Annotated in this window: 111 protein-coding genes (2 of these 111 cut by a window edge); 38 read left to right on the forward strand and 73 right to left on the reverse strand. The window is 66.4% G+C overall.

Annotated features, from left to right (window positions below; translation table 11 throughout):
* Positions 1-56: the final stretch of an amidohydrolase family protein gene (locus VUN84_17200; GenBank protein ID XAS63992.1), read on the forward strand. It extends 1,432 nt beyond the left edge of the window; only the last 56 of its 1,488 coding nucleotides appear in the window; the start codon falls outside the window, past its left edge; the stop codon is at positions 54-56.
* A gap of 9 nt (positions 57-65) precedes the next feature.
* Here the strand turns inward: VUN84_17200 and VUN84_17205 are convergent, their stop codons facing one another.
* Positions 66-575, reverse strand: a complete 510-nt coding sequence (locus VUN84_17205) for a hypothetical protein (GenBank protein ID XAS63993.1) — start codon at positions 573-575, stop codon at positions 66-68.
* Positions 576-894: 319 nt separating this feature from the next.
* On the opposite strand from VUN84_17205, the gene VUN84_17210 reads away from it, so the two are divergent.
* Positions 895-1,512 carry a uracil-DNA glycosylase gene (locus tag VUN84_17210; protein XAS63994.1) on the forward strand — a complete coding sequence of 206 codons (618 nt, stop codon included), beginning with the start codon at positions 895-897 and terminating at the stop codon, positions 1,510-1,512.
* Between the two features lie 28 nt (positions 1,513-1,540).
* Positions 1,541-2,497, forward strand: coding sequence for an L-lactate dehydrogenase (locus VUN84_17215; protein XAS63995.1), 957 nt, complete (start codon positions 1,541-1,543; stop codon positions 2,495-2,497).
* Here VUN84_17215 and VUN84_17220 read toward each other — a convergent pair.
* Positions 2,494-3,627 (reverse strand): cation diffusion facilitator family transporter, encoded by a 1,134-nt coding sequence (locus VUN84_17220; protein XAS63996.1) that lies wholly within the window; start codon positions 3,625-3,627, stop codon positions 2,494-2,496. The genes VUN84_17215 and VUN84_17220 overlap by 4 nt on opposite strands.
* Positions 3,624-3,959: a metalloregulator ArsR/SmtB family transcription factor gene (locus VUN84_17225; protein XAS63997.1), complete on the reverse strand. Its 336-nt coding sequence runs from the start codon at positions 3,957-3,959 to the stop codon at positions 3,624-3,626. Before VUN84_17225 ends, VUN84_17220 begins: the two co-directional genes overlap by 4 nt.
* A 165-nt stretch (positions 3,960-4,124) precedes the next feature.
* Here VUN84_17225 and VUN84_17230 point away from each other — a divergent pair, with 165 nt between their 5' ends.
* Positions 4,125-5,441, forward strand: coding sequence for a bifunctional GNAT family N-acetyltransferase/ATP-binding protein (locus tag VUN84_17230; GenBank protein ID XAS63998.1), 1,317 nt, complete (start codon positions 4,125-4,127; stop codon positions 5,439-5,441).
* A 71-nt stretch (positions 5,442-5,512) separates the two neighbouring features.
* On the opposite strand, the gene VUN84_17235 is transcribed toward VUN84_17230, so the two are convergent.
* Both VUN84_17235 and gluQRS read right to left on the reverse strand, forming a co-directional pair.
* Complete coding sequence (locus VUN84_17235) at positions 5,513-6,145, reverse strand: HD domain-containing protein (protein XAS63999.1); 633 nt, start codon at positions 6,143-6,145, stop codon at positions 5,513-5,515.
* A 9-nt stretch (positions 6,146-6,154) separates the two neighbouring features.
* Entirely contained in the window at positions 6,155-7,051 is an 897-nt protein-coding gene (gluQRS, locus tag VUN84_17240) for a tRNA glutamyl-Q(34) synthetase GluQRS (GenBank protein XAS64000.1), read from the reverse strand.
* A gap of 377 nt (positions 7,052-7,428) precedes the next feature.
* Here gluQRS and VUN84_17245 point away from each other — a divergent pair, with 377 nt between their 5' ends.
* Positions 7,429-7,887, forward strand: coding sequence for an Lrp/AsnC family transcriptional regulator (locus tag VUN84_17245; protein XAS64001.1), 459 nt, complete (start codon positions 7,429-7,431; stop codon positions 7,885-7,887).
* 35 nt (positions 7,888-7,922) lie between these two features.
* Here the strand turns inward: VUN84_17245 and VUN84_17250 are convergent, their stop codons facing one another.
* From VUN84_17250 to VUN84_17270, 5 genes are all read right to left on the reverse strand, one after another.
* Complete coding sequence (locus VUN84_17250; GenBank protein XAS64002.1) at positions 7,923-8,279, reverse strand: nuclear transport factor 2 family protein; 357 nt, start codon at positions 8,277-8,279, stop codon at positions 7,923-7,925.
* Between the two features lie 72 nt (positions 8,280-8,351).
* Positions 8,352-9,341, reverse strand: coding sequence for a hypothetical protein (locus VUN84_17255; protein XAS64003.1), 990 nt, complete (start codon positions 9,339-9,341; stop codon positions 8,352-8,354).
* A gap of 38 nt (positions 9,342-9,379) precedes the next feature.
* Positions 9,380-9,880, reverse strand: a complete 501-nt coding sequence (locus tag VUN84_17260; GenBank protein XAS64004.1) for a DUF456 domain-containing protein — start codon at positions 9,878-9,880, stop codon at positions 9,380-9,382.
* Positions 9,881-9,976: 96 nt separating this feature from the next.
* Positions 9,977-11,185, reverse strand: coding sequence for an NADP-dependent malic enzyme (locus tag VUN84_17265; GenBank protein ID XAS64005.1), 1,209 nt, complete (start codon positions 11,183-11,185; stop codon positions 9,977-9,979).
* Positions 11,186-11,582: 397 nt separating this feature from the next.
* On the reverse strand, positions 11,583-12,908 hold the full coding sequence (locus VUN84_17270) for an MFS transporter (protein ID XAS64006.1): 1,326 nt from the start codon (positions 12,906-12,908) through the stop codon (positions 11,583-11,585).
* A gap of 187 nt (positions 12,909-13,095) precedes the next feature.
* On the opposite strand from VUN84_17270, the gene VUN84_17275 reads away from it, so the two are divergent.
* The 4 genes from VUN84_17275 to VUN84_17290 all read left to right on the forward strand — a co-directional run bounded on the left by VUN84_17275 (position 13,096) and on the right by VUN84_17290 (position 18,086).
* Positions 13,096-14,193 (forward strand): thermonuclease family protein, encoded by a 1,098-nt coding sequence (locus VUN84_17275; GenBank protein ID XAS64007.1) that lies wholly within the window; start codon positions 13,096-13,098, stop codon positions 14,191-14,193.
* 71 nt (positions 14,194-14,264) lie between these two features.
* Positions 14,265-14,741: a ribonuclease E activity regulator RraA gene (gene rraA, locus VUN84_17280; GenBank protein XAS64008.1), complete on the forward strand. Its 477-nt coding sequence runs from the start codon at positions 14,265-14,267 to the stop codon at positions 14,739-14,741.
* A 104-nt stretch (positions 14,742-14,845) separates the two neighbouring features.
* The gene (locus VUN84_17285; GenBank protein XAS64009.1) at positions 14,846-16,501 is read left to right on the forward strand and encodes an MDR family MFS transporter; all 1,656 of its coding nucleotides are present in this window, start codon (positions 14,846-14,848) and stop codon (positions 16,499-16,501) included.
* Positions 16,502-16,634: 133 nt separating this feature from the next.
* Positions 16,635-18,086: a sugar porter family MFS transporter gene (locus VUN84_17290; protein XAS64010.1), complete on the forward strand. Its 1,452-nt coding sequence runs from the start codon at positions 16,635-16,637 to the stop codon at positions 18,084-18,086.
* 109 nt (positions 18,087-18,195) lie between these two features.
* On the opposite strand, the gene VUN84_17295 is transcribed toward VUN84_17290, so the two are convergent.
* From VUN84_17295 to VUN84_17315, 5 genes are all read right to left on the reverse strand, one after another.
* On the reverse strand, positions 18,196-19,422 hold the full coding sequence (locus VUN84_17295) for an MFS transporter (protein XAS64011.1): 1,227 nt from the start codon (positions 19,420-19,422) through the stop codon (positions 18,196-18,198).
* Positions 19,423-19,492: 70 nt separating this feature from the next.
* A complete protein-coding gene (locus VUN84_17300) occupies positions 19,493-19,966 on the reverse strand; it encodes a MarR family transcriptional regulator (GenBank protein XAS64012.1) in 474 nt (157 codons plus the stop codon).
* A 184-nt stretch (positions 19,967-20,150) separates the two neighbouring features.
* Complete coding sequence (locus VUN84_17305) at positions 20,151-21,299, reverse strand: mannitol-1-phosphate 5-dehydrogenase (GenBank protein XAS64013.1); 1,149 nt, start codon at positions 21,297-21,299, stop codon at positions 20,151-20,153.
* Positions 21,299-23,317 (reverse strand): PTS mannitol transporter subunit IICBA, encoded by a 2,019-nt coding sequence (locus tag VUN84_17310; protein XAS64014.1) that lies wholly within the window; start codon positions 23,315-23,317, stop codon positions 21,299-21,301. The genes VUN84_17305 and VUN84_17310 overlap by 1 nt, the downstream gene beginning before the upstream one ends.
* Positions 23,318-23,375: 58 nt before the next feature.
* Positions 23,376-24,104 (reverse strand): TetR/AcrR family transcriptional regulator, encoded by a 729-nt coding sequence (locus VUN84_17315; GenBank protein XAS64015.1) that lies wholly within the window; start codon positions 24,102-24,104, stop codon positions 23,376-23,378.
* A 201-nt stretch (positions 24,105-24,305) separates the two neighbouring features.
* Here VUN84_17315 and ptsP point away from each other — a divergent pair, with 201 nt between their 5' ends.
* From ptsP to VUN84_17330, 3 genes are all read left to right on the forward strand, one after another.
* Positions 24,306-25,991, forward strand: a complete 1,686-nt coding sequence (gene ptsP / locus VUN84_17320; GenBank protein ID XAS64016.1) for a phosphoenolpyruvate--protein phosphotransferase — start codon at positions 24,306-24,308, stop codon at positions 25,989-25,991.
* Positions 25,992-26,072: 81 nt separating this feature from the next.
* On the forward strand, positions 26,073-26,495 hold the full coding sequence (locus tag VUN84_17325; protein XAS64017.1) for a helix-turn-helix domain-containing protein: 423 nt from the start codon (positions 26,073-26,075) through the stop codon (positions 26,493-26,495).
* 74 nt (positions 26,496-26,569) lie between these two features.
* Complete coding sequence (locus tag VUN84_17330) at positions 26,570-26,815, forward strand: hypothetical protein (GenBank protein ID XAS64018.1); 246 nt, start codon at positions 26,570-26,572, stop codon at positions 26,813-26,815.
* Between the two features lie 10 nt (positions 26,816-26,825).
* On the opposite strand, the gene VUN84_17335 is transcribed toward VUN84_17330, so the two are convergent.
* Positions 26,826-28,046 (reverse strand): helix-turn-helix domain-containing protein, encoded by a 1,221-nt coding sequence (locus VUN84_17335; GenBank protein ID XAS64019.1) that lies wholly within the window; start codon positions 28,044-28,046, stop codon positions 26,826-26,828.
* 246 nt (positions 28,047-28,292) lie between these two features.
* On the opposite strand from VUN84_17335, the gene ald reads away from it, so the two are divergent.
* Positions 28,293-29,411 carry an alanine dehydrogenase gene (gene ald / locus VUN84_17340; protein XAS64020.1) on the forward strand — a complete coding sequence of 373 codons (1,119 nt, stop codon included), beginning with the start codon at positions 28,293-28,295 and terminating at the stop codon, positions 29,409-29,411.
* 113 nt (positions 29,412-29,524) lie between these two features.
* Here the strand turns inward: ald and VUN84_17345 are convergent, their stop codons facing one another.
* The 6 genes from VUN84_17345 to VUN84_17370 all read right to left on the reverse strand — a co-directional run bounded on the left by VUN84_17345 (position 29,525) and on the right by VUN84_17370 (position 37,624).
* Complete coding sequence (locus VUN84_17345; protein XAS64021.1) at positions 29,525-30,592, reverse strand: Gfo/Idh/MocA family oxidoreductase; 1,068 nt, start codon at positions 30,590-30,592, stop codon at positions 29,525-29,527.
* A 113-nt stretch (positions 30,593-30,705) separates the two neighbouring features.
* Positions 30,706-32,415, reverse strand: coding sequence for an ABC transporter family substrate-binding protein (locus VUN84_17350; GenBank protein XAS64022.1), 1,710 nt, complete (start codon positions 32,413-32,415; stop codon positions 30,706-30,708).
* A 52-nt stretch (positions 32,416-32,467) separates the two neighbouring features.
* Positions 32,468-34,720 (reverse strand): ABC transporter ATP-binding protein, encoded by a 2,253-nt coding sequence (locus VUN84_17355; protein XAS64023.1) that lies wholly within the window; start codon positions 34,718-34,720, stop codon positions 32,468-32,470.
* Positions 34,717-35,679 carry an ABC transporter permease gene (locus VUN84_17360; protein XAS64024.1) on the reverse strand — a complete coding sequence of 321 codons (963 nt, stop codon included), beginning with the start codon at positions 35,677-35,679 and terminating at the stop codon, positions 34,717-34,719. The genes VUN84_17355 and VUN84_17360 overlap by 4 nt, the downstream gene beginning before the upstream one ends.
* A 2-nt stretch (positions 35,680-35,681) precedes the next feature.
* Entirely contained in the window at positions 35,682-36,668 is a 987-nt protein-coding gene (locus tag VUN84_17365; protein ID XAS64025.1) for an ABC transporter permease, read from the reverse strand.
* A gap of 359 nt (positions 36,669-37,027) precedes the next feature.
* The gene (locus VUN84_17370; GenBank protein XAS64026.1) at positions 37,028-37,624 is read right to left on the reverse strand and encodes a TetR/AcrR family transcriptional regulator; all 597 of its coding nucleotides are present in this window, start codon (positions 37,622-37,624) and stop codon (positions 37,028-37,030) included.
* 125 nt (positions 37,625-37,749) lie between these two features.
* Here VUN84_17370 and VUN84_17375 point away from each other — a divergent pair, with 125 nt between their 5' ends.
* From VUN84_17375 to VUN84_17385, 3 genes are all read left to right on the forward strand, one after another.
* Positions 37,750-38,313: an NADPH-dependent FMN reductase gene (locus VUN84_17375; GenBank protein ID XAS64027.1), complete on the forward strand. Its 564-nt coding sequence runs from the start codon at positions 37,750-37,752 to the stop codon at positions 38,311-38,313.
* Positions 38,314-38,449: 136 nt separating this feature from the next.
* Complete coding sequence (locus tag VUN84_17380; GenBank protein ID XAS64028.1) at positions 38,450-39,742, forward strand: PLP-dependent aminotransferase family protein; 1,293 nt, start codon at positions 38,450-38,452, stop codon at positions 39,740-39,742.
* A 51-nt stretch (positions 39,743-39,793) separates the two neighbouring features.
* The gene (locus VUN84_17385; protein ID XAS64029.1) at positions 39,794-40,225 is read left to right on the forward strand and encodes a universal stress protein; all 432 of its coding nucleotides are present in this window, start codon (positions 39,794-39,796) and stop codon (positions 40,223-40,225) included.
* 26 nt (positions 40,226-40,251) lie between these two features.
* Here VUN84_17385 and VUN84_17390 read toward each other — a convergent pair whose 3' ends face one another.
* The 5 genes from VUN84_17390 to VUN84_17410 all read right to left on the reverse strand — a co-directional run bounded on the left by VUN84_17390 (position 40,252) and on the right by VUN84_17410 (position 47,160).
* Positions 40,252-41,850, reverse strand: coding sequence for an AMP-binding protein (locus VUN84_17390; protein XAS64030.1), 1,599 nt, complete (start codon positions 41,848-41,850; stop codon positions 40,252-40,254).
* A gap of 248 nt (positions 41,851-42,098) precedes the next feature.
* On the reverse strand, positions 42,099-43,592 hold the full coding sequence (locus VUN84_17395) for a dihydrolipoamide acetyltransferase family protein (protein ID XAS64031.1): 1,494 nt from the start codon (positions 43,590-43,592) through the stop codon (positions 42,099-42,101).
* A 74-nt stretch (positions 43,593-43,666) separates the two neighbouring features.
* Positions 43,667-44,647 carry a transketolase C-terminal domain-containing protein gene (locus VUN84_17400; GenBank protein ID XAS64032.1) on the reverse strand — a complete coding sequence of 327 codons (981 nt, stop codon included), beginning with the start codon at positions 44,645-44,647 and terminating at the stop codon, positions 43,667-43,669.
* Positions 44,647-45,894 carry a thiamine pyrophosphate-dependent dehydrogenase E1 component subunit alpha gene (locus VUN84_17405; protein ID XAS64033.1) on the reverse strand — a complete coding sequence of 416 codons (1,248 nt, stop codon included), beginning with the start codon at positions 45,892-45,894 and terminating at the stop codon, positions 44,647-44,649. The genes VUN84_17400 and VUN84_17405 overlap by 1 nt, the downstream gene beginning before the upstream one ends.
* A gap of 147 nt (positions 45,895-46,041) precedes the next feature.
* On the reverse strand, positions 46,042-47,160 hold the full coding sequence (locus tag VUN84_17410) for a histidinol-phosphate transaminase (GenBank protein ID XAS64034.1): 1,119 nt from the start codon (positions 47,158-47,160) through the stop codon (positions 46,042-46,044).
* Between the two features lie 84 nt (positions 47,161-47,244).
* Here VUN84_17410 and VUN84_17415 point away from each other — a divergent pair, with 84 nt between their 5' ends.
* Positions 47,245-47,631 carry a phage holin family protein gene (locus VUN84_17415; GenBank protein XAS64035.1) on the forward strand — a complete coding sequence of 129 codons (387 nt, stop codon included), beginning with the start codon at positions 47,245-47,247 and terminating at the stop codon, positions 47,629-47,631.
* On the opposite strand, the gene VUN84_17420 is transcribed toward VUN84_17415, so the two are convergent.
* Both VUN84_17420 and VUN84_17425 read right to left on the reverse strand, forming a co-directional pair.
* On the reverse strand, positions 47,582-49,015 hold the full coding sequence (locus VUN84_17420; protein XAS64036.1) for a hypothetical protein: 1,434 nt from the start codon (positions 49,013-49,015) through the stop codon (positions 47,582-47,584). The two genes, VUN84_17415 and VUN84_17420, sit on opposite strands and share 50 nt — an antisense overlap.
* The gene (locus tag VUN84_17425) at positions 49,015-49,359 is read right to left on the reverse strand and encodes a hypothetical protein (protein XAS64037.1); all 345 of its coding nucleotides are present in this window, start codon (positions 49,357-49,359) and stop codon (positions 49,015-49,017) included. Before VUN84_17425 ends, VUN84_17420 begins: the two co-directional genes overlap by 1 nt.
* Positions 49,360-49,517: 158 nt before the next feature.
* Between VUN84_17425 and purB the strand changes: the two genes are divergently transcribed.
* From purB to VUN84_17455, 6 genes are all read left to right on the forward strand, one after another.
* Positions 49,518-50,960 (forward strand): adenylosuccinate lyase, encoded by a 1,443-nt coding sequence (purB, locus tag VUN84_17430; protein XAS64038.1) that lies wholly within the window; start codon positions 49,518-49,520, stop codon positions 50,958-50,960.
* Positions 50,957-51,622 carry a histidine phosphatase family protein gene (locus tag VUN84_17435; GenBank protein ID XAS64039.1) on the forward strand — a complete coding sequence of 222 codons (666 nt, stop codon included), beginning with the start codon at positions 50,957-50,959 and terminating at the stop codon, positions 51,620-51,622. The genes purB and VUN84_17435 overlap by 4 nt, the downstream gene beginning before the upstream one ends.
* A gap of 94 nt (positions 51,623-51,716) precedes the next feature.
* The gene (locus tag VUN84_17440) at positions 51,717-52,220 is read left to right on the forward strand and encodes a GNAT family N-acetyltransferase (protein XAS64040.1); all 504 of its coding nucleotides are present in this window, start codon (positions 51,717-51,719) and stop codon (positions 52,218-52,220) included.
* Positions 52,221-52,438: 218 nt separating this feature from the next.
* A complete protein-coding gene (locus tag VUN84_17445) occupies positions 52,439-53,521 on the forward strand; it encodes an extracellular solute-binding protein (GenBank protein XAS64041.1) in 1,083 nt (360 codons plus the stop codon).
* Positions 53,522-53,615: 94 nt separating this feature from the next.
* Positions 53,616-54,683 (forward strand): ABC transporter ATP-binding protein, encoded by a 1,068-nt coding sequence (locus VUN84_17450; protein XAS64042.1) that lies wholly within the window; start codon positions 53,616-53,618, stop codon positions 54,681-54,683.
* Positions 54,684-54,730: 47 nt separating this feature from the next.
* A complete protein-coding gene (locus tag VUN84_17455; GenBank protein ID XAS64043.1) occupies positions 54,731-56,500 on the forward strand; it encodes an iron ABC transporter permease in 1,770 nt (589 codons plus the stop codon).
* Positions 56,501-56,666: 166 nt separating this feature from the next.
* On the opposite strand, the gene VUN84_17460 is transcribed toward VUN84_17455, so the two are convergent.
* The 5 genes from VUN84_17460 to VUN84_17480 form a co-directional block, all read right to left on the reverse strand.
* The gene (locus tag VUN84_17460; protein ID XAS64044.1) at positions 56,667-57,857 is read right to left on the reverse strand and encodes a 4-hydroxybenzoate 3-monooxygenase; all 1,191 of its coding nucleotides are present in this window, start codon (positions 57,855-57,857) and stop codon (positions 56,667-56,669) included.
* A gap of 94 nt (positions 57,858-57,951) precedes the next feature.
* A complete protein-coding gene (locus VUN84_17465; protein XAS64045.1) occupies positions 57,952-58,731 on the reverse strand; it encodes an IclR family transcriptional regulator in 780 nt (259 codons plus the stop codon).
* A gap of 92 nt (positions 58,732-58,823) precedes the next feature.
* A complete protein-coding gene (locus tag VUN84_17470) occupies positions 58,824-59,987 on the reverse strand; it encodes an ABC transporter permease (protein ID XAS64046.1) in 1,164 nt (387 codons plus the stop codon).
* Entirely contained in the window at positions 59,984-61,138 is a 1,155-nt protein-coding gene (locus VUN84_17475; GenBank protein ID XAS64047.1) for an ABC transporter permease, read from the reverse strand. The genes VUN84_17470 and VUN84_17475 overlap by 4 nt, the downstream gene beginning before the upstream one ends.
* A gap of 19 nt (positions 61,139-61,157) precedes the next feature.
* A complete protein-coding gene (locus VUN84_17480; GenBank protein XAS64048.1) occupies positions 61,158-62,117 on the reverse strand; it encodes an ABC transporter ATP-binding protein in 960 nt (319 codons plus the stop codon).
* 386 nt (positions 62,118-62,503) lie between these two features.
* Between VUN84_17480 and VUN84_17485 the strand changes: the two genes are divergently transcribed.
* Entirely contained in the window at positions 62,504-63,388 is an 885-nt protein-coding gene (locus tag VUN84_17485; protein ID XAS64049.1) for an amino acid-binding protein, read from the forward strand.
* Between the two features lie 38 nt (positions 63,389-63,426).
* Here VUN84_17485 and VUN84_17490 read toward each other — a convergent pair whose 3' ends face one another.
* Positions 63,427-64,371 carry a diacylglycerol kinase family protein gene (locus VUN84_17490; GenBank protein XAS64050.1) on the reverse strand — a complete coding sequence of 315 codons (945 nt, stop codon included), beginning with the start codon at positions 64,369-64,371 and terminating at the stop codon, positions 63,427-63,429.
* 230 nt (positions 64,372-64,601) lie between these two features.
* On the opposite strand from VUN84_17490, the gene VUN84_17495 reads away from it, so the two are divergent.
* Positions 64,602-64,850, forward strand: a complete 249-nt coding sequence (locus VUN84_17495) for a hypothetical protein (protein XAS64051.1) — start codon at positions 64,602-64,604, stop codon at positions 64,848-64,850.
* Here the strand turns inward: VUN84_17495 and VUN84_17500 are convergent.
* The 10 genes from VUN84_17500 to VUN84_17545 all read right to left on the reverse strand — a co-directional run bounded on the left by VUN84_17500 (position 64,847) and on the right by VUN84_17545 (position 73,996).
* Entirely contained in the window at positions 64,847-65,662 is an 816-nt protein-coding gene (locus tag VUN84_17500) for an IclR family transcriptional regulator C-terminal domain-containing protein (protein ID XAS64052.1), read from the reverse strand. The two genes, VUN84_17495 and VUN84_17500, sit on opposite strands and share 4 nt — an antisense overlap.
* 105 nt (positions 65,663-65,767) lie before the next feature.
* Complete coding sequence (locus VUN84_17505; protein XAS64053.1) at positions 65,768-66,457, reverse strand: 3-oxoacid CoA-transferase subunit B; 690 nt, start codon at positions 66,455-66,457, stop codon at positions 65,768-65,770.
* A 1-nt stretch (position 66,458) separates the two neighbouring features.
* Complete coding sequence (locus VUN84_17510; GenBank protein ID XAS64054.1) at positions 66,459-67,118, reverse strand: 3-oxoacid CoA-transferase subunit A; 660 nt, start codon at positions 67,116-67,118, stop codon at positions 66,459-66,461.
* 3 nt (positions 67,119-67,121) lie between these two features.
* Positions 67,122-68,318, reverse strand: a complete 1,197-nt coding sequence (locus tag VUN84_17515) for a thiolase family protein (protein XAS64055.1) — start codon at positions 68,316-68,318, stop codon at positions 67,122-67,124.
* On the reverse strand, positions 68,315-68,800 hold the full coding sequence (gene pcaC, locus VUN84_17520; GenBank protein XAS64056.1) for a 4-carboxymuconolactone decarboxylase: 486 nt from the start codon (positions 68,798-68,800) through the stop codon (positions 68,315-68,317). The genes VUN84_17515 and pcaC overlap by 4 nt, the downstream gene beginning before the upstream one ends.
* Positions 68,797-69,615, reverse strand: coding sequence for an alpha/beta fold hydrolase (locus VUN84_17525; GenBank protein XAS64057.1), 819 nt, complete (start codon positions 69,613-69,615; stop codon positions 68,797-68,799). Before VUN84_17525 ends, pcaC begins: the two co-directional genes overlap by 4 nt.
* Positions 69,608-71,137 (reverse strand): lyase family protein, encoded by a 1,530-nt coding sequence (locus VUN84_17530; protein XAS64058.1) that lies wholly within the window; start codon positions 71,135-71,137, stop codon positions 69,608-69,610. The genes VUN84_17525 and VUN84_17530 overlap by 8 nt, the downstream gene beginning before the upstream one ends.
* On the reverse strand, positions 71,134-71,715 hold the full coding sequence (pcaG, locus tag VUN84_17535) for a protocatechuate 3,4-dioxygenase subunit alpha (protein ID XAS64059.1): 582 nt from the start codon (positions 71,713-71,715) through the stop codon (positions 71,134-71,136). The genes VUN84_17530 and pcaG overlap by 4 nt, the downstream gene beginning before the upstream one ends.
* Complete coding sequence (gene pcaH, locus VUN84_17540) at positions 71,708-72,616, reverse strand: protocatechuate 3,4-dioxygenase subunit beta (GenBank protein ID XAS64060.1); 909 nt, start codon at positions 72,614-72,616, stop codon at positions 71,708-71,710. The genes pcaG and pcaH overlap by 8 nt, the downstream gene beginning before the upstream one ends.
* A gap of 303 nt (positions 72,617-72,919) precedes the next feature.
* Positions 72,920-73,996 (reverse strand): ATP-dependent DNA ligase, encoded by a 1,077-nt coding sequence (locus VUN84_17545; protein ID XAS64061.1) that lies wholly within the window; start codon positions 73,994-73,996, stop codon positions 72,920-72,922.
* A 159-nt stretch (positions 73,997-74,155) separates the two neighbouring features.
* Between VUN84_17545 and VUN84_17550 the strand changes: the two genes are divergently transcribed.
* Complete coding sequence (locus VUN84_17550) at positions 74,156-74,392, forward strand: hypothetical protein (GenBank protein XAS64062.1); 237 nt, start codon at positions 74,156-74,158, stop codon at positions 74,390-74,392.
* A 27-nt stretch (positions 74,393-74,419) separates the two neighbouring features.
* Here VUN84_17550 and VUN84_17555 read toward each other — a convergent pair whose 3' ends face one another.
* Positions 74,420-74,707, reverse strand: coding sequence for a MoaD/ThiS family protein (locus tag VUN84_17555; GenBank protein XAS64063.1), 288 nt, complete (start codon positions 74,705-74,707; stop codon positions 74,420-74,422).
* A 6-nt stretch (positions 74,708-74,713) separates the two neighbouring features.
* On the reverse strand, positions 74,714-75,862 hold the full coding sequence (locus VUN84_17560) for an exo-alpha-sialidase (GenBank protein XAS64064.1): 1,149 nt from the start codon (positions 75,860-75,862) through the stop codon (positions 74,714-74,716).
* Positions 75,863-76,019: 157 nt separating this feature from the next.
* On the opposite strand from VUN84_17560, the gene VUN84_17565 reads away from it, so the two are divergent.
* The 4 genes from VUN84_17565 (at position 76,020) to VUN84_17580 (ending at position 79,988) form a co-directional block, all read left to right on the forward strand.
* Complete coding sequence (locus VUN84_17565) at positions 76,020-76,532, forward strand: universal stress protein (GenBank protein ID XAS64065.1); 513 nt, start codon at positions 76,020-76,022, stop codon at positions 76,530-76,532.
* Between the two features lie 308 nt (positions 76,533-76,840).
* Positions 76,841-77,188 (forward strand): metal-sensitive transcriptional regulator, encoded by a 348-nt coding sequence (locus VUN84_17570; GenBank protein ID XAS64066.1) that lies wholly within the window; start codon positions 76,841-76,843, stop codon positions 77,186-77,188.
* A gap of 62 nt (positions 77,189-77,250) precedes the next feature.
* A complete protein-coding gene (locus VUN84_17575) occupies positions 77,251-77,481 on the forward strand; it encodes a cation transporter (protein XAS64067.1) in 231 nt (76 codons plus the stop codon).
* Between the two features lie 86 nt (positions 77,482-77,567).
* Positions 77,568-79,988, forward strand: coding sequence for a heavy metal translocating P-type ATPase (locus tag VUN84_17580; protein ID XAS64068.1), 2,421 nt, complete (start codon positions 77,568-77,570; stop codon positions 79,986-79,988).
* A 27-nt stretch (positions 79,989-80,015) separates the two neighbouring features.
* Here VUN84_17580 and VUN84_17585 read toward each other — a convergent pair whose 3' ends face one another.
* Positions 80,016-80,288, reverse strand: a complete 273-nt coding sequence (locus VUN84_17585) for a DUF2277 domain-containing protein (protein ID XAS64069.1) — start codon at positions 80,286-80,288, stop codon at positions 80,016-80,018.
* Positions 80,289-80,372: 84 nt separating this feature from the next.
* On the reverse strand, positions 80,373-81,329 hold the full coding sequence (locus VUN84_17590; protein ID XAS64070.1) for an EamA family transporter: 957 nt from the start codon (positions 81,327-81,329) through the stop codon (positions 80,373-80,375).
* A gap of 175 nt (positions 81,330-81,504) precedes the next feature.
* Between VUN84_17590 and VUN84_17595 the strand changes: the two genes are divergently transcribed.
* Positions 81,505-82,047 (forward strand): CGNR zinc finger domain-containing protein, encoded by a 543-nt coding sequence (locus tag VUN84_17595; protein XAS64071.1) that lies wholly within the window; start codon positions 81,505-81,507, stop codon positions 82,045-82,047.
* A 136-nt stretch (positions 82,048-82,183) separates the two neighbouring features.
* Here the strand turns inward: VUN84_17595 and VUN84_17600 are convergent, their stop codons facing one another.
* Positions 82,184-82,426, reverse strand: coding sequence for a hypothetical protein (locus VUN84_17600; GenBank protein XAS64072.1), 243 nt, complete (start codon positions 82,424-82,426; stop codon positions 82,184-82,186).
* Between the two features lie 22 nt (positions 82,427-82,448).
* Here VUN84_17600 and VUN84_17605 point away from each other — a divergent pair, with 22 nt between their 5' ends.
* Entirely contained in the window at positions 82,449-82,931 is a 483-nt protein-coding gene (locus VUN84_17605) for a hypothetical protein (GenBank protein ID XAS64073.1), read from the forward strand.
* Between the two features lie 47 nt (positions 82,932-82,978).
* Here VUN84_17605 and VUN84_17610 read toward each other — a convergent pair whose 3' ends face one another.
* From VUN84_17610 to VUN84_17620, 3 genes are all read right to left on the reverse strand, one after another.
* Positions 82,979-83,344, reverse strand: a complete 366-nt coding sequence (locus VUN84_17610; GenBank protein ID XAS64074.1) for a hypothetical protein — start codon at positions 83,342-83,344, stop codon at positions 82,979-82,981.
* An 83-nt stretch (positions 83,345-83,427) separates the two neighbouring features.
* Positions 83,428-84,021 (reverse strand): hypothetical protein, encoded by a 594-nt coding sequence (locus VUN84_17615; GenBank protein XAS64075.1) that lies wholly within the window; start codon positions 84,019-84,021, stop codon positions 83,428-83,430.
* 133 nt (positions 84,022-84,154) lie between these two features.
* Complete coding sequence (locus tag VUN84_17620; GenBank protein ID XAS64076.1) at positions 84,155-85,510, reverse strand: MATE family efflux transporter; 1,356 nt, start codon at positions 85,508-85,510, stop codon at positions 84,155-84,157.
* A gap of 150 nt (positions 85,511-85,660) precedes the next feature.
* Between VUN84_17620 and VUN84_17625 the strand changes: the two genes are divergently transcribed.
* On the forward strand, positions 85,661-86,635 hold the full coding sequence (locus VUN84_17625; GenBank protein ID XAS64077.1) for a hotdog domain-containing protein: 975 nt from the start codon (positions 85,661-85,663) through the stop codon (positions 86,633-86,635).
* Positions 86,636-86,638: 3 nt separating this feature from the next.
* Here the strand turns inward: VUN84_17625 and dnaB are convergent, their stop codons facing one another.
* Positions 86,639-88,021, reverse strand: a complete 1,383-nt coding sequence (dnaB, locus tag VUN84_17630) for a replicative DNA helicase (GenBank protein XAS64078.1) — start codon at positions 88,019-88,021, stop codon at positions 86,639-86,641.
* 631 nt (positions 88,022-88,652) lie between these two features.
* Between dnaB and VUN84_17635 the strand changes: the two genes are divergently transcribed.
* Both VUN84_17635 and VUN84_17640 read left to right on the forward strand, forming a co-directional pair.
* Entirely contained in the window at positions 88,653-89,120 is a 468-nt protein-coding gene (locus tag VUN84_17635; GenBank protein XAS64079.1) for a hypothetical protein, read from the forward strand.
* A gap of 5 nt (positions 89,121-89,125) precedes the next feature.
* The gene (locus VUN84_17640) at positions 89,126-89,695 is read left to right on the forward strand and encodes a hypothetical protein (GenBank protein ID XAS64080.1); all 570 of its coding nucleotides are present in this window, start codon (positions 89,126-89,128) and stop codon (positions 89,693-89,695) included.
* Positions 89,696-89,710: 15 nt separating this feature from the next.
* On the opposite strand, the gene VUN84_17645 is transcribed toward VUN84_17640, so the two are convergent.
* Both VUN84_17645 and VUN84_17650 read right to left on the reverse strand, forming a co-directional pair.
* Positions 89,711-90,337 carry an FMN reductase gene (locus VUN84_17645; protein XAS64081.1) on the reverse strand — a complete coding sequence of 209 codons (627 nt, stop codon included), beginning with the start codon at positions 90,335-90,337 and terminating at the stop codon, positions 89,711-89,713.
* Between the two features lie 104 nt (positions 90,338-90,441).
* Positions 90,442-91,302 (reverse strand): PhzF family phenazine biosynthesis protein, encoded by an 861-nt coding sequence (locus VUN84_17650; protein XAS64082.1) that lies wholly within the window; start codon positions 91,300-91,302, stop codon positions 90,442-90,444.
* 65 nt (positions 91,303-91,367) lie between these two features.
* Here VUN84_17650 and VUN84_17655 point away from each other — a divergent pair, with 65 nt between their 5' ends.
* Positions 91,368-91,619, forward strand: coding sequence for a hypothetical protein (locus VUN84_17655; GenBank protein ID XAS64083.1), 252 nt, complete (start codon positions 91,368-91,370; stop codon positions 91,617-91,619).
* A gap of 158 nt (positions 91,620-91,777) precedes the next feature.
* Here the strand turns inward: VUN84_17655 and rplI are convergent, their stop codons facing one another.
* The 4 genes from rplI to rpsF form a co-directional block, all read right to left on the reverse strand.
* The gene (gene rplI, locus VUN84_17660) at positions 91,778-92,230 is read right to left on the reverse strand and encodes a 50S ribosomal protein L9 (protein XAS64084.1); all 453 of its coding nucleotides are present in this window, start codon (positions 92,228-92,230) and stop codon (positions 91,778-91,780) included.
* A 17-nt stretch (positions 92,231-92,247) separates the two neighbouring features.
* Positions 92,248-92,487, reverse strand: coding sequence for a 30S ribosomal protein S18 (rpsR, locus tag VUN84_17665; GenBank protein XAS64085.1), 240 nt, complete (start codon positions 92,485-92,487; stop codon positions 92,248-92,250).
* A gap of 125 nt (positions 92,488-92,612) precedes the next feature.
* Entirely contained in the window at positions 92,613-93,209 is a 597-nt protein-coding gene (locus tag VUN84_17670; GenBank protein XAS64086.1) for a single-stranded DNA-binding protein, read from the reverse strand.
* A gap of 55 nt (positions 93,210-93,264) precedes the next feature.
* Positions 93,265-93,570, reverse strand: coding sequence for a 30S ribosomal protein S6 (gene rpsF / locus VUN84_17675; protein XAS64087.1), 306 nt, complete (start codon positions 93,568-93,570; stop codon positions 93,265-93,267).
* Positions 93,571-93,810: 240 nt separating this feature from the next.
* Here rpsF and VUN84_17680 point away from each other — a divergent pair, with 240 nt between their 5' ends.
* Entirely contained in the window at positions 93,811-94,491 is a 681-nt protein-coding gene (locus VUN84_17680; GenBank protein ID XAS64088.1) for a DUF1345 domain-containing protein, read from the forward strand.
* A 31-nt stretch (positions 94,492-94,522) separates the two neighbouring features.
* Here VUN84_17680 and VUN84_17685 read toward each other — a convergent pair whose 3' ends face one another.
* From VUN84_17685 to VUN84_17730, 10 genes are all read right to left on the reverse strand, one after another.
* Positions 94,523-95,833 (reverse strand): M18 family aminopeptidase, encoded by a 1,311-nt coding sequence (locus tag VUN84_17685; GenBank protein ID XAS64089.1) that lies wholly within the window; start codon positions 95,831-95,833, stop codon positions 94,523-94,525.
* Between the two features lie 146 nt (positions 95,834-95,979).
* Positions 95,980-97,407 (reverse strand): amino acid permease, encoded by a 1,428-nt coding sequence (locus tag VUN84_17690; GenBank protein XAS64090.1) that lies wholly within the window; start codon positions 97,405-97,407, stop codon positions 95,980-95,982.
* Between the two features lie 293 nt (positions 97,408-97,700).
* A complete protein-coding gene (locus tag VUN84_17695; protein ID XAS64091.1) occupies positions 97,701-98,432 on the reverse strand; it encodes a response regulator transcription factor in 732 nt (243 codons plus the stop codon).
* Positions 98,429-99,760: a histidine kinase gene (locus tag VUN84_17700; GenBank protein XAS64092.1), complete on the reverse strand. Its 1,332-nt coding sequence runs from the start codon at positions 99,758-99,760 to the stop codon at positions 98,429-98,431. Before VUN84_17700 ends, VUN84_17695 begins: the two co-directional genes overlap by 4 nt.
* A 22-nt stretch (positions 99,761-99,782) precedes the next feature.
* A complete protein-coding gene (locus VUN84_17705) occupies positions 99,783-100,673 on the reverse strand; it encodes an ABC transporter permease (protein ID XAS64093.1) in 891 nt (296 codons plus the stop codon).
* A gap of 3 nt (positions 100,674-100,676) precedes the next feature.
* Complete coding sequence (locus tag VUN84_17710; GenBank protein XAS64094.1) at positions 100,677-101,621, reverse strand: ATP-binding cassette domain-containing protein; 945 nt, start codon at positions 101,619-101,621, stop codon at positions 100,677-100,679.
* 97 nt (positions 101,622-101,718) lie between these two features.
* Positions 101,719-103,248, reverse strand: a complete 1,530-nt coding sequence (locus tag VUN84_17715) for a phosphatase PAP2 family protein (protein ID XAS64095.1) — start codon at positions 103,246-103,248, stop codon at positions 101,719-101,721.
* Between the two features lie 28 nt (positions 103,249-103,276).
* Positions 103,277-104,464: an MFS transporter gene (locus VUN84_17720; GenBank protein ID XAS64096.1), complete on the reverse strand. Its 1,188-nt coding sequence runs from the start codon at positions 104,462-104,464 to the stop codon at positions 103,277-103,279.
* 214 nt (positions 104,465-104,678) lie between these two features.
* A complete protein-coding gene (locus VUN84_17725; protein ID XAS64097.1) occupies positions 104,679-107,504 on the reverse strand; it encodes an FAD-binding and (Fe-S)-binding domain-containing protein in 2,826 nt (941 codons plus the stop codon).
* On the reverse strand, positions 107,504-109,237 hold the full coding sequence (locus VUN84_17730) for an L-lactate permease (protein XAS64098.1): 1,734 nt from the start codon (positions 109,235-109,237) through the stop codon (positions 107,504-107,506). Before VUN84_17730 ends, VUN84_17725 begins: the two co-directional genes overlap by 1 nt.
* Before the next feature lie 144 nt (positions 109,238-109,381).
* Between VUN84_17730 and VUN84_17735 the strand changes: the two genes are divergently transcribed.
* Entirely contained in the window at positions 109,382-110,074 is a 693-nt protein-coding gene (locus VUN84_17735) for a GntR family transcriptional regulator (GenBank protein XAS64099.1), read from the forward strand.
* A 24-nt stretch (positions 110,075-110,098) separates the two neighbouring features.
* On the opposite strand, the gene VUN84_17740 is transcribed toward VUN84_17735, so the two are convergent.
* From VUN84_17740 to VUN84_17750, 3 genes are all read right to left on the reverse strand, one after another.
* Positions 110,099-111,781: an ATP-binding cassette domain-containing protein gene (locus VUN84_17740; GenBank protein XAS64100.1), complete on the reverse strand. Its 1,683-nt coding sequence runs from the start codon at positions 111,779-111,781 to the stop codon at positions 110,099-110,101.
* 47 nt (positions 111,782-111,828) lie between these two features.
* Positions 111,829-113,823 (reverse strand): penicillin-binding transpeptidase domain-containing protein, encoded by a 1,995-nt coding sequence (locus VUN84_17745; protein ID XAS64101.1) that lies wholly within the window; start codon positions 113,821-113,823, stop codon positions 111,829-111,831.
* Between the two features lie 84 nt (positions 113,824-113,907).
* Positions 113,908-114,077, reverse strand: the final stretch of a protein-coding gene (locus tag VUN84_17750; protein ID XAS64102.1) for a response regulator transcription factor. The gene runs 487 nt beyond the window's last position; only the last 170 of its 657 coding nucleotides appear in the window; its start codon lies beyond the right edge, outside the window; it ends in the stop codon at positions 113,908-113,910.

Below are 114,077 nucleotides of genomic sequence, written 5' to 3' on the forward strand. Positions count from 1 at the left end.
CGATGCCGGTGGCCGCGACGCTGGTGGCGGGGCGGTTCACGCACGGCGGGCCATAACCGGCCGTGCTAGCCGCCCTTGACCCGCGCCCGGACCAGGTTGGCGAACGGCAGGCGGCCGTATTGATCGACGAACGCCGTGTGGCACCCTGCCTCGGCCTCGTTGAGCTGCTCTACGGGCAGCTCTTTCCACGCCAGGATCAAGGACCCGGCCGCCGCGAGCTGCCAGATCAGCCGGCCGTCCCAGTGGCCGGGCGGTTTGCCTCTTCCGAAGTCGACAAATTCCTGAATCTGCCGCCGCAGGCCGCGGTTGCCTTTGCTGCCGGGGCCGGCTTTGCCGATGTAGAGAACGTCTGCGCCGTCAACCCACTCGACCACCAGCGCTTCGGCCGCCGCTGTGGGATCCTTCTTTTTGAAGATGCCGGCCGTACTCGTGGCAAGGAACTGCGGCCGCAGGCCTTCGGGCTGGAGCACCGCGAAGATTCCCGGCTTTTGCGGAATCCGGTTGATGTCCAGGTCCCCAAGCGGCCGGAAACCGGTAAACCCGTCCTGCTTGAGTGACTGTCTGTTGATCGGCATGGGTTCCTTGGGTCGGGGCGCTGCGGTCCTGTAAAGCTCAGGGACGAGGAGGCAGGCCCCGCTTACCGGCCACCAATGACATGCAAAGGCCTGCAGGTACCTTCGCGATCTCGCTATGAGATGGCTCGGACATTTTCATGTCCTGAACGACCCGGCTACATCAGATGGCTACCTGCAGGCGTTTTAAGCCTACGCCTGCCCGCGCTCCGTGACCAGAGGTCCGTGGCCTCTCCCGCGGTCCGAGAAACGCCCCAGCGCTCAAAAGCGTACAGTGGAACAGGACGCCTGATTCTGGACGCCGAGCGCTGAGGGAGAGATCGTGACGATTGACTGGGACGAAAAGAAGACCTTGCTGCAGGAACCGAACATTGCCGCTGTAACGCAGCTTTGCGACGAACTGATGGAAAAGAAGCCGGGGTCTGTCGTCCCCTACATCGATCCCGTCCATGACGAGGACGAGTGCCGGATCGTCAGCCTCCACATTGCCCCGGGCAAGGGTACGGAGTCCGGCTTCGTTTCCCATTTCAACGACGACGAGACCGCCCGGCGCGCCACGTCCATCTACGAGGCGGTCGAACTCGATCCCCGCTACGTCATGCCGTGGAACGCCTACCCCTGGGTCCGCGATCCCGAGCTTCCGTCCGCGTTGAACGTCCAGGAGAAAACGGACGGCCTGCGGCCCTTCCGCCAGTTTCTGAAGATCAATAAGCGGGTCTCCGCGGTGATCGCCCACGGCGCCGACGCCCACGCGTTCCTGACCCTCTTTGAGAAGACCTACCACTCTTCGCTCAAGAACCGCGGCGTCAAGATTTACAAGGCCACGGCCCTCGGCGGACGCGCATTCGCTGTCTCAGCAGCCAAACAGGAAGAACTCCTCAGCAAGAACGTCGAGGTGTACAGGGACGCCATGCAGCGGGCAGGCATCCAGCACCTCTAAGCGCCCCCTGACCGGAAAGGTGAGACCCGTGTCCCAGAATCCCGGGTCCAAACTTGCCATCGTCGGCGCGGGAAGCGTCGGCACCTCCCTCGCGTACGCTGCGCTGATCCGCGGCTCAGCCAGCCGCGTCGCGCTCTTTGATGTCAACGCCACCAAAGCTGAGGCCGAGGTCTTGGACCTCGCCCACGGCACCCAGTTCGCCGCCGCGGCGGCAAGCGTCACCGGCGGCGGGGACATCGCCGCGACGGAGGGGGCCGACGTCGTCGTCATCACGGCCGGGGCGAAGCAGGCGCCGGGCCAGACCCGGCTGGACCTGGCCGGCACCAACGTCCGCATCCTCGAACAGCTCATGCCCCAACTCCTCGCGCATTCGCCGAACGCCGTCTACGTTCTGGTGACCAACCCCTGCGACGTGTTGACGGTCGCGGCCCAGAGGATCTCCGGCCTGCCGTCAGCGCGCATCTTCTCGTCCGGGACGGTGCTGGACACGTCCCGGCTGCGCTGGCTCCTGGCGCACAAGGCCGGCGTCTCGGTTACCAGCGTCCACGCCAGCATGGTGGGCGAGCATGGCGATACCGAGTTCCCCATCTGGTCCGGCGCCACGATCGGCCCGGTCCCGATCCGCAACTGGGAGGTCGACGGCGAACGCGTCTTCACCTCCGAATACCTGGCCGGGACCGCCCATGACGTGACGCAGGCTGCCTACAAGGTGATCGCCGGGAAGGGTGCCACGAACTATGCGATCGGGCTATCCGGCGCGCGCATCGTCGAGGCCGTGCTGCGCGCTGAGAACGCCGTCCTGCCCGTGTCCACCGTGCTGGCCGGCCAGTACGGGATCACCGGAGTGGCGCTGTCCCTGCCTAGTGTCGTGGGGCGCGGCGGTGTCCGGTCGGTTTTGGACACCCCCATGGACGACGGCGAACTCGCCTCGCTGCACCATTCCGCCGAGACGCTGCAGCAGACCCTGGCCACACTCGGACTCTAGGGGGTCAGGACAGGTCCGGCCGGCGCGAAGTCCGCCACCACTGCCACGGAGCCGAGGTGCGGCAGGATGTCGCGGAGAGCGCGTTCCACGGTGGACGTCACGGCGGCGAGGTCCGCCAAGTGGCCGTACCGCTCGACCGGCAGCATGACTTCGACGTGCAGCCGGTGGCCGGACCAACGCAGCCGGGCACTTCCGCCGCGGGGTGAGTGCGCTGCGATGACAGCCTCGACCTGCTCGGTCAGGTCAGGGTCGACGCCATCCATCAGCCGCCGCCCGACGTCGCGCACGGTGCCCCACAGGAGGACCACAATGGCGGCGGAGATCAGCAGGCCTACTAGCGGATCCGCGAGCGGGAAGCCTAGCCAGACGCCAATAACGCCGGCGACAACGGCCAGCGAGGTGAAGCCGTCCGTCCGGGCGTGGACACCGTCGGCGACCAGAGCCGCGGAACCGATCCGCCGTCCGACACGGATCCGGTAGATCGCGACGAGTTCGTTGCCGGCGAAGCCCACGAGTCCGGCGGCGAGAACCCAGCCCAGGTTGTGCACAGGCTGGGGTTCAAAAAATCGGCGGATGGATTCGACGGCGGCCACCACCGCGGACAGCGCGATCATGGCGACGATGAACAGGCCCGCCAGGTCCTCAGCGCGGCCGAAGCCATAGGTGTAGGTCCGCGTTGCCTTGCGGCGGCCCAGCAGAAAGGCGATCCAGAGTGGAACGGCGGTCAAAGCGTCGGAGAAGTTGTGAACGGTGTCCGCCAGCAGCGCCACCGAGCCGCTGATGAGCACGATCACGAGCTGGAAGAGTGAGGTGGTCCCCAGCCCGATCAGGGATACCTTGACTGCGCGGATTCCCTGCGAGCTGGATTCCAGCGCTTCGTCGATGGAGTCCGCGGCATCGTGGGAGTGCGGGACGAAGATCGACGCAAGCCAGCCTTTAAGACCCCTGGCGTGCGTATGGCCGTGCGGTCCATGGCCGTGTCCGTGACCGTGGTCAGTGCCGTTGTCGTGCGCGTGGCCGTGGCCGTGGCCGTGGCCATGGTTGTGGCCATGGTTGTGGCCGTGGCCGTCGTTGTGGTGGTTGTTCTCGCTGCTGCTGTGCTTGTCCACAGCGTCCGACGGGCGGTTCATGCGCCATGCCGCGGGGCCGTGCCGAGCGCGTGCTCCGCCTGGTGGACTGCATCCATCACCAGTTGACGGGCGTGGTCATTCTGCAGCCGGTAATAGACTTTGGTGCCCTCCTGGCGGGTGGCGACCATGCCGCCCAGCCGCATTTTGGCCAGATGCTGGGAAACGGCTGGCGCCGGCTTCCCGACGCGCTCAGCGAGGACGTTGACCGGCAGCTCGCCGGCGCCCAGGACAAGAATCAGCCGGACCCGCGTGGCATCGGCGAGCATGGCAAACACCTCAACGGCCAGCTCCACATGGGGACTGTCAACCTCAACCCGCATATCTGCATTCATATGCAGATACTGTCATAGTTGTCCGGACCGGACAACGTCCGAGGGCCGTCGCCCCAAGGGGGCGCCGTAACGAAACGTCCCCGCAACCTCCCGTGGAGGCAGTTCGCATATGCTCAGGAGACAGACTCACACTGGCTCAGCGACGAACCACCCGGGAGAAACCTTATGACCAACTGGCGAATCAGGGACTTCCATTCCGCCGATCTGGACGGCATCCTGCACCACTGGGAGTCACTCAAAGCCACCAGCGTGGAGCCGGTTTACGCGCTCTCCGAGGTGCTGGCCTCCTGCGAGAAAGACCATGCCGTCGTGGCGGTGCAGGGCGACCAGGTGGTGGGAGCAGCCGTTGGACGGGCGGCCCACGACCAGGGCTGGATTGTCTTCCTGGCCACGCTCCCCGAATACCGCGGGCGCGGAATCGGCACATCGTTGCTGGCGGCCGTCGAGAACCGGATGGCACCGCACGGTCTGAACAAGCTCTCCGCGCTCATGCCCGAGTCCGAGACCCGGGTGGAGGCGTTCCTGGGCCGCGGCTTCGTGCTTAAGAAGAACCTGCGCTACTTCGAACGGAAGATTCCGGTGCAGCGCCAGGAACTGGAGCCTCTCGGCCAGCTCGGCGGCCGCATTTTGGCCCGGGACCTCTGGGAAAACGTCGCCGGGATGCGGCATGAGAAGGAACTGCTGGAACGCCGGCTGGTCCTGCCATTGGCAGAGGCGGACCTTGCCGATGAATACGGGGTGGTGCCGCCGCGCGCCGTCGTCCTCTTCGGGCCGCCGGGTACGGGCAAGACCACCTTCGCAAAAGCGATCGCCTCCCGCCTTGAGTGGCCCTTCGTGGAGGTCTTTCCGTCGCGTCTGGCCGCCGATCCCAAGGGCCTAGCCGGTGCGCTGCGCGAGACGTTCCTGGAAATCGCGGAACTGGAACACGCGGTCGTTTTCATCGATGAGGTCGAGGAGATCGCGTCACAACGGTCCGGGGAACCGCCGTCGCCGTTGCAGGGCGTCACCAACGAACTCCTCAAGATCATCCCTGCCTTCCGCGAACAGCCCGGCCGGCTCCTGGTCTGCGCCACCAACTTCATCCGCGCGCTGGACACCGCGTTTCTGCGTCACGGCCGCTTCGACTACGTCATTCCGATCGGCCTGCCGGACCGGCTGGCGCGGGAGGCCATGTGGCAGCGTTTCATCCCTGCCACGGTGGTGGACGATGTCGACGTGGAGCTGCTGGTGGACCGCACAGAGGGCTTCTCCCCGGCTGATATCGAATACGCGGCCCGGAGCGCGTCCCAGCGTGCGTTGGAAAAGGCTGTTTACGACGAGGGCGGGCTGGCCTCCGGGGGCAACGCCTCCGTCCGCGAGGCCATCCGGAAAGGCCCTGCAACGCAGGACTACCTCGACGCGGTCGCGGACACCCGAACCACGGTCAGCGAGGAAGTCCACCAGCAGTTCCTCGAGGACATCGACGCCCTGGGACGGGTGTAGCCCCCAGGTCAGCGAGAGGTCAGCTACGGCCGATGCCGGCGCCCGGATGGGATGCGAGTGACCCCGGGTTGCTAGAAAGTGGTGGTTGCGGGTTCCGCCGGGTCGTCGTAGGAGAGGTTCTCGTAGTCGGTGTCGTCCGCCTCGTCGAGCATCTCGTCAAGTTCATCCAGCAGCCAGGGGTTGACCCGGGCCAGGACCATCCGGATTTCCTCCACCGGCACGGCCGCGTACAGGACCGGGCGGGCCTCGTCGTAACGGGTAACCGGGGGTTTATCCGGCCACTTCTCCGCGAGCGCCCGGACGCGCTCGGGCAGGGAATTGTGCGCGTTGTCCGCGATTTTCACGAGCGCAGCATCGTGGTCCCCGGCGATGTAGCGGATGCCGGCCTGATAGTCGTCCGGGTTGTCGTGCAGCCGCTTTGTGACCCGCTCAATGATGTCTACCGCCCGCTCGGAGACGCCCATGTCCAGCAGTGCCTGCCGGGTCATCGGGGTGTCCTCGGCGATGTCGTGCAGGTACCCGGCAATCCGAATGTCGTCGTCAAAATCGGCCAGGGCATCACCGACGGCGATCACGTGCTCGCGGTACGGGCGCTTGAGCTTATCCTTCTGCCGGTTGTGGGCCACCTCGGCGAGCACCTTCGCTGTCTCGACGGTGAACGCCCGCTGCGGGCTCTGCGGTTCCATCAACTCTTGTTCTGCCATGCATCCAGCCTACGCGCCGCCCGCGTCCATCCCGCGCCAGATCCAGGGCTCCCGCGGCAGCCTGGCGGGATCAAAAACGGCCAGCGCGCGCCCCGGCGGTCCGGCCGGAAGCCCGAGAGATGCCAGCAGCGCGTCCCGCACGTCCGGCGCGGGCACCCCGGCCGCGGCAAGGTCAGCGAGCGTCACCGCGCCATCTCGCTTGGCCAGCCGGGCGCCGTCGGTATTCAGTACGAGCGGGACATGCGCATATTCCGGGACCGGCATGTTCAGGAGGCATGCGAGGTAGGCCTGCCGGGGCGTGGACGGCAGCAGGTCATCCCCGCGGACCACCTGATCGATGCCCTGGGCGGCATCGTCCACGACGACGGCCAGGTTGTACGCCGCTACTCCGTCGTTGCGGCGGAGCACAAAATCGTCCACCACTCCGGTGTAGCCGCCGCGCAGTACGTCCTGGACAGTGGCCCGCGGGACGGCGGACCGGAGCCGGATGGCCGCGGGCCGGCGGGTTCGCTTCTCTTCGCGCTCGGCTGCGGTGAGGTTCCGGCACGTGCCGGGATACGCGCCCTGAGGGGCATGCGGCGCGGACGGGGCCTCTTGAATTTCCCGGCGGGTACAAAAGCACTCATACGTGAGGCCTGCTGCGCTCAGCCCGGCGACCGCCTCCTGATAGAGCGGTTCGCGGTCGGTCTGGCGGACGACGCCGCCATCCCACGTGATGCCGATCGCGGTCAGGTCCCTTAGCTGCCCAGCCTCGGCACCGGACCGTGCCCTGTCGAGATCCTCGATGCGCAGGAGGAAACGGCGCCCGGTAGAGCGGGCAAAGAGCCAGGCGAGAAGGGCCGTACGGAGGTTCCCGACATGCAGATCGCCGGACGGGCTGGGGGCGAAACGGCCGGCAGGTGTCATGCCACCAGCCTATGCGCCACCAACACAAGAGCCCCTCAGCTACCGATGACTTCGGCAGAATCCGACGTCGGTGGCTCAGGGGCTCTTGCCGTGCCGGGCCCGGGAGTTGCTCCGGGTCGTGGCACTGCGTTGCGGAGATGTGTGCAGAGTGACGATGGTGTGAACAAGAGTCAATCAGCCGGCGGGATCCTTGCGGGAAGCCTTGTCCAGGGTCCCGGGTGGTGTGCCGGTGCCTTGTAGCCTTTGGGATCCGGCGGTGGCCTCGTCCCTTTGTTGTCACCATTTCAACAGAAGTCCTACAGTTGGTGCAATGACCATCTGACAACATGGTCAGACTGATCAATCATTCGGTTGTCTCTCAGTAGGAAGTAGTCATTTTGCAGAACCTGGACGCCACAGACCGACGAATCCTCCTCGCCCTCGACGCGGATCCCCGGCTGCCGATCATGGTGCTGGCCCAAAAGCTGGGCCTGGCCCGCGGCACCGTGCAGTCACGCCTTGAGCGGATGACGGCGTCGGGCGCTCTCCGACCCAACAGCAGCCGTGTGCTGCCTTCGGCGCTGGGCAGGGGCGTGGCGGCCTCGGTCAGTGCCGAACTCGACCAGAGTCACCTCAACGAGGCGATCGCCGCACTCCGGAACATCCCTGAAGTCCTTGAATGCCATGCGCCGGCCGGAGAAACCGACCTCCTGATCCGGGTGGTGGCGATGAGCCCGGACGATCTGTACCGCGTCTCCGAAGAAATCCGGCTCTGCCCGGGCATCGTGCGGACCTCCACCAGCATGTTCCTGCGTGAGGTCATCCCGTACCGGACCACGGGGCTGCTGGGCTCCTAAACCCGCCGCGTCTTGCCGGCGAGCCTGTTAGCCCCTCATGTGCGCGGCATATACCACTCGGTGAACGCTGTGGCACGGCCGTCGACCGTGAGCTGGATAACCCAAAGATTGTCATAACTGCGGCTGTCCTCGCAGTAGTCCGTCCGGCCTTGCACAAAAGCCCTGCCGCCGTCGACGCCGAGGAGCTTCCACTCGAATGCCCAGTCCCCCGCCTCGTCCTGTGCGGCAATCCAGCGCTTTACGATCTGCTCGCGTCCGTCCCATGGCTCGGGATCATCCGGGCGGGTCGCGTACACGGCGTCCTCCGTGAAAAGCGCCCGGATATCCGCCGGATCGTTGGACGTCCAGGCTGCGATGTAATGCTGCACCCAGCGCGTCGCCGCATCTGTCATTCCTCGGTTCTACCCCTGCTTCGGCGCACCCGCAAGGGCAATTATGCCGGACCGGGCACAGGGCAAAGCGGTTCAATCGTCGTCGGAAAGACCGTATTCGCGGTCCCACAGTTCGTGCAGCTCGGCATCCTTGCGGAGCGTGCGGACCGTGTCCAGTTCGGTGGGCTGCCGGTGCTGCCATTCAAGCCCGATCAGCACCTTCCGGCCGTTGTCCAGCAGGAGGAGCGCCCGGTCCGTCAGGGCATCACTGCGGAGCGTGAAGTCGGTCCCTCGCCGGCGCAGGACTTCCTGCAGGGCCGCCCTGGCTTCCCGGTTGTCGCCAAGCTTTCGCAATGAACGCGCACGCACCAGCAGCAGCGCTGCCGAGAGGTCATCCCCGTTGAGGAGTCCTTCCGTGTCCGCCACCACGTCCATGTCCCGTCGCAGGGACGCGGACAGCGAGCAGCGGGCCAGGGCCATGGGCAGCGATGGCGGCAGCCCGGCCAGCGCCGCGAGGGCAGCCTCGCTTTGTCCGGTTTCACGAAGGGAGTGTGACAACGCCAGAAATACTGCTTCTTCGCTGAACAGGACCGGAACCTCCACCCGTTCGCCCACGGCAACCCGGGTAATGACACGGGCCAGGAAGGTGGAGGCGTAACGGTTCGCGTCGTCGTCGTTCCTGATGAGCAGGCCGCGCTGAAGGAGTTCGGCGGCCCGCAGGTGGCCGCCCTGGCCGTAGCTCTGCAACCCGGCCATGAGATAGCACAGCCCGGCCCATCCGGGGTAGGCGTGGGCCAGCGCGATCAGCCGGTCGGGATCGGAGCTGCCGAAGATGGCGGGGTGGACATTCTTCGCTGCTTTGCCCGGTGTTCTGCCGCCGACTTTGCCGAGGCGGGGAGCGCCGCCCTCCACGGGCAGGGAGCTGCGGATCCGCCCCGCGAGGACCCCGGCCACTTTTCCGCTCACGCCATCGGCGATTCCGCGGACAGGTGTCCAAATTACCGCCGACCGGAACGGCGTGAGGTCGCGGTGGTCGCGGTACAGGGCTGGTCGGGATGCGGATTCCCCTGCTCCGGCGCTCATGGTTCCATGCTAGTCGGCGCGGGGTGGGCGCGGGGAGACTAGGCCGCTGCCGAGATCCACACGCCGATCACCCAGGTGCTGCCCGCGAGGCACGCGAGCCCGAATTCCACGATCATTCCCAGTCCCGTGGCTTTCAGGGCTTCCCAGCTGGATGCGAGAGCGGTGCCAAGCGTGCGCGTGCGGTGCAGCTCGCTCAGCAGCAGGCCAGCGGCGAAGCCGACGAACAGTCCCACAACAGGGATGATGAACATCCCCACCACCCCGAGGACCAGCCCGGTCACAACGGAGCGGCCGGGAATGCTGTGCTGTTTGAGCTTGCGGCCGGTCAGGACCGCGCTGGCGGCCATGCCGGCGAGAACGAAGATCATTCCGACGCTGAACACCACCCAGCCCGCTGTTCCGGCACCGCCCCAGATGGCCCAGGCAAGCAGGCTCAGCCCAATCAGGAAGCTGCCGGGGAGCACGGGGATGATCGTGCCGGCCACGCCCACCAGGATGGCCAGGCCGCACAGGATCGTCACAACAGTCTCAGGGTTCATCCCAACAGTCTAGGGTTCCGGCCGCGGCCGCCCGCCCGGACAGCGACGGCGGCGCACCGCAGCAATGCGCCGCCGTCACGGTCGGTTCAGTTGTGGCTACCGCGGTTCAACCGCCGCGGCGACCGCGGCGGATACCGCTGGCGCCACCCGCGGGTCCAGCGGGCTGGGGACGATGTAGTCGGCGGATAGATCTGCATCGGCAAGTCCGGCAATGGCACGGGCCGCCGCCAGCTTCATGGCCGGCGTGATCCGGCGGGCGCCGGCGTCGAGGGCTCCGCGGAAGATGCCGGGAAAGGCGAGGACGTTGTTGATCTGGTTCGGAAAGTCGCTGCGTCCCGTGGCGACGACGGCTGCGTACTTGCGGGCCACCTCCGGCAGGACTTCGGGGTCCGGGTTGGACAGCGCGAACACGATGGCGTCCTCGCTCATGAGCTTGAGGTGTTCCTCGGCCAGCTGGGAGGACGAGACGCCGATGAAGACGTCGGCCCCCAGGAGTGCCTCGGCGGGGCCGCCGGACACGTCGCGCAGGTTGCCGCCCCGGGCAAGTTGGGCTTTTTTGCTGGCGGGGTCGGCGGCGATGTCGGCCCGCCCGGTGTTGAGGACGCCGCGGGAATCCAGCAGCACGACGTCCGTGATCCCGGCGGTCAGCAGCATCTGGGCGACGGCGATTCCGGCAGCGCCCGCGCCCGAGACGACAACCCGCAGTTCCTCGAGTCCGCGTCCGGTCACCTTGGCGGCACCGGTGAGGGCGGCGAGGACCACGACGGCGGTGCCGTGCTGGTCATCGTGCATCACGGGGCAGTCGAGGGCTTCGATGAGCTTCTCCTCCAGCTCGAAGCAGCGCGGCGCTGAGACGTCTTCGAGGTTGACGGCGCCGAAACTCGGACGCAGGCGGACGAGGGTCTCTACAATTTCGTCGACGTTGGTGGTGTTCAGCACCAGGGGGATGGAGTCGAGTCCACCAAAGGCTTTGAACAGGGCAGACTTGCCCTCCATGACGGGCAGTGAGGCGCTGGCTCCGATGTCGCCCAGGCCCAGGACGGCGGTGCCGTCACTGACGACGACTACGAGGCGCTGGGCCCAGGTGAGGGTTTTGGCGAGTTCCGGGATCGCGGCGATAGCTCGGCTGACCTGGGCGACGCCGGGCGTGTAGGCGATGGAGAGGTCACGTTTGCTGGCCAGTGGCACGGTGCTGGAAATCGCCAGCTTGCCGCCGTGGTGGGCGGCAAAGATTTCTTCGTCGCTGAGCACTTGTACCGGCTCTGCGGGGGATGTGGTGACGGTGGGGATGGTCTCAATGGACACTTCGTTGTCTCCTTGGGGCTCACTGTGGGCACACGGCTCATGTAGCTCGAGCACGGGAACACTTAAAGATGGTCTGGGAAACGGCGGTAGCGGCCCGGGGTTGGTGGGCCGGGGTTTGACGCTTCGGGTGCTGCAGGCGGCGGCGCCGCTCCGGTGCTGCCATCGTAGACAACGTGCCCCCGCTGACTGGCGGCCGCGGTCCGTTCCGGCCGTGGTGAAACCTTTATCCTCGGGTATTAGTGAGGTAGGTCACCCGAAAATGCCACTACCGGGCGGTAGAAAGCCGGACTGGTCTAGGCCAGTTACGCCGCAGGTCAGCCGGACGTTTCCGGAAAGGCCCAGTTTCGGGCCGTTCCCGGCAGTGCCATAGCCGGCATTGCCATAGGCGGCCGCGGACCTAGTCGACGCCCTTGATTTTTACGACAAAGACGGCGCCCAGCAGCCCGATCGCCGCAGCCGCCACGTACAACGAGACGTAGCCTCCCCACAGGGTCACGAACGGGAAGGCGATAAGGGGCGCGAGCACTTGCGGCAGGGAATTGGCGATGTTAAGGACGCCCAGGTCCCGGCCGCGGCTCAGGGCTGCCGGGAGCACCTGGGTGATCAGGGCGAAATCCACCGCAAGGTAACAACCGAAACCAACTCCGAGCACCGAGGCACCCAGCAGGGCACCGGTCCAGTTTGGCGCAAACGCCAGGATCAGCGAGGCCACCGCGATGATGCCCGAAGACATGATGACAAGCGGCTTCCGCTTTCCCATCCGGTCACTCAGCCGCCCGCCGATCACGCTGCTGATAATCACCATTACCGCGTAAAGTCCCGTCAGGACCAGTACGCCAAACTCCGGCGCAATGCCCTGTGTCTCTTCCAGATGGACAGCATCCTTCAGGAAGAAGAGCAGGTAAAGGGTCACCATATGGTTCCCGATGTTCACGAGGAGCCGTGTCAGCCAGGCCCAGGCGAAGTCCGGGTACAGCGCCGGGGAGATCCAGAACCCTTTGACGAAACCGGCCAGGCTGAACGGCGGCCGGGCTTCCGCGGGAAGCCGGACGTCGTCGTTCGTGAAGTAGTAGAGTACGACGCCGGCGAGCAGTGCCACGGCGCAGACCAGATAGCCGACGGCGAAGTTCCCGGTGACCGCCGCCGCAATGACTGCGCCGATGAGGATGCCGACCGTCTGTCCCATCGCGGCCAGGCCCCCCACCGTGCCGCGCTGGGGCACGGGCACCCTGTCCGGGATCGCGGCGGTGATGGCCGCGTAGGCGCCGTTGCACCCGGCCTGCACGAAGCACCAGAGCAGGGTCATGACGGCGACGCTCGGCGCCCCCGCCAGAGCGATGAGGGCCGCGGCTCCGAGGATGGCACCGAAGAGCACCCACGGCACGCGCCGGCCCATCCGCGAGCTGGTCCGGTCGCTGAACGCACCGAAAAGGGGGTTGGCCACAAGGGACACTGCGGCACCCGCACCGGTGACAAGGGCCAGGATGGCCTCCTTGTCCCCCTCGCTGAAGGATGCGGCCTGCTGGCCGAGGAGCACCTGGATCGGACCGAAAAAGGCGGCGTTGATGCCGACATTGACGAGCACCACGCCCGTTGTCCAGACGGGCCGGACGCGGCTTTCCGGCTCGGCCAGCGCCACGGAGGCATGGTCGGTGCTCGATGCTCCTGCGGCGGGCCCACGGACTGGCTCCGGAACGGCGCCGGGTGAATCGGACAGGTTCATGTTTTTCGCTTCCCCCCGGAAACTGACGATGCACGCCGAAGATCGGTGTAAAGCCAGACTATCGTGAGGACCACAATCCGCCCCGTGTGAACAAGCTCTTTAACCACCCGGCGAAGTATTGTCATAGTCATCCGCGGATCTCCATTCCGGCGGAAACGCGCCTCACTCATTCCCGGGGGAATAGATCTTGTTATCAGAAGAACAGGGCGCCACCGCCCGTGCCAAGACTTTGGGACTGGTCGTTGCCGCTGCCCTTACGCTCGCTGGTTGCAACGCGGGAACGTCCGGCCTCAAACGGGATGCTGCCGCGGAGACCGGCGCCGGCACCCAGGCCACAGTAATCCGGGTAATTGATGGAGATACCTTTGAGGCCTCGGTCAACAACGAACAGAAGACGGTCCGCCTGCTCAACGTGGACACGCCAGAAACAAAAGACCCGAATGCCCCGGTTGAGTGCATGGGCCCGGAGGCCACGAAAGCTCTTGAGCAATTATTGCCCGCCGGTTCCAAGGTGGAACTGGAATTAGACAAAGAGCCGCTGGATAAATTCGGGAGGACGTTGGCGGGTGTTTTCGACTCACATGGAAAACTGGTCAACGCTGAGATCGCCCGATTGGGCCTCGGCGTCCCTGCCCTGTTCGAGCCCAACAGGAAATTTCATCCCCCCGTTGTCGCGGCTTTCGAGGAAGCGCGCACGAACGGAATCGGACTCAACTCAGCCGACGTTCCCTGCCTTCCCGCCCAGCAGGTAGAACTAGCCGTTGGGGCGGTTGAAACCGTGGTCGCTGCACCGCTGGCTGACGTCAATGTTGACCTTGAAAAGAGCGACGCCGCGCTCGTTGCCGCGTTAGCCTCACTTGCCGCACTCAAGGCCGCAGCCAGCGTCAAAGACCATGTGCTCTGGACTGCTTATACGACGGGCCGACGGACAGTAATGGTGACCCGGTTGGACGCAGCTGCCAGCGTAGGGAAGGCGCGCCAGGCCGCCATCAGCGCGAAGAAGAAGCACATCGCGGATGCTGCGGCAGCCGAGTCCGCCCGCCAAGTGGCGGATGCTGCGGCTGCCGAGTCCGCCCGCCACGTCGCTGATGCCGCGGCTGCTGCAGAAGCTGAGCGGCGTCTAAACGTTCCGCCCCCAGCGCCGTACGTTCCGCCGGCCCGCGTTCCACCTGCGAACGTAGCCCCTGCAGCTCCGGCACCCGCTCCGAACCCCTACCCGGGGTATAACGGTCCTCGCTGCTACGCACCAGGCGGTAAGAGCTGGACGCCGTGCAGCAAGCGGTAGTTCAATGACCGGAAACCGCAGATTTCGTGAGGCGCAAGTGACACCCTTCAAACTAATCCCAGGAGAATCCTATGGACGCATCTGCCGTAAACACTGCCGATCTCTACGACGAGCGCGGTGAGGAACTCGACTCCGTGGCCCTGCAATTCCAGTCACTTGGCGGCCGAACGCATTTCAGCGGCCCCGTCCGGACCATCCGCTGCTTCGAGGACAACGCCCTGGTCAAATCCACACTCGCCACCCCCGGCGACGGCGCTGTGCTGGTGGTGGACGGCGGCGGTTCTCTCCGCACGGCGCTGATGGGGGATCTGATTGCGGCGAGTGCGGTGGCGAACGGCTGGGCCGGCGTCGTGATAAATGGCGCCGTGCGCGACCGGCTCGCAATTGCCGAGCTGTCCCTCGGGGTCAAGGCGCTGGGCAGCAACCCGCGCAAAAGCGCCAAGACTGGCGCCGGCGAGACTGATGTGGAGCTGCAGCTCGACGGCGTCGCCGTCCGTCCCGGGGCGATGATCTGGTGCGATCCGGACGGGATCCTGCTGGAGCGCTGACGCGGGTGGCAGGAAAAGTTGTGGAGCGGGAACAAAGCAGCAACTAACATAGTTACTGCAAGCAACCTTCCTGCTTAATCCCAACCCTTCCCCCGGGAGCCGTCATGTCCAAGACCCCCTCCGTGCGCGCCGCCGGTGAGGTCCTGACGCATCGTCAGACCATCACCGTCATGGTGGGCCTCATGCTCGGCATGTTCCTGTCGTCGCTGGACCAGACCATCGTGTCCACCTCCATTTACACCATCGCCAACGATCTTGACGGGCTCTCCCTGCAGGCCTGGGCAACCACCGCATACCTCATCACCTCCACGGTGAGTACGCCGCTTTACGGGAAGCTCAGCGATATCTTCGGCAGGCGCCCGCTGTACCTCGCCGCCATTCTGATCTTCCTGGCAGGCTCCGTCTACGCCGGTTCGGTCCACTCAATGACCGAGCTGGCGATTGCCCGCGGGATCCAAGGGCTCGGCGCCGGCGGGCTGCTGGCCCTCGCCTTGACCATCATCGGCGACATCGTGGCCTTGAAGGACCGCGCCAAATACCAGGGCTACTTCATGTCGGTGTTCGGTATCTCCTCGGTGTTGGGGCCCGTGATCGGCGGCGCGTTCGCCGGCGCGCAGTCCATCCTCGGTATCGATGGCTGGCGCTGGGTCTTCTTCATCAACATCCCGATCGGGCTCGCGGCCCTCGCTGTGGTGTTCCTTTACCTTCACTTGCCGGCCAAACACGTAAAACAAAAAATCGACTACTGGGGCGCGGCTGCCATCACCCTGGCCATCGTGCCGCTGCTGCTCGTGGCGGAACAGGGCCGCAGCTGGGGCTGGACCTCGCCCAGTTCGCTACTCTGCATCGGACTCGGTGTGGCGGGCATCGTGGCGTTCCTGCTGGCGGAAAAACGCGCCGGCGATTACGCGCTGATCCCCCTGCGGCTCTTCCGGAACATGACGTTTGGGCTTTCTTCGCTGCTGAATTTCATCATCGGCGTCGGGATGTTCGGGGCGATTGCGATGCTTCCGATGTACCTGCAGCTGGTCAAGGGGCTGACACCCACTGAAGCCGGCCTGATGATGATCACCTTCACTCTCGGCATTCTCACCGGCTCCATCACCGCGGGCCGGACCATTTCGGCGTCGGGGACCTACCGGATCTTCCCCATCCTGGGAACCGCCATCCTCACGGGAGCCGCCACGGTCATGGGCCTCTCGCTCGGTGTGGACACCCCGCTCTGGGTTCCGGGCGCCATCGCGGTGTTCTTCGGCCTGGGCCTGGGCTTCTGCATGCAGCCGCTCACTCTGGCCATGCAGGTTTCCGTGCCGGCGAAAGATATGGGGGTGGGGACCTCCTCCGCCGCGTTCTTCCGCTCCATGGGCGGCGCGGTGGGCACGGCTGTGTTCATCTCCATGCTGTTCAGCATGGCGGCGGACAAGGTGGCCGCGGGAATGAAGGACGCCGCGCAGAACGCGGACTACCTTAAGGTTCTCAAGGACCCCGCCGTCGCTGCCGACCCCGTGAACGCTCCGCTCTATGCGTTCTTTAAGAACGGTGCGAGCAGCGACTCGCTCAATGACACGAGCTGGGTGCACCAGGCGAACCCCGTCCTCACACGCCCCATCACCGAGGGCTTCGCCCAATCGATCGACGCCGTGATGCTCACGGCCGCTGTCCTGACCGGCATCGCCTTTCTGATCAGCTTCGCGCTTCCGAACAAGAAGCTGACGGACCCGTTGGCCGAAGCCCGCGTGGAAGCTGCCGCGGCCCACTAGGCCGTCCCGGCGGCTCCGGCGGAGTGTATGTTTTCTCTCATTTTCCGGCTTGTAACGTGCGACGCTCCGGCTCCGATGTAAGACTGGGGGCTGCGGCGCGCAGGCCGCGGAACGCGAATGCCGAGGGAGCCAGATGACAACCAACCAAGACCAGACCGCCGCCAAGATCCCCAAGCGGGTCATTTGGCTGGCCGTGGCAGGCGCCGTGGGCGGCTTCCTCTTCGGCTTTGACTCCTCCGTCGTCAACGGCGCCGTTGACGCCATTAAGGACGAGTTCGCGCTGAGCGAGGCGGTGACCGGTTTCGCCGTGGCAGTGGCCCTGCTGGGTTGCGCGGCCGGCGCCTACCTTGCCGGGAAAATCGCCGACCGCTACGGCCGCATCCCCGCCATGAAGCTCGGTGCGCTGCTCTTCCTGGTCAGTGCGATCGGGACCGGCTTTGCCTTCGGCGTATGGGACCTCATCCTCTGGCGTCTGGTTGGCGGCCTGGGAATCGGCCTGGCCTCCGTGATCGCGCCGGCCTACATCTCCGAGATCTCTCCGCGCCACGTTCGCGGCCGGCTCGCCTCGCTCCAGCAGCTGGCCATCACCACCGGCATCTTCGCAGCCCTGCTCTCCGACGCCTTGTTCGCGAACTTCGCCGGCGGGGCAGACCAGGAACTCTGGTTCGGCATTGAGGCCTGGCGCTGGATGTTCCTCGCGGGCGCTGTGCCCGCCGTCGTCTACGGCTGGATTGCCTACACCCTGCCCGAGTCGCCCCGATTCCTGGTGGTCCAGGGCAAGGACGAGGAAGCCCTCAAGATCTTCAAGTCCATCGCCCCGAACGATGACATGGACCGCCACCTGCGGGAAATCAAGAAGGCCATCGATGAGGACAAGCTCGCCGGCCAGAAGGGCTCCCTGCGCGGCAAGGCCTTCGGCCTGCAGCCGGTTGTCTGGATCGGCATCATCCTGTCCGTGCTGCAGCAATTCGTCGGCATCAACGTGATCTTCTACTATTCCACGACGCTCTGGAAGGCCGTCGGCTTCCAGGAGAAGGACTCCCTGACCATCTCCGTGGCCACTGCGATCACGAATATCCTCGTGACCCTCGTGGCGATCGCCCTCGTGGACCGGATCGGCAGGCGGCCCATCATGCTGGCCGGCTCCATCGGTATGGCCGCCTCATTGGGCACCATGGCAATCGCCTTCGCGTCAGCCACGGGGACCGGCGACGCGATTTCGTTGCCCGGCGCGTGGGGCCCGGCTGCCCTGGTGGCCGCCAACGTCTTCGTGATCAGCTTCGGAGCGTCCTGGGGCCCCCTGGTGTGGGTGCTGCTCGGCGAGATCTTCCCGTCCCGGATCCGCGCACGCGCCCTGGGCCTCGCCGCCGCCGCCCAATGGATTGCCAACTTCGCCATCACCCTTAGCTTCCCGGTGATGGCGGCGGCCTCGCTGCCCCTGACCTACGCCATGTACGCATTGTTCGCGGCGGCGTCGTTCTTCTTTGTAAAGTTCAAGGTGCCCGAGACCAACGGCATGGCCCTGGAGCACGCTGAGACGCTCTTCGTTCCGAAGGGGTCCGCCAAGACGTCCGCCAAGGCCTGACCCGGACCGCGCCCGACGTGCGGCCCGCCTTCCGCCTTTCCAGGTGACGCCCATGTTCCAGTGGAACATGGGCGTCATCTGTCACCTGAGCGGCCTGCGCCCGGGTGGGTCAGACCACGTGCGGCTCGTGCGCGGTCAGGTAGCGGCGTCCGCCCAGGACCACAGCAATGGCTGCCACCATAGCCAGGGCCCCGGCAAAGAAGGGCACCTGCGGGCCGAAATGCTCAGCCAGCTGTGCCGCGGCAAAGGGCGCCAGCGCCCCGCCCATCCAGCGCACAAAGTTGTATCCGGCCGAGGCGACCGGCCGCGGCGAATCAGAAACCCCCATGGCCAGCTCCGTGTAGACGGTGTTGTTGACGCCCAGAAGCGCCCCGGAAACGATCACCAGTACGACGACGGCGGGCACCGAGTGCCCGGCGGAGAGTCCCAGCCCCACGAGGTCCAGCATCAGCAGGACCAGGGTTCCGGTGAGGACGCGGACGGTCCCGAAGCGGTTCTGCAGCACGGGGGCGGCGAACACGGAGAACACGGCGACGGCGACGCCCCAGCCAAAGAACACCCCGCCGATCCCGTACGCGTCCATGCCGAGGATGAAGGGAGTAAAGGCGAGGATGGTGAAAAAGCCGTAGTTGTAGAAGAGGCCACTGGCGGCCGTGGTCCTGAGACCCTTATGCCCCAATGCGAGGAGCGGATCCCGGAGCCGTACCTTCCGCTCAGGCAGCGGAGTCTTGGGCAGCAGGGCGATCAGCGCGATGAACGCTGCAGCCATCAGCACGGCGGTACCAAAGAAGGGGGCACGCCACTGCCAGCCCCCGAGCAGGGCACCGAGGAGCGGGCCGAGGGAAATACCCAGGCCGAGCGCGGCCTCGTAGAGAATGATCGCCGTCCCGGCTCCGCCGCTGGCGACGCCGACAATCACGGCCAGCGCCGTGGCGACGAACAAGGCGTTGCCCAGTCCCCAGCCGGCCCGGAAACCAATGAGCTCGGCCACGGTGCCCGAAGTGCCGGAGAGCGAGGCGAAGACGACAATGATTGCCAGCCCGATCAGCAGCGTCCGTTTCCCGCCAATCCGGGATGAGACGTAGCCGGTGATCAGCATGGCTATGGCGGTCACCAGAAAATAGCTCGTGAAGAGCAGCGACACCTCACTCTGCGAGGCATCCAGGTTCTTGGCGATCGCCGGGAGGATGGGATCCACCAGGCCGATGCCCATGAATGCGAACACGGCCGCGAGAGCCGTTGCCCACACTGCCTTGGGCTGTTTGAGTAGTGAGGCCTTCTCAGCCTCAAGGGTCTCCTCGACTGCCGGAAGGGTTCCAGCGGACTGGCCGTGCATGGTGACACTCCTAAATGATGGGATTTTTCAATGATGGGACTTCGGAAAGTGATCGAAGGTGGGCTGGGTATCAGGCCTGAAGCGTCGCGTTGATCTTGCCGATGACCGGGAGGGCGGCCGCCAGGGCGGCGCGGTCGGCGGCCGAAAGGGACGAGAGGATGCCGGCCATTACAGCGTTGCGGCTCTCATTGGCGGATTCGACGGCTGCCCGGCCCGAACCGGTCAAGGTCACACGAACGGCACGCGAATCATCAGGGTCGGGCTCGCGGCGGGCGAGGCCGGCACGCTCGAGCTTGATGATCTGCTCCGTGGCACTCGGGACTCTGACGCCCAGGTTTCGGGCGATCTCGCCCACCCGGGCACCGTTATCCTTCCCGGGGGACGCGGTGGCGTCCATCAGCATCTTGAGGGTGCTGAGCTGGGCGGCACTAAGTTCTCCGTCGGCGTCAAGGCGGCGGACAAGGTAGATGCTGTGGCGAAGAGCCTCGCGGAAGTCCTGCGCGAGGGCGAGAAGATCCGGGCCGGCCTGATGATAATCGTTCATACTTAGGTAGCCTAACTGTTAGGCTACCTAACGGTCAAATGCTGCAGAGACCGTTGCGCTATCACTCCGGGTTGCTAAACCCCGGGCTTGGGCGCCGCAAGTGATAGGGCAACCGGGGTGGGAGCGGGCTTAAACACGCCGACGCCGGAGCCCGGGTGGGCTTCGGCGCCTGCGGTGCCGCGGTTCAGGCGGCCGTTTTGGCTTCGTCGACGAGGGCGGCGACCGCGGGGAACAGCGGGTGCTCCGGTGCCAGCCCCGTGATCTTGGCGGTGGCATCCTCCGCGCCGGAGGCCGCCAGAATCTGCCCCAGCTCAACTGCTTCGGCGTCGGCCGGGTCGTTGAATCGCAGTGCTGCTGCGATCGCGCCAAGCAGTGCCTCCGGGACAATTCCGCGTTCGGCAAGTTCCGCAGCCGGACCGATGAAGCGTTCGTGCCGGCTGAGCTTGCGCAGTGGCGCCCGGCCCACCCGGTTCACCGTGTCCGGCAGATGCGGATTCGAGAAGCGGCCCAGAATCTTTTGAACATAGGCCTCCTGCTCCTCCCGTGTGAAACCATGCTTGGCGACCAGCAGTTCCTTAGTTTCGTCCAGGACGGCGCGCACATCCGCGGCGACGTCTTGATCGGCCATGGCCTCGGAGATTTTCTCCAGGCCGGCCCCGAAACCAAAGTACGCTGCGGCGGCGTGCCCGGTGTTCACCGTGAACAGTTTCCGCTCGATGTACGGCTCCAGCTCATCGACGAAGGTCGCGCCCGGGATCACCGGTGGCCTGCCCGCGAATGGAGTCCTGTCGATGACCCATTCGTAGAATGTCTCCACCGTGACGTCCAGGCCCTGGCCGGCCTCCTGGTTCGGCACGATCCGGTCCACAGCCGTGTTCGCGAAGACCGCCTTGTCATCCAGAGTGCCTGCGGCGGGATCCCACTGGGCCGACACCTCGGACTTCAGGATGTCTGTGGCGTTGATGGCGTTCTCGCACGCCATGACCTGCAGCGGCAGGAGCCCTTCGGCCCGGGCGGCGATACCCTTGGCAATCACGGGCGCCACAAACTTGAGGATGTGCGGACCCACCGCGGTGGTGACGACGTCGGCCGTCGCGATCTCCGCGATGACGTCCGCTTCCTGGCTGCTGGAGTTCAGCGCCCGGAAGTTCCCCACGGTCCGGACGTTGGGATGTTCCCCCACTTCGTGGACCCGGTAGCTGTCTGCCGCAGCGAGCTGGGTGATCAGGTCCTCCGCGACATCCGCGAAGACCACCTCATACCCGGCCTCGTGGAGCAGCAGCCCGACGAATCCGCGCCCGATGTTTCCTGCTCCGAAATGAACGGCTTTCACTATGAGTTGACCTTTCCGAACAGGTCCAGGACTTCCTCGACGGTGGTGGCCGCTTCAAGCTGTGCCACCTGCGCCTTGTTGGTGAAGACCTTGGCGATGGAGGACAGGATGTGGAGGTGTTCGTTGTTGATGCCGGCCACGCCGACCACGTACTTCACTTCCTTGCCGTTCCAGTCGATGCCGTCGGGGTAGCGGACCACGGAGACTGCGGATTTGAGGATGTGGTCCTTGGCGGCGTTGGTGCCGTGCGGGATGGCGAGGAAGCTGCCCATGTAGGTGGAAACCGACTCTTCACGTTCATGCATGGCGTCCAGGTAGCCGGCGTCGACGGCGCCGCGATCCAGCAGGAGCCGGCCGGCCTCGTCGATGGCAGCGTCCCGGGTGGTTGCCGTGCCGCGGAGGACGACACTTTCCGCGGCCAGGATGCCGGACGGGCCGGCTGCGGCTTCCGGTTCGTGTTCAGCGACGGCGGCGGCGGCTGCCGGCGCTCCAGTCAGGCCGGCCGCCTCGTCCGGCGTGTTGGAGCTTCGAACCAGCTCCACGATCTCGTCGTACCGGGGCGAATTCATGAAGTTGTCCACCGAAACGTGCACGGCACTGGCTGTCGCGGGTTTGGCCCGCTCGGTCAGATCCTGATGCGTGATAACGACGTCGTAGGTGTCGCTGAGGTTCGCGATCGCGGAGTTGGTGACCTTGACCTCCGGGAAGCCGGCGGCTTTGATCTTGTTCCGCAGTACCGAGGCGCCCATGGCGCTTGAGCCCATACCGGCGTCGCAGGCGAAGACGATGTTGCTGACCGGGCCGGCGAGAACCGCGACGCCGCCTGAGGTGGCAGCTCCGGAGCCCACGAGCATGGAGGCTACCGAGCTCTTCTTGCCCTTCATCGACTCCATCTGCGACGTCGCAGCGCTGAAGCTGTCCTCTTCAGATTCCCCCACGGGGGTCTTGCTGGCCTTGAGGATGACCGAAGCTATCAGGAAGGAGACGGCGGTGGCGAGGAGCACGGAGAGAATAACTCCGAAGTAGCTGTCACGCGCGGTCTGGGCGAGCACCGCGATGATGGATCCCGGGGCGGCGGGGGCCACCAGCCCGGAGTTGGTGATGGCCAGTGTCGCAACGCCGGTCATGCCGCCTCCGATGGCAGCGAGGATGAGGATGGGCTTCATCAGCACGTACGGGAAGTAGATTTCGTGGATGCCGCCGAAGAAGTGGATGAGAGCGGCGCCGGGTGCCGAGGCCTTGGCAATGCCCTTACCAAAGAACATGTAGGCAAGCAGAATCCCGAGGCCCGGCCCGGGATTGGCCTCAAGCAGGAAGAGGATGGACTTGCCCTCTTCCAGCGACTGCTGGATGCCCAGCGGCGTCAACACTCCATGGTTGATGGCGTTGTTGAGAAACAGGACCTTGGCCGGCTCGATGAAGATGCTGGTCAGGGGCAGCAATCCGTTGTTGACCAGGAACTGGACCACATTGCCAGCACCCGTGCTGAAGGCCGAGACCAGGGGGGAAATTCCGTAGAATCCAAGCAGCGCCAGGAACGCGCCCCAGATGCCGGCGGAGAAGTTGTTGACCAGCATCTCAAAGCCGGGCCGGATCTTGCCGTCCCAGATCGCGTCGATCTTTTTCATGGTCCAGCCGCCCAGGGGACCCATGATCATGGCGCCGATGAACATCGGAATGCCGGCACCGACGATTACGCCCATGGTGCCGATGGCTCCGACCACGCCGCCCCGGACGTCGTAAACCATCCGGCCGCCGGTGTAGGCAATCAGAAGAGGCAGCAGATAGGTGATCATGGGCCCGACGAGACCCGTGTTTGCCACTCCCTCCGCATTTGTCCCGAAGCCGCCAATCTGAGGGATCGGAATCCAGCCCTTCTCAATGAACAGCGCCGTGATGATGCCCCAGGCGATGAAGGCGCCAATGTTGGGCATGATCATTCCGGACAGGAACGTCCCAAATTTCTGGACGCCGACCCGCGCGCTGGTGCGGGGTTTTGCAACTGTCTCTGTTGCCATGTGATTTCCTAACCGTTAGTCCTGCTGCACCGCAGGATGGTCCGATGATGTCGCGAAGCTAGCTGGTCGAACTGGTGGAGATCCGGTGGAGCCATTCGAGAAACAGCTTGAGTTCTGAGCTGGAAAGCTGATCGGAGTGCGACGCCTGCAAAGCCGCGTTCAGGGCGATCGCCGCGACAACCACCGACGATTTCCCGGACTCTTCCGGACCGTTCTTTTTGGCCTGGTCCGAGGACACCGCGAAAATCATCGCGTCGCGGGTCATGGAGGACAGCTCAAGATTGCGCTCGGGCGCCTTTTCCGTGATCAGCATGAGCGTCACGCCGACGTTGGCGGCCAGGATGCTCCTGGCTGCCTCCCGCGGAGGGACATTGAGCTGCCCGGCTACTGCGGCCTTGTTCAGCATTTCCTCCATCAGGGCCTCAGCGTCAGCGACGACAGCCGGGCGGCTCTCCGGGCGGATATTGCCAAACATCACCAAATACAGTTCCGGCTGGTTGAGCCCGAACTGCACATGGTTGTCCCACATCCGCCGGATATCCTCCAGTGGTTGTCCGGACGGCGCGAAGTCTCGTTCGCCCGCGACGTACTCTTCAAAACCTGCCGCGACGACGGCGTCGAACAGCCCCTCTTTGTCGCCGAAGTGGTGATAGAGAGTGGGTGCCGTGACGCCTGCCAGCTGTGTGATCTGGCGGGTGGAGACTGCACCGCCGGCGGAATTGGCCAACAGCTCAGCGGCTGCACGCAGCAACCGCGTCTTGGGCGGAAGCTGGCCATCGAAACTCATAACCGCTACCCTAGCACCTATAGCAACGCTATATGAAGTGCATCACATACAATTTTTCAAGCACCGGATCCGCCGCCGACGCAGCTGTCGGCGTGCCCGCCCGTCGGACCGGCCGGAAGGTCCGGCTCGGCACGGGCGGCCGGTTCTGGCAGTATCTGAATAACCGGCTTACCGGCCCACGGCAGAGAATGAGGACCTTCAGTGCAGAACTTCCCAGGAGTAGGCGTCAGCCCCGGCCGCATCATCGGAACCATCCGCCAGATGCCCAAACCTGTCAGCGAACCGCCTGCCGGGGAACAGTTACCGGCCGGCGTGACGGCTGAGGAAGCAACGGCGGCCCTGAAGTCCGCCGCCCGGGCGGTCCACGATGAGCTGAAGGCCCGGGCCGGGACCGTCAGCGGCGACGGCAAAGCCGTCCTGGAAGCCACTGCCTTGATGGCGACAGACACGATGCTGCTGAAATCGGCTGCCAAACTGATCGGGCGTGGTACGTCCGGCCAGCGTGCCATCTGGGAGGCCGGCGCCTCCGTCTCGGAAATGCTGCACAACCTGGGCGGCTACATGGCCGAGCGTGCTACCGACGTCCTGGACGTCCGGGCCCGGATTGTGGCCGAACTGCGCGGGGTCCCGGCTCCGGGAATTCCTTCCTCCCCCACCCCGTTCATTCTCATTGCGGAGGACCTTGCCCCGGCGGATACCGCCACCCTTGACCCGGAAAAGATCCTCGCCCTGCTCACGGCCGGAGGTGGCCCGCAATCCCACACCGCCATCATTGCCCGCTCCCTGGGCCTTCCCGCCGTGGTTGCCGCCACCGGCGTTGACCAGCTGCCGGATAACACCGAGGTTTATGTCGACGGCGCCGCCGGCCTGATCACGACGGACCCCGACGACTCCCAGCGGGCCGCCGCCGAACACTGGGCCGCGACCGCCTCGTTGCTGGCGGACTTCGACGGCACGGGCGCGACGGCGGACGGCCACCTGGTCCCGCTGCTCGCCAACGTCGGCGGAGCCAAGGACGCCGTGGCCGCCGCGCAGCTGAACGCCCAGGGCGTTGGGCTGTTCCGTACCGAATTCTGCTTCCTGGAGCGCGACACCGAACCCACCGTGGACGAACAGGCCGCCGCCTACAAGGGCGTCTTCGATGCCTTCCCGGGCAAGAAAGTGGTGCTCCGGACACTCGACGCCGGCGCAGACAAGCCGCTGCCCTTCCTCACCGACGCCACCGAACCCAACCCTGCCCTCGGCGTCCGCGGATACCGCACAGATTTCACCACGCCGGGCGTCCTGGAGCGCCAGTTGCAGGCGATCGCGCGGGCTGAGCAGGAGTCCGAGGCGGACGTCTGGGTGATGGCCCCGATGATTTCCACCGCCGAGGAAGCCGCCCGCTTCGCTACACTGTGCAGCGAGGCCGCGATCAAGACTCCCGGAGTCATGGTGGAAGTTCCGTCCGCGGCGCTCACCGCCGAGGCGATCCTGCGCGAGGTCGGCTTCGCGAGCCTGGGAACCAACGACCTCACACAGTACGCCATGGCGGCGGACCGCCAGCTGGGCCCGCTTGCGGCGCTCAACACGCCCTGGCAGCCCGCTGTTCTCCGGCTCGTCCGGCTGACCGTGGAAGGCTCCACGGCGGAGGGCCACAACAAACCGGTCGGCGTCTGCGGCGAGGCCGCTGCTGACCCTGCCCTCGCCGTCGTCCTGACCGGGCTGGGGGTCTCAACCCTGTCCATGACGGCCCGATCCCTGGCTGCCGTGGCCGCCGTGTTGAAAACTGTCACCCTGGCCGAGGCACAGGAGCTGGCTAAACTCGCCCTTTCCGCGCCGAGCGCCACCCAGGCCCGCGCCTGGGTCCGGGAGAAGTTGCCGGTCCTCGAAGAGCTGGGGCTGTAGTCCTGCCGTCAGGCACTCGCCCGCCGTCCGCAGCGAGCCAGTGGACGGAAGGGCCGAGCCCGGGGCGCTAGGATGCAATCCATGACACTGATTGCTCCCCGGGTCACGGCCGCCCTCCCGGCTGAGGACGCCCGGAAACTCCGGTACGCCCTGAACGGCAGTGATGACATCACGGTGTTCGTCGACGGCACAGTCCACCGGCTGCCGGCCCAGGCGCGGGACGCCGTCGTCGATGTGCTGGCGCGCTTCAGCCGCGGCGACGCGGTCACAGTCAGCAGCGTGGAGGAAATGCTGACCACGTCCCGGGCCGCGGAGCTGGCCGGCATCTCGCACACATACCTGCGGAACCTGACGGACCGCGGCGAAATTCCGGTGGAATACCGGGGCACCCACCGGCGCATCCGGTTGGCTGACATCATGGCCTGGCTGGAAAAGCAGACGAAGAACCTTACCGCCGGCAGCGTCCCGGACCACGCCGGTGACGGCGCCGCGGATGCTTCGTGACGGCATGATAAGGATCAAACAACGATCCCGCCCCCGCGCCCGGGCGTGGAGAAGGCCGGGGTTACGCTTGGATTGTGCGTAAGTTCAGAGGGTGGCACATCGTGGCCGGCATCGCCGCCATGGTGCTCACGGGCGTCCTCGGAAACGCCATGGGGCTGAACAATACGGCAGCTTTCATGTCCAGCTGCGTTGCGTTTGTGGCCGTCTCCTTGTGGACTGACAGCAGGATCTCGCATCGCCGCCGGCAGGCCCTGAGGGAGCGAGCCGCTGAGTCAACCCTGGAGCCCGGGCACCCTGACCGTGAGGGCCGCGGCACGTAGGGCCCCCGGTTCAGATCCTGGGGCGGCCGGCCCAGCGCCGGGCCTTGAGGGCCGCGTGGAGCTCCAGCCGCACCATCCCCTTGAGCGGATCGACGCCGAGGAGTTGCCGGATCCGGCCCAGCCGGTTGTAGATACTGCTCCGGTGCAGGTGCAGCTTGTCCGCCACTTCCTGGACCGAGCCGTCGTTGTCGTAGAAGAGTTCCAGGACCGGCAGCAGCTCCAGGTTACGGTCATGGTCCTCCAGAATGCGGAAATAGACGGAGCCAGCGTCTGCCCAGGCACCCGCGCCACCGCCAGCGGAGGCCAGTAACTGGTAGATCCCCGTCGCCCGGCAGTCCACGAGCTCACCCAGCTGGGGATCCACTGCCGCTGCCTGCGCGGCCTGCCGGGACCGCCGGTACGCGTCCTCGAGCTCCCGCGGCCTGGCAAAGCCTTCGGAAGTTCCGAGGATGATCCGGTGGACCGGCCGGCCGGATCGTTTGGCCAGTTCCAGCTGATAGTGGACCAGCACCTGGGCGTGATCCGCCCGGCCGGTTGATTCGCGGAACAAGACGACGGCGTGGGTTTCCGTCCCGGCGCTGAACAGCGCGGCGTCCACCCCGATGGTGGCCTGGAGCGCCGCGGAACGGTGGATCAGCGTCGAAGCGATGGGATCGGAGCCTTCCGCCCAGCCGTCGGCGTCTAGGACCGTCACCAGCTGCCACGGCCCGCGCCCCTGCACTTCCTTCCAGCCCGCCACCGCTGCGACGGCGTTGGACTCGCCCCGGCACGCGGCCAGGAACTCCCGTTCGCGGCGGCGGCGGAACTCCGATTCAGCAGTGTTGGAGTCCAGCAGCAGGGCCGAGAGCTGCTCCAGTTCGCGGGCCACCCCGGGCAGCTGGGCCAGAACGGTCGTCGCCGTCGGCTCCTCCGAGACGAGCTGAACCCACAGGTAGCCCACCCGGAAACCCCGCACCAGCAGGGGGACACAGACCCGGCCCAGCATTCCAAGGTCCGCGTTGGCCGGCACCACCACAGGGCGGACGGCGGTCGCGATCCCGTGGGAGAGCTGCCAGGCGCTGACATCCAGCGGGACCCGTTTGCTGAGCAGAAAGTTCACCCGGACCCGGTCCGCGTGCGACTGGTTGGAACTGTAGGCGAGCAGCTGGCCGTCCAGGTCCTCCAGTGAGAGGCCGCGTCCCAGTTTCTGTGCCACCTGTTCCACGAGCTGTTCGACATCCTGCTGCTGCATCCTGACAGACTACTGCGCGCCGCCGTGCGGCCGCGAACGGCAGCGCCGACGGACAGCAGGCGACACCTGCCGCTCGCGGGTTCGACAAATGTCCACCTTGGTAATTGCAAAACGCCGGAATTCCGCCTACGGCGCCCGATGCCGCACGGTGCAGCCTGTCGCTTGCCTCACAACCGGATTTATTCTGGAAGTACGACTTCCCCGCATTCACCCGGCCCCCTGGGCCACCAGCACTGGAGCCCCCACATGATCATCGGTGTCCCCAAAGAGATCAAGAACAACGAATTCCGCGTCGCCATCACGGCCGCGGGAGTCCACGAATTCCGCACGCACGGCCACTCCGTTCTGGTGGAGCGCGGCGCGGGCCTGGGCTCGGGTATCACTGACGAGGAATACGCCATCGCCGGCGCCGAGATCGTCGCCGAGGCCGATGACGTCTGGGCCGGCGCCGATATGGTCATGAAGGTCAAGGAGCCGGTCAAGGCCGAATATCACCGCTTCCGTAAGGGCCTGATCCTCTTCACTTACCTGCACCTGGCCGCTGAGCCGGAACTGACGCAGGAACTCATCAATACCGGCGTCACCGCCATCGCGTATGAGACCGTCCAGGAGGGCCGCACGCTGCCGCTGCTGGCCCCGATGTCCGAGGTTGCCGGCCGCCTGTCCGTTCAGGTGGGCGCCACCTCCCTGATGGCCCCGGCCGGCGGCAAGGGTGTGCTGCTGGGCGGTGTTCCGGGTGTCCGCCCGGCCAAGGTGGTTGTCCTGGGTGCCGGTGTTGCCGGCACCAACGCGGCGGCGATGGCCCTGGGCCTCGGCGCCGATGTCACCATCCTGGACATCAACATCAACCGCCTGCGCGAATTGGACGCCCAGTACCAGGGCCGGCTGAAGACGGTGGCCTCCAACGCCTACGAGATCGAAAAGTCCGTGGTCGACGCCGACCTGGTCATCGGCTCGGTGCTGATCCCGGGCGCCAAGGCCCCCAAACTGGTCACGAATGAACTCGTGTCCCGGATGAAGCCCGGCTCGGTGCTGGTCGACATTGCTGTGGACCAGGGCGGCTGCTTCGAGGACACCCACCCCACGACGCACCAGGAACCCACGTACAAGGTCCACAACACGATCTTCTACTGCGTTGCCAACATGCCGGGCGCCGTTCCGAACACCTCAACATACGCTTTGACCAACGTCACGCTCCGCTACGCCGTCTCGCTCGCCAATCTGGGCGTCAAGGCCGCGTTTGAGCGCGATGCTGCCCTCGCCGCAGGCCTCAACATTGCCGGTGGCAAGGTTGCCCACCGCTCAGTCTCCGAGGCGCACAACCTGGCTCTGGTGACCGACTGGCATGAGCTCGTCTCCGCGTAATTAGCCGGTTCCGGCATCGTCCTGCAACGCTGGACGACACACATCCTCTGCGTGCAACTCCGTCGCCGCCTTGACGCACGCTGCCGGATGTCTGTCGTCCGGCGTTGCGTGGGTTAAGCCCTCTTAGCGGCCAGTTCCCGGGCCTGCTCGATCAGCCGCAGCACCTCCAGCGGGCCGGCCGGGTCCACCGGGAGGGGCCGCGCTGAGGCGGCTCCGCCGTCGTTGATCTTTGCTGCGAGGATCCGATAGAACTCCGGGTAGGCGCCGCGTTCAGTGGGCAGCCGGTCCACATGGCCGTCCCGGCCAAGGAGCCCGGCCCAGTGTTGGTCCTCGACGCCGTAGTCGGCGTCCAGCGGGCTTCCGCCGGCCGCCATGTACGGCTCCTGCGGGTCCACGCCGTGTTTGGTGAAGCCGCCCCCGCTGCCCAGCAGCCGGAAACGCGGGCCCTGCTGGGCGCAGAGCATGTTCATCCACAGGTGGCTGGTGACGCCGGATGAGTGCCGCAGGGCCAGGAAAACGTCGTCGTCGGTCCGCTCTCCCGGGCGCCGGGCCGCAAGTTCGGCGGAGACCACCGTGGCTGGACCAAACAGCTGTACTGCCTGATCCAGCAGGTGGGTGCCCAGATCGAACAGCGCCCCGCCGCCCTCATCCGCCGTCGCGGCCGCTTTCCAGGCCTTGGCGACCACCGGCGACCAGCGTTCGAAACGGGATTCGAACCGTGCCACGTTCCCGAATACTCCGCGCTCCAGCAGGCCGCGGACGGTCAGGAAATCGCCGTCCCAGCGCCGGTTTTGGAAGACCGTGAGCACGCGGCCCAGCCGCGCCGCGAGGTTAATCAGGTCCTCACCTTCGGCACTGTGCACGGTAAAAGGCTTGTCGACGACGACGTCGAGCCCCGCTTCAAGAGCGGCTTTCGCGAGCGGGTAGTGCGTGGCTGGCGGCGTGCCCAGGACCAGCAGGTCCAGCTCGCCCGCGAGGCCCAGGATGTCCGCCGGAGTGTCCACGATCCGGGTGCCGGGATACCGGTCGGACGCGGCGGCCTGCCGTTCGGCGTCGGACGTGGAGATCGCTGCGATGGTGAAGGCCGGGTTGGCCGCAAGCAGCGGGGCGTGGAAGACGCTGCCGGAGAGGCCGAACCCGGCAACAGCTGTGCGGATGGGCCCGGTGGAGTCGGTTGTCATGGCTCCACGCTACCCCCGGGGGCTCTCCGGGTCCGCCGCCTCAACGGCGAAGGCCGGCACCCCCGTCGATGCGGGGATGCCGGCCTTGAGTGCTCGGAGAGCCTAGCTGGGGGTTACTTCTTTTCCCAGCCGAGGGTGGTCCAGTCCGGGACCTGGGACAGGCTCTTGAACAGTGACGGACCGTAGTTGGCCAGACCGGTGCGCACGAAGGAGATCTGCGGACCGTTCATCACAACACCCATGGAGAAGTACTTCTCCATGTGCTTTTTCTCAACTTCCATGGCTGCCTTGTTGCGCTCGGCATTGTCCGCGATGGAGGAAAGCTTCTTGATCTCGGCGTCCAGTTCGGCGTCGCCGAGTTCGTTCTCGTTGGTCTTGGAATCGTAGAACTGCTTGACGGCGTCGGTCGCATCGGCGCCGACCGTGTAACCGGAGACGCTCATGAAGAAGTCGCGGCTGCCCAGGACCTTGCCGAAGTCGGCGGAGGCGCGCTGGTCGATGCCGACATCCATGCCGCCGGCCTTCAACTGGTTTTGCAGTGTCTGCGCGAACGCCAGGGTGGTGGGATCATCACCGAAGTTGCTGATCTTGAACGCGGCGGGGACGCCGTCCTTTTCCATGATGCCGGCGGCGTTGGCCGTGTAACCGGCGTCGGTGAGGACCTTCTTGGCGGCGTCAGGGCCGGTTTCCTTGACCGGGTAGTTGTCCTGGTAGTACTTGGAGAACGGCAGCAGCATCATGGATCCCGAGCTGGTTTCTTCCCAGTTCAGGCCATTGAAGCGGACCTTGCGCAGCGCCTCGCGGTCGACGGCGGTGAAAATTGCCTTGCGGATGGCGACGTCGTTCATCGGCGCCTTCTGGGCGTTGAGGTTCAGGCCGCCGGCGAAGAGCCGCTGGCCGCGGCGGATCTCGGCGTCCTTGGTGCCATCGAGCTGCTTGTAAGGGGTGATGGTATTGGCGGAGACGCCGTCGATTTCACCGTTCTTGAAGGCGGCGATCTGAGCGCTGCTCTCCAACTGGCGGAAGACGACCTTTTCCAGGACGGGCTTGGTGCCCCACCACTTGTCATTCTGGGCGAGCGTCACAGTCTTGGCGGCGCTGTCGTACTGGTCCACCTTGAATGGTCCTGCCATCCATTCCGGGTGCATTTCCCCGGTGAAGCCTTCGTTGAAGATCGCCGGGGTGTTTACGGCCGGGTGGACGAAACCGGTGAAGAGGGCGTCCAGCGGGAAGACCGGCTGGGTGGTGGTGACAATGACTTCCTTGTCGCTGGAACCGGCCTTGACGGATTCAACGAACTCGTAGGCGCCGGAGCTGACGACGTCGATGTCCTTGTTCTCGCCCTTGAGCATGTTCCAGGTGTTCTCAAAAGTCTTCACATCGATCGGCGTGCCGTCGTTGTAGGTGGCTTTCTCGTTCACCTTGATGGTGATGGTCTGCTTGCCGTCCTTGACCTCGCTCTTGACGTCTTCGCAGAAGTTCTTGTTGGGCGTGGCGGTGCCCTCGAAGTCGAAATTCCAGCAGCCCCAGGTGCCGGCCTCATCGATCGGGCGGTGCAGCGCCGTGTTGTCCGCGCTGTTGCCGTTGTTGGAGAACCCGTTAAAGTCCGGTCCGATGTTGCCCAACGGCAGGGTGACGGTGCCGCCCTGTTGCAGGTCTGCTGCGGGCTTTTCGTTGACACTGATGAGCTTGGCCAGGTCACTGCCTGACTCCTGGGCCTTCTCCGCTGCGGGTCCGGTGGAGCCGCCACCGCCGCCACAGGCTGTCAGCGTCAAGGCGGCCGCAATGGCCGCCGCTCCGCCGATCTTGGTCAGATTCTTCATGGTGTTCCCTTCATTGGTGCGAGTGGTGGTGCTAGTGGTGGGTCGTAAAAATCTAGGGGGCATCATGTCCGGCCGGTTCGTGGACCACCAGCATGTCCTCGTTCAATTCCCCGTCGGGGTAGAAGCAGGCGAACCCCTGGTCGGGATCGGGCGCCGGGCCGGGCTCAAGGATCTGCCCCGCGGTGGAGGACCGGACCGGTTCCAGCGGGGGCTCCAGGGTCAGGCACTTCTCCTGCTTGGCCGGCGGCAGAGCCGCGAAGACCGGGCAGCGGGTGGCAAAGTTGCAGCCCTTGGGAGCCTCCAGCGGCGAGGGAAGGTCCCCCTGCAGGATGATCCGTTCCCGGGTGCGTTCCAGGGCAGGGTCCGGGACCGGGATCGCAGAGAGCAGAGCCCGGGTGTACGGGTGGCGCGGGTTGTCGAAGACATGGTCCACGTCCCCGATTTCCACGATCTTCCCCAGGTACATCACCGCCACGCGGTTGGAGATGTGGCGGACCACGGACAGGTCGTGGGCCACCATCAGGTAGCTCAGCCCGAGTTCGGCGCGGAGCTTGTCCAGGAGGTTGATCACACCGGCCTGAACGGACACGTCCAGCGCCGACACCGGCTCGTCCAGGACCACCAATTTGGGGTTCACGGCGAGGGCGCGCGCAATGCCGATGCGCTGGCGCTGGCCGCCGGAGAACTGGTTGGGGAACCGGTTGACGTGGTCCGGCTGGAGGCCCACGAGCTCCATCAGCTCCATGATCCGCTCCCGGATCCGGGGTTTGGACATGCCCGCATTCTCGAGCGGCTCGGACAGGACCTCGAAGACGGTGAAGCGGGGGTCGAGGGCGCCGGTGGGGTCCTGGAACACCATCTGGAGTTCTTTGCGCATGGCGCTCTTGGTCTTGGCGTCGGAGGCTTCCTTGTTGCTGAGGCCGCCAATGACCACCTCGCCGTCCTGGTCCTTATGGAACTCCATGATTTCCAGCAGGGTGGTGGTCTTGCCGCAGCCTGATTCACCGACGATCGAGAAGCACTCGCCCTCGCGGATATCAAAGCTCAGCCCGTCCACGGCCTTGACCGTGCCGATCCGGCGCTTGATCAGGGCACCCTTCATCAACGGGAAGTGCTTCTTGACGTCCCTGAGCTCCAGCACAGTCCGGCGCTCGTCGCGGGGAATCGCGTCAAAGCGTGACACAGGGATGGCCGGGGCCTGGAAGACTTCGCGAACGTCCACTTCAAGGCCCAGGGAGTCTGTCTTGATACACGCGGCCCGGTGCGGCATACCGGCGTTCGGGTTGATTCCGGCGACAGGCCACAACTCGGGTTCCCCGTGCAGGCAGGAGTCGCTGGCAAGCGGGCAGCGCGGCGCGAATGAGCACCCGGTGGGGGTGTGGATGAGGTTCGGCGGAATGCCTTCGATCGGGATCAGCGAGGACTTTTCGGCACTATCGACCCGCGGTACCGCGCCCAGCAGGCCCATTGTGTAGGGCATCCGGGGGTTGTAGTAGATGTCATCGACGCTGCCGGTCTCCACCGGCTTGCCGGCGTACATCACCATGATGTCGTCCGCCATGCCGGCCACAACGCCGAGGTCGTGGGTGATCATGACGACGGCGGCGCCGGTTTCCTCCTGCGCCGTGTGCAGGACCTCGAGGACCTGCGCCTGGATCGTGACATCAAGCGCCGTGGTCGGCTCATCGGCAATGAGCACGCGGGGGTTGTTGGCGATCGCGATGGCGATCATGACGCGCTGGCGCATGCCGCCGGAAAACTCGTGCGGGAAGGCCTTGAGACGGTCTTTCGGACTGGGGATGCCCACCATGCCAAGGAGCTCGACGGCGCGCGCCTCCTTGGCCTGCTTGCTCATGGTCGGGTTGTGGACCGTGAGGGCTTCGATGATCTGGTTGCCCACCGTGTAGACCGGGGTCAGCGACGACAGGGGGTCCTGGAAGACCATGGCCATGTCTTTGCCGCGGAACCGGCACATCGCTTTGTCGCTGAGACCCAGCAGTTCCGTGCCCTGCAGCCGGACCGAACCGGTGATTTCCGCGGTCGGGGGCAGCAGGCCCATGATTGCCATCGAGGTCACGGATTTTCCGGACCCGGACTCCCCGACGATGCCCAGCGTTTTGCCGGCATGAAGGTCGAAGTCGATGCCTCGGACGGCGTGCACCACCCCGTTTTCGGTGTTGAAACGGACGTTCAGGTCACGTACGGAGAGCACCGCGTCCCCGGGGGCGTACAGTCCTGCGGTGTGCAGGCGCTCGGCGGTGGAGAAGTCGGCGGACTCGGCGCTGGCGGTCATTTCGTGGCTCATTTGGTCTTCTTCTTTTTGGCGCTGCCGACGGAGCTGGAGCTAGGGTCGAACGCGTCCCGCAGGCCGTCGTTCATCATGGCAAGGGACCCGGTCAGCAGGAACATGACGGTCAGCGGGACCCAGAACATCCACGGGAACGTGGAAACCTGGGAGGTTGCCTGCCCGATCAGCACGCCCAGGCTGACGTCCGGGACCTTGATGCCGATGCCGATGAAGGAGAAGGCAACCTCGGCCAGGATCGCGCCGGTGATGCCGCGGGTGATGTCCAGTACCAGCAGCGAACCGATGTTCGGGACGAGGTGACGCCAGACGATGCGCCGCGGCGGGACCCCCATGTACTGGGCTGCTTTTACGAAGTCGCGCGTCATGAGGGACATCGAGAGCGAGCGGATGAGCCGGGCGGTGCCCATCCAGCTGAAGACCAGCAGGACGATGATCAGCAGGAGCCAGCTGGGCAGGGACTTCTGCAGCCCGTTGCCGCCGCCGCTCGTGGCGACGGCCACGACCAGCAGCGCCGGCATCATGATCAGCGCTTCAAGGACGAACAGCATGACCTTGTCCACTTTGCCGCCAAAGTAGGCCATGGTGCAGCCGTAGACGGCGGCGATCAGGACCGAGACCAAGCCGACGACGAGGCCGATCAGGATTGAAATCCGGGTGCCCTCCACGGTCAGGGCATAAAGGTCAATCCCGGCCTGGGAGGTGCCCAGCAGATGTTCGCCCGACGGCGGCATCCCGATGTTGAACGGATCAATCGTTTCTTTGTCCCAGCTGGTGAAAATGCCACCCACGAAGGAGAACAGCGTCAGGGCGAGGAAGATGATCAGGCCGGCCACGGCAGTCTTGTTGCGCAGGAAGCGGCGGAGGATGATCGAGGACTTCGCGATGACGACGTCGTTGTTCTCGATCTTTGCTTCGCTGGCGACCGCGGCGGGATCGATGGCGTTGAGGTTTGTCATGCTTACTGCACCCGCACTCTCGGGTCGACCAGGGTGGTGGCGAAGTCAGCGAGGATCGCGCCGATCGCGAAGATCACGGAGCCGTAGGCGAGGGTCGCCGTCGCGGCATTGACGTCCTGCAGGGCGATCGCGTCGATGCTCCAGGAACCAACGCCGTGCCAGGCAAAGATCTTCTCCGCGAAAAAGCCGCCGGCGAAGATGGCGGGAATGGTGAAGGCGATGCTTTGCGCCACGGGGATGAAGGACACCCGCAGTGCGTGCCGGCTGATGGCCTGGTTGCGGGTCAGTCCCTTGGCCCGTGCGGTCCGGACGAAATCGGCGTTGACGTTGTCCAGGAGGTACTGCCGCTGGGCGATCTGGTAGGTGCCCCAGCCCACGATGGTGATGGCGAAGGTCGGCACCGCATAGTGGGCCAGCATGTCAGTGAATTGCGCCCAGCCGCCCCCGTCCATCCCCGGAGTGGAGATGCCCGTGACGAAGAAGATGCGCTCGCCCACTGTTTCGTTGATGTTGATGGCACCGAGCTGGACCAGGAAGTAGGCGATCGGCGCGGGCACGATGTACACGAGGTAGCTGTAGGAGGTGATGATCCGGTCCGAGGCCTTGTACTGGCGCGCTGCCGTGTACACACCGAGCGCGACACCGATGATGAGCGTCAGGACGATGGAGGCCAGAAACAGCCGGGTGGAAATCCAGACCCGGTCACCGAACTCGGCGTTGATGAACGCGCCGTTGGGGCTGCGTCCCCAGTCCCAGCGGGTGACGATGGCCGTCAGCCAGTCCACGTAGCGTTCCCATGGGCTCAGGTGCGGGTCCAGGCCCTTGAGCCGGAAGGAGTTGGCCACCTGCTCGGGGGTGGGCCGCGGTATCCGTTCCTGCTCCAGCAGTGCAGGCTGCAGGGTGTTCACGGCCAGGAAGTATCCGGCCGTGGTGGTCAGGAAGATCATGAATACGTACGTGATGGCACGCTTGCCAAGGTATCGGAGCATGGGACGACTAGTTCTGGATCGCCGTTGTCTGCGCGGCGTCTGCCGCTGCCGGCGGGGCCGCTACGGCCGCGCCGGATGCTGGATTCTCATTAAGATTCACGACTGGATCCTTCCGTAGTCCCCCTCCGGCAGGGGGTTACCGCCGCCGATCCGGGATCTTGGCCAGCGGGTATCTGGCCGCCCGCACACCTTTCGGCGAGTCCTGGTGGACTATGTTGCGGGTCACATTCCAGAGGAAACTATCACATGGATCCACCGGGCCGACGCTCTCCTGCGGCATTCCTGGAGTCAGGTATCAGATCGTTACCATTGGTTCGGGGCAATGGATCCGGCACCGGCGGGCGGGCGATCGCCGAAAGCTAGGCGCCCCGGACCACGCGCGAGACGAGCTCCCGCCACGATGCGGCGAGTCGATCCGGGGTGATCTGGTGCACCCGGACGGCATGCAGGATCCGCTCCGGCTCCAGGACGGCACTCAGCGAGGTGGCCATCAACCAGGGGTCCGCCGAAACACCCGCCTGCCGCAGCAGCATCTCAAGATGCCGGTGCCACAGCACGGCTGCCGGGACGTCGAAGCGGTTGTAAGCCGACACGTCCGCAGCCCTGGCCAGCTCGCCGAATTCCAGTACCCAGCCGATCCGCTCTTCACCGAAGGCGATGAGCCGTGCCAGAGGTTCCGCGCCCGGGCCGAGCGGCGGCGGCCCGAACATGAACCTTCCCTGGAATCCGGCCTCCGCGTCGCTGAGCAGCGCCATCATCAGTCCTGCCCTGCTGCCGAACCGACGGAATACCGTCCCCTTGCCCACACCGGCCCGCTGGGCCAGGGTGCCCATGGTCAGCCCGTCCGCACCGCACTCGTCGACAAGTTGACGGGCGGCACCGAGCAACAACTCGCGGTTCCGGGCTGCGTCGCGGCGTTCGGGCTCTGCGCCGGGCCGGATGGGGATCAAGCTCACAGGGCACATTCTAGCGGCAGGGAATAGAAGCGGACCGCAGTCCGTTTTTATGGGAGAAGGCCATCAAAGGCCTCACGTATTAGCCAGCCGCACAAGCATCGGCGGCGCGACACCAAGGAGTTCACATGTCCAAGAACACCGTTCTGACCCTGGTCGGCAGCCTGCGCGCCGGGTCAACCAACCAGCAGTTGGCCGAAGCCTTCCAGCTCAACGCCCCGGAACAGATGGAAGTCCTCATCCACGACAGCCTCGGCAACATCCCGTTCTACAACGAGGACATCGACGTCGAAGGCCAGGTCCCCGCCGCCGCCGCCGCACTGCGCGCTGCAGCCAACGACGCCGACACCCTGCTGCTGGTCACCCCGGAGCACAACGGCACGGTTCCCGCGTCGCTGAAAAACGCCATTGACTGGCTGTCCCGCCCTTTCGGCGCCGGCGCCCTGAGCGGCAAGCCGACGGCCGTCGTCGGTACGGCCTTCGGCCAGTTCGGCGGAGTCTGGGCCCAGGACGAGGCCCGCAAGGCCGTCGGAATTGCCGGCGCCCGGGTCCTCGAGGATGTCAAGATGGCCGTCCCCAGCTCCCTGGTCCGCTTTGCCGAGACCCACCCGAAAGATGACGCCGAGATTGTGGAACAGATCAAGGCGGTCTTCGAAGTTTTGGAAGAATCCCGCTCCGTCTCCGCCGCGTAGCCCCACCTGGTTACCCGACACCCCCGGCGCCGCCAAGCGTCCGGGGGTGTTCCGCGTCCGAAGGGGCCACGGGTCCAACAGCCAGCACCGCAACAAAAGTTTTCCGCTCGGCAACAACGGTTGTATTCTTGGACATGTGACCCACGAAACACTTGACGCCGCCGCAGAAGTTCTTCCGGCCGAGGCAATTGACGCAATCGAACGTGCGGCTACGTCCGCCCACCGCCACGAGTTACTGTTCTCGGAGCGCGCAGCAAATATCAAGCAATCAGCAGTCCGCGACGTCTTTGACATTTCGATGCGCCCCGGCCTTGTTTCGCTGGCCGGCGGCAGCCCCTACCTGCAGTCGCTCCCGCTGGACCGGCTGGGCAAGACGGCTGCGGGGATCATCGCGGACCACGGACTGACCGCGTTGCAGTACGGCAGCGGCCAGGGCACCGAAGAACTCCGCATCCAGATCTGCGAGGTCATGGCCGAGGAAGGAATTCTTGATGCCAGGCCCGAGAATGTGGTGATTACCGCGGGCTCGCAGTCCGCCCAGGACGTGGCCACCAAAGTCTTCTGCAACCCTGGCGACGTGGTGCTGGTGGAGGATCCCACGTACGTCGGCGCGCTCAACACGTTTGAGGCCTACCAGGTGCAGGTGGCCACCGTGCCCATGGATGCGGACGGCATCATCCCGGACCTCCTCGAGGCCAAGATCGCCGCCCTGCAGACGGCCGGTAAAAGCATCAAGTTTCTTTACACCATCCCCAGTTTCAACAACCCTTCCGGCATCACACTGTCGGCGGAGCGGCGTCAGCAGGTTGTCGATATATGCCGCAACGCGAATATTTTGGTTCTGGAGGACAACCCCTATGGGCTGCTCCGGTTCGACGGCCAGCCTCTCACCCCGCTGCGGGCTGACAACCCGGACGACGTGATCTACATGGGTTCCTTTTCAAAGATTTTTGCCCCGGGCCTGCGGATCGGCTGGGCCCTCGTCCCCGCGCACCTTCAGCGCCGCTACTACCTGGCGTCGGAAGCGGTCACGCTGTGCCCGCCAACGCTGAACCAGATGCTCGTTTCCGCCTACCTTCGGGACTACGACTGGCGCGGGCAGATTCAGACATACCGGGGGCTTTACGAGGAGCGCTGCCGCGCGATGCTGGCCGCGCTGGAGGAATTCATGCCGCCGGGTCTGACCTGGACCCGGCCGGAGGGCGGCTTCTTCGTCTGGGTGACGCTGCCCGAAGACGTGGACACCTACCCGCTCTTGCAGAAGGCGATCGATGCCGGGGTGGTCTTTATTCCGGGCGCGGCGTTCACGCATTCGGATGAGCCGTCCAACAAAATCCGGCTCGCCTTCAGCGCCGTCGCGCCCGATTCCATCCGCGAAGGCGTGCGGCGGCTGGCGCCGGTCCTGCAGGAAGCCGTCGCGGCGCGGTAGCCTGAACCATTGGCCCACGGCCGCCCCTATTCGTTGACCCAAGGAGCATTCATGACCGGAATTATTGTTGTCGGCGTCGATGGCAGCGAGACTGCCTTAAGAGCCGCGCACACGGCCCGCGATCTGGCCACGTCGCTGGGAGCCACGCTTCATGTGGTCAGCGCGTTCGACAGCGACAGGACCGAGGTGTTCGGCAGCGGCAGCGACGAGTGGATCGTCTCCGACGCCGGCAACGCCGAGAAGGTGGCCCGCAGCGTCGCCGACAGCCTCCGTACGCCCGCCCTGAACGTCACCTACGCCGCCGGCCGCGGCAAGCCCGCTGAGGCCCTGATTGAGGAAGCTGCCCGCACCGGCGCGCAGTTGATCGTGGTCGGCAACCGCCGGATGAAGGGTCTGGGCCGCGTCCTCGGCTCCGTGGCCAACTCCGTGGCCCATAACGCCCCCTGCGATGTCTACATCGCCAAAACGGACGCCACCGACTAGGCGGAGCCAGGGGGCGCGGCCCGGGCCTATCCGGTCGGCGCCCCCGCCGTCTTAAGCATCCGGCGCAGGATCTTGCCTGAGGAGGATTTCGGCACGGCGTCGATGAACTCCACCCGGCGGATCTTCTTGAAGGGTGCCACCTTGGCCGCCACATAGTCGATCACCGCGGACTCGTCCAGCCGCGCGCCCTCATCCCCGGGCTGGCGCACCACGAACGCCATCGGCACTTCCTGGCCATCGGCGTCGGAGGTTCCGATCACGGCGGCGTCCGCGATGCCGGGGTGGGTCAGGAGCAGCGCCTCAAGCTCTGCCGGCGCAATCTGGTAGCCCTTGTACTTGATCAATTCCTTGAGCCGGTCCACAATCGTCACGACTCCGTCGGCACGGACGGTGGCGATGTCACCGGTATGCAGGAAGCCGTCCGGGTCGAGGGTATCCGCGGTTTCCCCCGGCCGGTTGAGGTAGCCGAGCATGACGTTTGGCCCACGGCACAGCAGATGCCCGGGCAAGCTGGTGCCCTCCGCAGGAAATTCGATTTCCTCCCCGGTTCCCGGATCCACCAGGCGGCAGTCCATGTTCGGAACGGTGTAGCCCACTGAACTCACGGGCACACCTGCAGCATCCACCGGAATAAGATGCGAGACGGGGCTCATCTCGGTCATGCCGTAGCCCTGCAGCACCCGGCAACCAAGGCGCTCGGCCAGCTTGGCACCGAGTTCGCCGTCCAGCGGGGCCGCGCCGGAAAGAGTCGTGTGCACGGAACTGAGATCGTAATCGGCCACCATTGGATGTTTGGACAGCGCCACAGCTACCGGTGGGGCGATGAACAGGTAGCTGCATTTCTGGTCCTGAATGATCCGCAGGAACTCAGCGAGTTCGAATTTCGGCATGGTGACCAGGCAGGCACGTTGCCGCAGCGCCAGATTCAGGAGCACCGTCAACCCGTAGATGTGGAAGAACGGCAGCAACGCAAGGAGCCGGTCCTCCGGGGCGACCTTGAGCAGGCCGCGGGACTGCTCGGCGTTCGCGATCAAGTTCCGGTGGCTGAGCATGACACCCTTGGGACGGCCGGTGGTACCGGAAGAATACGGCAGCACAGCCACATGGGTTGCCGGATCGAAACGGACCTCGGGCGCCGGCGCACCCGCGGCGAGGAGGTCCCGGAGCGAAGGGTGGCCGTCGGCGCCGTCGAGCACAACAAGCCGGCTCGCCGGTATCCCGGCCCGTGCGGCAGCTTCCCGTGCGGCGGGGAGCAATGCGGACACGGTGAACAGCCATTCCGCACCGGCATCTGCCAGTTGTAGGGCGATCTCATCCGCTGTGTACAGCGAGTTGACGGTGGTGACAGCGGCACCGGCCCGCAGCAGTCCGTGGAACACGACCGCGAACGCCGGCACGTTGGGGCACAGGATCGCGGCGACACCGTGGACGCCCAGGCCCTGGGCGGCGACGGCTCCGGCCAGCGCGTCGATCTGCGCCACGAGCGTCCGGTAGCTCGTCTCCGCACCGCTGCCGCCGTCGACGAGGGCCACCCGGTCCAGGTCTGCCTCCTTCAGGCCACCAAAGAGGTACTCGTACAGGCTCACGTTGGGAATTTCCACGTCGGGGAACGGGCTTGAGAACACGCAACATCTCCTTTGATCCGCGTCCGCCCGGCTGGCGGCGGCTGGTGCCACTCTAGTGCCGCAGGGGCCGTTCCGGACAGGACCCGTTTCCGCGCCCTCGTCTGGCCGGGGAACGACGCTCCCGCCCAGTTGCCCGCGGCAGGAAGCCGCCGACGTCCCGGTATACCCCGGAAATTCGAGGGAATCCCGGCGGACAGCCCCGCAGTAACCGGGCAGGAACGTCGCGTCGGCGCGGGTCCGGAGGAATCTCAGTCCAGCAGCAGGGCGGGCTCTTCCAGGATCGCCGCGACGTCGGCCATGAAGCGTGCCGAGAGGTCCCCGTCGACCACACGGTGGTCGAAGGAGCCTCCGAGCGTGGTAATCCAGCGCGGAATGACCTCGCCGTCCAGCACCCAGGGCTTTTGCTTAATCGTGCCGAAAGCCACGATTGCCACCTCCCCGGGGTTGATGATCGGCGTGCCGGTGTCGATGCCGAGGGCACCGATGTTGGTGACGGTCAGTGTCCCGCCCTGCATCTGGGCCGGCTGGGTCCTTCCTGCACGCGCGGTGGTGGCCAGCTCGTTCAAGGCCAGGGCAAGCTCCTTGAGCGAAAGGTCCTGGGCGTTCTTGATATTCGGGACCATCAGTCCCCGCGGCGTGGCTGCGGCGATTCCGAGGTTCAGGAAGTGCTTGACGTGGATTTCGGCGGAGTCGCTGCCGTCGGGATTGTCCACCCAGGTTGCATTGACGCTGGGGTTGCGGGCCGCGGCCCAAATGACCGCCTTGGCCAGGATCAGCAGCGGGGATACTTTGATCCCTTCGAAATCGCGGGAGGCCTTGAGCCGCTTGACGAACTCCATGGTCCGGCTGGCGTCGACGTCGACGAAAATGCTGACGTGCGGAGCCGCGAAGGCCGACTCGACCATGGCCCGCGCCGTGGCTTTGCGGACCCCCTTGACCGGAATCCGCTCAATCCGCTGTTCATTCGGACGGCCGGTTTTGCCCCAGAAAGTATCCGCCTGGTCCAGTTCTGCGTCGCGCTGCGCCTGGTAGCTCACCAGGTCCTCGCGGGTCACTTCGCCGCGGGCGCCCGTCGGGACGACGTCGGCAAGGTCGATGCCCAGATCACGGGCAATTTTCCGCACGGGCGGCTTGGCCAGGACCCTGCTGACGAGGCCGGTGATGGCGCCACCGAGGGTGGGCCGCTGATCGGCCGGCCCGGCCGGCGACGGCTGTTCAGCGGCGGCGACCGGCTCCGGGCTGATCCAGATGTTCTGGCTTTCCACCCCCGCCTGCTCGGCAGCCGGGGTCGGGGCAGCAGCAGGGGCCGTCGAGACGGCGGGCATGGCCGTCGCGGAGGCGATCCGCCGACGGCGCTTGACCGCATCCGCCTTGGGCCCGGAACCCACGAGAGGACCGCCGGCCGGACGACCATCATGCTCGCCGGCGTCGGATGTGTCCGGTGTGAGTGTTCCGTACATAGGGGCATCGGCAGCCGGGGCGGTACCGGCGTCCGAGGGCACGGCGTCGCTGACGCTGATGATCGGGGTTCCGACGTCGACTGTCAGGCCTTCGGGGACCAGCAGCTCGGTGACCGTTCCGGCGAAGGGTGAGGGCAGTTCAACGAGGGATTTCGCGGTCTCAATCTCGCACAGGACATCATTGATGGCCACCGTGTCGCCGGGCTTGACCTTCCAGGCGACGATCTCGGCCTCGGTCAGTCCCTCGCCCACATCGGGAAGGTTGAACTTGTGGAGAGTCATGTTGTCCTTGTTGGAGATAGCGCCTCAGCGGGAAGCGGTCGGAGGAAGATGCCAGTCAGCAAGAGCGGCCGGAATCAGTACGAGAAAGCACGGTCCAGCGCCTCAAGGATGCGGTCGATGTCGGGGAGGTAGTCCTCCTCCACTTTGGCTACGGGATAGGGCATATGGAAGCCTCCGACGCGGATGACAGGTGCCTCGAGGCAGTGGAAGGCCCGTTCACTGATCCGGGCCGCGATTTCGCCGCCGATTCCACCGAAGGTGGGCGCCTCGTGGGCCACCACCAGCCGGCCCGTCTTCTTAACGGAGGCTGTGACGGTGTCGAAGTCGATCGGTGAGATGGAGCGCAGGTCCACCACTTCGATGCTGCGGCCGTCTTCAGCGGCGGCGTTGGCCGCTGCCAGGGCCACCGGAACCAACGGGCCGTACACCGCCACGGTCGCGTCAGTCCCCTCGCGGAGCACGTGGGCCTTGAAGGGGTCTGCCGAGGTTCCGGGGGATTCCGTATCGACCTCACCTTTGAGCCAGTAGCGGCGCTTCGGTTCGAAGACAATCACAGGGTCCTGGCAGTCGACAGCTTGTTGGATCATCCAGTAGGCGTCGTGCGGGTTGGACGGGGTGATGATCCGCAGGCCGGCGGTGTGGGCGAACAGCGCCTCCGGGGACTCGGAGTGGTGCTCGATCGAGCCGATGCCGCCGCCATAGGGGATCCGGATGACGACGGGCACGGTCAGGTTGCCGTTGCTGCGTGCATGCATCTTGGCCAGCTGGGTGGTGATCTGGTTGAAGCCCGGGAAGACGAAGCCGTCGAACTGGATTTCGCAGACGGGCAAGTAGCCACGCAGGGACAGGCCGATCGCGGTCCCGATGATGCCGGACTCCGCCAGCGGGGTGTCCACGACGCGGTCTGCACCGAACTCCGCGATAAGCCCGTCGGTGACGCGGTACACGCCGCCGAGGGGACCGATGTCCTCGCCCATGAGCAGGGCGCGGGGGTTGTTGGTCAGCGTCGCGCGAAGACCTTCGTTAATGGCCTTGGCTATGGTCATGGTGGTCATCAGTTAGTGGCACCTTCCGCCGGGACTGCTGCGTCGTCGGCGAATCCCGCGCTGTACTCCTCAAACCAGGCCAGCTCCTCTGCCACCAGCGGGTGGGCCTCCACGTAGGTGTTGGCGAATGCGGTCCGGATGTCCGGCGTCTCGAGGTCATGGGTGGTCTTGCGGACGTAGGCGGCGAGTTCATCACCGTCGGCCCGCACCTGCTCGAAGAACGAATCGCCGGCGAGCCCCTCGGCGCGCAGGTACTTTTCCAGGCGGTCGAGCGGATCTTTGGCACGCCACCGGCTCTCTTCGGCGGATTCCCGGTACTTCGTGGGGTCATCAGCGGTGGTGTGCGCGCCGACGCGGTAGGTGAACGCCTCGATCAGCACCGGGCCTTCGCCCCGACGGGCCCGTTCCAGCGCCCATTCAGTGACGGCATGGACCGCCACGACGTCGTTTCCGTCCACCCGGATTCCCGGGAACCCATAGCCCTTGGCCCGGTCGGCGAGCGGAACGCGGGTCTGCACGGAACTGGGGACCGAGATCGCCCAGTGGTTGTTCTGGCAGAAGAACACCACCGGCGCCTTGTACGAGGAGGCGAAGACCATGGACTCATGGACGTCGCCCTCGGAGCTTGCTCCGTCGCCAAAGTAGACCATCACGGCCGCGTTGGGCTCCGCCGGCTGAGCGGGGGTTGCCCCCGCAAGAGCGGTCGAAGCTGCGAGCTTCTGGTCACGCTGGATGCCCATCGCATAGCCCACCGCATGGGGTGTCTGGGCCGCGAGGACCAGGGTGTAGAGGTGGAAGTTGGTGTCCTTGGGGTTCCAGCCCCCGTTCGACACTCCCCGGAACTGGCGCAACAGCTCAGCCAGGTCCACGTTGCGGGTCAGGGCAACGCCGTGCTCACGGTACGTGGGAAAGATATAGTCCTGTGGCTGGCTGGCCCGTCCGGAGCCGATCTGGGCTGCCTCCTGGCCGGTCAGCGGCACCCACAACGCCAACTGGCCCTGGCGCTGCAGTGCCGTTGCTTCCACGTCGAAGCGTCGGATTTTCGCCATATCGGCGTAAAATCCGCGCAGCTTCTCCGTAGTGAGACGTTCGGCGTAAACCGAGAACACGGGGTCAGTTCCGAGCGTGCCGTCAGGGGCGAGGAGTTGCACCATGGGCTCGGCTGGAGCCCCCATGCGGGCCTCGGCCGCAGCTTCCTGCCGGTCTTCAATATCGGTTCCATCGAACTCGGTAGAGGGCAGATGTGTGGCGCCCATACCGTCTCCTTGCCTGCCGCATCCGAATACGCCGCAATCGCTGGGATATATGCCGGGACGGACATGCATTCCCAGGCCAGCATATATTTTGGCTTACTGGTCCTTACTTTATCCGCAGCCGGAAGGCCGCGGCCGTCATGACAAGTGCTAGGAACGCCTCGGAGGTTTTGTATAGATCGCACAGAGCTCCAGGAAACGCGTGTTGGCTTCCGCTTCCCCTATGCTGACCCGCACCCCCTCGTCGGCGAAAGCGCGGACCGAGAGCGCCCGCTCCCCCGCCAGAGCCGCGAATTCGGCGCTATCGGCGCCGAGATTGAGCCAGACGAAGTTCCCCTGCGCCGCCGGCACGAACCAGCCCAGGTCCCGCAGCGCGGACGTGACCCGGTCCCGTTCGTCCACCAGGCTTTGTACCCTTTCTACAACTTCATGAAAGTGCTTCAGCGAGGTGACTGCTGCCGTCTCGGCGATCTGGGACACGGAGAAGGGGGTGGCCGCAACCCGCAGATGCTGCGTGAGGTCGGGGTTGGACACGCTGTAGCCCACCCGCAGCCCGGCGAGTCCGTGTGCCTTCGAGAAGGTGCGCAGCACCACAACGTTGGGGTATTTCCGGTACATCTCGATGCCGTTCACGGCCTGGCCGTCGCGGACGAACTCCTGGTAGGCCTCGTCGATGACCACCACAATGTCGGCCGGGACGGTCCGGAGGAAGCGTTCGGTTTCCTCTGCGGTCAGGATGGGGCCGGTGGGGTTGTTGGGTGTGCACAGCAGGATCACCCTGGTTCGGGCGGTCACCGCGGCCGCCATGGCATCGAGGTCGTGCCGGCCGTCCGCGGTCAGGGGGATCTGCACACTGTCTGCGCCGGCGAGTCCCACGCTGATGGGGTAGGCCTCGAAAGACCGCCAGGCGTAGATGACCTCGTCAGGCTTGCCATCGTCGTTTTGCCCGGCGAACGTGGCAAGCAGCTGGTTCAGGGCTCCGAGGCTTCCGGCGCCGGTGACAATGTCCTCGGCCGGAACGTCCAGGAAACCGGCGAGCGCGCTTCGCAGCTTGCTGCTGAGCGGATCCGGGTAGCGGTTGAAGTCCGTCTGCGCCGCGATGGCCTGCTGCACTGCAGGGATCGGCGGGAGCGGGTTTTCGTTGGAGGACAACTTGTAGCTGGCCAGGCCCTCGACGGGGGCCGGGGGCTTGCCGGCCGCGTAGCGGGGAAGAAGGTCTACCACCGGACGGGGCCTGGTGCCCCCTGCCGTGTTCTCTGATGAGGTCATGCCCTCTAGCCTACGTCGGCCAACTGCCCGGGTAGGGGTATATGGCCCCTGCCGCTGCCACCGGGCGTGTGACAGCATGGGCCCATGCGCTCATTTATCGTACGAGTCATCATCAACGCGCTGGCCCTGGCCGTAGCGTGCTGGATCCTGACCGGCCTGGATATCACCACTGCCGGCGACGGCGCGCTCAACACCGCCCTGGGCTACCTTTTCATCGGGTTGATCTTCGGCCTCGTCAACGCCTTCGTCAAGCCCATCATCAGCCTGCTCTCGCTGCCGATCACCATTCTCACCCTGGGCCTTTTCACGATTGTCATCAACGCGGGAATGCTTTATTTGACGGCTTGGATCAGCAGTTACACGGCTGTGAACTTCACCATCGACTCTTTCTTCTGGACAGCGGTGTTCGCTGCCCTCATTATCAGCGCAGTGTCCCTGGTGGCCAGCGCTCTTCCCGCGCTTGACCGCTAGGCCCCGGGGCCGGGGCCAGTGCCCGCCGCGTTGAGCCCCTGGTTTCCCGGCGGAGCGAGAAGCGGGTCACCCCGGCCGTCCCGCCCGCGCCGACGACGGCCGTGAGCGCGGCGGTCGAGGCCTCAAGCGACGGATTCCTGCTGGCGCTGATCTCCCGGGCGCCCTCGGCGTAGCGTGCCGCGTCGTGTCCCGGCCCCAGGCCGCGCTCCAGCCACTCGTGTCCCGGAATCGGAGTGGTCACGGTGACGGTCACCCGGTCTTTCGTGTCCGGGTTGGGCATACCATCGGCTCCGGGCACCCAGTCCTGTTCGTGTTCCAAGTGAAGGCTGCTGGTTCCGGCTGCCGGCTCGATCGCACCCACCGGCGAACCAGCCGTAAGGACGAACCTGAGATCGTAGTCGGCGAGGAACGCCTTATCCCGGGAAAGGTTCATGGCGTGAATGCCACCCTGGCTGTAGCCGACGGCGGCCACCTGGTCGCCGGACTCGGCGCCCGCCTGCGCGAGGGCTTCCCGGATGGCCGCGCCGGTCTCGCTCGAGTCGAAGCCCAGACCCTCGGCGATGCCGGCGGTGTCAAAGGGATTGCTGCCCTGCGGCAGACCGTCCAGCTGCGTCCCTGGGATGACCACCACCCAGGCACGGTGTGGGCGCTCCCCCAATTCCAGGACCTCGATCTCACCGCTGGTCCGTCCGACCGCCTCAGCGCGCAGCAGCAGCCCGGCCGGTGAGACGTCGACCTCCTCAATGCGGCGTTCGCTGCCGGTGATCCGGACGGAGCGGGGCCGCAGGAAGTCCAGTTCCGGCACCGCAGCCAGAGCGCGGATGGAGGATCGGACGCTGGCAGACGCACCCGCCAATCCTGCCGCAGCGACACCGGCAGGGAGGCCGAGAAGTAACGCCACCCCGGCCGGCGCCCAGGATAGTCCATCCTCCACCGTGTCCCGGACAGTGATCGGAGGCAGACCAAGGAGAGGCGGCAGGGGCCAGTACCCTGCCCCGGTCAGGCCAATCCGCAGGAGCAGGGTGTTACGGGCTTCGGCGGACTCGTAGTCCCGGTGGCTGGCCCGCACGTCGCGGCAAAGCCGCTCCAGCTTCATCCGCACGCTGCCGATCGCCCTCCCCGCCTCCCCAACAGCGGTGATCGCCGCGCTTCCGGTGGAGTAGGAGTCGAACTGGTACGGGAACAGGGCGCGGCGCACGCGGTCGGCCTCCACTTCAATGATCGCCAGCTCGTGCACGATCCCGTCCAGCGCCGATGCGCCGGCCAGGAGTTCCTCGAACTGGAAACTGAGTCCCCCCACGCCGCCCCGGATCTGTAACACGCCGTCCACCGGCGCGGCAGGAACCGGTGCTGCCCCGGAGCCTGCCGGTGACGCTTCAGCCATCAGTAGCCCGGCTTTATCGAGGAGAGGGCGACGTTACTGCCGTGCCGGAGCACAGCAGCCACGGCGTCCTGCAGGGCCGCGGTGCCCCGGCGAAGGGACGCGGCGTGCAGGGACAGCGACGCCCGGTAGGCCCGGCCGGCCGGGCTCTGCCAGCTTTGCAACTCGACGCCGGACAGGCGGGCCAGCTCGGCATCAGTCCGGTCTGCGCAGGCAGCCACCCGGGCGGCGAGTTGCTGGACCTCATAACTGCGCGAGGCACAGGCAGCGGCCTCGGAGGCCAGCACGTCACCCGCCGCCACACTGGCGCCGGCCTCCGCACTCGTCCGCCCTGTCCTGCTGGTCATAACACCGACGTTAGGGATCCGCACAAGCGGGCTGAAGCCCCCCGCGCCACCATGTGGATAACCGGCCGCGGCAGCGGGAGCCGCTTCGGCGGACCACCCGGAAGTCACATGGTTCAGCACACTTAAGGCCCGGCGGGACTTCGTGAAAGAATCGGGGCATGCCTGAAACTGCTGCTCCAGCTGATACCCGCACGCCGTCCGGACGCCTTGCCCTCGCCGCGTCCCCACAACCGGTCGCGCTCGGCCCGCTGGACGGCAGGTACCAGCCCGCCGTCGCGCCGCTGGTCGACTACCTCTCCGAGGCCGCCCTCAACCGCGACCGGGTCGCCGTCGAAGTTGAATGGCTCATCCACTTGACCGGCAACAGCGTGCTCCCCGGTGCCGGACCGCTGTCCGCGGAGCAGCAACAGAAACTGCGCGCCATCGTCACTGAATTCGACGCCGGCTCGGTCGCCGAACTGGCAGACATCGAAGCCGTCACTGTGCACGACGTCAAAGCCGTCGAGTACTACATCGGCCGCCGCCTGCCCGGCATCGGCATCGAACGCCTGACCGCCATGGTGCACTTCGGCTGCACTTCCGAGGACATCAACAACCTCTCCTACGCCCTGGGCATCAAGGGCGCCGTCGAGGACGTCTGGCTGCCCGCCGCCCGGAAGCTCGTCTCCCAGATCACTGCCATGGCCGAGGACAACCGCGCCGTGCCCATGCTCTCCCGCACCCACGGCCAGCCGGCCACTCCCACCACGCTCGGCAAGGAACTGGCCGTCAGCGCGCACCGGCTGACCCGCCAGCTGGACCGCATCGCCCGGACCGAATACCTCGGCAAGATCAACGGCGCCACAGGCACCTATGCCGCACACGTGGCCTCCATCCCCGGCGCCGACTGGGAACAGGTCGCCAGGAGCTTCGTTGAGGGCCTGGGCCTGGGCTGGAACCCGCTGACCACGCAAATCGAAAGCCATGACTGGCAGGCCGAGCTGTACGCCGACGTCGCACGGTTCAACCGGATCCTGCACAACGTCTGCACGGACGTTTGGAGCTACATCTCGATCGGCTACTTCGTGCAGATCCCGGTCGCAGGCGCCACGGGCTCCTCCACCATGCCGCACAAGGTCAATCCGATCCGCTTCGAAAACGCCGAGGCCAACCTGGAGATCTCCTCCGGGCTGCTGGACGTCCTGGGCTCCACGTTGGTGACCTCCCGATGGCAGCGCGACCTCACCGACTCCTCCTCGCAGCGCAACATCGGCGTGGCGTTCGGCCACTCCCTGCTCGCCATCTCCAACGTGGCCAAGGGCCTGGACCGGCTCAAGGTCGCCGGGGACGTCCTGGCCGCGGACCTCGACACCAACTGGGAAGTCCTGGGCGAAGCCATCCAGATGGTCATGCGCGCCGAGGCCATCGCCGGCGTCGAGGGCATGGAGAACCCCTACGAACGGCTCAAAGACCTGACCCGCGGGCAGCGCGTCGATGCGGTGCGGATGCAGGAGTTCGTCCAGAGCCTGGGCCTGTCCGCCGACGCTGAAGCCCGGCTGCTGGCGCTCACCCCCGGCAAGTACACCGGCATCGCGGACAAGCTGGTGGACCACCTGGCATGAGGCTCCTGCTGATCCGCCACGGCCAGACCCCGGGTAACGTCCTGGGCCAGCTGGACACCGCCCACCCGGGCCCCGGGCTGACCGAACTCGGCCAGCGGCAGGCGGCCGCCCTGGCGCGGTCGCTGGGGGATCAGCAGATCGACTTTCTGTACGCTTCCACCCTGATCCGCACCCAGATCACCGCCGCGCCGCTCTCGGCCGCCCGCGGACTGGGCGTCGAGGTGCTGGAGGGCCTGCAGGAGATCGAGGCCGGATCGCTGGAAAAGCTCAACGACAAGGAATCGCACGTGCGCTACCTGGGCACCGTGTTTGGCTGGGCGGCCGGGGAACTGCACCGCCGGATGCCGGCCGGGCCCAGCGGGCATGAGTTTTTCGAACGCTTCGACGCCTCCATCGCCCGGGTTGCCGCAGCAGCAGGCAGCGGCGCCGGGACGGCTGCCGTCGTCAGCCACGGGGCTGCGATCCGTGTCTGGGCGGGCCTCCGGGCCACCAATGTGGAGTCGGGCTTCGCCGCCCGCCACGTCCTTGCCAACACCGGCATCGTGGCGCTGGAAGGAGATCCGGATGCCGGCTGGCGGCTCATCCACTGGGACGACAGCCCCGTGGGCGGCCTGGCCCTGGTGGACCCGACGGCGGAGGACCCCACCGGCCGCACGCTGTAGCCGAATTCTCCGGACGCTAACGCGCAGGAAACACTGCCGAAACCGGCGCACCCTAGCGTTGGTCTGCATCATCCTTCGGCGAATCGAGGCAGCCATGCAGACCAACCCGCGGCTCAACATCCGGCAAGTGACCTGGGCCAACCCGGTGGGCGCGGACCTCCGCGCAGCCCAGCAGGCCGAGCTCGATGCCCGCTTCGGCTCCAGCGACCACGAGCCCGGCCCGCCGCCGTCGGGGGCCGACACTGCCGTGTTCCTCGTCGCCCACGACAAGGCGTCGGGCCAACCGGTGGGTTGCGGGGGATTGCGCCTCCTTGACGCGCACACCGCCGAGATCAAACGACTGTATGTGCTGCCGTACACCCGCGGATCCGGAGTGGCCAGTTCCATTCTGGCCGCCCTGGAAGCGCATGCCCATGCCCTCGGCATCACCTCCATCACCGCGGAGGCCGGCTCGGTACAGACTGACGGCCGGCAGTTCTACGAGAACTCAGGTTTCGTTCCGGTGCCGAACTTCGGGCCGTACATCGGCGTGGACCACTCCTACTGCTACACGAAAGCCATTGATTCGCACAGCGCCGCCCACACGGCCATGGCCTGAGGATTCGGGCGCCCGACGGCGTTGGATGTTCACGCCCCGTTAGCGCGCACGAAGCCGGCTATTCCTGCTTGTCGATCAGACTCGAGACTCCAGCAGGATTTTATTGTCAATTTGATGGTGATTAGGTGCTTTTCCGGCGTGTGCGGCTATAGGCTGGCCGGACATTGCCTCCTGGTCCCATGCAGAAATGAGTCTCTCCCGTGCGCAGATTGCATTCCATGGTTGCCGGCGCCGTCGCCGTCGCCCTTCTTACCGGTTGCGGAGCGGGCGCAGCAGCCCCCACACCCTCCGATCCTGCGCCCGAAACGGCCGCCGTGGCGCCTTCCGGGCCGCCGTCCGGCGAAACCCTCATTGTCTACACCAATTCCAATGGTGAAGGCCGCGGTGAGTGGCTGACAGCAAAGGCTGCTGAGGCTGGTTTTAAGATCGAGATCGTGGGTGCCGGCGGCGCTGACGCCACTAACAAGTTGATTGCCGAGAAGAACAACCCGATAGCAGACGTCGCGTTCGGGCTGAACAATATGTATTTCGAGCAGGTAAAGGCCGCCGGTGCCATCGAACCGATCACCCCCTCATGGTCGGGCGAGGTCGACGGCGCCAAGGGAGACCAGGGCGCAACCAAGGCTTACTGGCCCCTGGTGCAGCAGGCCATCCTTTTGGGTTATAACTCCGATAAGTTCAGCCAGGAACAAGCCCCCAAGGACTGGACCGACTTGTGGACCCAGGACAAATTCAAAACCCGCTATGAGCGCGTCACCGGCCTCGGGACGGCAACCGCGCAACTGGTGTTCGCCAGCATCCTGACCCGCTACAAGGACGACGGCGGCGATCTGGGCATCTCAGATGAAGGCTGGAAGCAGGTCGAAGAGTACTTCAAGAACGGCACCCCGGCAGTGGCCAAGACGGACCTTTTCGCACGTATCGCCTCCGGTGACACGGACATGGGCCAGATGCCGTCATCGATCATTGCCGAACGTGAAAAATCGTTCAAGGTCAACGTAGCGACCGTCATGCCGTCTGTCGGTGTTCCACTGGCCATCGAGCAAGTGGCGCTCGTTAAGGGCTCCAAGAAAAAGGACGAAGCCCTGAAATTTATCGACTGGTTTGGCAGCGCGCAGACCCAGGGTGACTGGGCACAGCAGTTCAATTCCATGCCGGTCAACAAATCAGCCGTGGCCAAGGCAAAGCCCGAAGTAGTCGAGTTCTTCGACTCGCTCAAGCAGCAGGATATCGATTGGAACTTCGTGCAGGCGAACATGGGCAAGTGGGTCGAAAAGATCGAGCTCGAATACATGACCTGAGCAGGCGTCAGGTCGCTGCCGGCAGCATTTGCCGTCGCAACCGGTACGCCTCGGCCGCCGGCCGTTTTCCCCACCGCCAGAAAGTCAGATAGCCATGATTCGTTTCGAGAACGTCAAGGTCACCTTCGGTGATTTCACCGCCATTCCGGGCTTGGACCTTGAGGTGAAACCGGGTGAATTCTTTACCCTGCTGGGACCCTCTGGCTGTGGGAAGACGACGGCGCTGCGCACCCTCGCCGGGTTTATCGAGCCGGTTGCCGGCGACGTGTACGTCGACGGCAAGGCCGTCACCCGGCTTCCGAGCGACAAGCGCCAGATCGGCATGGTCTTCCAGAACTATGCTTTGTTCCCCAGCATGAGCGTTTGGGAAAACATCGCCTTCGGTTTGCGGGTTCGCAAGGAAACGCGGGCCGACAGCGAGCGCCTGGTCCGCGATATTGCCAAACGAGTGGACCTCTCGGACGAGCAAATGGCCAAGAACGTATCGGAGCTTTCCGGCGGTCAGCAGCAACGGGTCGCCGTCGCCCGCGCCCTGGTACTCCAACCGAAGATTCTGCTCCTTGACGAGCCGCTCTCCAATTTGGACGCAAAGCTCCGCCACCAGTTGCGGCAGCAACTCAAGGATCTGCAGAGTGAATTCGGCATCACAACGGTTTACGTCACCCACGATCAAGACGAAGCGCTGGCGATGAGTGACCGGGTGGCCGTCTTCAATAACGGAGTTATCGAACAGATCGGCACTCCGCAAAGCATCTACGACCACTCAGCATCCGAATTTGTCTGCAATTTTATCGGCGACAGTTCCCGCCTTACGGGCGAGTTTGTTGCGGAACTGAACCGTCAATCCAGGCACACGCTGGATCCCGCGGCTAACTCATACCTGCGGGTGGAAAAGGCATCCCTGGACGCCGGCGGCGGGGATGGCTCCGCCGTCGCGATCGGAGGAACCGTGGTCTCCAAGACCTATCACGGCCTGCACAGCCGGTACGTGGTCCGTTGCCTTGGCGCCGACATCCGGCTGCTGGTCAAGGAGGACGGCGGGGCCCAACCGGGTACGGGCAGCCAGGCAACCGTTTACGTTCAGCCACAACACGTCCTGCAGTACCACCCGGAATCGGGGGCTGGCGTGGAAAACCGGCTGCAGCAGGCGGCCCGCCTGTGAGCTCCGCGGGCAGGCGGGCAAATTCCAACGGCACCAGCATCCGGACTATGCTCCGTTCCCCCGCCGTTCTCATCGTCGGCATAGCCCTCACGTGGTTCATCACGGCTTTCCTGGTCTGGCCGAATGCCAACGTTTTGATCCAGACGTTTTTCCCGAATGGAAGTTTCTCCGGGCGCGCCGCCGAGAAACTCTTCTCGTCCCAGCGGGCGATGAAGTCCCTCGGCAACAGCTTCCTGCTGGCCATCGTCCTATCCGTCACCGTCAACCTGGTGGGCATCTTCATCGTGCTGGTCACCCAGTACTTCAGGATTCGCGGTTCAAGGATCCTGTTCCTCGGCTACGCCACCACGTTTATTTATGGCGGTATCGTTCTGGCCGCCGGGTACAAATTCATCTACGGGGACAAAGGCATTGTCACCGGCTTCCTGCTGGCGCTGTTTCCGGGGATGGATCCCGGATGGTTTTCCGGATTCTTCGCCGTCCTTGCAGTGATGACCTTCGCCACGACCACCAACCACATGTTGTTCGTCACCAATGCGCTGAAAAATGTCGACTTCCAGACCATCGAGGCTGCCCGGAATATGGGTGCCTCTACGTGGACCATCTTGCGGCGGATTGTTCTTCCGATGCTCAAACCGACCCTGTTTGCGGTCACCGTCCTCTCGTTCCTGACCGGCTTGGGCGCGCTGTCCGCGCCGCAAGTCCTGGGCGGACGGGACTTTCAGACCATCACTCCGATGATCCTCACGTTCTCCAACAGCCCCACATCCCGGGATCTCGCTGCGCTGCTCGCCGTCATCCTGGGAGTCGCCACCATCCTGATGCTGGCCGTCATGACCCGGCTGGAGAAGGGCGGCACCTACTTCTCCGTGTCCAAGGTCTCCGCCGGGCTGCAAAAGCAGCAGATCCGCAATCCCGCAGCAAACGCTGTTGTCCACACCGCCGCCTACCTGTTATTCGCCGTTTACACCCTCCCGGTCGTCTTGATCGTGCTCTATTCCTTCGCCGACGGCGCAGCTATCCAAACCGGGCGCCTCGCTCCAGGCAGTCTTACCCTGGACAACTACATCCGGGTGCTGACCCAGCCGTCGGGCCTGCGGCCGTTCATCATCAGCATCGTCTACAGCGCACTGGCCGCGGTGATTGCCGTCGGGGGACTGCTTTTCGTTGCCCGACTTCTGCAGAAGCACCGCAACTGGGTCACGGGTGTCTTCGAGTACCTGCTCCACATTCCGTGGATCCTACCCTCGGCGTTGCTGGCCCTTGGCTTGATTCTCAGCTACGACCACCCGAGCCCGCTGGTGGGCGGCACCGTACTGACGGGAACCACCGTTATCTTGCTCATTGCATTTGTCACCGTGAAGATTCCCTTCACCCTGCGCATGCTGAAGGCCTCGTTCGCTTCCGTGAACTCCTCGCTTGAGGAAGCTGCGAACATCATGGGCGCCAAAACCCTATATATTTTCCGCCGGATTCTCTTGCCGATCGTGCTGCCCGCAGCGACGGCGATCATGGCGCTCAACTTCAACAGCATGCTGGATGACTACGATACGGCGATCTTCCTGGCCCACCCGCTATTTCAACCTCTGGGGCTGGTGATCAAGGCGAACACGGACGGAGCCGAGGGCGTTGACGGCGTCTCGAACACATTCGTCTATACAGTGCTTCTCATGGTCATCACCGGGGTAACCATGTATCTGGTCTATGGCCGGGCGGCTAGAAAGCCTGCACGGAAACCCAGGACTCGGGCCGGCGGCAAGGACGTCTTGCCCTCTCAGCCAGCGGCAACGCCCAACGATCCGGCGCTCGTGCCCTGACCGGCGGCAAGGAAGCGCCACAGGGACCGCCGCCACCCGTCGCCGGGTAGCTTGATGCCGCCGGCAGGGGTTGCCCGGTCAGGTCCCAGTTCCCCGAAGTACGCCAGAATGGCGTCGCGGCCCTGTTTCGTGCCTGAGAGCACGCCGCTGGCAGCGGGCACCGGTATCAGTGCGCGCCCGGCCAGCCGGTGTAGGCCTCGGCGAGGTAGGCACGGCCGTGGCGCGAGGACACCACGGCGTTCAGCTCGCCAAGCTGGCGCGCACGGGCGAAGTCGTCGCCGTCGGCCGGGGTGTGCAGCATGGAGGTCATCCAGTAGGAGAACTGCTGGGCTTTCCAGACCCGGTCCAGAGCGCGGTCACTGTAGGCGTCCAGGAGAACCGTGTTGCCGGTCTGGTAGTAGCTGTCGAGGCCCTCAAAGAGCATCTTGACATCGTGCAGCGCCAGGTTCAGGCCCTTGGCCCCGGTCGGCGGAACGGTGTGGGCGGCGTCGCCGGCGAGGAAGAGCTTGCCGTGCCGCATCGGGGCATGCACGAAGCTGCGGAATTTCAGGACGGTCTTGTCGATAACCGGGCCCTCTTTGAGTTCGAAGCCGTTGCCGTTGACTTTGGTGCGGAAGGCGTCCCAGATCCGGTCATCGCTCCAGTTGTTGACGTCCTCGTTGGGATCACACTGGAAGTACATCCGCTGGACGGTGTCGGTCCGCTGGCTGATCAGGGCGAACCCGTTCTCAGAGTTGGCGTAGATCAGTTCCTCGGAGCTGCGCGGGGCCTCGGCCAGGATGCCGAACCAGGCGAAGGGGTACTCATGGAAATACCACTTCCGCCGGGCCTCGGGGATCTGGAAGCGGCTGTGGCTGCGTGAACCGTCCGCGCCGGCGATGAAGTCCGCCTGCAGCTCCCACTCCACGCCCTCCGCATCGGTGAACCAGACCTTTGGCGTGCCCTCGAGGTCGTGGATGGTGGTGTCCGTGACGCTATAACGCACGTCGCCGCCGTCGGCCTCGCGCCGGGCGGCGAGATCCAAAAAGACGTCGGTCTGGGGGTAGAGCCAGACCGACTCGCCGACGAGGTCCTGGAAGTCGATCCGGTGGCTCTCGCCGTTGAAGCGCAGTTCAATGCCGTCGTGCCGGTCGCCGTCGCGGAGCACCCGGTCCGAGGCGCCGCTGTCCACCAGCAGGTTGACGGAACCATGCTCCAGGATGCCGGCGCGGACGGTTTCCGAGATTTCCTTGTGGCTGCGGACCTCGATGACGGTGGATTCGATTCCCCGCTTCGCGAGCAGGTGGGACAACATCAGCCCGGCCGGGCCGGAACCCATAATGGCGACCTGGGTGGTGATGACTTTGCGGTTTTCCATGGTGTCCTCGCTTCGTTGCGGGGCCCGGACTGGTGGGCGTCGGGGGCCGTGTGGAGTCTCTGGCTTCAGTGTGCGCCCGGGCACGTGATGAGCGTTACAGGGATTCCGCTGAATGGAAGCCGGCGGTGGTCCTCGGATCCGGCAGCTGACGTCCGATCCCGCGGGCCGCTGTCTGCAGGGCGGGAACCAGCGCCTGCAGGCGCATCTCGCGCAGGGGAACGACGACGCCGAGCGCCGCCACCGTCCGGTCCCGCGCGTCCCGTACCGGCACCGCAATCCCCCAAGTGTCCGGATCGACGACGCCGGCCAACTGCGCAAAGCCGCGGCCAGCGGTGTCCTGCAGCAGGTCGCGGACGTCTTCCGGCCCGACCTTGCCGGCAGGATCGTGGAACTGGTGGAGGTACTCGGCCTGGACCGGCGCCGGCTGGTTGGCCATCAGCGCCAGCCCGGCAGAAGAGACGTGCACCGGCATCCGGCCGGCGATCTGGGCCCGGTTCGCCACCGAGCCGCGGCGGGAGAGCCGCTCAACGAACAGCGCCTCCCAGCCCTCCAGGACGGCCAGGTTCACATTCTGGTTCAGGACCTGCTGGATGTCCTCCATGAAAGGCATGGCCGCCTGCCGCAGGGCCAGGGTGGGCGAATTCCGGTTGACCAGCTCCCACAGGCGCAGGCCCGGCCGCACGGATCCCCCGCTGCCCAGTTCCAGGAGCCCGTGCCCGGCGAGCTGCCGGACCAGCCGGTGGGCGGTGCTCAGCGGCAGTCCGGCCCGGTCCGCGAGCTCGGAGAGCGGCAGCACGGTGACGCCCTCGGGGAACGCGGAAATCACCCGGACCACGCGGTCCACCACGGAGTCCCCGGTGCCGGAGTTAGCCATCGCCGCCTCTTCCGTTGAATGGATTCTGCTTCCACTCTACGCCGCAGGTGCCCGCGGGGGCCTTGGTTCTACCCTCGAAATCGGCGGGGCCGTTACAGGGCCCGGTTGAGGCTTCGCCGCAGGAGCCAGGCGCCCAGCAGCAGCAGCGCCGCAGCCATGCCGGCGAGCACGCCCAGCTGGGGCAGGATGTCGCCCAGGGTGCCGTCGTGGCGCTGGATGGCGGCGAACGCGTCATAGGCCCACCGGTGTGGCGTGGCGTAGGAGATCGCGGCCAGCGTTTCCGGGAAGAACTCGGGCGGCACCATGCAGCCGCCCAGGCCCGCCAGGACGAGTCCGGCGCCTACGCCCACGCCGGCGGCGGCGGTGTCATTGTCCATCACCGAGCCGACCATCATCGCAGCGGCTGCCGAGACGGCGCAGAAGAGCACCAGCACCAGGGCGGACAGCCACAGATTGCCCCAGTCGACGCCGAACAGCAGCGCGGTGCCGACCATGATGAATCCGCCCTGGACGAAGGCGACGGCGAACCGTCCCAGCGCCTGCCCGGCCACGACCTGGCCGCTGGAAACCGGGGCGGACATCACCCGGCCGACGACGCCTAACCGCCGTGCCTGGATCAGCGTGGCCGCACCGGTGAGTGAGCTGAGGAACACAAAGAGCAGCACCTGCTGCGAGGCACCGAGATCGAATCTTCCCAGCCCGCGAAACTCCTGCACGACGTTGCCGGTGTCCACGATCTCCACCGTAGGCACCGCCACCTGCGCTGCGGCCTGGTCCAGGGCGGGGCGGGCCTGCTCCTCGGGGATTCCGGCGCCGGTCAGGGCAGCGAGCTGGCTCCGGTCCAGGCCCACAGCCTGCACGGCCGTGCGGACCTGCTGCATCACGGCCACGGCGGAGGACTGCGGGGCCATCACGACGTCGAGCCCCGCCGGCTGCCCACCGTCGAAAGCGTCGGCGTCGGCGTCGGCCAGGAAAACCGCGACGTCGGTGCGGCCGCGGCTGAGATCCGCCCGCACCGCGTCCTGGCTGCCTGCGGTGACGTCGACGCCGGACGACTCGAGCTCCGCCTGCAGGGCCTGGGCCAGGGCGCTGCTGGGTCCGGCGATGGCCACCCGGGGCTGGCCGCTGCCGGTACCGAACTGCGACCCGAGCAGCAGAATGAGCATGAGGGGGAAGATGAAGACGAAGAAGATGTTCGACTTGTCCCGCAGGAACCGCAGCAGCTCCACCGTGGCGATCGCGAACATGGCGCTCATGCCTGCGCCCCCCGGTCCGGCACGATGCGTGAGAGGAGCAGTCCGGCCGCGGCGAACGCCAGCATCACCGCGACCGGCCCTGTCACGTCCCCGAGGCCTCCGCCCCCGGCCGAGATCCCGAGACCCCGAATGAACGCGCCGATCGGGTTGAGGTCCAGCAGCGTGGCGGCGAAGCCGGTCCCCTGGACCGGGAAAAAAGCGCCCCCCGCGATCCCCAGCACCATCGCCAGGATGGACTGCGCCACATTGGCCTGCTCCGCCGTCCGGACCAGCCGGGCCACCACAAACGTCAGGCTGGTGGCTGCCGTCACGACGCTAAGAATCAGGGCGGCCACCACGAGCGGCGAGCCGAAGGAAACGCGGAACAGCTGGGAGCCCGCGGTGAGCAGGACGGTGGTGGCAACGACCCCCAGGATGAAGCCGGTGCAGGCCTTGGCCGTGATTACCGCGCTGCTGGTGACCGGCATCGACCGCAGGCGGGCAAGGGTGCCCTGTTCCCGCTCCGCGAGCAGGCCCAACACGCCGAACCCGACCGTGAACATCAGGAACAGCCCGGCCTGGCCGGCCACGAGCGTGCCGCGGAGCGAGAGTTGTTCGGCGGCAGCCTGCCCTTCGGTCAGGGTGAGCAGGGCCGGTCCGGCCGCCGCCTGCTGGGCAAGTCCCGCGAGTTCCTGGTGCGGCAGCCCGGAAATGCCGCCGGCGGCGGCGGTCACCGTGCCTGCGGCGAACTGGTCCACGACCCCCTGGACCACGGCGATCAGCACGCCGGATTCCAACGTGGCGCCGTCACCCTGGATCAGCTGGACCGACGCTGCCTGTCCGGACAGCACCGCGTTGCTGAAGCCCTCGGGAATGATGATGCCGAGGTCGGCGCCGCTGGCCCGGGTCTCGTTGCGGACGTCCGCGGCCGGAACCCGTTTGATGGTGACGTCGATGATTTCCAGTGCATCGACAGCGCCCAGGAGTGCGGCGCCCAGCTGGTCGGCGTCGTCGGCGCTGGCGACGACGACGGCCGGCTGCAGGTCAACGGTGTCCTCGCCGAGGCCGCCGAACACCAGGCTCAGTACCCCCATGAGCGCCAGCGGGACGATGAGGGAGAAGATGAAGACAGACTTGTCCCGGATGCGCTGGCGGAGATCGTTCGCGACCATAGTCCACAGACCGGGCATCTCAGTCCCTCAGCGCCTTGCCGGTCAGGTGCAGGAAGACGGACTCCAGATCGGGCCGGACAATCTCCACGGACGTCACGGACATTCCGGCGAGCCCGGCGCCGGTCACGATCCCCGCGAGTGCTGTAGGTCCGTCGCTAACGGTGAGGATGAGCCCGGCCCCGTCGTTGTCCACATGCTGTACGGCCGGCAGCCCGCGAAGGGCCTCCGCAGCCCGGGACATGCTGCCGCCGCCGCGGAGGTTGATCCGGTCCACTCCGCCGGTGAGCGTGATCAGCTGGTCCCGGGTGCCCTCGGCCTGGATCCGGCCTTCGTCAATAATGGCAATCCGGTCGCAGAGCCGCTCGGCTTCCTCCATGTAGTGGGTGGTGTAGAGCACCGCCATGCCTTCGACGGAGAGCCGCTCCACGGATTCGAGGATGGCGTTGCGGGACTGCGGATCCACCCCGACCGTCGGTTCGTCCAGGATCAGCAGGGTGGGCCGGTGGAGCAGGCCGATGCCGATGTTCAGCCGGCGCTTCATGCCGCCGGAGTACTTCTTCGTCAGGTCGCCGGCACGGTCGCCCAGGCCGATAAGCTCCAGCACCTCGTTGGTGCGCTGGGTGAGTTGCTTGCCGTTGAGTCCCTGCAGGCGACCGAAGAACTTCAGGTTCTCCCGTGCGGTCAGGTCCGGATAAATGGCCAGTTCCTGCGGGACCAGGCCGATGGCCCGCTTGGCCTCCGTCTCGGACGGGGTCATGGACCGGCCCGCCACGCGGACGGTTCCCTCGTTGGCGGGGATCAACCCCGCGACCATGGAGATGATGGTGGTCTTGCCGGCACCGTTGGGGCCCAGCAGCCCGTAGGTTTCCCCGGTGCGGATGTGGAAGGAAACGCCGTCGACGGCGGTCAGGTCCCCGTAGCGCCTGACGAGTCCGCTGACGTCCAGCACGTCCTTGATGGCTACCTCAGCAACTTCCACAAGCACTCCCCCAGTCGCGTTGCACAGTCGCGTTGCACAGTCGCGTTGCACAGTCGCGTTGCACAGTCGCGTTGCACAGTGCTGTCCAGACTAGCCTTCCATGCGGGATTCCGGGACAGGGCACTTGGACCTCATGTTGCCGGTCACGAGGGACGCGCGAAACCGCCGCCCCGGCGCCGAGGGAACCACCAGCAGGGTCGAACTGAGGGCCAGCGGCGTAGCGAAGACCTGGAGCAAGGACGTATTGGCGGGCGATGAGCATCTCCGCGCCGAACTGGCAGGCGGCGATCGGGATCGAGACAGCCGGTGAGCGCAGCCGCTAAGCTGAGCGGAATCGTCACCGCCCGGCAATAGGCCCGTAACAGCCGGCGGACATCATGGGACCCATGAAGCCCTCAGCGCGCGGCAACAAGCATGGCGGACCTCAGGCTCCGGCCGCCTCCGAACTGAGCTGCGAAGTCTGCGGCCAGATGCCCGAACCGACCAAAACCCGGCTGACCCTGGCCAACGTCGCCGTGATGCTGCCGATTGAGCTGGTGGTCCACGCGGCGGTGGTGGGAACTCACCTGCCCTATCTGGCGAAGGTCCTGGTCCTCACGCTGACAGCCACCATCCTGGTCATCTGGGTGGCGGAACCGTCCGCGGCGCGGATGCTGCGGAGCTGGCTGCACGCCCCCGCCCTCCGGCACCGCAGCCGGCTCGGCGCGGCCCCGGCCCTCTGGCGGGCCCGCACCATCGTGAAAGACCGGCCCGGTTCCCTGCAGAAACTCACGCAGTCGCTCGCCGGGCTGGACACGAACATCCTGAGCATCCACGTCCACCCGGTCGACGGCGGTGTGCTGGATGAGTTTGTGCTGTCCGCGCCCGGCGAGCTGGGCGAAGCGGAGCTGGTGGAAGCCCTGCGCGACGGCGGCGGCAACGACCCCCATGTCTGGCCCACCACGGCGCTGGCCATGGCCGACGGGCAGACCGGGGCGCTGAGTCTTGCGGCCAGGATCGCGGCCAACCCGGAGGAGCTGCCGTTTGCGGTCGCTGAACTGCTGCGCGCCCGGATCGAGAGCAGGCCAGAGACGGGCACCGCGGCGCCGGCTGCCACAGCGGCCCGGGCCACGGCCCCGGCTGGAACCGTACTGAGGATCCCGACAGCCTGGCACGGTCCCATCACGTTCGTCCGTCCGGGCGAGCCGTTCACCCCGGCGGAATCCGCCCGGGCGCACCGGCTGGCCGAGCTCGCCGAGATCCTCGCGCACCGCCCGGTCTCCGGCCGCTGACACCGGGTTGGTTCTGCGCTGCCGGCTGCCGGCGGCCGCTAAGCGCTGGTGGCCATACGGATCAGCAGGGCATCCCGATCGACTGAGACGGCCAGATGCATGCCGGTACCGAGGTGGTCTCCGTCGAGCTGAAATTCCTGCTCAGTCTCCAGCGTGATCTCGGCGGACTTGCCTTGGAAGTACTCCACAGATTCGGTCTCGCGCTTGTTCCGGCCAAAGATGCCGGCAACGACTCCCAGCCAGCCAAACCTTCCGCGCGGGGCCAGGACCAGAAGGTCCAGCAGACCGTCGTCCAACGTGGCAGCCGGGAAGATCTCCACCCCGCCCATGATCCGGCCGCAGTTGCCGATCATGACGCTGCGGATCCGGCGGCGGACAGGCTCTCCGCCGTCGACGCTGATCCTCGCCCTGACCGGTTTGCCGGGAAGTTTACGGATGCCGGCCTCCACATACGCGAGCCAGCCCATGCGGTCCTTCAGCATGTCCACGGTATCGGCCATGATGGCGGCGTCGTAGCCGAGGCCGGCCATCACCAGGAAGACTTGTTCTTCGTTTGAATGGTTGAGCGTTGCCTTGACGACGTCGATGGCCCGTTCGCTGCCGTTGAGGACATCGAAGCAGGCAGATACCGGATCAGTGATATCGACGCCAAGGTTGCGGGCCAACAGGTTCCCGGTACCCAGCGGGACGAGTCCCATCGGCGTCCCGGTGCCGGCGAGCACCTCTGCAACGCAGCGTACGGTGCCGTCGCCGCCCGCGGCGATCACGACGTCGACGCCCGTCTTGAGGGCTTCGCGTGCCTGGCCGGTTCCGGGGTCTTCGACAGTGGTTTCGAGCCAGAGCGGCTCGGCCCATCCCTGCGTTTCACAAAGCCGGAAGATGGCTCCCTGAAGGGCCGGTCCACCGGATTTGGAGGGGTTAACGATGACGGCGGCACGCTTGCCCTGTGGCGGGCTCTCAAGCGCGGAATTGTTCTCTGACATGGCGTCCTTCAGGGCAAGTGGGCGTGGGGTATCCCGGATGAAATCCTAGCGGGATTCCGCCCCGATCGTCCGCAGCAGGGTTGCGAAGCGTGGACGTCCGAGCGCCACGGTCATTAGACTGGCCATGCTCATGTACTGGAGCCTGCCGGCGCGAACCCTCTGCCGGCCAGGCCGCCTGTCCGGATTAGCCTGGCAGGACGCGTTCCAGGGGCGGAAAGCGGGAGCAGCACATGTCCGAAGCACAGGAGTATTACGCGGCCGAGGCCGAGGCATCCAGCATGGATCCCCACGATTGGGGCCGCGCGATGGCGCTGGCCGTCACCCGTCTGGCCGAGCAGATCGCGCCGGCGGACAGCGAGGACATTCACGCCTCGCTCGTCGGCAGGGACCTGCACCTCAACATCCGGGATGACGACTCCGGGGTCACCATTACGGTCTCCACCGGGCCGGCGTCGGGCAGGTCGGCTGAGGCCAGCTAGCGCCCCGAGGTCAGGTCCGCGGAAATGAGTTCCGCGGCAGCCACAGCGGCCCCGCGCACCGAGTTCAGGTAGGCCTCAGGATCCGGCCGGCTTGCTACCAACTGGGCCTGCAGGGACACGTTGATGGCCGCCACCACCTTCGGCCCGTCATGGACCGGCGCGGCGACGGACATCAGCCCTGGCTCCAGTTCCTGGTTCAGCAGGCACCAGCCCTGCGCCCGGACGCGGGCGAGCTCCGCCAGCAGGCCCTCCCGGGTGCCGATGGCAAGCGGCGTCAGGGGCCGGATGCTGGCGGCAGCGAGGTAGGCCTGCAACTGGGCTGGCGGCAGCGCCGCCAGCAGTATCCTCCCCATTGAGGTGGCGTAGGCCGGGAACCGGGTGCCCACAGTGATCCCGACGGTCATGATGCGCCGCGTCGCCACCCGGGCGATGTAGGCGATGTCGGTGCCCTCCAGCACGGCGGCCGACGTCGACTCCCCCAACTTCAGGGACAGTTCCTCAAGGTGTGGCTGGGCCAGCTGCGGCAGTGAGAGCCCTGACAGGTAGGCGTAGCCGAGCTGCAGCACCTTCGCGGTCAGGGCGAAAATTTTGCCGTCTGTGCGGACATAGCCCAGCTCGACGAGGGTGTACAGGAACCGCCGCGCGGTGGCCCGGGTCAGATCTGTCCGGGCCGCCACCTCGGTCAGCGTCATCTTGGGGTGATCCGTGTCGAAGGCGCGGATCACCGCCAGCCCGCGTGCCAGCGACTGCACATACTGGTCGCTGGCCGCGGGCGCGCCACCGGTCCCGGCAGTGCTTGCTGCCTCTCTCATGTCCTCGCCTCTCGTTTCCGCCCCACTTTATCCGTGCCGTCCTTTCCCTGCCGTCCTTTCCCTGCCGTCTGGATCCATGCCGTCTTGATCCGTGCCGGCAGATCCTCAGCGTGCGGTGGCCGCGGCCTTGAGTGGCACCGGAACCATGCGCTGCAGTTCTTCAAGGGTGCAGCCGAACGTTTCGCGGACCTCCACGCCGCCGGGCCCGGTGAGGAAGACGGCCTTGTCCGTGTAGACCCGGGTCACGCAACCGATGCCCGTAAGCGGGTAGCCGCAGGACTGGACAAGCTTGGAGACACCTTCGCGGGTCAGGAGGGTCATCATCACGAAGACGTCTTTGGCGCCGGTAGCCAGGTCCATGGCACCGCCGACAGCCGGGATCGCGTCCGGCGCGCCGGTGTGCCAGTTGGCGAGGTCGCCGGTCGCGGAGACCTGGAAGGCACCCAGTACGCAAATGTCCAGATGGCCGCCGCGCATGATTGCGAAGGAGTCGGCGTGGTGGAAGTAGGAGGCTCCGGGCAGTTCCGTCACGGGAATCTTGCCTGCGTTGATGAGGTCCCCGTCGATCTGGTCCCCGGTGGCAACCGGACCCATGCCCAGCATGCCGTTCTCGGTGTGCAGCGTGATGTTCTGCTCGGGCAACAGGTAGTTGGAGACCAGGGTGGGTTGGCCGATGCCCAGGTTGACGAAGGAGCCCGGCCGGATATCCCGGGCCACCAGCCGGGCGAGGTCATCGCGGCCCAGAGGCTGGTCCGAGCTTTGGAGACCGGCCTGGCTGTTGGACTGCACGCTCATCTCAGGCCACCTTCACAATGCTGTTGACGTAAATGCCGGGAGTCACAATGATTTCCGGATCGAGGCCGCCGGTGGGAACGATCCCGGATACCTGGACGACGGTGTGTTTGGCCGCGGCTGCCATGATCGGGCCGAAGTTCCGGGCCGTCTTGCGGTAGACGAGGTTGCCTTTGCCGTCGGCCGTGAGGGCCTTGATGAGCGCAACGTCGGCGTGGATGGGCGTCTCGAACACCTGCCACTTGCCGTCCAGGAAGCGGGTTTCCTTGCCCTCGGCCAGCGTCGTGCCGTAGCCCGTGGGCGTGAAGAAGCCGCCGATCCCGGCCCCTGCGGCGCGGATCCGCTCGGCCAGGTTGCCCTGCGGGACGAGTTCGAGCTCGATTTCCCCGGCCCGGAACTTGCCGTCAAAATGCCAGGAGTCTGATTGCCGCGGGAAGGAACAAATCATCTTCTTCACCCGGCCTTCCTTGATCAGCAGCGCAAGGCCTTGGTCGCCCTGGCCGGCGTTGTTATTGACCACGGTGAGGTCCGTGGCGCCGCCGTCCATGAGCGCGTCGATCAATTCGAACGGCTGGCCGGCGTTGCCGAAGCCGCCGATCATGATGGTGGAGCCGTCCCGGACGCCGGAAACGGCTTCCTGGACCGATTCTACGAAGCTCAGCATTCTTTACGCCTTCCCGGCAGTAACGTTTTCGAGGACGACCGCGAGGCCCTGGCCGACACCGATGCAGATCGCGGCGACTCCCCAGCGTTCACCGGAGGCCTGCAGGGACCGCGCCAGGGTCCCCAGGATGCGCCCGCCCGAGGCGCCCAGCGGGTGGCCCATCGCAATGGCGCCGCCGTGCCGGTTCACGACCCCCGGGTCCACGCCCCAGGCGTTGATGCAGACCAGGGATTGCGCGGCGAAGGCCTCGTTGAGTTCGACGGCACCGACCTGGTCCCAGCCGATTCCGGCCTTCGCGAGGGCCTTGTTCGCGGCCTCCACGGGGGCGTAGCCGAAGAACTGTGGTTCGTTGGCGTGCGCGCCGCGGCCCGCGATGCGGGCCAGCGGGTCCAGGCCCAGCAGCCCGGCGGCGGCCTCGCTGCCCAGCCAGGCCGCGGAGGCGCCGTCGGACAGCGGTGACGCGTTCCCGGCGGTGACGGTGCCGTCCTCGGTGCGGAACACGGTCTTGAGCCCGGCGAGTTTCTCCGCCGAGGACCCGGCGCGGATGCCTTCGTCGCGGACCAGGTCCGTGCCCGGAACCGCGGTGACGAGGCGATCATAAAATCCCTCGTCCCATGCCGCGGCGGCGAGGTTGTGGGAGCTGGCCGAGAACGCATCCTGCGCCTCGCGGGTGATTCCGTAGTTCCCGGCCAGCCGTTCGGTGGCCTCGCCCAGGGATACGGTCCAGTCCGGCCGCATAGCCTTGTTCACCAGACGCCAGCCCAGGGTGGTGGAGACCAGCGTCATGTCCCCGGCAGGATAGGGTTTCTCGGTTTTGGGCAGCACCCAGGGCGCCCGGGACATCGACTCGACCCCGCCGACCAGCATGAGCTCGGCGTCCCCCGTGGCGATCTGCCGGGAGGCGATGATCGCCGCGTCCAGCGAGGATCCGCAAAGCCTGTTCACGGTGGTGCCGGGGAGCGAAACCGGCAGGCCCGCCAGAAGCGTGCCCATCCGGGCGATATTCCGGTTTTCCTCACCGGCGCCGTTGGCATTGCCGAACACCACCTCATCGATGCGCTCGACGTCGAGCCCCGGCACGCGCCGGACCAGCTCACGGATTACATGAGCGGCGAGATCATCCGGCCGGACCCCGGCGAGCCCGCCGCCGAATTTCCCAAACGGCGTCCGCACGGCGTCGTACACAAAAGCCTGGTTCATGGTGTCTCATCCATTTCGGTGTCGTCCATGGCGGCGTTGTCCATGGAATGGAAGACGTGCTGCGCGGTCTTGAACGCCGTGTTCGCGGATGGAACTCCGCAATAAATGGCCGTTTGCAGCAGAATTTCCTTGATCTCGTCCCGGCTCAGGCCGTTGGTGACAGCGGCGCGGACGTGCATGGCCAGTTCGTCCCAGTGGCCGTGGGCCACCATGGCTGTGATGGTGACCGCCGAGCGCATCTGCCGTGACAGGCCCGGCCTGGTCCAGATCCCGCCCCAGGCGATCCGGGTAATCATCTCCTGAAAGTCCTCGGTGAAGGAGTCCATGGTGGCGTTGGCCCGGTCCACGTGGGCGGCGCCGAGGACCTCGCGGCGGACCTGCATGCCGCCGTCGTAGATTTCCTGGCTGGTAGCCTCCGGCTGTACCACACCGTGGCGTTGACGGCCGGCCCGCTGGGCGTTGCCCGGCCCGCTGCCGGTCATTTGGCGGCTCCGCTGGACTCGGTCCAAGTGATGAGGTTCTTCAGCAGGTCGGCGACATGGCCCGGGGCCTCGAACGGTGCCAGGTGGGCCACACCTTTGAGGGTTACGGCGCTGGCGGTACCGCCGCCGGCGGTGATCCCTTCCACAATCGCCTCGGCGAGTGATGGCGGGGCGACGCTGTCCTCTGCGCCGGCGACGGCCTGGGTGGGGACGCGGATGCTGCCGAGGTCGTCCCTGACGTCATAGCCGGCGAGGGCTTCGCAGCAGAAGGCGTAGCTGAAGCGGTCGGCGTCGCGGAGGCTGTGCAGCAGTCGGCTGCTGAGCTCGGGCTGGCGGTCCATGAAGCCGGGGGCGAACCAGCGCTCCGCGGAGCCCTGGATCATCACGGGGGTTCCCTGCAGGCGGACCGTCTCCGCGCGTTCCAGCCAGCCCTCGGGCGTGCCGACCTTGGCGCCAATGCACTGCACGGAGAGACTTTTGAGCCGTTCGCCGTGCTTGATGCCCAGCTGCAGCCCGGTGGCGCCGCCGAGGGAGACACCGGCATAGTGGAATTGCGCTCCGGGGGCGATCGAATCAACCAGCTCGACGACGGCCTCGGCCAGTTCCGCGACGGTGAACGTCTCTTTCGCTGCCGGTGAGATGCCGTGGCCCGGCAGGTCCCAGGCGACGACGTCGACGTCGCTTCCGAGCAGGGCGCCGACCTGGCTCCACAGCAGCGTGGACGTGCCCAGCGACGGGCCCGCCACGAGGAGGGGTTTGTCCCCCAGCGGTCGCTGGGGCGAAAGCAGTACTGCCTTGACAGTCGGTCTAGCCACGGGGGGCTCCGTTCGGGTCGGTGGACGGTGATGAGGTCTGGACTCCGGCGTCGGGGACGGTGATGCTGACGGCGTAGTCCGGGTAGGCGGCGAGGATGCGCCGGGAGATTTCGGCGGCCTGGCCAAGGTAGTTGGCCGGGTCGAGCAGCTCCTCCAGCCGTGCGTCGGAGAGCAGTTCCGGCGGGACGGCCGCACGCAGCAGCCGCCGGTAGGTGGACGCCTGGTCCGCGGCCGGGACCTGCAGTGTCTGGTCCACCACGGCCTGCAGCCGTTGCCTGCCGTCCGCACTGTTCTTGCCCGGGACGCCGGACAGGAGGGGTGCGACGGCGGCCGTGACGGCCTCGCTGAGCAGCAGCGGGCCGGAAAGTTCGAGGTTCCGCCGCATGGCCCCGGGGAAGACCTGCAGGCCCTCGGTGAGTTCGCGGAGCTGCGCGGCGGCGCCAAGGCCGAGGCGGAGGAGCTGGCGGAGCGCCGGCCATTCGGTGTGCCATGCGCCGTCGGGGCGTTCATCGTTGAAGGTGGCGGCTGCCAGGTGCAGCTGGGCGGCCTGGCCGGGAGACTGCAGGGCCGCGCTGCGGACCAGCACGGAGAGCACCGGGTTTTGCTTTTGCGGCATGGCCGAAGACCCGCCCCGGCCGGCGGCGCGGGGTTCGGCGAGTTCGGCGACCTCCGGGCGGCTGAGGAACAGCACGTCGGCGGCGATCTTGCCTGCGGCGTCGGTCACGGCGGCCAGCGCGTCGCCGAGCGAGGTGAGGGCCAGCCGGTTCGTGTGCCAGGGCGCAGTGACCGCGGCGAGGCCGAGTTCGGCGGCCAGCCGGTCGGAGAGATCCAAAGGGCTGAGGCTTGAGTGTGAGGTCAGTACGGTGCCCGCGGCCAGGGTTCCGGCGGCTCCCCCGGTCTGAACCGGGAATTCGACGGCTTCGAGGCGGCGGGCGGCCGCGGCGAGTCCGTGGAACCACTGGGCCGCCTTGAGCCCGAAGCTGAACGGCAGGGAGTGCTGGGTGAGGCTGCGGCCCACGCACAGGGTGTCCGTATGCTGTTCCGCGAGGGCGGCCAGTGCCGCCGTCGTTGCCGTGAGCCCGGTGAGCAGCCCGCGGACCGCATCCCGGCTCAGCAGCATCAGGGCGGTGTCGAGGACGTCCTGGCTGGTCAGCGACGTGTGAACGGCTTTCACCGCGCCAATTTCGTGCACATCAAGGGCGTTGACCTGCCCGCGGAGGTCCGCCAGCAGCGGGATGACCGGGTTGGCGCCGCCCTGGGCGCGGACGGCGAGGTCCGCGACGTCGTAGCGGTCCACTTCGGCGGCCGCGGCGACCACCGCAGCGGAGCCGGCCGGGGCGAGGTCCGCCTGTTCCAGGACGGCGGCCCACGCGGCCTCGACCCGGAGAATGACGGTCAGGACGGCCCGGTCCCCGGTCAGCGCCGTCACCAGAGGCGACGCCGACACAGGACTCAGGAGACCAAAATCGCCCTGCGGGCCGGCGTTGAAGCCGGTGGCCGCGCTGGTTTCACGGGAGATCACGTCGAGGCGCCCTCGAAGTCCAGGAACACCGTTTCCCCCTCGCCCTGCAGACGGATGTCCCAGGTGAGACCGCCGTCCGCGTCGCGGCGTGCGATCAGCGTCTTGCGGCGTTCCGGATCCAACGAGGACAACAGCGGATCCGCCGCCAGCGCCTCCTCGTTCTCCGGCAGGTAAATTCGGGTGAAGAGCCGGTTCATGAGGCCGCGGGCAAAGACCGCGACGGCGATGAACGGCGCCGCGCCGTCCTCGGTGGGGCCGGGGTTGACCGTGGTGAACGTGAAGACACCGGTGTTGCCCACGGCGCTGCGGCCGAAGCCGGTAAAGGTGTAGCCGTCGCGCACCAGCGAGCCGGTGCGCTGCGGGACCTTGCCCCCGGCGTCCGCCTGCCAGATTTCCAGGATCGCGTCCGGAATCGGGTGCCCGGCGCCGTCGTATACGGTGCCCTGAAGCCGCAGGGATCCCGGGGAGCCGGGGGCCAGCAGCTCGCGGTCCTTGGCGTAGGGCAGTGCGTAGCCGTAGAAGGGTCCCACGGTCTGGCCGGGTGTGGGGGTGGGTTTATTCGTGCTGGCCTTATTCATGGTCATCTCCTTCTGCTCCCAGGGCCTCGTTCTCGGTCCACGTTCGTTTGGATCCGGTCAGGACGATGTCCCAGTTGTACGCCAGGGCCCACTCGGGCTTGGTCTGCTCGTGGTTGTAGGTGGCCACGAGCCGGTCCCGGGCCTCCTGGTCCACAATCGACTGGTAGATCGGGTCAAGGGGAAAGAGCTGGTCGCCCGGGAAGTACATCTGGGTGATGATCCGCTGCGTGAACTCCTGCCCGAACAGGGAAAAGTGGATGTGCGCCGGGCGCCAGGCGTTGAGGTGGTTCTTCCACGGGTAAGCGCCGGGTTTGATGGTCGTGAAGCTGTAGGAGCCGTCGGCACCCGTGATGCAGCGGCCGACGCCGGTGAAGTTGGGGTCCAGGGGCGCGGGGTGCTGGTCCCTTTTGTGGATATACCGGCCGGCGGAGTTTGCCTGCCAGATCTCCACCAGCTGACCGGCGACGGGGCGGCCATCACCGTCGAGCACGCGGCCGGAGACGACGATGCGTTCGCCCAGCGGTTCACCCTTGTGCTGGATGGTCAGGTCCGCTTCCAGCGCGTGGACGTCCATGTGCCCGAAGGCCGGCGAGTAGAGCTCGATCGTCTCCGGGTCCGCGTGGTGCAGGTCCTTGGTGGGGTGGCGCAGGACACTGCTGCGGTACGGTGCGTAGTCCAGCCGCGGCTGGATTTCTGCCGGGGCGCCGTTCGTGAGTGCCTGTGCGTAGGCGTCGCCGATGGTCTTCATCTCGGCGCTGAGGTCCGCCTGCGGCTCTGCGGCCGTATCCAGGGCAGGAACAGCGGGCGCAGGCGCCTTCGGTGCGGCCTCCGTGGCTTCGTCGGACACGTCTTCGGTGAGCGGGTCCGGGTTGTAGATCTCGAGGTTGATTTCTTCAGGCACAGCAGCCTCCTTTCGTTCGGTGGTGATGTTCCTTTATGGATGGTGCGGTTTCGCGCGGTGAGGTTCGGGAGACAGCCGAGGCTTGGATCAGGAAGTCCCAGCCGGATGATGTTGCGCCGCAACCGCCGATCAAGCCCGCGGGCAAGGACCTTGCTTGATAGCTCATCCTGATAGCTCCTCCGACGGCGGCACTGGGTGGGCGGCGGCCGATCGTGCGCAGGCCGGAGCTTTGTGGTGGAAATTACACTAGCGCGTTTGTTCACATATTGCACGGTTGTTCTACTAGTGAACAATCAGACCCAGTCAGGGGTGGCCGGCGCCCAGCACTGCCGCCAGATCGTACTTGACCGGTTCTTCGAGTTGCGCATAGGTGCAGGAGCGCGGGTCCCGGTCCGGGCGCCACCGGACAAACTGCGTCGTGTGGCGGAACCGTGCTCCCTCCATATGGTCGTATTTCACTTCCACAACCCGGTCAGGCCGAAGCGGGGTGAAGGAGAGGTCCTTGCCTCCGCTCCACCGGCTGCCCTCGGCTTTGCGCGGCGTCCGGGCGCCCTCCTCCTGCCGGGCCCAGGCCCAGGGGTGCTTGTCGAAGCTGGTCACCAGCGGCTGGAGCTCCTCGAAAAGGTCCTTGCGGCGCTGCATCGGGAAGGCCCCGACCACACCCACGTTGGCGAGTCCGCCCTCGTCGTCGTAGAGCCCGAGCAACAGTGACCCGACGCGGTCCGGCCCGGAGGTGTGGACCCGGAATCCCGCCAGCACGCAGTCGGCCGTGCGTTCGTGCTTGATCTTGAACATGGCGCGCTTATCCGCGAGATATGGTCCGTCCAGCGGTTTGGCCACAATTCCGTCGAGCCCGGCCCCCTCGAACTGGTGGAACCACTCCCCGGCGGTTTGCCTGTCCCGGGTCGCGGCCGTCACGTGGATGGGCGCCGAGCTTTTCGCGAGCGCACGCTCGAGCGCCTCCCGCCGCTCCACGAACGGGCGGGCGGTGAGGTCCTCGTTGTCCAGCGCCAGCAGATCGAACGCCACAAACCGCGCCGGGGTCTGTTCCGCCAGCAGCTGGACCCGGCTGGCGGCAGGGTGGATGCGCTGCTGCAGCGCCTCGAAATCCAGCCGGTCTCCGGAAGCACCGACCAGGATGATCTCGCCGTCGAGCACACAGCGCGGCGGCAGGTTTGCCTTCAAGGCCTCGACAAGCTCGGGAAAGTAGCGGGTCAGCGGCTTGCCGTTGCGGCTGCCGATCTCCACATCGCCGCCGTCCCGGAAGATGATCGCCCGGAAACCGTCCCATTTCGGTTCGAACATCACCGCACCGTCAGGCAGGCCAGCTACGGCTTTCGCCAGCATTGGAGCGATCGGGGGCATCAGGGGCAGTTGCATAGGCCCATTGTGTCCGAGCGCCCCGCTGCCCGCCAGAGCGGCTCCCGCACCAAGCGCTTACCCACGTCTTACCCGGCGGAAATACGGCGGCAACAATTGCTCGTCACACTGGAAGTGCCGGCAAGAGCAGGCACCACGCTCCAGTCCAGGAGGCCCGCCATGTTGAAAGAAGCCAAAGCCCAGGGGACCCGTGTCCGCGCCCTGGAGCAGCTGCGCCGCGGCGACGAGATTGAGGCGCGGCTGAAGGTCGGGCCCAATTACGACGACGTGGTGATCCGGCGCGGCAGCGTCCAGGAAACGGCGCCCGGAATCGGCGTCGTGTGGATTCTGGACCGCCAGTCCGGCACCCGGAAGGCTCTCAACGCGGACGAGTGCAGCCTCTGGCGGGTCGCCTGAGACCACGTGGCCACCAGAGTGAAGCCGTCAGCCCCCGGCCACGGACTGGATGATCAGGACCTCTGCGCCGGGGCTCACAGGGGTGGACAGGCCCTGCAGCCGGCGGATCTCATTCCCATTGACGTATATATTCACGTGCCGCCGGACCGTCCCCGTCTCGTCGCGCAGTCGCCGCGACAGCGCCGGGTACTCGGCCGCCACCAGATCCAGCACGCCCGCTACCGAGACGTCCTGTTCCGCGGGGGCAGTCAGTACGGGCCGGCCGCCGGCGAATGCCTGGAGGACGCTTGGCAACACCACACTGATTCCGGCCATGGCGCCTCAGGCACGTCCGGCCGTGCCGGCTGCCATGGCACCGGGCGCGGATACCGGGGACACGGCCGCGGCACGAATGCACAGCACATCCGGCAGGTGCGAGACCACCTCGGTGAAGTGCTCGCCCTCGTCCGCGCTGGCGTAGACACTGCCGCCGCGGGTGCCGAAGTACACGCCGGCCGGTTCAGCCGCGTCGACACAGGCCGCGTCGCGGAGGATTGAATTGAACTCGGCCTGCGGCAACCCGGCGTCCAGCCGTTTCCAGCTCGCGCCGGCGTCATCGGTCCGGTGCACCGCCAGCTTTCCCTCCGGCGGGATCCGCTCGCCGTCCGCTTTGAGGGGGATGACCCAGGCCGTGCCGGCACGGCGCGGATGCGTCAGCATGACGAAACCGAAGTCTGCCGGCAGCCCTTCAGCGATCGACTCCCAGCTCTCGGCGTCGTCGTCGCTGCGGTAGACGCCGTGGTGGTTTTGCGCGTATAGCCGGCCGTCGACGGCAGCGTCCGCGGCGATCTTGTGGACGCACTGGCCGAATTCCGGGTTGGGGTCGGGCATGAAGTATGCCGAGATGCCTTTGTTGCGCGGCTCCCACGAGCTGCCGCCATCCAGCGAACGGTAGACCCCGCCCGTGCTCATGGCCACGTGCACCTTCTCTCCGGTGCGATCGAGGACGATCGAATGCGCTGCGGCGCCACCGAAGCCGGCGCCCCATTCATCGCGGTGCGGGTGGTCCCAGAGCCCGCGGTTGAGTTCGAAGTGTTCACCGCCGTCGGTGGACTTCCAGACCGAGATCGGTTCGCAGCCGGCCCAGACGACGCCTGGACGGGCCTCGGCGTCGGGGTGGATCTGCCAGACGCGTTCCAGGGCGGCCTCCGTGTCCGAGGGAAAACGGATGGCCCCGTGTTCGGGTTCCGTCCAGGTCTCCCCCAGGTCATCGGAATGAAAGACCGTGGGACCCCAGTGCTCGGAACGGACGCCGACCAGAATCCGGGTCCTGCCCTCGCGGGTGTCGATGCCTATGCTGGGGATTTCGCTCATCAGGAAGTGGGGGCCGGAAACGGACCAGGATGTCCGGTCCGGGCTCGTTGCCAGCCAGAGGCCTTTTTTGGTGCCGATCGCCAATACGTAACTCTCTGCGGTAGCCATGCACCCCATGGAACCACCACCCGTACATGGCCGCAATGGTTTCTTGCTCGGCGCCCCCTCCGTCCAATCGGCAAAGTCAGGTGCTTCGCCGCAACCCGTGACCTTTCTGAGGGACAACGGGGAGGAAGCCCCTGTTCCTGCCGCAATGCGGAGGCCACAATGAGGCATGTCCGCCGAATACCCCGGGAGTGCGCCGCCCCTCGTCGTCGGCGTGCTCCCGGGGCAGAGATCCGAAGTACTGCAGACCGCCGCCGCGCTGGCAGCCCGGCTCGGCACCGCACTGATCTGCGCCCATGTTGATGAGGCGAGCTACCTCGTCGAGTGGGATCCCGCACGGTCCGCCCACCGGCTCTCGCTGCACCCGGATACGGACAACGCCGAAATCCGGGCTGTGACGCAGGAGCTGCGGAGCAGCATCAGCGCAGCGTGTGACAACCTGGGCGTCCATTGGGCCTTGCGAACACTGGCAGGCGATCCGGCCCGTGCGCTGGGGAGGTTGGCGGCCGAGACCGGCGCCGCGATGATTATCGTAGGCACCCCCGAGCCGGGCCTGGGCCACCGCATCTCCGCGGCCCTCAATGGTTCCGTGGCTGCCTGGCTCAGCCACCACCAGTTTCACCCGGTTTTGATTGTTCCGGTCCGTGCTGCGGACCATCACCGGACGGGGCATGGGTCCTGACCGGGAAAAACCACAGGACCGGGGCGGCCGCCCCGAAACTAAAGCGAAAGTAGTTATTCGGGGTGCTGGCTTTCTCCGCCAACGGCCAAGTAAACTCTACACAGCGGGTTAGAGATTCACTGTTTGAGAGTCACCGTTTGAGATTCAGTGTTTGAAATTCTCAGCCCGCCCATAGACTGCTCCGGAGTGCGTATCCCCCAATAACGCACTCCGGAGCTCTTTTGTGTTCGGACGGATGCCTCCGGGCGCGCATCCCATACCCCCGCGGGGTACTTGCCATATACCCTCGGGGGGTATATGTTGAGCCTATGAATGAGCCTGAGATCCCGGCCCCGCCATCGGCCACCGCCGGACCGCAGCAGACACACGGCTATTCCGCCCACAAGGATGCCTACCAGCTGCGGCTGAAACGGATCGAGGGCCAGGTGCGCGGCATCGCCCGGATGGTTGAGGACGACAAATACTGTATCGACATCCTCACCCAGGTTGCCGCCGTCACGAAGGCCCTGCACGCCGTCAGCCTGGGGCTGGTGGAGGAGCACATCGGCCACTGCGTGGTCGGTGCCGCCGCAGAGCCGGATCCGGCTCTGCGTGCGGAGGCCATCGACTTTAAGGTCAAAGAGGCCACCGATGCCATCGGCCGGCTGCTGCGGTAGCGGCAAAACCACCCTTCACCCCACCGGATGCCGAACCGGCATCCCCCACCAGGAGTAAGTCCATGAGCGCCGTCTCCACCATCGTCAACGTGTCCGGCATGACCTGCGGGCACTGCGTGTCCTCCGTCAGCGAAGAACTCGAGTCCCTCGCCGGCGTTGAAAAGGTCGACGTCGACCTCAACGCCGGGGGAATTTCCACCGTCACCATCACCTCCGCCGGCGCCCTGTCCTCCTCGCAGATCGGCGAGGCCGTGGCCGAGGCGGGCTACCTCGTGGTGTCCAACCAGAGCTGAACCCTGCCCGCCGCGTCCCACACCGCACACCGGGTACAGAGCACCGGCACCTGGCACCACGCACCGCAGGAAAGACAGGGAACACCGTGAGTAAAGAGCAACTGCTGGACCAGCCCGGGACCCGGGTCATCGAACTCGACATCGAGGGCATGACCTGCGCCTCCTGCGTCAGCCGGGTGGAACGCAAGCTTGGAAAGCTCGACGGCGTCACCGCCACCGTCAATCTCCCGCTGGAGTCAGCCCGGGTCACCGTCCCCGGAGCCGTCACCGACGCCCAAATCACCGCCACGGTGGAGGCAGCAGGCTACAAAGCCACAATCCGTGCGCCCAAGTACCCAGCGGCACGCACCGGACCTGTCGAAACTCAGACGCCGAACGAAAGCGCCGGTGGGGGTGGGAGGACCGTCGCTGCCGGGGACATGCGGGAGCGTGCGTCCAAGGGAGGAACGGCCGAGCACGCGGAGCATGTGGTCGGCGATGGCCCGGGCGTGCATACGGCATCCGCGGCCGCAGCCAGGCTCCGCCCGCGCCTGATCGTCGCAGCCGTCCTCACCATCCCGGTGTTCCTGATCTCGATGTTCCCCGCTTTCCAGTTCCCCAACTGGGGATGGGCGGCGGGAGCGATTGCCTTGCCCGTGGTGACCTGGGCCGCCTGGCCGTTTCACCGGGCCGCCGTCATCAACGCCCGGCATTTCGCCTCCACGATGGACACCCTCGTTTCCATCGGCGTCACAGCCGCGTACGCCTTCTCCGCCTGGCAACTCGCCGCCGATCCGCGGATGACGGACCACCCCCAGGGGATGCCGGGCATGGAAGGCCCGGGCCCAGGCGGCCTGTACTTCGAGGTCGCCGCCGTGGTCACCACCTTCCTGTTGCTGGGCCGCTACCTGGAGGCCAACGCCAAGCAAAAGGCCGGTGACGCGCTCAAAGCCCTGCTGAACCTGGGCGCCAAGGACGCCACCATCCTCCTGAACGGCCTGGAGCAGCAGATCCCCGCCGATCAGCTGGAAGTCGGCGACCTCATCGTCGTCCGCCCGGGGGAAAAGATCGCGACCGACGGCATCGTCGTCGAAGGCTCCTCCGCGGTGGACGCCTCACTGGTCACGGGCGAGTCCGTGCCGGTGGAAGTCGGCCCGGACACCCTGGTCACCGGCGCCACCATCAATACCTCCGGCCGGCTGCTGGTCCGCGCCACCCGGGTGGGAGCCGAAACAACCCTGGCCCAGATGGGCCGCCTGGTGGCCCAGGCGCAGACCGGCAAAGCGCCGATCGCGCGGCTGGCGGACCGGATCAGCGCGGTATTCGTTCCGGTGGTTCTGGTCATCGCCAGCCTCACCTTTGGCGCCTGGCTGCTCGCAGCCGGTCCGGCCATCAGCGACGCCGAACTGCGGGCCGCGTTCACGGCCGCCGTGGCCGTGCTGGTCATCGCCTGCCCCTGCGCCCTGGGCCTGGCCACCCCCGTGGGTCTTCTCACCGGAACCGGCCGGGGAGCCCAGCTGGGGATCCTGATCAAAGGGCCGCAGGTTCTCGAGGACACCCGGACGGTTGACACCATTCTGCTGGACAAGACGGGGACCGTGACCACCGGTCACCTCGCTGTTGACGGCGCCGAGACGTTCGGAGCCTTTACCCCGGCCGGGGTCATCCGCCTCGCGGGGACAGTCGAGGCCGCATCAGAACATCCAATCGCCCGCGCCGTTGCGGCGGCCGCACTCCAGGCGGAGCGCCACAGCAGCGGAGCCCGCGCCCTTCCCGACGTTTCCGGCTTCCGTTCCGCACCGGGCGGCGGGGTCCAGGGAACCGTGGAGGGCCAGGCCGTCACGGCCGGACGGACGGGCTGGCTGCAGGAGAACGGCATCCACCCCGCCGCCGCGCAACTGGCGGCGTTCAGCGCGGCAGAGATGTCGGGGGCCACCGCCATCTGGGTCGCCGTGGACGGTGAGCCGGCCGGATTCATCAGCCTCCGGGACACGCTGAAGCCCGGCTCCGCCGCTGCAATTCTGCGGCTCCGGGAGCTGGGGCTCCGGCCGATTCTCCTCACCGGAGACAACGCGGCAGTCGCCGCGAAGGTGGCGGCCGACGTCGGCATCGCCGCCGAAGACGTCTTCGCCGGAGTACTGCCGGAAGGAAAAGTCGACGCGGTGCGGAAGCTGCAGGCCGGCGGCGCCACGGTAGCCATGGCCGGCGACGGGGTGAACGACGCCGCAGCGCTGGCCCAGGCTGATCTCGGCATCGCCATGGGGTCCGGCACCGACGTCGCCATCGAGGCCGCGGACCTCACGGTGATGGGCAATGACTTGGGGCAGGTGGCCCTCGCCATCGAACTGTCCCGCAGGACCCTGGCGACGATCAAGACGAACCTTTTCTGGGCTTTCTTCTACAACGCCGTCGGGATCCCTGTGGCGGCGCTTGGCCTGCTCAACCCGATGATTGCCGGTGCCGCGATGGCAGCCAGCTCCGTGCTGGTCGTGGGGAATTCCCTGCGGCTCCGCAGCTTCGGCAGGTAACTGCCCGGCGGGCCCGGCACCGCTTCTTCAGGCCGGGCCGAAGCGGAGGGCAGACCTCGCCTTCGCCTTGGCAGCCTCCTCCTCGCGATCTTTGGCCGGAGCCTGGGTCACCAGGGAGTCAAGCAGGTGGTGGGTGGCATGGGCAATCTCCTGGACTGCCCGGTTGAAGACCGCTTCGTTGGCCTTTGAGGGCCTGGTATTGCCACTGATCTTGCGCACGTACTGCAGCGCGGCGGCCTCGACCTCAGCGGAGGTGGCGTGGGGTTCGAAATTATGGAGGGTCCGGATGTTTCGGCACATATCTCCATGCTAAGTTCCATTGCCGCCGGGATCGAGGGCACGGGAAACGGGGCCCAGCGAGAATCTTCCGGCCTTGGCATTGCCTTAGGGCACTGGTTCGACGTCGTTTGCGTGGTCGAGTGCTGCGGCATCGAAGCCCTCCGGGAACCTTCTGAGCTCATCCAGCCTGACCAGCACGACGCCGCCAACGATTAGCAGCCCGCCCATAAGCTGGATGGGGCCCGGCAGTTCGCCGAGCAGCAGCCACGCCCAGATCACGGCGAACAGCACTTCGGTGAGCGAGACGAAGGACGCCACCTTGGAGCCGAGTGCCCGCGCGGCCACAATGCCCGAAACATAGGCGAGCACGGTGGCCAGCACCACAAGTCCGCCCAGGGCCACCCACCAGGGCGTAACCCAGGGGCCGAGCCGGGTGTCTGCTGCGCTGAAGGTCATGGGCAGCAGGCCGGTCGCCGCAGCAAGCCACATGGTCACGGCCCCGACCAGAAGCCCGCCGGAGGCCAGGACGATCGGTGGCAGGGTGTCATTCTCTTTCGCCGTGATGAAGAAGTAGATTGCGAGGCACACAGCTGCCGCGATTCCCCAGAGGACACCAACGACGTCGACCTTGACCGCACCGGTGAGATCCAGCACCAGCACCAGTCCGCCCAAGGACAGCAGCGTCCCGGCGATGGTCAGTGGCCTCGGGCGTTTCCGGCTGGCAGCCCAAAGCCACAACACGATGATGACGGGGGCGAGATACTCCAGCAACAGCGCGACTCCGACCGACAGCCGGGCCACCGCATTGAAGTAAAACAGCTGGCACGCAGCAACCCCGATAAGACCAAAGAGCAGCACCGTGAGCCAGTTGTCTTTCAGCTGGTGCCAGCGGCCACGAAGCGCCGGAACCGCGGGCACCGCCAGGATCACCGCGGCACCGGTGAGACGTGCGGTAACGGCTGCCCCGGGGCTCCAGCCCGTCTCCAGCAGCGCCTTGGCAAAGGACCCTGAGAGGCCGAACACGGCGGAGGAGAACAAGGCAACGCCGAGGCCGGACGCCATGAACCCCGACGCCGCACCAAACCTGCCTGCACCGCGCCCAGCGGATGCCGACGGTCCGGATTGTATCTGTGCCGGTGCTTCGGCGGAGCGGCGTGCGGCAGACAAGACTGCCTCCTGTCAGGAGTAAAAGGGGTTATGCTCATGACAGTACGCTCTGCCCTCGTAAGGAGTCAAGATGCTTTTTGCCCCTGACACTGAGGTGGCCCTGCGCTCGGTGGTCAACCTCATCAACTCCGCGGCCAACGGCGAGGAACACCTCAACACCAGCCGCGACCTCGATCACTTCCTGGCGGCGGAGGGATTCACCGGGTCGCGGACCGGGGACGCGGACGAACTGGCCAGCGTACACCGGCTCCGCGGGGAACTCGCCTCACTGTGGCTTGCTGGCGAGTCTGCGGCCGTGGAGACCGTGAACGCCCTGCTGCGGACGGCGCGGGCACTCCCCCAACTCGTCAAGCACGACCAGTGGGACTGGCATCTGCACGCCACCTCCCCCGACGCGCCGTTGGCGGACCGGATGAGCACGGAGGCCGCGATGGCCCTGGTGGATGTCATCCGCAGCAAGGAGATGGACAGGATGCTGGTCTGCGCTGCCGAGGACTGCAACGCCGTAGTGCTGGACCTCAGCCGAAACCGCTCCAAGCGCTACTGCGATACCGGCAACTGCGCGAACCGGGCGCACGTCGCCGCGTACCGTGCCCGGAAGGCCGGGTTCTGACGGCGTCACAATGCCCGCGCCGGCGGCGGGATGAATAGCCGCGCGGTGTTTAGCCATAGACTGGATTAATTCGCTTGGCCAGTAGGCCAGCGATAACCAATTGAGGGACACCACGACATATGGCACACCGCCCGCTTCAAAATATCTCGGCAACACTGGGGATCACCGGAATATTGGCCTTCGCATTGGCCGGCTGCGGCGCCGGGGCCCCGGCACCGGCGGCCAGCAGTTCGCCGGAAGGGTCCGCGCCATCGGCCAGCAGTTCGACGGCGGCGCCGGCCACCGCTTCGAGCAGTGCCGGCGGTTCCACCCCCAGCGCGGCCGCATCCTCGGCACCCGCGGCAGGGGCCGCCGGCCCGCTGACAGCACCGGGAACCAAGCTCCAGGCCGGTGAATCCGCGGTGACCCACAGCAACACGGGCAAGAACAAGGCGGACCCCAAGTACGTGGAGGCAGTCTTCACCTCAACACTGACCGGCGTGGTGGCAGGAACCCCGGACGACTTCGCCAAGTTCAAGGACGCCGCGAAGTTCGCCGGGCAGACGCCGTACTTTGTCTCCGTCAGCCACCGCATGGATAGCCTGAGCAAGCCGTCGCTGGGCATCAGCGAACCCAAAGTTACGGCCCAACTCAAGGACGGGTCGGAGGCTCAGTCACTGATTGTCTTCGGGGCTTTCGACCAATGCGAGAGCACCCGCTTCGCCACGACGGGCAGCGGGGACGCGCTGGCCCTGGTAGTCGGGAGCACCATGGTGTCCTGTCAGGTGTTCCTGGCGCCGGCCGGCGACGAGGTCAAGACTGTCGAGTACACCGATTCCCGATACATCTACGCCAACTACAGCGACAACCCCTACTTGAAGAATCCGGTTTCCTGGACCAAGTAGCACCATCAGCCCGGGTTCGGGCGTCGTGGGTGACGGCGTATGGGAATTTAGCGGACGCCGTCACCCGGCGCATGGGGTCCGGCGTCCGGTGCGCCGGCTTCAGGCCGGGTCGGCGCCGACTGACCGCCGTGACCGGCCCTCCGGGAACTGAGGTTCACGCCGGATCCTTTGCCCAGGTACTCCGCATTGGGTTTGTGGCCCATCGCCAGCATGGCGAGCACCACCAGGATGACGATGAACGCGATGCCGGCGGCGGTGAAAGCCAAATCAAAACGGGGCATCTTCGCGCTGCCGCCGGAGGCAAAAATGAGGGTGGCTACAAAGGCCAGCACAGCCCAGAATGCAGAAAACATGAGCGGTCCCTTGACCGAAGTGCGCAGCTTGCGCGGTTCCCCGGATTTCTGCTGTGCCACGATGCTTCCTCCTGCAGCCGACGCCGCCAGGCGTGGCAGTTGTGATGCCGCAATCGTTCTACGCGAGGTAGAACCTGTCGCTACTAGTTTACGGCCTCCGCCGAATCAGCCCGCGCATCGTGCCGCAGGGTCAGTCCGGCAAGCACCCACAGCACACCGCTGATGATGGCCCCCCCACCGGCGACACCGAGGAGTGCGTGCGGCCCCAGGTCAATAAAGAACGGCAGCAACGCCGCCGTTCCGAGCCCGACGGCGCCGGAGGCGATCCAGTCACGCGCCAAAGGGGACCGGCCACGGCAAGTGAAGCCGAGGGACAGTTCTGCGGCCCCGGCCAGCCCCAGGCCCACCGCCGCGAGCACACCGAAAGCCAGGTTGCCGGTGATGAAGGCCACCGCGACGCCGGTTCCGGTCAGCACCGCTCCGGCGGCTGAGAGCGCCTTGCTGGCCGCGGAGCCCGGCCGGAGCCCGGATTTACTCACGCTCCAGAGCAACACCAGGCCTGTGGCCAAGAGATAGAGTCCGCCTGTCCAGCCCATCTCCGACGAAGACGGCGCGGCCCAGAAGACGGTGACGGCCCCGAAGGCCAGGGCGAGAACGGCGCGGACCAACACCGGTTTCCAGAGGTCGGCCGCGGCGGGAAGGGCGGTGGCGGGCTGCGGGGCTGCGGGAGAAGTCACCCGTCCAGTTTAGTGCGGCGCCACGCCCGCCGGCGCCGCGACCCGGCCGGCACCCACCGGCACCGCGACCCAGCCGGCACCCGCCGGCGCCGGCACCGGCCGGCACCCTCCGGACCGGGCCGGCGTTCCCGTCTCAGTGCGCTCCCAACACGATCCAGCGGTCGGTCCGCGCCCGGAGGCCCAGCGTCAGCGCCCGGGCCGCCATGTAGCCAAGCGAGAACGCCGCCCACAGCCAGAGCAGTCCGGCGCCGCCGCCAACGCCGGATTGCTGCACGGCCAGAAGCAGGGGCAGGTACACGGCAAGGTTCACGACGCCGGCAATCGCCAGGTACTTGGCGTCCCCCGCTCCGATGAGTACGCCATCGAGGACAAAGACGAAGCCGGCAACCGGCTGTCCGGCCGCGAGCACCCAGAGCGCCAGCGTGAGCGCCGCCCGGACCTCGCCGTCGGACGTGAAGAGCAACCCCGTCCATGGGGCCGCGCCCGCCACAAGGATCCCTGTCAGCACCCCGAAGCCGAGGCCCCAGCGGACCATGGTGCCGGTGAGCTCACGCGCAGCCGCTGGACGGCCGGCTCCAAGTTCCTTGCCGATCAGCGCCTGCGCGGCTATCGCCAGGGCGTCCAGGGCGAACGCGAGGAGGGTGAAAACGGTCATTGCGAGCTGGTGGGCTGCCAGGTTGACCGGTCCCTGCGCTGTGGCCACCACGACTGTGGCGAGAATAGCGAGCCGCAGGCTGAGCGTACGCAGCATCAGCCACGACCCCACGCTGGCCAGGGCGCGGATGCCACGCCAACTCGGTCGCAGTGACACGCCGTGGTTCCGGGCGTTCCGGCGGACCATTACCACGTACACCAGCGCCATGGCCCACTGCGCGGCGCTGGTGCCGATCGCGGAGCCGGCGACGGACAGGTGCAGCCCGTACACCAGGAAGAAGTTCAGCACGATGTTCAACGCACAACCGGCGCCCGCAACCAACAGCGGGGTGCGGGTGTCCTGCAGGCCCCGCAGCACCCCGGTGCCGGCGAAGATCAGCAGCATCGCGACGAGCCCGGGCATTGACCAGCGCAGGTAGTCAATGGCGAACGTGCGGACCTCACCGCGGGCGCCCATCAAGTCCAGCAGCGGCTCGGCGGCCAAGGAGCCGGCCGCTGCAAGAGCAACTCCCAAGAGCAGCGCCAACCACACGCCGTCCCGGCCGGCAGCAAGGGCCCTGGGGAGTTGCCCGTTGCCGACCGCCCGCGCGACGGCCGGAGTGGTGGAATAGGCGAGAAAGACCATGAGTCCCACCGCTGTGTGCAGCACCGCGGAGGCAAGCCCGACGCCGGCCAGCTGGGCGACTCCGAGGTGTCCCACTATGGCGGCGTCTGCGAGGAGAAACAGCGGTTCGGCAATCAGCGCACCGAAGGCCGGAACTGCGAGCCGCAGGATCTCCCGCCGGCGCTCCGGCGGGGAAGGCAGCGGCGCGGGGGTCGGGGTGGAGACTGGCACGCAACCACCCTAGCGGCACCGGGTGCGCGGGTGGCTGCCCGCCGTCGTCCGAGGGTGGCGGCGGGAATCAACGCCCGGTGTGTGGCGGTCAAGACGGCGATTATGTCAGCGGCCGGCGGCGCTTCCGCGGCGCGTCAGTAAACTCTCCTCATGAGTGAGACTGCCGCCAATGCCGTGACCCTGCGCTTCCTCGCGGCGCCCACTGACGTCGGCCACAGCGGCTCGGTGGACGCCGGGACCGTGCTCGAATGGGTGGACAAGGCGGCGTACGCCGCCGCGGTCGGCTGGGCCAAGTCCTACTGTGTGACGGCGTACGTCGGCAACATCCACTTCACTGACCCGGTCAACAGCGGGGACATGGTGGAGGTCACGGCCACGATTGTGTACACGGGCCGGTCATCCATGCACATCCGTACGGTGGTGTCCTCAGGCGATCCCCGGGGCGGACCGGCCACGATGCGCAGCCAATGCCTGGTGATTTTCGTGGCCGTGGGCGGAGATGGCAAACCCACCAGCGTCCCGCCGTTTAACCCGGCGACGCCGGATGAAGTTGAACAGCGCGACCACGCCCTGGCGCGGATCAAAGTCCGTGAGGACATCGTCCAGGCAATGGGCGGGCAGGAATACACTGACGCCGGAACTGCGGAGAAAGTTATCCTGCGTTTTATGGCGGCGCCTACGGACGTGAACTGGGGCGGCAAAGTCCACGGCGGCATCGTCATGAAATGGATCGACGAGGCGGCCTATGTCTGCGCGTCACGCTACTGCGGGATGGACACGGTGGCGGTCTTCTCCGGTGGCGTGCGGTTTTACCGTCCGCTGCTGATCGGCCATGTGGTGGAGGTGGAGGCCCGGTTGGTCTACACCGGAACGAAAGGCATGCACATCGCGGTCCATGTCCGTTCGGGCGATCCCAAGGGGCGGGTGCTGGAGCTCACCACGTACTGCCTGACCGTGATGGTGGCGCGTGACGAGCACGGCACATCCGTGCCGGTCCCACAATGGGTGCCGGTGTCCGAGGAGGACAAGCGGCTGCACGCCCACGCCCTGGAACTGCTGGAAATCCGGGGCCGGGCACCCGGGAACCGGCTGCCCAACCACCTCCTCGCTGCTGGCGGCAGCTAGCCCTTAGAAACCGCCACCTCCGGCGTCGGCGGCCATGTTGGCGAACCGGGAGTAGTGGCCCTGGAAGGCAACCACAATATCCTTGGTGGGACCGTTACGGTGCTTGGCGATGAGAATATCCGCTTCGCCGGCCCGGGGGGATTCCTTGTCGTAAACGTCCTCGCGGTGCAACAGAATGACCATATCGGCGTCCTGCTCAATGGAACCGGATTCACGCAGGTCCGACACCATCGGCCGCTTGTCCTGGCGCTGCTCGGAGCCACGGTTCAGCTGGGACAAGGCAATGACCGGAACCTGCAGTTCCTTGGCCAGCAGCTTCAGGGCACGGGAGAACTCAGAGACTTCCTGCTGGCGGGACTCCACCTTCTTGCCGGAGCTCATCAGCTGAAGGTAGTCGAGGATGACAAGTTTGAGATCGTGCTGCTGCTTCAACCGGCGGCATTTGGCCCGGATTTCCATCAGCGACATGTTGGGGCTGTCGTCGATGAACAGCGGGGCGTCGTTCATCCGGCCCATGGTCGTAGCGATCTTGGACCACTGCTCGTCCTTAATCGTTCCCTTGCGCAGGTCCTGCAGGCCGATCGTGGCTTCCGCGGACAGCAACCGCATGGCGATCTCGTTCCGGCCCATTTCCAAAGAAAACATCACCGTGGCCAAGTTGTTCTTGATGGCGGCGGAGCGGGCAAAGTCCAGCGCGAAGGTGGACTTGCCGACGGCGGGGCGGGCTGCGATGACAATCATCTGGCCTGGGTGCAGACCATGGGTGAGTTCGTCCAGTTCGTAGAAGCCGGTAGGCACACCGGTCATCCCCTCCTCGCGGTGCCCGGATGCTTCGATCTCGTCCACGGTGGATTCCATGACGTCCTTGAGGACCACGTAGTCCTCCGCGGTGCGGCGCTCCGCCACCGCGTAGATCTCGGCCTGGGCCTGGTTTACCAGGTCCTCGACCTCGCCGTCCTGGCCGTAACCGAGCTGGACAATCTTGGTTCCGGCATTGACGAGGCGGCGTAGGACCGCGCGTTCGCCGACAATCTCAGCGTAATAGCCGGCGTTGGCGGCGGTGGGGACGGTCTGGATGAGTTCGTGCAGGTAGGCGGGACCGCCGATCCTGTTGATCTCACCCCGCTTGGTCAGTTCATCCGAGACCGTGACGGCGTCGGCGGGCTCACCCCGGCCGTAAAGATCGATGATGGCTTCGTAGATGGTCTCGTGGGCCGGGCGGTAGAAGTCAACGCCGCGGAGAATTTCGACGACGTCGGCAATGGCGTCCTTCGACAGCATCATGCCGCCGAGGACAGACTGTTCGGCGGGAATGTCCTGCGGCGGCTTGCGGCTGCCTTCGGCTCCCCGCGCTCCCTCGATTGAGTCCAGATGCGTAACTGACAAAACTGCCGTCCTCCATTGTGTGCCGCAGCGGGTATCACTTCGCCTGCGACGCGTATGCCTTGGTCCGTGCTGTGCCGGTGGCGCCGGCCCCGGCGGATCCCCGACGAGTTAAGTCCTATCAGCCGGCTGCGACACTTTGTCCGCCCCGGCGCTGCCGGCCCCCATAACTGTCCGGCTCTGCGGGCCAGGCTTTGCGGGCTGGGCCCGGGGGTAGCGCCGGGTTTCAGTATCCTCGGCTCGATATCCAGCAACGTTATCCCCCGACCGGGCAGGCACCAACCCGAGAGCCGGCTACCCCTGTGGATAAGCTGTGCACTACTGCCGTCAGCTTGTGCACAGCCTGTGGGAACAGCTGTGGATAGAAAGTTTCTTGGGCCCCCGGCAGCCCCCTGACCTGCGAAAACAATGGATCTGCCGTGTGGACACAAAAGAATTTCGGGCCGCCGTCGTCCACAGACCGCAGCCATGGCCTGGGGATAGCGGCCGGACCATGAGGCCATACCCGGGCCGGAATATGCGAATTTAGTGATGTTCCCCACAAATATTCCGGTGGAAAGCCGCCGCCGCCGACCCGCTCATGCCCGGCGCAGAATGTGCTGTGGATAACTGTGATCTGGCATATGCTCGTTCTATGGGCGATGTCTTGATGGTTACGCTGCCTGCCCTCATTCTGGCGGCAGTACTCTGGGCGTTTGTTACGGCCCTTAGGCCGCGCGATTTTGGCGTGTCGGACGCGGAGCGCTACCAACGGGAACTGGCGGTACGCTCACAGGCGCACTACGCTGCCCAGGTGCAGGCCGCGACGGCTGCCCGGGCCCGGCTCGACGCCGTGACCCGGCCCAGCCAGAACGAACAGCAGCAATCACAGCAGGCCGACCACGCCCGCAACATGCTGCGGGCACAGACGGGATCCGCTCCGGCATTCGGGCAGCCCGGCTACCAGGGCCCGGTCCTGCCCGGTGGCCACCTAAACCCCCAGTTTGCCCTGCAGTTGCAGTCATTGGCCCAGAACGGCAAGAAGCCCGAAGCCATCAAGCTGCTGCGGCAGGCAACCCATTCGGATCTCTCGACCGCCAAGAATTACGTAGATCGGCTGTAGTTTTCATGGAATCGCTGCTCATCCCCCTGCTAATTTTGGTGCTCGTCGGCGCCGGCGTTCTACTGGGCGCCCGCGCCCTTAACCGCAGCCGTCAATCCCGGCCGGCGGCGCCCCCGGCACCCGTGCGCGACCCGATCGAGCTGGCACGTGCCTCGGCGGCCAAGCTCGACCAGGAGCAGCACCGGCGCCTCTACGCGCTGATCGCCCAGGGGCAGGCCATGGGTGCCATCAAGCTCTACCTCGAAGCCACCGGTGACGGCCTGCGGGCCTCACGGGACGCCGTAGGCGCCCTCGCTGCCCATCCGCAGCCCTTCCGCCCGGAGACGGCCCAACAGGCTCCCAGCGAGGAGGACGACGACGCCCCCCAGCGGTTTGCCTACCGCTACCGGGCCATCGCCAGCAAAGGCGAGGTCACCCGCGAGGTCAGCAGCAATATGCTCAACGACGAGATCTACGGCCGTATCCGTACCATGGCCCGGAGCGGCGACACGGAGGCGGCGGCGGCGGCGCTCACCCGCCACTCAGACATCTCCATCAAGCAGGCCCGGGAGTTCATCGCGCTCCTGGAGGACTGACCTCCGCCCTCCTGTTCAGTGCCGCCCGGAAATACCCGCTAGCAACTGCTCGAACGGCAGAGATTCGAGAGCGCCCTGCCTGGAATGCGGTTGTGGACCCAGCAGCAGGCCGGCGAATTCGCCTGACGCCCGGTCGATCCGCGCGGAAAGCGGTGAGACGGCGCCGTCGTTATGACCCCAATCCTGCGGACCGGCAAAAACAGCCGTGCCGGCTGTCCGGCTACGAAGGTAGGTGAACAGGGGCCGCATGGCGAAGTCGAGGACCATCTGGTGCCGGTCAGTTCCGGCAGTGGCGCCCAGCAACACGGCCTTGCCCTCAAGGGAGGAGGGGTCGAGGACGTCGATGAAAGACTTGAAGAGGCCGCTGTAGGACGCGCTGAAGACCGGACTGACAGCGATGATGCCGTCCGAGGCCACAACACCCGCGATGACGTCGGCCAGCGCCGGACCCGCGTAGCCAGTCACAAAATTATTGGCGATGTCTACGGCGATGTCCCGCAGTTCGACCACCGCGATGTCGACGCCGTAACCTGCGGCGGCCAACTGCCGCTGCGCGGAGGCTGCCAACTGGTCAGCCAGCAGGCGGCTGGACGACGGGACGCCCAGTCCGGCGGAGAGAACGGTAATGCGGCGCGATTCCACGGCAATGCTCCTCAGATAATGTTTCCGGCTGCAAACGCAATGCATGCATTTGCATGTACCTGAACAAGCCACATCCTGGGTTGTTTATTCCTGCCCCTTGTCCCTCAGATCAGGACAAATCCCTCGATGCAGCTCACCGTGCTCCCTCCGACCCAGATGTCATCCGCCACGGCGTCGACGTGGATCCGGCCGGAGCGTCCCAGCACCGTCCCCTGCGCCGCACGGTAGGACTCCGGTGCCCGGCCGCTGCGGATCAGCCACTGGGCCGCACCGGCATTGAAGCTGCCGGTGACGGGGTCCTCGGCGGCGGCGTCGCCCGGAATGAACGTCCGCACCTCGAAATCCACCTCGGATCCGGCCGGATGGGGACCGATCACGCCGACTTTGAGACCGGCCATGGCCGTGTAGTCGGGCCTGACGGCGAGCACCTGCTCTGCTGACTCGAGCAGCACACCAATCCAGTCGGGTCCGTTGACCAGCCAGGACGAGTCCAGCAGCGCTTCCCGTGGCACCCGCAGGCCTGCGGCGATCCGGTCAAGGTCCGGGCCGGCGACCGGACCCGTCCGCGTCAGCGGCGGCGCCGCGAACGCCAGCCGGCCGGCGTCGCGCTTTACCCGAACCAGTCCGGCGGCGCACTCCTGCACCACCGTGCCGTCCCCGCGGGGAATTCCGCCGGCCTCAAGCCAGGCATGCGCGGAGCCGAGCGTCGGGTGACCGGCAAAGGGAAACTCCTCACTGCCCGTAAAGATCCGGACCCGGTAGTCGGCACGGGGATCCGTAGGCGGCAGCAGAAAAGTGGTTTCGGAAAGGTTGGTCCAGTTGGCGAACTGTTGCATCACCTCCGGAGAAAGGTCCGTGGCGTCGAGGACGACGGCGAGCGGGTTCCCCCGGTAAGGCAGGTCGGTGAAGACGTCCACCTGCGTGAAGGGGCGGAGGCGGGCCGCTGTGGCAGGAGTTGAGGTCACTGCGGCAGGCTACCACCGGCACCTGCCCGGCTGACAAGACCGCCACCCTCTGCCAGACTGCCCGCATGCCAGTGAACACGAGCCGGGACAGGACCGAAAACAAAATTACGGCAACAGGCGCGTCGGTCGAGGAGTTTCTCGCCGCCATCGAGCATCCCGTCCGGCACCGTGACGGGCTCCGGCTGCTGGACCTGATGGCACAGGTCACCGGGCAGCCGGCGGAGATGTGGGGCCCGACGGTTGTCGGCTTCGGCCGCTACCACTATGGGTACCGGCACGCGACATTGATCCTGCACCACCCCCAGCCAGTGGACTAAGGGACCTCGGAGCCGGCTATCGTCCATCACGCTTGGCGCCACGAACTCCAAGGGAACCCCACGCGGGGGGTTAAGCAGACAGCCCCCGTCGCCGGTTCCCAGGAGGAATCCGGCGGCGGGGGCCAACAGGCAGTTCAGGACTGCGGAGCCTGTGAGGGCTACTTGCCTGCGACTACGTCCAGGTCGATCACAGCGGCAACGTCGGCGTGCAGCCGGACGTTGGCCTGGTAGGAACCAACCGACTTAATGTGCGTCGGCAGTTCAACCTTGCGCTTGTCAATGCGGCCAAGGCCAGCGGCCTCAACAGCATCGGCGACGTCGCCCTGCTTGACGGTACCGAACAGGCGTCCGGTCTCGCCAGCCTTGACAACGAGCTTGACCGGCTTGGCGGAGAGTGCAGCGGCCTGCTTCTGAGCGTCTTCCAGGGAAGCGTGCTCGCGGGCGGCGCGGGCAGTCTTGATGGACTCAACCTGCTTCTCGCCACCCTTGGACCAGGTCAGGGCGAAGTTGCGGGGCAGCAGGTAGTTACGTGCGTAACCGTCCTTGACCTCGACAACATCGCCCGCAGCACCGAGACCGGTTACTTCGTGGGTCAGAATGAGCTTTGCCATGTTAGTTAATCCCTTCCTTAGCCGCGGCCAGCGCCGGAGTAAGGCAGCAGAGCAACTTCGCGGGCGTTCTTGATTGCCTGGGCGATCTTGCGCTGTTCCTGCACCGTGACGCCGGTGACGCGACGGGCGCGGATCTTTCCGCGGTCGGAGATGAACTTGCGCAGCAATGCTACGTCCTTGTAGTCGATGACAGTGATGTCAGCGGCCTTCAAGGGGTTGGACTTTGGTTTGGGCTTACGGAGTTCAGCCTTAGCCATCGTGGAGCTCCTATTCGATGGAGCCCGTGGATATTGATCCACGGGATGGTGGTGATCCGTCGCGGTCGGCGCCATCCTGCCTTGCGGCGTTCTGGCGGGTCGCGCGGTCGGACCTTAGATGTTGTTTAGAAGGGAGGTTCGGAATCCGGGCCGTTGCCCCAGCCGCCGCCTGCATTGCTGACCCCGGGCGTGGCCCAAGGGTCATCCTGCTGCTGCGCGGGCTGGTTGCCGCCCCAGGTTCCACCCGAGTTGCCGCCGCCCTGGTTTCCACCAGAGCCGCCACCGAAACCGCTGCCGCCGCTGTTGCCGCCGCCGAAGCCACCCTGGGCGCCGTTGCCGGCGCCCCCACCGCCGGAGCGCTGGGTACGGTTGACCTTGGCGTTGGCGTAGCGCAGGCTGGGGCCGATTTCATCGACCTCAAGCTCGATGACGGTGCGCTTCTCGCCTTCCTTGGTTTCGTAGGAACGGCTCTTCAGCCGGCCGGAAACAATCACGCGCATGCCCTTGGTCAGGGATTCGGCGACGTTTTCGGCGGCTTCGCGCCATACCGACGCGCGAAGGAACAGGGTTTCCCCGTCCTTCCACTCGTTGGACTGGCGGTCGAAGGTGCGGGGAGTAGACGCGATGGTGAAATTGGCTACAGCCGAACCTGACGGTGTGAACCTCAGTTCGGGGTCACTGGTGAGATTACCGATGACCGTAATAGTGGTTTCGCCTGCCATCTACTGCCTCCTTGTTCGTTCCTGCGGGGTGAAGAGTGAAAATCAGGAGCTGAGCTTACTCAGCAACAACCTTCTGTACTTCGGGGCGGGTGATCTTGGTGCGCATGATGGTCTCATTGAGGCTCAACTGGCGATCAAGTTCCTTGGCGGTAGCCGGCTCAGCGGTGAAGTTCACCACGGCGTAGATACCCTCGGACTTCTTCTGGATTTCGTAAGCCAGGCGACGACGGCCCCAGATGTCAACCTTTTCGATGGTTCCACCATCGGTCGTGATGACGTTCAGGAACTTCTGAAGCGTTGGCTCAACGGTACGCTCTTCGACCTCGGGGTCGATGATTACCATCAATTCGTAAGGACGCATATGTGAACCCACCTCCTTTGGGCTAAGCGGTTACGGCATTTCCGTAACAGGAGGTTCATTTGCGGTGCCATGCGCCGGCCGCACCTCCAGGAACGGGGGCAGGACGCAGCACAGACTTCAATAGCTTAGTGCATCGGGACCCGTTTCAGCTATTCCAGGCCCGTCCAGACTAGGCACGGCCAGCGGGGTTTAGAGGCCCGGCCGGCGGCCATGTGGACAACCCTGTGCCAGAATCGGGGAATGAACACCGGATCCCTTGTCCGCGGCGGCAACCGGCGTGCCCGGCGCAGCCGGCTCCGCCTGGTTGCCATGCTTTTCGCCGGGTTGCTGGCGGCCACGGCCACCGGCGCGACCGGCAACTGGGTGGAGGCTCCGGCGGTCGGCTGGGGCGCTGCCTCACTGACCTACGTGGTGTGGGTCTGGGTGGTGATCGGTCGTTTTAATCCGGCCGAAACCCGGTCACATGCCACCGCCGAGGATCCGTCCCGCAGGATCACTGACCTGCTCATCCTGGCGGCAAACGTCGCCAGCCTGGGCGCGGTGGCCGCCGTCGTGGTCGATTCCCATGCCGGCGGCGCCTCCCGGTTCGCGGGCGGACTGCTTGCGCTGGCGTCCGTGGCCCTGTCCTGGCTGCTGGTGCAGACACTGTTCACGCTCCGGTATGCGGCGCTGTACTACAGCACGGGTGGGAAGGCCGGTTCTGCCGTGGGCGGCATCGACTTCAACCAGGAACGCCACCCGCAGTACACCGACTTTGCCTACCTCGCGACGAGCCTCGGCATGACCTACCAGGTCTCCGACACGGCCCTGCAGAACCACGGCATCCGGGCTGAGGCGCTCAAGCACAGCCTGCTGTCCTACCTCTTTGGCACCGTCATCCTCGCCACGACGATCAGTCTCGTGATCAACCTGGCCTTCTGACCTGCAGAGCGGCCGTAGATCCGTCCCGCGGCTACGCCGCCGTGCGGAAGAACAACGCGGTCACCCTCGCGAGCCGGTGCGGGTCCTCGACCCCGCACAGTTCCCGGGCCGAATGCATCGACAGGAGGGGCACACCGACGTCGACTGTCCGGATCCCGAGGCGGGTGGCGGTCAGCGGGCCGATCGTGGAGCCGCAGGGCATCACGTTGTTGGAGACGAACTCCTGGTAAGGAATGCCGGCGCCGGCGCACAGCCGCGCCCAGAGGGCTGCCCCCGTGGCATCCGTGGCGTAGCGCTGGTTGGCGTTGATCTTCAGCAGCGGGCCGCCGTTCAAAGCCGGCCGGTTAGCCGGATCGTGCCGTTCGGGGTAGTTGGGATGGACGGCATGACCGGCGTCGGCGGAAACGCAGAACGACGCCGCCAAAGCCTGCCGCCGCTGGCTCGCCGTGGCGCCCAGGCCGTCGGAAATGCGCACCAGCACGTCTTCGAGGATGGGACCGCTCGCGCCGGACCGGGAGGCGGAGCCGATCTCCTCATGATCGAAAGCGGCCAGAACGGCGATCGGCGCCCCCGGAGGCAGCGGCGCGTCGGCGTGGTCTATCAGTGCGGTCAGCCCGGCATGGGTCGCCGACAGGTTGTCCAGCCGACCGGAGGCGAAGAACTCACCGTTCGCGCCGAAGACAGCGGGTGCCTGGGTGTCGGCGATGACGACGTCGTAGCCGCCGATCAGGGCAGCGTCAACATCCGCGCCGGCCACCCGGGCCGCCAGCAGGCCCAGCAGGTCGTTAGCGGCAGGGTCCCCCAGGCCATAGACCGGGTTCATATGCTGCTGCTTGTCCAGGGCCAGCCCCTCGTTCACGGCACGGTCCAGGTGGATGGCGAGCTGCGGGAACCGCAGCAGCGGCCCGGTGGCGGTGAGGTGCTCGGTGCCGTCCACCATCACCAGGCGTCCGGCGAGCTGCAGTTCCCGGTCCAGCCAGGAGTTCAGCAACGGTCCGCCGTACACCTCGACGCCAGCCTGCAGCCAGCCGAATTTGCCGGTGGTGGGTCTGGGTTTGAGCTTGAACGAGGGGGAGTCCGTGTGGGCTCCGAGGATGTTGAACCCGGTGGTGGGACCGGCCGTCTCCGGCGTGACCCAGGCGATGATGGCGCCGTCGCGGATGACATAAAACTTCCCGGCGCCGGCGGGCAGGTCCCAGTGCTGCAGCTCATCAAGGGCGGTGAATCCTGCGCCGTTCAGCCGGCGGGCGGCTTCGTGGACGGCGTGGAAGCTCGACGGTGACGCGGTGACGTACGCGCCGAGGTCTTGGATGTGGGCTGCGGCATTGGTCTGGAAGGGCATGGCTCCGAGTCTAACGCTGCGCCCCGCGGCCGGTTGCCCTATGCCGGTTGCCCTATACGGGACAAACAGAAGCGGGCGGCGCAGAGGCCGGCGAATCCGGCCCCTGCGCCGCCCGGGCGGCCTGTCGTGGTTCTGACGCCGCTAAGTTAGGACACCGGGCCGGCAGCCGCGCCGGCATCAACCGTCTCGGTCCCGGAGGTTCCCGGCTCGCCGGCCGGGGACTTTCCGCCGTGCTTCCGGTAACGCCATACGCCCACCCCGACCACGACGGCGGCGAGGGCCAGCGAGAGGAGCAGTGATTCGCGGGTGGTCTCCAGGATGACCATGCCGATCAGCAGGGCGGCGATGCTGATGATGGCCACCCAGGTCAGGTAGGGGAAGAGCCACATCTTGAGCTGCAGGTCCTTGGCCGCGGCTCCCATTCGGCGCCGCAGGATCAATTGCGAGCTTGCGATCACCAGCCAGACGAACAAGGCGATGGCTCCTGAGGTGTTGACCAGGAACAGGAAAACGGTGTCGGGGGCGATGTAGTTCAGTCCCACAGTGATGAAGCCGACCACAGTGGAGGCCAGGACGGCTGCAGCAGGGACGCCGCGCCTGGAAATCCGCATCCAGGCGCGCGGTGCGTCGCCACGGCGGGAGAGGGAGAACAGCATCCGGCTTGCGGTGTAGAGGCCGGAGTTGAGGCAGGACAGCACCGAGGTCAGAACCACGATGTCCATGATGGTGCCGGCGCCGGGGATACCGAACAGCTCGATGACAGCAACGTACGGGCTCTTGGCGACGGAGGCCGAGTTCCAGGGCAGGAGGGTGACCACTACCGCGATGGAGCCGATGTAGAAGACGAGGATGCGCCAGACGGTGGATTTCACGGCCTTCTTGACGGCGTCGACCGGGTTTTCGGACTCGCCCGCGGCAATGGTGGCGATCTCAGCTCCGAAGAAGGAGAAGACAACCACCAGGATGCCGGCCAGCACGGCGCCCGGACCGTTCGGCATGAAGCCGCCGTTGTTCAACAGGTTGCTCACGCCGGGGGCGGGAACGCCCGGGATCAGGCCCAGGATGGCGGCGACGCCGAAGAGCAGGAACAGCGATATGGCCGCAACCTTGATGGAGGCAAACCAGAACTCGAACTCGCCAAAGGATTTCACCGAGCCCAGGTTGGTAAGGGTCAGCAACACCATCAGCAGCAGGGCCCAGACCCACTGGTCAATTCCCGGCACCCAGCGGTGCATGATCGCAGCGCCGGCGGTGGCCTCGATGCCCAGGACAATGATCCAGAACCAGGCGTACAGCCAGCCGATGCTGAAGCCGGCCCAGCGGCCCAAGGCCTTATCCGCATAGGTCGAGAACGACCCGGTTTCCGGGTTGGCCGCCGCCATCTCGCCAAGCATCCGCATGACCAGGATGACAACAAGGCCGGCTGCCATGTAGGCGACCAGGATTCCCGGTCCGGCCTGCTGAATGGCTGCACCGGAGCCGACAAACAGGCCGGCACCGATCACCCCGGCGATGGCAATCATGGACAAGTGCCTGGGTTTCAGGGACTTGGAGAGTTGCTGGTCAGCCTGCATAAGGCGCCGTCCTTTTGTGAATTGTGCGGGTCCGCAGGTGGATAGAAGAGATATGTGGGGCGGACCACATCGTCGTTTCACCCTAAACCCGGCCCCGCACGTCGCGTCCTGTGCGATCTCACATATTACGGCGGCGAAGGCGGGGCACACTGCCAAGAAGAAGGCCCGTGAGGCAAAGAAAGTTGCGTCACGGGCAATTTCGAAATGTGCCTGAAACCACTGTTTCAAGCATTTCCCGCGCGCAGACGTCCCGGGGGTCCTTTAGGGATCGAGGGTTTGCGGCCCCCTACTGTTCAGTAGTCCGGGTTGCTTGGCACCACCAGGCCGGTTTCGTAGGCGTAGACCACTGCCTGGACCCGGTCACGCAGGTGAAGCTTGGTAAGGATCCGCCTTACATGTGTTTTGACGGTGGCCTCGGCGAGGAAGTACCGGTGCGCGATCTCGGCGTTGGAGAGCCCCTCCGCCATCGCTCCGAGCATCTCGGTTTCACGCGGGGTGAGGTCCTCCAGCAGCGGATCCCTGGCGGGCCGGACCCCGCCGGGGGCGGCCCTCCGGTCCGACGCTGCTGCACCGGCCCGGACGTAGGCTTCGAGCAGACGGCGGGTGACGCGCGGTGCCACCACGGCGTCGCCGCTCGCCACGACCCGCACGGCATGGATCAGTTCGGCGGGAGCCACGTCTTTGAGCAGGAACGCTGACGCGCCGGCCTGTAGCCCGGCGAACGCGTACTCATCCAGGTCAAAAGTGGTGAGGATGATGATCTTCGTGTGGGCTGCGGCGGCGGTGATGGCCCGGGTGGCTTCGATTCCATCCAGTACCGGCATCCGCACATCCATCAGCACGACGTCAGGTCCCAGGGCGCGCACCTGGCGGACCGCATCGGCGCCGTCGGACGCCTCGCCAACAATGCTGAGATCGTCCTCGCCCTCAAGGATCAGGCGGAAGCCCATCCGCAGAAGTGGCTGGTCATCGACCAGCAGTACGCGGATCCGCCCTGATCCCTCCGCCGATTCATGGTGACTCATGTGCCCTGCTTTCCGTTGTCGCCGTTCCAGTGCAGCACGGCGTGCACGCGCCAGCCGTGATCGCCGCTCCGACCCGCCTGCACCGCGCCCGCGTAGATGCGCGCCCGCTCCAGCATGCCCGCAAGGCCTTGCCCGGCGCCCCCTGACCTGTCGGGGTCCCGGGCACCCTGCACGCTGATGGCGCCGGCGTCATCGACGGTGCCCTTGCCGTCATCGATGACGTCGATGGTGACCCTCGGACCGTTCCGGGCGATCACCACGTCCACGCGGCCCAGCGAACGGCCGTAGCGCAGCGCGTTCGTCAGCGACTCCTGCACGATCCGGTAGACCGTCAACTGGAACGCGGCGTCGTCCGGCAGCGACGGGCCGGTGTGCCTGTAGTGCAGCGGAAGTCCCGCCATGCGGAAACCTTGCAGCAGCTTGGCCAGGCTGTCCCCCGCCGCGAGCGGTTCGCGCGGAGCCTGCCCGGGGGTCACGTCTTCGCGTAAGACGCCCAGGACACGCCGCATGTCCGCCAGTGCGGTGCGGCCGGTGCGGGAAAGTTCCGCGAGTACCACGGCTGCCCTCGCCGGGTCTTTTTGAACCACGACGGCGGCCCCATCCGACAGGCTGATCATGACTGTGAGCGAGTGTGCCACGACGTCGTGCATTTCCCGGGCAATGCGGTTGCGTTCCGTGACCGAGCCAAGCCGCGTGGCCCGGGCCGCCCAGGCGGCGACCTCGTGCTCATGTTCGCGCCGCTGCCGGACCGAAACGCCGAGCCCGGTGGCTATGACGTTCGAGAGCGAGATGCTGATGCCGGCGGCGATGCTGCTGATCAACTGGAAGTTCTCCGGCGTGTTCACCCCCATGTCCGGCAGCCTGCCGTCCAGCGGACCCACGGCAAGCACCAGATACAGGAACACCAGCGGCGCAGTGGCGGCCGTCAGGCACCCCAGCGCGACCCTGCGGGTGCGGGCCGCGGCCACGGAGTACAGCGCAAACCACAGCCCGGCCGCAACGTTCGAACCCCACGGATGCAGCAGCGTCACCGCCAATTCAAGGACCGCCACGGCAGCCACTACTGCCACCGGGTGGCTTCGCCGCAGCGCCAGGGCGGCCGCAGCGGCACCGAGCAGCACAGCGACGGGCCAGACGCCGTCGCGCACTGATCCCTCGGCGGTGGGAATCACCAGCAGCAGGTAGCAGGCCACAACGATGGCATCCATGGCGCGTGGATGCTGGAGCAGGTAACGCCGGATCCGGCCCCGGCGCCGGGCGGTGATCTCCGCAAAGGACGCGTCGGCCTGACCGGCCGGCGCGTCCTTTGGAGGAACTGCATCCATCATGTTCTGAGCCTAGACGGTGGGCCTAGACGTCCCGCCGTTTCAACAGCACGCCGGCCAGAACCACCGGAATGACAACCCACGCGCCCAGCACCAGGGCCGCCTGCCAGGCTTCCAGGGTGTCCGGCATGTGCTGTGCGGCTGTCATCGGTTCCACCGTATTGCCGGGCAGGTATTTGCGGGCCTCGACGAAAAAGTCGCCCGGGATCAGCTGGAAGGCAATGGGCGCCACGAAGAACAATCCGACCAGGCTCATGATGCCGCCGGCGGAGTTGCGGATCAGCGAGCCCAACGCCATGCCGATTGCTGCGACGGCCGCGACGTAGAGGCTGTTCACGAGCAGCAGTTTCACCGACTGGGAGCTGGCGAGGTCCAGCTTGAGGTTGTAGTTCTCCAGAATGGGCAGTGACACGAGGCCGGCCAGGTACACGGACACTGCGGTGAGGACGAACGCCGTCACCATGACCACCAGCAGTTTCGCAGCATATGCCGGGATCCGTTGGGGAACGGCAGCGAAGGTGGAGCGGGCCATGCCCGTGGTGAATTCGGAGCTCATCAGCAGCACTCCCAGCGAGCCCAGGATCAGTTGGGCAAAGGCGATGCCGGACGTGGGGACGCCGACGGCCAGGTCCGCGCCCTGGGCGGCGAAGGCGGCCGCCGCCTCCGGGTCGCTGGCCGCCGCCTCCGAAAACTGTCCGGTTCCCCAGGCGGAAAGGGCTCCGAAGCCGACGACCACCAAAACGGTGCTGCCAAGCAGGATCACGGTGGAAAGGAGGGTGCGGAACTTGATGAATTCGGAGTTCAGCACCCGCAAGAAACTGGGCCCGGGCCCGGTGCTGGTGGCGGATACTTTGCCGGCGGGGGCATCGGCCGTATGCGCGCCGCGGGGGGACGGTTCAAGGGTGGTTGAGCTCATGGCTTAGTTGCCTCCGGTCTGGACGGGGGCGGCGCCGCCCGTGGTGATCAGCGAGTGGTATTCGACCTCGTCCTTGGTCAGTTCCATGTAGGCCTCCTCCAGGCTGGCCTGCAGCGGGGTGAGTTCGTAGACCATGACGTGGTTCTCAAGGGCGGCCCGGGCGATCCCGCGCGGATCCAGGCCGGTGACCTCGAGCAATTCAGTTTCTTGCAGCTCCACGGACACCCCGTCGCGGGCGAGCAGGCGCATCAGCTGGTCCGGCGCGTCTGTGCGGACGCGCGTGCGGATCTGGCCCTTGCCGGTGATGATGTCCTGGATCGGCGCGTCGGCGATGATCCGGCCGCGGCCAATGACGATCAGGTGGTCCGCGGTGACGGCCATTTCGCTCATCAGGTGGCTGGAGAGGAAGACCGTGCGCCCCTCGGAGGCCAGATATTTCACGAGGTTGCGGACCCAGACGACACCCTCGGGATCCAGACCGTTGACCGGCTCGTCCAGGATGATGGTCTGCGGATCGCCGAGCAGCGCGGCGGCGATCCCGAGCCGCTGCCCCATGCCGAGCGAGAAGCCGCCGACCTTCTTCTTGGCCACATCGGCCAGTCCCGTCATCTCGATGACGTCGTGGACACGCTTCTTGGGGATGCTGTGCGTGGCTGCCATGGCGCGGAGGTGGTTGTACGCGGAGCGGCTGGTGTGGACGGCTTTGGCGTCAAGCAGCGCGCCGACGTCCCGCAGCGGGGCGGCGTGCCGGGCAAAGGGGGCGCCGTTGACGGTGACGGTGCCCGACGTCGGCCGGTCCAGTCCCATGATCATGCGCATGGTGGTGGACTTGCCGGCGCCGTTCGGGCCCAGGAAGCCGGTGACCCGGCCGGCTTGGACGGTGAAGTTGACGCCGGCGACGGCGGTTTTATCGCCGTAAACCTTGGTCAGGCCTCGTGCTTCGATCATGGAAGCGTTCCTTTGGTAGCAGTGGGGTTCTTGTATCCACCACGCTACGGGGGCGCAGGGCCGAATTCGCCGGTCTCAGGGATGATTCAGGGACGACTCAGGGTAGTCCGGGAGGATGACGGCTCGGGTCTCGCACTGCGGGAGAATAATACGTCAGGGCGCCCGGCAGCACCGAAAACTCGACGCTTCGCACCCCGGGCATGACCTCCCCGTCCACCGCCAACACCATGGTGGTGTCCCCGGGCTCCACCCGGATGGTGCTGGATTCGCTGAGATGGGTGATCCGCGACGTCGCGACCGTGCCGGTAAGCACCGACCACAGCAACCGGAGCCGGGCAAAGGATTCATCCGCGGTGATCATGCGCAGGTCCAGGACGCCGTCGTCCAGCACCGGCCGGATAAGCGGGGCATGGTCGCGCGGGAAGTACCGCCCACGGCCGACGTACAGGATCCAGAGTTTGTGCCGCACCCCGTCAACGATCAGCGTGGTGGGCCGCTCCGCGGCGAACGTCCGGAACATCGCAATCACCCCGGCCAGAGGTTTGCCGAGCGCTGGCTGGAGCATCTCGCGCCGCCGGACCAGGTTGGGGTACAGCCCGATGCTCGCCGTGTTGAGCATGGTCAGGCGCACAAGTTCGGGGCGGTCAGGGAGCCCGCGCTCCACCGCCACCGATCCCAGGTCAGCCCGTGCCGCTTCCCCGCCGGTAGCAGCCGCGACGGCCGCCGCCAGGGTGGGGGTCCCCGCATCCCGGGCGAAGTGGTTCAGCGTTCCGCCCGGAAGAACCAGGAGGGGCAGCGAATGCCCGACGGCGACAGCGGCCGCCGTTCCCACTGTTCCATCGCCGCCCCAGACACCAAGGGCCGCGACCTCAGGCCGCAGCGCGACGCGGGCAATCTCCGCGATAAGGTCCTCGCCCTGGGCGACCTCCCGTATATGCGCTTTGGGGAATATTTGTTGGAGAGCTGCTGCCGTCTCCTGCGAGTAGGAGCCGCCGAGCGTGTTGACCGCTATGCCCAGGCCTGCACCTTCCGGCAGCTCGGCGGCCTTCACGGCGGTCCGCCGTGTCGGTGGGAAGGGTGGCCGGACGGGCCACCAGGATCGCGTGATGAGGGCCGACCCTGCGCCGATCGCCGATCCGAAGAACACGTCCGAGGGCCAGTGGGCACCGGTATGGACACGGGAGTAGGCAACGCCCGCCGCCACCGGCGCGAGGGCCGCTCCGAGGATGGGCCGGAGAAGGCCGACGCCGAGGGCGAACGCCACGGCCGAGGCCGAGTGGCCCGAGGGCATCGAGGAACTGGTGGGCTGCGGGTGGACAAACCGGTAGGACGGAAGGTGTTCCGGGAGCGGCCGTGTCCGCGGCAACAATGTCTTGAAGACCAGGTTCGTGACCCCGGAGGCCACCGCCTGCGCCAACACCCCGTGCAGGGCGGCACGCCGGGTCCGTCCCGGAAAGAGGCCCATCACAGCGGCGACGCCGAACCAGAGCTTGCCCTGGTTGGCCGCGGCGGAGAGACGCCGGAAAAAGGTGTCATGGTCTCCGCCGGGGAGGCCGGAAACGCCACGCACGATCTTCCGGTCGAATGCCCCAAGCCGTCCCCTGACTTTCCGCAGCAAGCTTCGCATCCGACCACCCTACTGCCGGAGCAGGGTCTTAGCCCGTGCGCAAGGGCCTCGCGGCGCCGGCGAGCAGGAGTGCACCGACGATTGGAAGGACAATGGCCAGCAGGGCCAGCCGGATGCCCATCAGGTCCCCGAGGTAGCCGAGCAGCGGGGGGCCGGCCAGGAACGCGAGATACCCAATGGTGGAGACAACCGAGACCCGGGCGGCTGCGTGCGCTGGATCATCGGCAGCGGCGGACATGCCCATCGGGAACGCAAGGGCAGCCCCTGCCCCCCACAGCACCGCCCCGGCGGTAGCCAGCCAAAAGTCTCCGGCCAGGACGAACAGGCCCAGGCCCGCGGCGGCGGCGGCCATGCTCGCCCGAAGCACGGGCACCCGGCCGTAGGCGTCGATAGCCCGGCCGCCGAAGAAGCGCACCGCGGTCATTGCCAGCACGAAGACGGCGAAGAGCAGCGCGCCGGCGGACTCGCTGGCGTCCAGCCCGTCCACGGCAGCCTTTGCGATCCAGTCGTTTCCCGCCCCTTCGGTGAGCGTCGCGCCCAGCACCACCACGCCGATCAGCAGCGTCCGTCCATCCCGCCAGGCCGACGCGGCAGTCGCTTTCCTGGTTTCCCCCGCCCCCGGGCCGGGCTCCGGCAGGTGTGGCAGGAAGTAGCGGGGCGCAACCAGAGTCAACGCGGCGACGACGACGGCGATGACCAGCAGGTGCGCGGGAAGCCCGACGCCCAGGCCCGCAAGGCCGGCGCCGATCAGGGCACCGAGAAAGGCGCCGCCGCTGAAGGCCGCGTGGAACTGCGGCATGATGGTGCGCCCAAGCTGGTGCTCGACGTCGGCGCCTTCGATGTTCTGGGATACGTCCCAGAGCCCGATGCCCATGCCAAAGAAGAACAACGCGGCCGCAGTTCCCGGAACGGACCCGCCCAGCAGCGCCAATGCCACGCCGCCACCGGCCAGGGCCACCAGAAGACCGGCGGCGCGCACAGCGCTGGCCGTGCCGATCCGGCCGACAACGCGGCCGGCCGTGGGCAGGGCAATCAGTGAACCTGCCGCCACGCACAGCAGCAGGGTGCCCATCTGTCCGGAGGAAATGCCCAGTATCTCGGTCACGGCCGGGATGCGGGCGGCCCAACTGGCGAACACGAGACCGTTGATTCCGAAAATGAGGAAGGTCGCGGCGGTTGCGGCCTTCAGTTGCGGATGGGTTGCCGTCTTCGTCATACGATCACTACTTCCACCGGGTGTTGGGTGAGCTGGTCAAGTTCTTCGGCACAGGGCTGCCCGCATCCAATGGTAAGTACACACAGCTCCATCCCGACGCTCCCGCAGATCCGGCAACCAGACCGACAACCCTCCCGCACATCCGGCAACCCACCCTTCGCGCCATTTGCGGGTTCGTCGGGTGGAACGCGCACGACCTGAGGGAGCGTCGTGATCAGCGGGTGAGTTCCTCCAGCACCTCGAGCACGTGGCGGTACTGGGCGCCCGTGGCCCGGGTCATGCCCAGTTCGCAGGTCCGGTTGCACGACACATGCGCGGCGGCGCCCATGTCGGCGACCTCCGCTGCCTGCTTCGCGGTTGCCGAGGCGGTCAGTTCGGGGTGCAACATGCCCCGGTCGCCGGCGAATGCACAGCAACCCCAGTTTTCCGGAATTTCCACCCGCTCGGCCACGGCACCGGCCACGGCACCGAGGGCCTCGTTGAGGCCCATCCGGGTGGAAGAGCAGGTGGGGTGGAGCGCCAGGGACTCCAGCTTTCGGTGGTCAGAGAGCCGGGGCAGGATGTGTTCCGCGGCGAAGTCCACGGCGTCCACCATGCGCAGGGCACGCTGCCCGGCCGCGGGCAGCTCCGATTCCACGGCCTGGCGCAGGCCCTCAGTGCAGGAAGAAGCGTCACATACGATCGGTAACTCGCCATCCCGCGTTGCCTCCCGCAGGGCGGCCAGGGTTTTCTCCCGCATCGTTGTTTGGCCCGCGGCCATGCCCTTGGAGGACCAGGGCGTACCGCAGCACAGGCCGTCAATACCGGCCGGCACGAGGAGGGTGAGCCCGGCCCTGGCACAGAGCTGTTCGAAGCTGTACTGAACGCCGCGTTCCTCTGCGTTCGGCTCTGCTCCTGCAGGGCCGAACATGGTGCCGACACACGCCGGGAAATAGACGGCATCAACGTCTCCTGCCGGTGCGGGACGCTTCCGCACCGACCCGCCGCCGGGCAGCTCGGCGGAATACAGCGGCACGGTATCCGCTCCCAGCACTGCCCGTGCTGCCTTGTTGGGCGGTGCGATGGCGGCGGCAGGGAGCTTGTGGACCACCGTCAGCGCCAGGGACGCGCCACGGGTGACGCCTTCCCAGTGCCTGGCGGCGGCGTTCCAGGCGCCGTTGGCGAGCGGTCCGGCGCCGGCCGTCCGCAGGCTCTTGACGAGCGACCCGGTGTTGATGTCCACCGGGCAGGCGGTCTGGCACATGCCGTCGACGGCACAGGTGTCCACGGACTCGTACCCGTAGTCCTTCTCCAGCTCCTTGACCAGCGCTGTATCTCCGGCCAGCCGGGCGGATTCGATGGCGCGCAGCGTGACGATGCGCTGCCGCGGAGTGAGGGTGATGTCTTTGCTCGGGCACACGGGCTCGCAGTAACCGCAGGAGACGCAGCGGTCCACTTCCGCCGCGACGGGCGGGACCGTCTTAATGTGCCGCAGGTGGGCCAGCGGGTCTTCATCCATCAGCACGCCCGGGTTGAGCATCGCTGCGGGGTCGAAGAGCTGCTTGATGGTGCGCATGACGTCGTAGAGCTCATCGCCGTATTGCCGTCGAACGTAGGGGGCCATAACACGCCCGGTGCCGTGCTCTGCCTTCAGCGACCCGCCCTCCGCCAGGACCAGGTCCACCATGTCCTCGGTGAAGGCGCTGTAGCGGTCCAGTTCGGCCGTGGTGGCGAAGCCGTCAGTGAGCATGAAGTGGACGTTGCCGTCTTTGGCGTGGCCGAAGATCACGCTGTTGCTGTAGCTGTATTTGTCGAAGAGCCGGATCAGTTCCCGGCAGGTGCGTCCCAGCACCGGGACGGGGACCACGATGTCTTCCAGCAGCGCAGTGGTGCCCCGGGGGCGCGCTCCGGCGACCGAGGCGTAAAGGCCCTTGCGCAGCTGCCACAGCTGGCCGCGTTCGCGTGAGTCGCCGGTGAACCGGGCCGGGGCGGACAGCCCGAGGCCAGGGAGGACGCCCTCGCCACGGTGCCGGAGTTCTGCCAGTTGGGCCGCGCTGCCGGCAGAGTACTCCACGAGCAGCGCAGCGTGGTCGGACACTGCCAGGTCCCGCACAACGGAAGGTGTGCCCTTGAGCGTCTGGCCCACCTTGAGGGACAGTGCATCCATCAGCTCCACCGTGGCTGCGCCCGTCTCGACGAGCGCGGGCAGCGCTGAGTTCGCGGCCTCGAGATCCGGGAACACCAGCAGGGCCGCCGCGGCGTGCGGGAGCCGCGGGATGGTGCGGAACACCGCCTCCGCCACGAACCCGAGGGTGCCTTCGCTGCCGACGATCAGGTGGGCCATGATGTCCACCGGGCGCTGGAAGTCCAGCAGGGAGTTCAGCCCGTAGCCCATGGTGTTCTTCATGGAGAACTGCTGCCGGATCCGGCGTACGGAGTCGGCGTTGTTCCGGACACGGTCCGCCAGCCGGGCCAGCCCTGCGTAGAGGTCCGGCTCGAGGGCGCGGAGTTTCCGGTCGGCGTCGGGCGCCCCGGTATCGATCACCGTGCCGGAGGGCAGCACCACGGTCAGGGATTCCAGGGTGCGGTAGGTGTTGTCGACAGTGCCGCAGTTCATGCCGGAGGAGTTGTTGGCAACGACGCCGCCGATTGTGCACGCCGCCTCGCTGGCCGGATCGGGGCCGAATTTCCGGCCGTAGCGGGCAAGTCTGGCGTTGAGCGCCCGCACGGTGACGCCGGGCTCGACGCGCACCCGCGCGCCGTCGTCGAGCACGTCAATATTCCGAAAGTTCCGGCGGACATCCACCAGCACGCCGTCGGTGACGGCCTGACCGCTGAGGCTTGTTCCGCCGGAACGGAAGGTCAGCGGCACGCCCTGGGCGGCGCTGGCGCGCAGTAACCCGCCGACCTCGGCAGCGTTCCCGGCCGTGACGACTGCCTGCGGTATGAGCAGGAAGTGCGAGGCGTCATGGGCGTTGGCGTGCAGGTCGATCGCCCGGGTCTTCACCTGGGCGGGATCCTGCACTGCCGAGCGGAGCCCCGCCAGGTCCAGGGGCGCCATCAGGGGACCATCCAGCCGAGGACGGGGGTGGACTGCAGGAAGATCAGCACGGTGATGAGCGCCAGCAGGCCCAGGCTCCAGCCGATCAGTTTGCGGAACAGGGTCCCCTCGGCGCCGTCAAGGCCCACGGCCGCAGCGGCGACGGCCAGGTTCTGCAGTGACAGCATCTTCCCCATCACCCCGGCGGAGGAGTTGGACGCGGCCATCAGCACCGGCGACAGGCCGGTCTGCGCCGCGGCAGTGGCCTGCAGCTGGCCGAACAGGGAGTTGGAGGACGTGTCGGAGCCGGTGAGGGCAACGCCGATCCATCCGATCAGCGGGGAGAGGATGGCGAAGAAGCTGCCTGCGGAAGCCAGCGCGAAGCCCAGGCTGGTGGTCTGGCCGGACAGGTTCATCACGAAGGACAGGCCAAGGACGGCGGTGACGGTGACAATGGTCCAGCGCAGCTGGACAACGGTGTCCCGGTAGATCCGCAGGGCCTGTGCGGCCGAAATCTTGTAGATCGCCAGGGTGATCAACCCGGAAAACAGCAGCAGGGTGCCCGTCGCCTTGAGGTGGTCGAGCTTGAACTTGGTGGCCGCAACCGGCTTGCCGGCCGAATCGGTGATGTCCAGACCGGGCCAGGCGAAGCTCACGCTGCCGACCTGTCCGAGCCAGGTCTTGACGAACGGAATCTGGGCCACCGAGAACACCGCGATGATGATCAGGTAGGGGGCGATTGCCATCCAGATCTGCCGGGGTTCGGGCCGGGAATTATCCGTCGGCACCGTGGTGCCTGCCGCGGTGCCGACCGAATGACGGGCAGCGGTCCCGGCGACGGCGGATCGGCCGCTACGGGAGGCGCTGCCGGCCGTCAGGGCGACGGGGGCGGCCGCGGCGTCCTCAGCGCCTTCAACGGCGCCTTCCATCCCGATAATTTCCTTCGGCTGCCAGTACTTGAGCATCAGCAATACGGCGGCGACTGTCACGACGGCGGCGACGACGTCGGTCAGTTCCACGGCGAAGAAGTTGGACGTCACAAACTGGGCCACGCCGAAGGTGGCGCCGGCCACGAGGGCCACGGGCCAGGTCTGCCTCAGGCCGCGGCGGCCGTCGACGATGAAAACCAGCAGAAGCGGAACGATCAACGCGATGAACGGCGTCTGGCGGCCGGCCATGGAGGACAGGTCATGCAGCGGCAGGCCGGTGACGCCGTTCAGGGCGATGATGGGCGCCGCCATGGCGCCGAAGGCTACGGGCGCGGTGTTGGCCAGCAGCGAGACCACGGCGGATTTCAGCGGTTTCATGCCTGCGGCCATCAGCATGGCCGCAGAGATGGCCACCGGCGCGCCGAAGCCTGCCAGGGATTCCAGCAGGGCACCGAAGCAGAAGGCAATGAGGATGGACAGGATTCTCAGGTCATTTGAAATGGAGCGGATGGTCCGTCCCAGCACTTCGAACCAGGGGGTGGCCACGGTGAGCCGGTAGATCCACAGCGCGTTGACCAGGATCCACAGAATGGGGAACAGGCCGTAGAAGATTCCGGCTGCGGTGGCGCTCAGGGCCTGGTTCACCGGCATCTGCCATCCCACGACGGCCAGCACCAGGGAAAGCGCCAGGCTGGCCAGTGCGGCCTTGGGGGCTTTGACCTTGAAAACGCCCAGCAGGACGAAGAGCAGAAGCAGAGGAAGCGCCGCGCAGAGCGCTGAAATCACAAGGGACCCTGCGATGGGGTCGAGGATCTGCTGAAACATGAGTCTCCAGATTGTGTTAGGCGTCACAACTCCGTGGCGCCCTTTGATTGTCTTACAAGTACACATGAACGTCAAGAGATGTTTGTTGTCTTGTCTGGCAGGATTGGGAGTACTTCAAGAAACTCTTGACGGGAAGGAGCCCCGGTGGCCGGGCGAATTACGGCAGTCTCGATCGTGGATGCGGTGGCCTCGGACCTGCGGAGCCGGATCTTTTCCGGGGAGCTGGGGTCCGGGGACGCCTTGACGGAGTCTGAGGTCGCTTCTTCCTACGACGTCGCCAGGCCGACCGCGAAAGCTTCGATCGAGAAGCTGGTCGCCGAGGGTCTGTTGGACCGGGGTACCCACAAGACCGCCCGGGTGGTCGAGCTCGGCCCCGACTCCGTACGGGACATCTATCTCGCCCGCGCCTATCTGGAAAGCGAGGTGCTCCGCCGCCTCGCACGCACGGGGGACGTGCCGGCAGCGGCGGTGCAAGCCAACCGTGACATCGCGGCCGTGCAGACCGGCGCTCCGATCGACGTCGTCGAACCGGACATGCGGTTCCACACCAGCCTGATTGACGCCGTCGGCAATGAACGCATCAGCCGGATGTACCGCTCGCTGGTGGGAGAGGTGCGGTTGTGCATGGTCCGGGTCCAGTCCCTGCATCTGCTGGACACCGCTTTGATCCAGGCAGAACACCAGAAAATCCTCGAGCTGATCGAGTCAGGCGAGGGCGACGCCGCCGCCGTGCTGCTCGACGAGCACCTGGGGCGCGCCCGGGAACGGCTGGTCGCGGCCATGGGTGGAACCCCCGGGCCGGAGGCCGAGCAAAGCTCCGGACTGCTGCCGCAGTAACCCCACCAGCAGTTAGCTGTTCTGCTAGCGGGCGCGTTCGACGCGCTTTTCGTCCCAGACCGGCTCGGCCGATTCGTAGACCTTCCCGTCGGAGCCAAAGACCAGGAAGCGGTCGAAGGTCCGGGCGAACCAGCGGTCGTGCGTCACGGCCAGGACCGTGCCCTCAAAGTGGTCGATGGCCCGTTCCAGTGCCTCGGCCGAGTGCAGGTCCAGGTTGTCGGTGGGTTCGTCGAGCAGCAGCAAGGTGGCGCCGGAGAGTTGCAGCAGCAGGATCTGGAACCGGGCCTGCTGCCCGCCGGACAGGGATTCGTACTTTTGCTCCGATTGCGGGGCCAGCCCGTATCCGTCGAGCGCGCCGGCGGCGGCCTCGCGCCCCATCCCCGAGCGGTGTTCGTCGCCGCGGTGCAGGATTTCAAGCAGGGTCTTGCCCAGGAGGTCGGGCCTGACATGGGTCTGGGCGAAGAAACCGGGCCGGATCCGGGCGCCGAGCTTTACCGTACCCTCGTGCGGGACCTCGGCAATGTCCACTTCGGACACCGGCAGGTGCTCCCGCTCGGGATCGGTGCCGCCGGTGGCCAGCAGGCGCAGGAAGTGACTCTTCCCTGAACCGTTGGAGCCCAGGACCCCCACCCGGTCACCGAACCAGACCTCGGTCGAGAAAGGCTTCATCAGCCCCGTGAGTTCCAGCTTCTCCGCCACGATGGCACGCTTGGCGGTCCGGCCGCCCTTGAGCCGCATTTGCACGTTCTGCTCGATCGGCAGGGCCTCGGGCGGACCGGCTTCGAGGAACTTCGCCAGCCGGGTCTGGGCAGCGTGGTACCGGTTGGCCATGTCGGAGCGGAACGCGGCTTTGTTCTTGTACATGTTGACGAGTTCCTTGAGCTTGATGTGCTCCTCGTCCCAGCGTTTCCGAAGCTCCTCGAAGCGGGCGTTCCGGTCGGCCCGGGCGTCCACGTAGGACCCGAAACCGCCGCCGTGGATCCAGGCCCCGGCGCCGTTGATGCCCGGCTCCAGGGTGACGATGCGGCCCGCGGCGTTGTTCAGCAGTTCCCGGTCGTGGCTGATGAAGAACACCGTCTTCTTCGACTCGTTCAGCTTCGCCTCCAGCCAGCGCTTGCCGGGAACGTCGAGGTAGTTATCGGGCTCGTCGAGGAGCAGCAACTCATCGGGGCCGGCGAAAAGCGCCTCCAGCACCAGCCGCTTCTGCTCACCGCCGGAAAGGGTCGACGCCGGCCGGTGCTGTGCCCGGTCAAAGGGCAGACCGAGGGCGGCCATGCAGACTTCGTCCCAGACCGTTTCGACGTCGTAGCCCCCGGCGTCCCCCCAGTCCACGATCGCCTGCGCATACGTCATCTGGGTGGGCTCGTCGTCGTACTCCATCATCGCCAGTTCCGCGTCGTCCACGGCGCGGGCGGCGGCCGCGAGGGCGGGAGGCGCAGCCGAGACCAGGAGGTCGCGGACGGTGGAGTCGTCCCGGACCTGACCGACAAACTGGCGCATGATGCCCATATTCCCGGAACGCCCAATGACGCCTTCGTCGGCGATGAGATCGCCGGAGATAATCCGGAACAACGTCGTCTTGCCTGTTCCGTTGGGACCAATCAGCGCCGTCTTGGTGCCGTCCGGAACCTTGAAGGTCACGCCGTTGAGCAGCTGGGTGCCGTCGGAGAGGAAGTAATCGATGTTGGAAACGTCAATATGAGCCACGGTTCCATCCTCCCACGGCCGTCCCCGCGGCCCCGATCCGCCGGCGCTCAGCCCGCGGCGGTGAGGAATTCCTTGAGCAACGGGCCAGAAACGGTGGCGCCGAGGCCGCCTTCTTCGACGAAGACGGCAACGGCGAGGTCGCCGTGAACGGCTACGATCCAGGCGTGGGTCTTGGGCGGGTTCTCGTCACCGAACTCCGCGGTTCCGGTCTTCGCCCCCACCGGCGCTCCGGGAACAGCGGCCAGGAAGCCGGCATGCCCGGAGGTGACCACTGCACGCATCATGTCCGCCAGGGCGGTGGCTTCCGCCGCCGTCACGGGTGTGCCGGATGCCTTGGCCGGCGCGGGGGCTGAGGAAGGTGGTGCCGCAGCGGCCGGCGTTGATGCAGCAGCTGCCGACGCGGTGGGCCCTGCGGCTCCGGCTGCCGCGCCGGGATTCACCACGAGCTGCGCAGCGACCGGGGCGCCCTTGGCGACCGAGCCTGCCATGATGGCGGCAGCGAGGGGGGACATCAGCACCTTGCCCTGGCCGATCATTGAGGCGGCGTGTTCGGTACCGGAGGCATCGCCCGGAACCGAACCCAAAAACGCCGAAGCGCCCAGCGACGGGGCATCCACTGCCACGCCGAGCGACGTGGCAGCGGACTCGAGCTGGGCCTGGGTGACCGCGTCGCGGGCGTTGATGAACGCGGTGTTGCAGGAGTGCGCGAAGGCATCGCGCAACGTCACGGATCCCAGGGAGGAGGCCGGATATCCTTCGGCGTTCTTAAAAGTCCGGCCATCGACGGAAAGCGTCGCCGGGCACTCCACCAGGGAATCCGGAGTCATGCCGTCGCGGATCATGGCCAGTGAATCCACAACTTTGAAGATGGAACCGGGGGCGTACTGGCCCAGCAGGGCGGTGTCGTAGCCGTTGCTGCCCGGTCCGGAGGCGGCGGCGAGGACGGCGCCGCTGGAGGGCCGGAGCGCCACGATGGCCGACGCCGGGCCCACCTTGCCCAGCACGTCCTCGGCCAGCTGCTGCAGGTTCGGGTCGAGGGTGGTTTTCAACGGGGTCCCGGGTACCATCGGCGCCTGGAACAGGACCCGGCGGCCGCCGTTGGCCAGGCCCTGCCGTTGCTCAGCGGTCAGGCCGGTCAGTTGGGCAAAGATCTGGGTGCCGTCGCTGCCGCGAAGCTGCGCGTCGTACTGCTGTTGCAGTCCGCCGGTGCCTGTGATCTCTCCTGCCGTGAGCGCCCCGCCGGATTGCTCAATCTGTTCGGCATTCGCCTCGGCCGCGGTGCCCAGCAGGGCCCGGGCAAAGCCGCGGCTGGGGGCGAGGGGCTGGGAGTCTGCGATGGCGCGCGCCCCCCGGATCGCAGCGATCTGATCGTCCGTGATGGTCCGGCCGTCCTCGCGCAGGGTGATGGCCGGGACGAAGGCCTCAGGGCCGGCCGCTTGGACCTGCTGGACGTAGGCCGCGGGGTCCACGCCTACCAGCTGTGCGAGTTCGGTGGCAGGCGGAGCCGGATCGGCGGCGGCCAGCAGGGGTTTGTCGATGCCGACGCTCACCACTGACCGGTAGGTGACCAGCTTGGTGTCCCCTGCGCCCAGGATGTCGGCGCGCTGCGGGGTGTCGGTCGCCGTGCCGAGGACTTCCCCTTCAGCCAGCTCCGGCACCAGAAGCTGCGGGCTCCAGACGGTGACCCACGTGTCCCCGGATTTCTTCAGCAGGGCGGACGTGGTGTATTTCCACTCCCCTGAGCCGATCTTCCAGACATAGTTCAACGGGACCGTGGCGGTGTCCTTGTCGAGCGTCAGCTCACCGCTGTCCACGGCGGGCTTGACCGGGTTCAGTGCTTTGAACACTTCTTTGAGCTGACCGTCCGCTGCCGTGGACTCCTTGCCCTCAAACGGCACAGCCCCGATGTCGAGAGCCGCGACGGCGGCAGCAAGCTGCTTTGCCGCATCCTGCGCGCCGGCGCGGCCGTCGGAACAGCCCACCAACGAGCCGCCAAGAATGAGCCCAACCAGGGCCAGTGAAAGTTTTGATGAGTTCCCCATCGCGCCATTATGCCCTGAACGCCGGACAATTCCCTTGTCACATGGTCCCCGCCGGCGGCCTGAACGCAGCAGCGGCGGGCGGACTCAGAAGCGCCGGATGATCCTGCGCTGGGATGCTACGGCGATCGCCGCTGTACGGTTGTCCACCCCGAGCTTGCCGTAAATGTGCACCAGGTGCGTTTTGACCGTTGCCTCGGAAATGAACAGCTGTTTGGCGATGGCCCGGTTGCCCAGCCCCGTGGCCAGGAGTTCCA

This window comes from Micrococcaceae bacterium Sec5.8 (genome assembly GCA_039636775.1).
Lineage (GTDB): Bacteria > Actinomycetota > Actinomycetes > Actinomycetales > Micrococcaceae > Arthrobacter.

Coding starts and splice junctions, on each gene's coding strand:
- VUN84_17205 (XAS63993.1), bottom strand. CDS start 575: ATGCCGATCAACAGACAGTCACTCAAGCAGGACGGGTTTACCGGTTTC.
- VUN84_17220 (XAS63996.1), bottom strand. CDS start 3,627: ATGAACCGCCCGTCGGACGCTGTGGACAAGCACAGCAGCAGCGAGAAC.
- VUN84_17225 (XAS63997.1), bottom strand. CDS start 3,959: ATGAATGCAGATATGCGGGTTGAGGTTGACAGTCCCCATGTGGAGCTG.
- VUN84_17230 (XAS63998.1), top strand. CDS start 4,125: ATGACCAACTGGCGAATCAGGGACTTCCATTCCGCCGATCTGGACGGC.
- VUN84_17235 (XAS63999.1), bottom strand. CDS start 6,145: ATGGCAGAACAAGAGTTGATGGAACCGCAGAGCCCGCAGCGGGCGTTC.
- gluQRS (XAS64000.1), bottom strand. CDS start 7,051: ATGACACCTGCCGGCCGTTTCGCCCCCAGCCCGTCCGGCGATCTGCAT.
- VUN84_17250 (XAS64002.1), bottom strand. CDS start 8,279: ATGACAGATGCGGCGACGCGCTGGGTGCAGCATTACATCGCAGCCTGG.
- VUN84_17255 (XAS64003.1), bottom strand. CDS start 9,341: ATGAGCGCCGGAGCAGGGGAATCCGCATCCCGACCAGCCCTGTACCGC.
- VUN84_17260 (XAS64004.1), bottom strand. CDS start 9,880: ATGAACCCTGAGACTGTTGTGACGATCCTGTGCGGCCTGGCCATCCTG.
- VUN84_17270 (XAS64006.1), bottom strand. CDS start 12,908: ATGAACCTGTCCGATTCACCCGGCGCCGTTCCGGAGCCAGTCCGTGGG.
- rraA (XAS64008.1), top strand. CDS start 14,265: ATGGACGCATCTGCCGTAAACACTGCCGATCTCTACGACGAGCGCGGT.
- VUN84_17285 (XAS64009.1), top strand. CDS start 14,846: ATGTCCAAGACCCCCTCCGTGCGCGCCGCCGGTGAGGTCCTGACGCAT.
- VUN84_17290 (XAS64010.1), top strand. CDS start 16,635: ATGACAACCAACCAAGACCAGACCGCCGCCAAGATCCCCAAGCGGGTC.
- VUN84_17295 (XAS64011.1), bottom strand. CDS start 19,422: ATGCACGGCCAGTCCGCTGGAACCCTTCCGGCAGTCGAGGAGACCCTT.
- VUN84_17300 (XAS64012.1), bottom strand. CDS start 19,966: ATGAACGATTATCATCAGGCCGGCCCGGATCTTCTCGCCCTCGCGCAG.
- VUN84_17310 (XAS64014.1), bottom strand. CDS start 23,317: ATGGCAACAGAGACAGTTGCAAAACCCCGCACCAGCGCGCGGGTCGGC.
- VUN84_17315 (XAS64015.1), bottom strand. CDS start 24,104: ATGAGTTTCGATGGCCAGCTTCCGCCCAAGACGCGGTTGCTGCGTGCA.
- VUN84_17325 (XAS64017.1), top strand. CDS start 26,073: ATGACACTGATTGCTCCCCGGGTCACGGCCGCCCTCCCGGCTGAGGAC.
- VUN84_17335 (XAS64019.1), bottom strand. CDS start 28,046: ATGCAGCAGCAGGATGTCGAACAGCTCGTGGAACAGGTGGCACAGAAA.
- ald (XAS64020.1), top strand. CDS start 28,293: ATGATCATCGGTGTCCCCAAAGAGATCAAGAACAACGAATTCCGCGTC.
- VUN84_17345 (XAS64021.1), bottom strand. CDS start 30,592: ATGACAACCGACTCCACCGGGCCCATCCGCACAGCTGTTGCCGGGTTC.
- VUN84_17350 (XAS64022.1), bottom strand. CDS start 32,415: ATGAAGAATCTGACCAAGATCGGCGGAGCGGCGGCCATTGCGGCCGCC.
- VUN84_17355 (XAS64023.1), bottom strand. CDS start 34,720: ATGAGCCACGAAATGACCGCCAGCGCCGAGTCCGCCGACTTCTCCACC.
- VUN84_17360 (XAS64024.1), bottom strand. CDS start 35,679: ATGACAAACCTCAACGCCATCGATCCCGCCGCGGTCGCCAGCGAAGCA.
- VUN84_17365 (XAS64025.1), bottom strand. CDS start 36,668: ATGCTCCGATACCTTGGCAAGCGTGCCATCACGTACGTATTCATGATC.
- VUN84_17375 (XAS64027.1), top strand. CDS start 37,750: ATGTCCAAGAACACCGTTCTGACCCTGGTCGGCAGCCTGCGCGCCGGG.
- VUN84_17385 (XAS64029.1), top strand. CDS start 39,794: ATGACCGGAATTATTGTTGTCGGCGTCGATGGCAGCGAGACTGCCTTA.
- VUN84_17395 (XAS64031.1), bottom strand. CDS start 43,592: ATGACTCTCCACAAGTTCAACCTTCCCGATGTGGGCGAGGGACTGACC.
- VUN84_17400 (XAS64032.1), bottom strand. CDS start 44,647: ATGACCACCATGACCATAGCCAAGGCCATTAACGAAGGTCTTCGCGCG.
- VUN84_17405 (XAS64033.1), bottom strand. CDS start 45,894: ATGGGCGCCACACATCTGCCCTCTACCGAGTTCGATGGAACCGATATT.
- VUN84_17410 (XAS64034.1), bottom strand. CDS start 47,160: ATGACCTCATCAGAGAACACGGCAGGGGGCACCAGGCCCCGTCCGGTG.
- VUN84_17415 (XAS64035.1), top strand. CDS start 47,245: ATGCGCTCATTTATCGTACGAGTCATCATCAACGCGCTGGCCCTGGCC.
- VUN84_17420 (XAS64036.1), bottom strand. CDS start 49,015: ATGGCTGAAGCGTCACCGGCAGGCTCCGGGGCAGCACCGGTTCCTGCC.
- VUN84_17425 (XAS64037.1), bottom strand. CDS start 49,359: ATGACCAGCAGGACAGGGCGGACGAGTGCGGAGGCCGGCGCCAGTGTG.
- purB (XAS64038.1), top strand. CDS start 49,518: ATGCCTGAAACTGCTGCTCCAGCTGATACCCGCACGCCGTCCGGACGC.
- VUN84_17435 (XAS64039.1), top strand. CDS start 50,957: ATGAGGCTCCTGCTGATCCGCCACGGCCAGACCCCGGGTAACGTCCTG.
- VUN84_17440 (XAS64040.1), top strand. CDS start 51,717: ATGCAGACCAACCCGCGGCTCAACATCCGGCAAGTGACCTGGGCCAAC.
- VUN84_17445 (XAS64041.1), top strand. CDS start 52,439: ATGGTTGCCGGCGCCGTCGCCGTCGCCCTTCTTACCGGTTGCGGAGCG.
- VUN84_17450 (XAS64042.1), top strand. CDS start 53,616: ATGATTCGTTTCGAGAACGTCAAGGTCACCTTCGGTGATTTCACCGCC.
- VUN84_17455 (XAS64043.1), top strand. CDS start 54,731: ATGCTCCGTTCCCCCGCCGTTCTCATCGTCGGCATAGCCCTCACGTGG.
- VUN84_17460 (XAS64044.1), bottom strand. CDS start 57,857: ATGGAAAACCGCAAAGTCATCACCACCCAGGTCGCCATTATGGGTTCC.
- VUN84_17465 (XAS64045.1), bottom strand. CDS start 58,731: ATGGCTAACTCCGGCACCGGGGACTCCGTGGTGGACCGCGTGGTCCGG.
- VUN84_17470 (XAS64046.1), bottom strand. CDS start 59,987: ATGAGCGCCATGTTCGCGATCGCCACGGTGGAGCTGCTGCGGTTCCTG.
- VUN84_17475 (XAS64047.1), bottom strand. CDS start 61,138: ATGGTCGCGAACGATCTCCGCCAGCGCATCCGGGACAAGTCTGTCTTC.
- VUN84_17485 (XAS64049.1), top strand. CDS start 62,504: ATGAAGCCCTCAGCGCGCGGCAACAAGCATGGCGGACCTCAGGCTCCG.
- VUN84_17490 (XAS64050.1), bottom strand. CDS start 64,371: ATGTCAGAGAACAATTCCGCGCTTGAGAGCCCGCCACAGGGCAAGCGT.
- VUN84_17495 (XAS64051.1), top strand. CDS start 64,602: ATGTCCGAAGCACAGGAGTATTACGCGGCCGAGGCCGAGGCATCCAGC.
- VUN84_17500 (XAS64052.1), bottom strand. CDS start 65,662: ATGAGAGAGGCAGCAAGCACTGCCGGGACCGGTGGCGCGCCCGCGGCC.
- VUN84_17505 (XAS64053.1), bottom strand. CDS start 66,457: ATGAGCGTGCAGTCCAACAGCCAGGCCGGTCTCCAAAGCTCGGACCAG.
- VUN84_17510 (XAS64054.1), bottom strand. CDS start 67,118: ATGCTGAGCTTCGTAGAATCGGTCCAGGAAGCCGTTTCCGGCGTCCGG.
- VUN84_17515 (XAS64055.1), bottom strand. CDS start 68,318: ATGAACCAGGCTTTTGTGTACGACGCCGTGCGGACGCCGTTTGGGAAA.
- pcaC (XAS64056.1), bottom strand. CDS start 68,800: ATGACCGGCAGCGGGCCGGGCAACGCCCAGCGGGCCGGCCGTCAACGC.
- pcaG (XAS64059.1), bottom strand. CDS start 71,715: ATGAATAAGGCCAGCACGAATAAACCCACCCCCACACCCGGCCAGACC.
- VUN84_17545 (XAS64061.1), bottom strand. CDS start 73,996: ATGCAACTGCCCCTGATGCCCCCGATCGCTCCAATGCTGGCGAAAGCC.
- VUN84_17550 (XAS64062.1), top strand. CDS start 74,156: ATGTTGAAAGAAGCCAAAGCCCAGGGGACCCGTGTCCGCGCCCTGGAG.
- VUN84_17555 (XAS64063.1), bottom strand. CDS start 74,707: ATGGCCGGAATCAGTGTGGTGTTGCCAAGCGTCCTCCAGGCATTCGCC.
- VUN84_17560 (XAS64064.1), bottom strand. CDS start 75,862: ATGGGGTGCATGGCTACCGCAGAGAGTTACGTATTGGCGATCGGCACC.
- VUN84_17565 (XAS64065.1), top strand. CDS start 76,020: ATGTCCGCCGAATACCCCGGGAGTGCGCCGCCCCTCGTCGTCGGCGTG.
- VUN84_17570 (XAS64066.1), top strand. CDS start 76,841: ATGAATGAGCCTGAGATCCCGGCCCCGCCATCGGCCACCGCCGGACCG.
- VUN84_17575 (XAS64067.1), top strand. CDS start 77,251: ATGAGCGCCGTCTCCACCATCGTCAACGTGTCCGGCATGACCTGCGGG.
- VUN84_17585 (XAS64069.1), bottom strand. CDS start 80,288: ATGTGCCGAAACATCCGGACCCTCCATAATTTCGAACCCCACGCCACC.
- VUN84_17590 (XAS64070.1), bottom strand. CDS start 81,329: ATGGCGTCCGGCCTCGGCGTTGCCTTGTTCTCCTCCGCCGTGTTCGGC.
- VUN84_17595 (XAS64071.1), top strand. CDS start 81,505: ATGCTTTTTGCCCCTGACACTGAGGTGGCCCTGCGCTCGGTGGTCAAC.
- VUN84_17625 (XAS64077.1), top strand. CDS start 85,661: ATGAGTGAGACTGCCGCCAATGCCGTGACCCTGCGCTTCCTCGCGGCG.
- VUN84_17635 (XAS64079.1), top strand. CDS start 88,653: ATGGGCGATGTCTTGATGGTTACGCTGCCTGCCCTCATTCTGGCGGCA.
- VUN84_17640 (XAS64080.1), top strand. CDS start 89,126: ATGGAATCGCTGCTCATCCCCCTGCTAATTTTGGTGCTCGTCGGCGCC.
- VUN84_17655 (XAS64083.1), top strand. CDS start 91,368: ATGCCAGTGAACACGAGCCGGGACAGGACCGAAAACAAAATTACGGCA.
- rplI (XAS64084.1), bottom strand. CDS start 92,230: ATGGCAAAGCTCATTCTGACCCACGAAGTAACCGGTCTCGGTGCTGCG.
- rpsR (XAS64085.1), bottom strand. CDS start 92,487: ATGGCTAAGGCTGAACTCCGTAAGCCCAAACCAAAGTCCAACCCCTTG.
- VUN84_17670 (XAS64086.1), bottom strand. CDS start 93,209: ATGGCAGGCGAAACCACTATTACGGTCATCGGTAATCTCACCAGTGAC.
- rpsF (XAS64087.1), bottom strand. CDS start 93,570: ATGCGTCCTTACGAATTGATGGTAATCATCGACCCCGAGGTCGAAGAG.
- VUN84_17680 (XAS64088.1), top strand. CDS start 93,811: ATGAACACCGGATCCCTTGTCCGCGGCGGCAACCGGCGTGCCCGGCGC.
- VUN84_17685 (XAS64089.1), bottom strand. CDS start 95,833: ATGCCCTTCCAGACCAATGCCGCAGCCCACATCCAAGACCTCGGCGCG.
- VUN84_17690 (XAS64090.1), bottom strand. CDS start 97,407: ATGCAGGCTGACCAGCAACTCTCCAAGTCCCTGAAACCCAGGCACTTG.
- VUN84_17695 (XAS64091.1), bottom strand. CDS start 98,432: ATGAGTCACCATGAATCGGCGGAGGGATCAGGGCGGATCCGCGTACTG.
- VUN84_17700 (XAS64092.1), bottom strand. CDS start 99,760: ATGATGGATGCAGTTCCTCCAAAGGACGCGCCGGCCGGTCAGGCCGAC.
- VUN84_17705 (XAS64093.1), bottom strand. CDS start 100,673: ATGAGCTCAACCACCCTTGAACCGTCCCCCCGCGGCGCGCATACGGCC.
- VUN84_17710 (XAS64094.1), bottom strand. CDS start 101,621: ATGATCGAAGCACGAGGCCTGACCAAGGTTTACGGCGATAAAACCGCC.
- VUN84_17715 (XAS64095.1), bottom strand. CDS start 103,248: ATGCGAAGCTTGCTGCGGAAAGTCAGGGGACGGCTTGGGGCATTCGAC.
- VUN84_17720 (XAS64096.1), bottom strand. CDS start 104,464: ATGACGAAGACGGCAACCCATCCGCAACTGAAGGCCGCAACCGCCGCG.
- VUN84_17725 (XAS64097.1), bottom strand. CDS start 107,504: ATGGCGCCCCTGGACCTGGCGGGGCTCCGCTCGGCAGTGCAGGATCCC.
- VUN84_17730 (XAS64098.1), bottom strand. CDS start 109,237: ATGTTTCAGCAGATCCTCGACCCCATCGCAGGGTCCCTTGTGATTTCA.
- VUN84_17745 (XAS64101.1), bottom strand. CDS start 113,823: ATGGGGAACTCATCAAAACTTTCACTGGCCCTGGTTGGGCTCATTCTT.